Raw genomic sequence first — 106471 nt, forward strand, 5'->3', positions numbered from 1 at the left:
TAGTCAAGTACATAAACAAAAAATCCTTACTTGAAATAGTCAAGTAAGGATAATTATCGTTAAATTTATATGTCAACCTATTCTAGGACGCTACAGATTTTAACTGGGTTCTTTCTGGAAGTTAATCAGTGTGTTCTTAGCAACACCTAAACCTTCTATTCCATATTCAATTTCATCACCCTCTACTAAAAATCGTTGCGGTACATGTCCTATACCTGTGCCAGCAGGTGAGCCGGTTGAAATAATATCTCCGGGGAATAATCCAAAGAAATCCGAAATATAGGAAATTAATTCTTTAACAGGAGTAATGAAATTTTTTGTATTTCCTTCCTGCATTAATTTACCGTTGAGTTTTAACCAAATTCTTAAATTCCCATCATCTTCAATTTCGTCTTTTGTTACAAAATAGGGGCCTAAAGGAGCAAAAGTATTATAGCCCTTTCCTTTATCCCAGGTACCACCTCGATGTTTCATAAAATGACGCTCTGTTACATCATTCATCATGACATATCCAGCGATATAATCTGTTGATTCCGCTGTCGAAATATGTGTGCCCTTTTTTCCGATCACAACAGCAAGTTCTGTCTCCCAGTCTGTATGGTATGAGTTTTTTGGAATTATAATGTTATCAAAGGGGCCATTTAATGCTGAAATAGCTTTTAAAAATAATATTGGCTCTTGTTCTTGAGCTAATCCAGTTTCTTTTGCATGGTCAGAATAATTAAGTCCTACGCATACAATTTTAGTTGGATTTGCAATCGGTGTTCCGATACGACTTTCGGAAGGAATCGGCTTTAAGCTTGTACGGTTATTTATCACAAACTCTTCTAATCTTTCGAGCCCACCATTAGCGAGAAATTTATTGTCATAATCTTCTCCAAAATCGGAAGTGTCATAGTGAACTTCATTAATTAAAATTCCTGTTTTTTCTTCATTTAGTGGTCCGTAGCGAAATAACTTCATAGCATCTTAAAATATAATCGGCAAATGTAACCGTATAATCCTATTTATTCGTTTTAGTATTGTCAAAATCTGGTAATGAAATTAGGGGCTTTTCTATCATTGTATTCTAAACAGATGATTTTTCATATCATTATATGAAGTTCGAAAACAAAAAAGGTTCCTTTTTTAGAGGAACCTTCATTTTTATAAATCGCTTTGCTTTTTTTTCTTTTTACGAATCTCTGGTTTGGCAGCTTTCTTTAATTCAAACTGTTTTTCGAGATACATGATAATTTCTCCAGCAATATCTTTTTTTGTTGCTTTTTCTATTCCTTCTAATCCAGGAGATGAGTTTACTTCCAGTACAAGAGGGCCTCTGTCTGATGGCATCATATCAACACCACAAACTGTTAACCCCATGGAAGCCGCAGCTGCAATAGCAGTCTCACGTTCATTTTTTGTAAGTCTGATAATTTCTGCTGTTCCCCCACGGTGGATGTTAGATCTAAACTCTCCTTCTTTGGCTGTTCTTTTCATTGCACCGACCACTTTTCCTCCAACAACAAATGCACGAATATCTGTTCCTTTCGCTTCTTTGATATATTCTTGTATTAAGATATTATTTCCTAATCCATAGAAAGCTTCTATAACTGAGGAGGCCGCTTTCTTCGTTTCAGCTAATACTACACCAATTCCTTGTGTTCCTTCGAGTAATTTAATAACTAAAGGTGCACCACCGACCATACTGATCAGGTCGTCAACATCAGATGCAGTACGGGCAAATCCTGTAATGGGAAGGCCGATTCCTGCACCAGATAAAATTTGCATACAACGAAGTTTGTCTCGTGATCGTGTTATTGCTTGACTTGGATTGGCTGAAATTACGTCCATTACCTCAAATTGCCTCACAATGGCCGAACCATAGAAAGTAACCGAAGCACCAATTCGAGGAATTATTGCATCAATATCTGAAATATCTTGACCTTTATAGTGGATGCTAGGTTTGCCTTGTTGAATTCCTACATAGCATTTGCTATGATCGATGACAACGCATTCATGTCCACGTTTTTCTGCAGCTTCTACTAATCGACGTGTCGAGTATAAGCTTTTAACTGTTGATAATACAGCGATTTTCACTTTGCTATGATTAGAATGATTTAATTGTAATGTTGGTTCATAAACAATTGTCTATGAATATTCTTTTTATCCAACAGATTTTTGAGATAAGTTAGATCTTGACACGTCCACGATAAACCTTTTTGATAGGAAACTTTTTCCTAGTAACATAGGATATCGCATGGAAGAACGGTTTCTAAAAGATAATTTAATTTCGAAAAACTGATTATATAATTTGGCTTTTGTTAATATGTAATAACGCTTTTCTTTTTGACCGAATGAACTTTTTACAATTTTTTCTCGATAAACAGGAAATTTGAATATGCGAAGTTCTCTTGTTTTAAAATTAACGATAATATGGCAAATAATCCACTTTTGATTTTCAATTATTTTGATTTCATAAGATTCACAATGTAAAACAGATGATCCCGCACCTGTATCTACTTTTGCTTCAATATTAAAAATACCAAGTTCCGGTAAATCTAATGATTCTTTCCAACCCACAATTAGTTTATCTTTCATGGTTATAAGGAGTCATTAGACTTGATAAAATACCAAGTCTAATGACGTTTTAGTTATTCGTAAATAAACTCGCCGTAAGGAGATTTAACTGTTACTTGTTTTGTAGTAGCAGCTTCTACGCGACCAATAATTTGAGCGGGAATACCATAAGATTCGGAGATTGCAATAATTTCTGATGCAATTTCTTCTGGTACATAAAGTTCCATGCGGTGTCCCATGTTGAATACTTTGTACATTTCTTTCCAATCCGTATTTGATTCTTTTTGAATCAAATCAAACAATGGAGGGATAGGGAAGAGGTTGTCTTTGATAACGTGTACTGCATCAACAAAGTGTAATACTTTCGTTTGTGCACCGCCTGAACAATGTACCATTCCGTCAATTTGAGAACGGTAAAGATCTAATATTTTTTTGATTACCGGCGCATATGTACGTGTTGGAGAAAGAACTAGTTTTCCTGCTGTAATTTCTTCACCAGTTTCAACTGTGATTTTATCGGTTAAATTTTGACTTCCTGAAAAAACTAAGTCATATGGAACAGCAGGGTCAAAACTTTCCGCATATTTTGCTGCAATATTTTTATTAAAGACATCATGACGTGCGGAAGTTAATCCATTGGATCCCATTCCTCCGTTATATTCTGTCTCATAGTTAGCTTTTCCTGAAGAGGATAAACCAACAATTACATTGCCTGGTTTTATGTTGTGATTAGAAATGACGTCTTCACGTTTCATGCGACAAGTTACTGTACTATCTACAATAATAGTACGTACTAAATCGCCCACATCTGCAGTTTCACCTCCTGTTGAATAGATACCGATACCCATCTCACGGAGCTCTGCTAGAATTTCTTCTGTTCCATTAATAATTTCTGCAAGAACTTCTCCTGGAATGACATTCTTATTACGACCAATAGTAGATGATAATAAAATATTATCGGTAGCGCCTACACAAAGTAAATCATCAAGATTCATGATGATTGCATCTTGTGCAATACCGCGCCAAACAGATATATCACCTGTTTCTTTCCAGTAAACATAGGCCAAGGAAGATTTCGTACCTGCACCATCAGCGTGCATAATATTACACCACTGTTTATCACCACCTAGAATATCAGGAATGATTTTACAAAAAGCTTTTGGATACAATCCTTTATCGATGTTCTTAATAGCATTGTGTACATCCTCTTTACCTGCGGATACACCTCTTTGGTTATATTTTAAATCTGACATGTTGCTGCAAAAATAATGATTCGTTATGAATTTTAAGCTTTTATTGTAGTAAATATTTGTTAATCTTTTTTAAATATGAGTTGCCATTCAAGAAGTAATTTTTCTAAAGAGTATTGTGCATTTGCAGGACTTGTGCTGGGTAGTGTGTAATACTGGTATTGATCCGCTTTTTTAAAGTGTTTATCAAATACTTTACGTGCTTTTTGTCCATTAAATATGATGGTATGGAGGTGTGGGTGCTGGGAAAAGAATGTAGTGAGGTCATTTGGAATTTCCTCAAGGATATCGAGATCCATACTGCCTTTTCTTTTTGCTTGTGCGCACACATCCCATAGACCGATCCTATTTTCTAGCAGTATATTTAATTTTTCTGAATAAGAATGAAAGTCAGTTATATTAAAAATCCGTTGGATTAATTTCCAGAATCGATTCTGAGGATGTGCATAATATTCTTGGGCTTGAAGGGACCTGTCTCCGGGTAAAGAACCCAATATTAATACTTCAATATCGTTATTTTGAATGGGTAAGAATGATTGTTTAAACATCTTGATAATAAACATTTATGCCGAATATAAAGAATCCTTTTTGATCTGGCATATTTTATTTTGAAATGAAATCTAAATGATATATATTTGATATCAAACTAATATCAAAACTTAAAAAAATATGGAAAAATTAATTAAACCTCTTTCTGGTTATTTAGCTCTTTTAATTGCTATTGTTCTTTTTGTACTTGGAATCGTATGTTTCTTTCAAGCAGAAGCTTCTTCCTGGTATATTGCGGTGGGGATTTTATTTATTTTAACCACACTGTTCTTGTTAAAGGGTCTGATGATCATTAATCCAAATCATTCACGTGTGTTGAATTTCTTTGGAAGTTATATGGGTACAGTAAAAGAAAATGGGTTATTTTTTGTTAATCCTTTGTACTCTACTTTAAATGTTAGTCTACGATCGGATAATTTACAGGGACAAACTTTAAAAGTAAATGATAAAATGGGTAATCCTATTGAAATAGGCGCTGTTATTGTTTGGCAAGTTGGTGATACTTATAAGGCTACTTATGATGTGACAAATTATACTTCATATGTCCGCACACAAAGCGAAGCGGCTGTGCGACATTTGGCAGGTAGTTTTCCTTATGATAATTTGGAAATAGATCCTAATAATCAAGCAACAATTACTTTGCGTGAAGGTGGAGATACTGTTAATCATATCTTAGAAAAAGAATTATTAGATCGTTTGGCTCCAGCTGGTATTATTATAAAAGAGGCGCGGATCAGTCATTTAGCGTATGCTTCTGAAATTGCCGGAGCAATGTTACAAAGGCAGCAGGCAACTGCGATTGTTGCCGCTCGTGCTAAAATTGTTGAAGGTGCAGTTGGTATGGTAGAAATGGCTTTGCAAAGATTGTCTGAAAAAGATATAGTTGAGCTTGATAATGATAAAAAGGCAGCAATGGTTAGTAATTTGATGGTTGTACTCTGCGGGGAAAAGGCGGCATCTCCTGTGTTAAATACGGGAACCCTGTATCAATAGTTTTATTCATAAATAATATGGCGGAAAAAAAGAATTTCATGCTCCGGATTGATAGTGATGTATATAAGGCATTGGAAAAATGGTCTGCCGACGAATTTAGGAGTGTGAACGGGCAAATAGAGTTTTTATTGAATAAGGCATTGAAAGAAGAAAAGCGCTTACTTGATAAAAAAATAAAAACAACTTCAGATAAATCAGCAGAGTAGTTTGTGGTTGGTTTAACATCCTTAATTGAGATTTATTGCAGTTGACATGTGATAGTTGCTAGTGTGAAAGTAAAGGTTTTTAAAATCATTTTCACACTAGCTTTTTTAATGATGAAATAACATAATAAATTTTAAATTTGAATGAATTTTGAGTGGTAAGATAGATAGATATGAATAATAATTTTAGATTGCTTGTTATCAGTACAAGTACGATCCATGGAAGTTCTTTTTTGACCTATATAAAAAATGATTTGGTTGACTTTATTCAGACCGATGAATTGATATTTGTACCTTACGCAAGGCCATCTGGTATTTCTTATGATGAATATACAGCTAATGTTCAGAAAGCTTTAAAAGATAAAGGAATTCGGGTAAAAGGTCTACACACTTTTTCTGATCAAAAGGATGCAATAAAAAAAGCAAAAGCAATTTTTATAGGGGGAGGAAATACTTTTCTTTTGCTCAAGACTTTGTATGAATTGGATCTTGTTAGTGAAATTAAATCGGCTGTTGCTTCTGGTTTACGTTATGTGGGTACTTCAGCTGGATCTAATTTAACGGGCTTGACAATTGGTACAACTAACGATATGCCGATCGTTTATCCCCCAAGTTTTGAAGCATTACAGTTTTTACCTTTTAATCTCAACCCACATTATCTTGATCCAGATCCTAACTCTACACATAAAGGTGAAACGAGAGAGACAAGAATCCAAGAATTTCATCAATTCAACAGTCAGGCTGTGTTGGGTTTACGAGAGGGTAGCTGGTTACATGTTGAGCGTGGTCAAATTGAATTGAAAGGTGAACTGTCTGCACGATTATTTCAACAAGGAAAAGATCCCATTGAGCTTAATCCTGGTCAACTTCAATTTTGAGATATTTACAAAATACTTTAGCAATTTAGCTTCTAGATTTTAGCGGTGATTAAAAAAGTAATTATTTATGAGTAAAAAAATAAAAGTACATCCCGCAGATATTGCTGAAAATCTAAGTAAATTAGACAAAGAGGCTTTGTATGAGCAATTTAATCATTATGATTTTGACTTGCAACTCGAGATATTCTCTTTTTTAGAAAAGGATGTTCAATATCGCCTAGCAAAATCCCTCTCAGAATCGGAACTGACAGAATTACTTAACAACTTAAAGCCTGATATTAGGAATCAGCTATTTTCTGATTTACCTGATGATTTGATTAAGTACTTAATTAATTTGTTAAATGAACGTGAAAAACAGTTAGCGTTGAAGCTGATTGGCTATGATGAAAATAGTATTGCACATCTCATGACCCCGATGTATGTCCAAGTTAGACCATATTTTACTGTTGAACATGTTTTTAAGCATATTAAGCTTTTTGGAAAGAAGGCTGAAACCTTAAATTTTATATATGTTGTCGATGAAAAGAATGTGCTTATTGATGATTTAAAAATAGGTGAGTTGTTATTAGCCGATACAGATACTGAAATTTCAGAACTGATTGATCATAATTTTGTTGCTATCAGAGCCGCAACTCCTATGGAGGAGGCATTTGAGATTTTCCAGAAATACGATCGAAGTGCGCTTCCGATCACGACGGATAATGGTGTATTGGTCGGTATTGTGACATTTGATGATGTATTGGATCAGATAAAAGATCGAGATACGGAAGATATCCAACGTTTTGGCGGGATGGATGAACTTGATGTCGCTTATACAAAAACTCCGCTACTTAAATTGATTCAAAAAAGAGCTGGTTGGTTGATTATTTTGTTTTTAAGTGAAATGCTAACAGCTTCAGCGATGGCTTACTTTGACGGAGAAATTGAAAAGGCTGTAGTTCTTGCTTTATTTGTTCCATTAATTATTTCTAGTGGCGGAAATTCTGGATCGCAAGCTGCATCATTAATTATTCGAGCCATGGCTTTGGGAGAGATAAAACTTAAGGACTGGTGGTATGTCATGAAACGTGAGATTTCATCTGGTCTGATTTTGGGAGGTATATTGGGTACTATTGGTTTTCTTAGAATTTTACTTTGGCAAGAACTGGGGATATATGATTATGGTATTTACTGGGTTTATATTGCACTAAGTGTTTCTTTATCTTTACTTTTTGTTGTGCTTTGGGGTACATTATCCGGTTCGGTTATCCCATTTGTACTACGCAGATTTGGTTTAGATCCGGCAACTGCGTCAGCACCTTTTGTCGCAACTTTGGTTGATGTATCCGGATTGATTATTTATTTTACCGTTGCGGGCTTATTATTATCGGGTAAACTATTATAGCCTTTATTAACAGAATATTTTAAAACTGATTCTATTTTTCATTGTTATTTAGTATAGGGGGTGTTGATTTCCCCTTAACTTAAATAATTTAATATGGCAAAGATTGTAGCAGATCAGTTGGTTGAAATGCTTGTGGAAGCAGGTGTAAAACGCGTTTACGCAGTTACTGGAGATAGTCTTAATTTTTTTAATGAAGCAATACGTAAAGATGGCCGACTTAAATGGATTCATGTGCGTCATGAAGAAGTTGGGGCTTATGCAGCGGCTGCTGAAGCGGAACTGGATGGAATAGCATGTTGCGCAGGTAGTTGCGGGCCTGGTCACGTTCATCTCATAAATGGCATGTACGATGCTCATCGTTCACACGTTCCTATGATTGTAATTGCTTCCACAATTAATACCTCGGAGATGGGGATGGGGTATTTTCAAGAGACAAATACTGTAAAGCTTTTTGATGACTGCAGTTGTTACAACCAATTAATAACTACTGCAGAACAGGCTCCTCGAATTATTCAGACTGCCATACAGCATGCAATAGGACAGAAAGGAGTTGCTGTCATCGGTTTGCCAGGGGATGTATCAGAAATGAAAGCTGAAGATTCTTCGGTGTCTACCCAATTATTTTATGTTAATCCTGTCATTCGGCCTTCTGATAGTGAATTAGACGCTCTTGCAAAAGTTATTAACGCGAGTAAATGCGTTACCGTTTTTTGCGGAATTGGAGCATCTGGGGCTCATCCTGAAATTGTACAATTATCTCAAAAGATTTTAGCTCCAGTGGGATATTCTTTTAGAGGTAAAATGGGGATTCAACATGATAATCCTTACGAAATAGGAATGACTGGTCTGCTAGGGCAAGCCGCAGCCTATCAAAGTATGCATGAGTCAGATTTGATTTTATTATTAGGTACGGATTTCCCTTATGATAAGTTTATGCCTACTAATAATAAGATTATTCAAATTGATACTGCTGTTGAACGATTAGGACGACGCGCAAAATTGGAAATGGGATTGTGCGGAGATATCAAGCATACTTTACAGGCACTTCTTCCGCTGCTGGAACAAAAAGAAGATGCAAGTTTCCTTGAAGCTCAGCTGAAGATCTATGAGAAAGTAAAGGACAATATGCATAGTTTTATGCAAGAAAAAGGGGGGGAGGATACAATTCAGCCAGAATATTTGGCACACTGTATTGATGAACTGGCTACGGACAGTGCTATATTTACGGTGGACACGGGGATGACCTGTGTCTGGGGGGCGCGCTTTATTTCAGGGACTGGTAAACGGCAGATGCTCGGTTCTTTCAACCATGGATCTATGGCCAATGCGATGCCAATGGCAATTGGAGCTGCTTTATCTCATCCGGAACAGCAAGTTATAGCATTATGTGGTGATGGTGGATTGTCGATGTTGCTTGGTGATTTAGCTACTATTAATCAATATCAACTGCCTGTAAAAATAATTGTTTTTAATAATCGGGCTCTTGGTATGGTCAAATTAGAGATGGAAGTTGCCGGACTACCTGATAACGAAACCAATATGATAAATCCTGATTTTGCCGCTATAGCGGAAGCGATGGGTTTTAAAGGTATGAATGTACATAAACCTGAAGAGGTTAGGAATGCAGTTGAGTTTGCTTTATCGCATCCTGGTCCAATTTTATTAAATGTTTTTACGAATCCAAATGCGCTGGCTATGCCTCCTAAGGTTGATTTTGATCAAATGGTAGGAATGGCAAAGTCAATGTCTAAATTGATGCTTGGAGGTAAAATGCAGGAAGTTTTGGATACGATTAAATCTAACTACAAACACCTTAAAGAGTTGTAGTTGAAAAAGTTCAAGGATGGATTATTGGCGACAAATCCTTGAACTTTTTTATTATAGATTCCTTAATCGTTCGTAGATGTCATTTTGCCTTTTTTTTATGTGGAGATAGAAGTGATGTTTAGGGCCTGTGATGATCTGAGTTGTATAGATTCCTTTTGCTCCAGAAAAGAAATAGGCGACAAAACAGGCAATTGCAAAATAAATACTGGCTTCAAACCCAAATAATTCTACCCCCATCAGTATACAAGCCAGCGGTGTATTGGTTGCTCCTGCAAAAACAGCAATAAAACCCATTGCGGCCAATAATCCCATTGGTAGCGGAATAATTCCAAATAGGACATTACCTAGAGTTGCACCAATAAAAAATAATGGTGTTACTTCTCCACCTTTAAATCCTGCGGAAAGGGTGAAAGTGGTTAGTAATAGTTTGATAATAAAATCATAAGAATTTAATTGACTTTCGAATGAGGCTAATATGGTAGGAATTCCTAAACCTATATACTGTGTAGTTCCTAGCTGCCATATTAGGAAAATAAGGACAATACCTCCAATAAAAGGACGCAGGGGAGGGTATTGAATCTTTCTGAAAATGTAGCTAAAGATATCTCCGAATGCAGTGAATAGATAAGCTACTAATCCAAAAATTATACCTGCGATGACCGTATAAAGTAGATGTTGCGGATTGAGTGCGGGGATGATTTCTCGAATGTGATAATGTGTATGCGATACATTCCAGAAAGAACAGGCATAGTTGGCAATAAAGGCTGTCATGATACTTGGTATAAGTGCTTTTAATCTTGACTTTCCACCAGTTATAACTTCTAGTCCAAATAATGCACCTGCCCAGGGGGTTCCAAAAACAGAAGCAAATCCCGCACTTATCCCGATAATGATTAAAATCTTTCGATCGTCATGAGTTAACTTGAAAATTCTTGAGTATTGATCGGCGATTGCACCTCCTATTTGTACAGCGGTTCCTTCTCTTCCTGCGGAACCTCCAAAAAGATGTGTAAGCAACGTGCTGAATAAAACCAAAGGTGCCATTCTTAATGGGATGGTCTGTTCGCTTTGGTAATATTCTTTAAGCAGGAGATTATTGCCTTTGCTTGAAGCGCCACCATAGTAATGATAAAGTAATCCAATTATTAAACCTGCTAATGGTAATCCTAGCATGATGACCGGATGAAGATCTCTGTAATTTGTTACCCAGGATAGGCTCGTGAGAAAGAAAGCTGAGATTGATCCTACAATAAACCCAACTGAAATGGCGATCGCTATCCATTTTAAAGCACAAAAAGTCTTCTCTTTAAGTGCTATTTTTGATAAAGTGTTACTTTTAGTTGACATGTCTACTTACTTATTGTCATAAACGATTCTAGCGGATACAAAAAGTATCAGCAAAAGTAGACGTCATCAGCTCATTAAAGCGGTTAGTGGCAGACATCATTGCCTTAACATAGGTAAAGTTAAATAAAACGAATGATTAACGCAACCCAGCCAGCGATCATTAACAGTCCCCCTAATGGTGTAATTGGGCCTAAGAATTTTAAATTTTTATTCCAATATTGAGCAAAAGACAGGAGGTAGATACTGATAGAAAATAATAAAGTTCCTGCCGTTATACTATAAAATACAAAACGTTCACTGTAAAGGTCGAAATGTAAATTAAACCCTAAGACCAGTAAGGTAATAGCCGAATACATTTGATAACGAACACCTACTTCAAAAGAGGTTAGTTTTTCTTCGCTAATTAGTTTCTTAAAAGCGTGTGCACCAAAGGCACCCAGCATAATGGCTGTAGAACCTAATATTGCGGCAGTAATAATAACAATATGATTCATATTAGTAAGTTTAAGCTTTTATCATGTCAATATGTGGGATTCCATAATCCAGGTATTCATCGGATACTTGTTCAAATCCGAAGCTTTCATAAAATTTCTTTAGATAGGTTTGCGCGCCTATCTGAATCGCTGTGCTACCATACTTTTCAGATATGCAGGTAAGCGATTTATTTATAAGAGCTTTCCCATAATTATTACCTCTAAAGGATGGGTTTGTTACAACTCGGCCAATTGCCGGTTCTGGATAAGATAGACCTGGTGGTACAATTCGGGCATAAACAACAATTTCATTATTGATTTCTGCCCAAATATGGGCGCACTGATCATCTTTATTATCCAATTCTGGATAAAAGCATTGTTGCTCATTCACAAAGACATCAACACGTAATTTGAGGATGCGATATAATTCTTCTGTTGTTAATTCAGAGAATGTCTTATATTTCCAAAATAATTCCATAAAAAGAAGAGCTATATTACTATAGCCCTTTTTATATTAAGTATATGTAATTAAGCTAGTAAACTTTTTACAAGCTCGGAAATTGTTCTTCCGTCGGCTTTTCCTGCTAATTGTTGGTTAGCAGCACCCATTACTTTGCCCATATCTTTTACTGTAGAAGCTCCAGTTGTGCTGATTATTTCTTTGATTATCGCTTCCACTTCTTCTCTGCTGAGTTGCTTTGGTAAGTATGCTTCAATTACTTCTTGCTCTTCAACTTCGATCGCATACAGATCATCTCTGTTTTGGGTTTTGTAAATTTCCGCGGATTCTTTACGTTGTTTTACTAATTTTTGAAGAACTTTAATTTCTGTTTCTTCTGTCAATTCTTCGCTGTGACCTTTTTCCGTTTTTGCTAATAAAATAGCTGCTTTGACAGCACGTAAGCCACGTAATTTGTTCGCATCTTTTGCGATCATTGCGGTCTTGATATCTTGATTTATTTTTTCTTCTAAAGTCATATTAAACTGAATTTTATTATTTTCTATTTACAATCGTTCCTGTTGCTTGTGCGGTTGGCATAATAATGAGATCGTTGATGTTAACATGCTTGGGTCTGCTAATCACGAAAGATATTGTTTCAGCAATATCTTTTCCCGTTAAAGCGTCAACTCCGTTATACACATTTTTTGCACGCTCGATATCACCTTTAAAACGCACTTCTGAAAACTCTGTTTCTACCATTCCCGGATTTATGCCGGTTACTTTTATTCCTTTCGGAAGTAAGTCAATTCTCATTGCTTTATTAAGTGCATCTACTGCATGTTTACTGGCACAGTAGACATTTCCATTTGGATACACCTCTTTAGCGGCTATAGATCCTAAATTGACAATATGTGCTCCCTCTTGATTTTCTAATAGCGGTATGATGGTTTTTGTAACATATAATAATCCTTTGACATTTGTGTCGATCATGCGATCCCAATCGCCGATATCGCCATCTTGGATGCTATCTAAACCCTGGCTTAATCCTGCATTATTAATAAGTACATTTATATTTTTCCACTCTGAAGGTAAGTTCTCAATTTTAGATTTTACTTCATCATAATTGCGAACATCAAGTTCAAAGATATGGATCGCAATTTGTGGATATTGTTTATTAAGTCTATCCTTAATTTCCTCTAATCTTTGGAAACGACGCGCACAAAGTAATAAATTATATCCTTCACGCGCTAAGACTTCTGCACAAGCTTCTCCAATACCTGAACTTGCCCCTGTAATGAATACTGTTTTTGACATTGAATTAATTTTAAAATAAAATAAATTTGGTTCTCTATTTTGTGGCAATATATATCGTACAAACGCCAAAAGTCTGGGGGCGAATTATTGTGTTTGAAAAACCAACGGCTTTTGTAATTTCCGCAAATTTTTCACCATCAGGAAATCGAGCTACAGATTCAGGTAGATACGAGTATGCACTCGAATCTTTTGAGAAGAGTTTTCCTATTGTTGGGGTTATTCTTTTAAAATAAAAATTATACAATTGTTTAATTGGAAATTTTTTAGGATTAGAAAATTCCAATATTATTGCTTTTCCGCCAGGCTTCAATACACGACAGATATCTGCTAAGCCCTGATTTAGATTTTCAAAATTACGGACGCCAAATGCAACCGTTACAGCATCGAAGGTGTTGTCTTCAAATTGCAACTGTTCTGAATCACCAAGTTGTACTTCAAATTGCTCAGATAAACCTTTTTGTTTAATCTTTTGCTGTGCAACATCAAGCATACCTTGCGAAATGTCTACGCCGATTATTTTTTTTGGATTCAATATTTTAATTGATTCCAGCGCGAAATCACCAGTTCCTGTTGCTACATCTAACATATATTGCGGAGCGATGGATTTTAAAGCATTAATTGCTTTTTTACGCCAGATGATATCAATGCCTAAGGATAGAAAATGATTTAAAAAGTCATAAGTTTTGGATATGTTGTTAAACATATCTGCAACTTGCTCTTTTTTACCGTCTTTTGCGTCCTTGTATGGTTTTAATGATGATGCTTCATTTGTCATAGTAGCAAAGATACAATATTCTGATTGAGCTTTAATATGATCGAAAAGGAAAAATCAAAATAGCAAAATTTTCTTGCAAATACTTTATTCAGCGTGACGATTTGAATACATTTTTAATTATTTATTATTTTTTTGATTGCGCTATTGTTGCGATAAATAGCGTAACTTTATTAACATTGGTGGAAGTTGTTAACAGTTGCTTAATGTCTTGTTAATTAGATGCTGTTTTTTATTACCAACATTTTTTTCAACATCAAATGTGGAAAACTTGAGTTGTAAATCAATGTTTATCAAAAGCTTTTGGGGTGATTGTTTTCACAACTAATTTGACTGTGTACAACTCTTGAAAAATGTCTACCTTATTTTTTTTACATTTGCTATCCGCTATCAGTTTTTTAGCGTACATGCACAAGTTTTTGGATATCATATAAGATGAGTAACGATAATAATTTTGAAGATAGTAATACTGGAACTGGTAAGAAGACCAATTTCGGAGAGCGTAGAACCAAACTCAATAATTTAGTCAGTGGATTAGGTAAACTTCCTCCACAGGCTTTAGATTTGGAAGAGGCGGTTTTAGGAGCTCTGATGTTGGAGAAAAATGCCTTAAGTGAAGTTATTGATATTCTTAAGCCAGAATCTTTTTACAAAGACGCTCATCAGAAAATTTTCGAATCTATTTTTAGCTTATTTCAGAAATCATCTCCTATTGACTTATTAACTGTTACTGCTGAGCTTCGAAAAATGGGAGCTCTGGAAATGGTTGGTGGAGCATATTATATAACACAATTAACTGATCGTGTTGTTTCTGCAGCTAATATCGAATTTCATGCGCGTATTATTTCGCAAAAATATATTCAACGTGAATTAATCAAAGTTTCAACAGAGATTATTAATAGTGCCTATGATGAAACTTCGGATATATTTGATCTTTTGGATCATGCAGAGAAGAGTTTATTTGATATTGCCCAGAATAATTTAAGAAGAGATTCTAGGAAAATGGATGATATCATGCGTGAAGCAATATCAAATTTGGAATTGTTGCGTGATCGTACAGATGGATTAACAGGTGTTCCTTCTGGTTTAACAGCATTAGATCGTATGACCTCCGGATGGCAACCTTCAGATTTAGTAATTATTGCGGCTCGTCCTGCGATGGGAAAAACAGCCTTTGTTTTATCTGTAGCACGTAATGCTGCTGTAGATCATAATAAACCTGTAGCTGTTTTCTCTCTTGAGATGTCGTCGGTGCAATTGGTTAATCGTTTGATAGCTGGAGAAACAGAAATCGAACAGGAGAAGTTGAAGAAAGGTAATCTGGCTGATCATGAATGGCAGCAACTGCATTCTAGAATTGGAAGGTTGACTGAAGCACCTTTAATTATTGACGATACACCAGCATTAAACGTATTTGAATTTAGAGCCAAGTGCCGACGTTTAAAAGCGCAGCATGATATCCAGATGGTCATTGTCGATTATTTGCAACTTATGCATGGAAAGGCCGAAGGAAAAGGTGGTGGTAATCGTGAGCAGGAAATCGGTAGTATCTCAAGGGCATTGAAATCTGTTGCAAAAGAGTTAAATGTTCCGGTATTGGCCCTTTCACAATTAAGCCGTGCGGTAGAGTCTCGTCCAGGGAATTCAAAACGTCCTATGCTTTCGGATTTACGTGAATCCGGATCTATTGAGCAAGATGCAGATATGGTATTATTTTTATACCGTCCGGAGTATTATGGTATGACTGAAGATGAAGAAGGTCGATCAACTGCTGGTGTAGGAGAGGTTATTATTGCTAAGCACCGTAATGGTGAAACCGGAATTGTACCACTTCGTTTTGTCGGTAAATATGTGAAGTTTGTTGATTTGGAAGATGAATTTACAGGTGTTGGTGCGGCAGATGGTTTTAATAATCCAACATCATTCAGTTCTCCAGCAATGAATCCTTCGGCTATGTTTAGTGGTAGTGATATGGGAGGCATGACTGGTGGTATTACAATGCCTTCACGTATGAATGACATGCCGGACGATGCGCCTTTTTAATAACTTTTGAATATACGGTTATAATAAAAGAAGCACTGTTTACAAAACAGTGCTTCTTTTATTTCATACTGATTACTTTATCTACGATATAGACCGTATTTCCTCGCCAAGGTAGTGCTCCATGATATTCCTTATAATGCAGATCAAAGTACTTTCCACTATTTGATTCGAGTTGTTTAAAAACGGTATCGTCTTCAATTGAAAATTCAAATTGATTGCTTGCTACACCACCAGCTTTCATCTGTCCAAAACCCTCTTGAATAAGCTTTCCTTCATACGTTTTGAAAACATTTCCTTTTTTGACAGCATAATTTAAATATCCTGATTTAACACCTTCTCCGAAAACGAAGTAATATTTATAATATGTTATGCTAGCTCCAATTGCTAAAATAACTAAGATGGTGATAAATAAAAATTTTTTAAAACCTCCTTTTCTTTGTTGCGTATCTGTAGAATTAGTCATATCTGAGTTTAATTTTATAATAAACTTAAGTAAAATTGTTTAGATGAACAATAAAGTTTCGTTTATACTTAAATCAATTTTTAGGCCATCTTTTTTTATATCGGTATTTATAATTCCTTAATTAATACTGGTTTTGGTTGTCTAAAAATGTAATTATGTAGTAATGCATTTATTTGCTGGAAGGAGTCGGTTATTCTGATTATAGTCAATCCTTTATCTGCGTATTTATTTTTTTGCATTAGGTAATGATGAATTCAAAATAGTAAATGTTGAGACTTCTCTGTATAATATTATCTAAATTTGTTTTTTGAAAAACGATGGATGATACAATATTAAATAAGAAGAGGAAAATAATTCATTTAGATATGGATGCATTTTTTGCTTCTGTTGATCAACGCGATTTTGAAGAATTACGGGGTAAGCCTATCGCCGTTGGTGGATCTCCTGATGGACGTGGTGTTGTAGCCACTGCTAGTTATGAGGCGAGAAAATATGGTGTTAAGTCGGCTATGTCATCTATACAAGCTATAAAATTATGTCCCCACTTAATTTTTACTCGTCCTAGATTTGATGTTTACAAACAGGTGTCCGATCATATTCGTTCCATTTTTTATCGTTATACTGATTTGGTTGAACCGCTATCTTTGGATGAGGCGTTTTTAGATGTATCGGATGATAAACAACATATTGGGTCGGCTCTAGAGATTGCTAAGAGAATTAAACGTGAAATAAAAGACGAACTTAATTTGACCGTGTCTGCTGGGGTGTCGGTTAATAAATTTGTGGCAAAGATAGCTTCGGATATGAATAAACCTGATGGTTTAACTTTTATAGGCCCTTCAAAGATTGTAACTTTTATGGAGGAGCTACCTGTTGAAAAATTTTTTGGAGTTGGAAAAGTAACGGCAAATAAAATGCGCTCTTTGGGTATTTTTAAAGGTCTTGATCTAAAAAAGCAATCACATGTAGATTTGATGCGATGGTTTGGTAAATCGGGAGATTTTTTTTATCAAATTGTGAGAGGTATTGACAATCGAGCAGTTGTACCAAATCGTATTCGTAAATCTATTGGTATTGAAGATACTTTTCCTAGTGATATTGGACAGTTAGATGAATTAAAATCAATTTTGGAAGACTTAAATTCACGACTTTATACACGACTTGAAAAAGGTGGTAAATGGGGGAGAACTTTGACTTTAAAAGTAAAATTTGCAGATTTTACGGTGTTGACAAGAAGTATCTCTATCTTGGAGATTTTTAAACATCAAGAAGATATGTATCAAATTGCACTTTCATTACTTTTGAAACTGGAGTTTGATAAAAAGGTCCGGTTAATGGGGATTTCGATTTCAAATTTTAAAGATGAAAGTAATGACCGTTTCGAGGGTTATCAATTGTCTCTGTTTGATGATTAATTAAATTCGAGTTGTCTAATCACCTTGTTACAACTTAAATTTCTTGTAAATAGGGGCAATTTCCTATATTAGTGCTCAAACTTAGATAATCTTCATATTTAAATGAGTAAATTAATTACCGCGCTGAGTCTTACGGCTTTTATTCTGGTATCAGAATCTACAGTTCAGGCGCAACAAAAACGATTGGATTTTGATCAATCTTGGGGAAATCGAAATTCATTAACACAAAATGTCAACCTCTACCCTGGTTGGGCAAACAGTGTCGCTTATCTAGAACGTGATGCGAAAGATGGTAAAACGTATCAAATTGATTTGAAAAGTAGGAAACGTGAATTATATGTCGTTCCTGCCAAATCATCTGTCAAAGTATACGTTTCAAAAAATGATATTTTTATTCAGGACGGTAGTCAAGCAGCTAAGCAACTGACAAGTTCTCCTGATATTGCAGAGCAAAACCCAACACTTTCACCAGATGGTAAACTTGTTGCTTTTACACGTAAAAGTGATTTGTATGCGATTGATTTAACGACAGGCAAGGAAATTCGTTATACTACCGATGGTACAGATGTTATCTACAATGGTTGGTCATCGTGGGTGTATTATGAGGAGATCTTAGGTAGATCAACTAATTATAAAGCTTTTTGGTGGTCGCCAGATAGTAAGAAGTTGGCTTTTATGCGCTTTGATGATACAAAGGTGCCTATGTTTCCAATTTATGTGTCGAAAGGTCAACACGGTTATCTAGAAGAAACGCGTTATCCTAAAGCTGGAGATCCAAATCCAGAAGTTAAGGTCGGTTTTGTAAATGCTACTGGTGGAGAAGTGACCTGGTCTGATTTTAACGAAAAGGATGATCAATATTTTGGCCAACCTTATTGGAGTTTTGATAGTAAAAATATCATGGTTCAATGGATGAATCGTGATCAGAATAATTTGAAATTTTATCAAGTTGATCCTAACTCTGGAGCTAAGAAAGAAATTTATGATGAAAAACAATCTTCATGGATTAATTTAGATCATGAAGAGCGTATCACCTATCTGGCCGATAACAAACACTATATATTAAAATCAGATAAGACAGGCTGGGCTCACTATTATCTTTATACTTTAGATGGTAAGTTATTAAATCCAATTACATCGGGTAATTGGCAGGTGACTTCATTAGAGTATATCGATGAGAAGGCAAAAGTAGTTTACTTCATGGCGCGTAAAGAGAATTCGGCACGTTATGATCTATATCGTGTTGACTTTTCAGGTAAGAATATGAAAAGACTGACATTTGGTGATTATTCGCATGATGTAAAAGTATCTCCTGACGGACATTATTTCATAACTAATTATTCTAACGTAAGTACACCTAATAAGGTAGCACTAGTTGACAATAAGGGTAAAATTGTAAAAGAACTGGCCGATAGTAGAGCATCGGATTTTAATACCTATAAATTTGGTGAGACAAAATACTTTACTATAAAGTCTGATGATGGACAGTATGATTTACCTGTTGTCGTGACTTATCCGACGGATTTTGATGAATCGAAAGAATACCCTGTTATTTTCAGTATATATGGTGGTCCTGACGCAGGTACTGTGAAAGATACATGGAAAGGTACAAGAAGTCAATATTGGGCTAATGAGGGCGTTATTCAAGTGTCGGCTGATCATCGTGCATCTGGACAATTTGGAAAACAGGGCGTAGCACTTATGCATCGTAATCTGGGGCACTGGGAAATTATAGATTATTCTACTGTTGCGAAATGGTTTAAAGCAAAACCTTGGGTAGCTAAAAATAAATTTTTGATTACTGGCCATAGTTATGGCGGTTATATGACATGTTTAGCAATGACTAAAGCCGCAGATGTTTTTGATTTTGGGATAGCTGGTGCTCCTGTGACATCATGGGAGTTGTATGATACCCATTACACAGAGCGCTGGATGGATACGCCACAAGATAATGCAGAGGGATATAAAAATGGTTCTGTCTTAACTTATACGGATAATTACAAAGGTATTTTGAGAATTATGCATGGCGATATGGACGATAATGTTCATTTGCAAAATACCATGCAATTGGTTGATGCTTTGACCGATCGTTCTGTACCTTTCGAGTTGATGATTTATCCGGGTAGTCGTCACGGATTTGAAAGATCTAAAAATGCATATGATTTTAAAGAACGTGTACGTTTTTACTATCAGTATTTATTAGAAAAACCGGTTCCAAAGGACTTTAAATAGAGGTGTACCTATAACTAAAGCCTTCTCAGAATATTATTTGAGAAGGCTTTTTTGTTTTGCTATCTTTTGTGTGTAAAAAAAGATGAAATATTGAGTTGTTAAATTGTTGATAACCAAAAATTATTTCATCTTTGTGTAATTTATTTTTATTTCGATGATTCAGTTTCTCAAGGAGAGCACTTTTGCTGTTAATGAAGTTTTAAGCAGATCAATTCATATACTAAAGGGACATTATTTCTCAATAGGGGGATTGTTATTGTCAATTTTTTTATTGTTTGTTGTTGCTCATGAATTAACTTTTTATTTGGAGACCTCAAGTATACTTCTCAAAATTCCTTTGATGCTGTTATTTGCTGTAACTTTATTAGGCTTACAATTGTTTCTGTTTAAATTTATTTTGAATTTATTGGATCATAAAGAGCATGTGGGTGTTGTTAAAACATGGCCTTCCTGGGCAGAATTAATTAATTTTTTAGGTGGAATTGTCGTTTTTACATTAGCTTCTATACTGATTCTTTTTTTTGCTATGATTGTTTGTTTCCCGCTTATCTATATGGGTATAGATACGGAGGTGGTATCATTTGAGATCGTACCAAATGTAGGAGCAATCTTATCCTTCTTTATATTGCTTCGTATCTCATTCTTTCCTTTTTTTATTATTGATAAAGGAATTAGTGTCATGAAGTCTTTGCGTTGGAGTCTGGCGATTACGAAAGGAAATATAATTCGTTTATTTTTAATTTTATTGAGTTTAGCTTTTGTTAGCGTATTAAATATTTATTGTGTTTATATGGAGTATTCCATTATGGCAATTATATTTAGTTTAATAAATTCATTTTTAATTATCCCGTTAACTTCTGTTGTCTATACAGTTGCTTACCGAGATATGGTTCAAGAATATAAGGGTAGTGAAGATCCGAGTATTTTAAGTAATATATTTTAATAAATAATTTTGATTTTGAATAAAAAAGGAATTGCGGTTTTAGGTTCAACGGGTAGTATAGGTACACAAACCTTAGATGTGGTACGCGCCTTTCCTGATCTTTTTCATGTTGTAGTATTGACCTGCGGTTCAAATGCTACTTTGTTAGTAGCGCAGGCATTAGAATTTTTGCCCGACGCTGTTGTTATTATCAATGAAGAACAAGTTGATTTTGTTAAATCAAAATTAGGACATACTCAAATTGCGGTTTACTCAGGTATGCAGGCTTTAGAAGAAGTGGTACAGTTTGAGTCGGTTGATGTTGTTTTGAATGCCATTGTAGGTGCTGCTGGACTCAGACCTACTGTTAAGGCTATTTCCTGCGGTAAGGATATCGCACTAGCTAACAAAGAAACACTGGTTGTTGCGGGTGAATTGGTGATGAGCTTAGCTTCTCAATATCAAGTTAAGATGTTGCCAGTCGACTCGGAACATTCAGCGATTTTCCAATGTTTGGTTGGTGAAGAAGCTAATCCGATTGAAAAAATATATATCACTGCCTCTGGAGGGCCTTTTCGTGGGAAGGACCGTTCGATATTGACTTCCGTAACAAAGGAACATGCTTTGAAACATCCGAATTGGGTAATGGGTGCTAAGATTACGATTGACTCGGCTTCATTAATGAATAAAGGACTTGAAGTAATCGAAGCAAAATGGCTTTTTGATCTGAAAGTAGACCAAGTTGATGTAATTGTACATCCTCAGTCCATTGTACATTCGCTTGTACAGTTTCAAGATGGATCTTTAAAAGCACAACTCGGATTGCCAGATATGAAGTTACCGATACAGTATGCCCTGTCTTATCCAAATCGTTTAAAGAATACTTTTGAACGGTTTAATTTTATGGATTATCCAGAATTAACTTTCGAAAAGCCAGATTTGGAAACTTTTAAAAATTTGGCATTAGCTTATGATTCTTTACGAAAGGGAGGGAATAGTGCCTGTGTACTCAACGCAGCAAATGAAGTCGTTGTGGATGCATTTTTGAAGGATAAGATTAGTTTTTTAGGAATGAGTGATGTGATCGAGACTGTATTGGAAAAAGTAAATTATCTTGCGAGACCAAGTCTAGATGACTATATTGAGTCCGATTATGCTGCAAGGAGAGTTGCGCAAGAAATAATCAATTAAGTAAATAATTATAGAAGAAGATACATGGGTGTTTTAATTATGGTGGCACAAGTCATATTGGGCTTGTCAATTTTGATCGTATTGCATGAGTTGGGCCATTTTTTAGCGGCACGCGCTTTTGGAATTAAAGTAGAAAAATTTTATTTATTTTTTGATGCATGGGGTGTCAAATTATTTAAATTCAAATATAAAGACTGTGAATATGGAATTGGCTGGTTGCCTTTAGGTGGCTATGTTAAAATTGCTGGTATGATTGACGAATCCATGGATACTGAGCAATTGAGTGGAGAGCCTCAAGAATGGGAGTTTCGTTCAAAACCAGCTTGGCAACGTTTGATCGTGATGCTAGGTGGTATTATTGTTAATGTCATTGTTGGTGTTGTTGTATTTTGGATGTTAACATTTAAAATGGGCACTACGGACATCAAGAATGATCAATTGGTGAATGGTATTGTACCCGGGGAAATTGGGAAGTCAATCGGCTTGCAGGCGGGAGACCGTATTTTGGCTATTGATGGCACTAAGATTGAAAACTATTCAGATTTAATTAGCTCTAAACTATTAATGGGAGGAGTAGATCTGACTGTAAATCGTGCTGGTGCTGATACAAAAATTCATGTTCCAGCGGATATTTTAAATACAATTGCGGATAAAAAAGATGAGAAATTTATAGAACCACGGATGAAAATGACCTCTGTTGCAGCTATTCAACCGGGTTCAGAAGCAGTTAAAATGGGTTTTCTTAAAGGCGATAGTATTGTTGCAGTTGACAATACGCCAATTCAGTTTTTTGATCAGTTTAAGGACCAATTGAAAGCAAAAGTCGGAAAACCAGTTGAATTGAAAATTGTACGCGATGGTCAAGAACAATCTTTAAAAGGTGTTGTGCCTTCTGATGCGATTTTGGGTTTTAATGTTAATCCGGATCAAACCATTAAAACATTTACGATTCATTATAGTTTAATGGAGTCTTTGCCAATGGGGGCAAAGAAAGCATTCACGGTTATTACTGATAATGCAAAAGGATTTGGTAAGATATTTAAGGGAGAGATTCGTGCCGATAAAGCTTTATCAGGTCCTGTAGGTATTGCCCAGTTGTTCGGTACTGAAGTGGACTGGGTACGCTTCTGGTCATTAGTAGGTATGTTGTCTATGGCTCTGGCATTCATGAATTTATTACCGATACCGGCATTAGATGGTGGACACGTGGTATTTTTGTTGATCGAAATGATCCAAGGAAAACCATTAAGTGAAAAATTCTTAGAGAAGGCACAGATGGTAGGTTTCTTTATTTTACTTGCTCTAATGGTCTTTATTTTTGGAAATGACATTTTTAAATTATTCAAGTAAGGGATATAAAGTTTATACAAGGGGGTCTTACTTAATTTGTAAGACCCTTTTTATTTTTAGATATTTGTATTATGGATGGAAAAACAAGAGCAACGATTAAACCTGGTATGTTGGTTAACATTATCTTGAAAAAAGATCAGCGATCAGGAGAACTTACTGAAGGTATTGTTAAGGATCTTCTGACATCTGCACCATTTCACCATAGAGGAATCAAGGTTCGGTTGATGGATGGTCAGATCGGTCGAGTTGCAGAGATAATTGAGGATGACTTTTAACCTATTTTAGTTTTATAAAAAAAGCTTCTGACCTAATAGGATAGAAGCTTTTTTTATAAAACATTTTAAGAAATTGCTCTTTCGATCTTCATTATAGACCAGATTTATAACTGGTCTTAGATGATCGGAAATATCTTTTTCTGAATATCTATTTTAAAATTCTTTTGTAGGGAATCAAAAAATAAATGATTGCTTGGATTATTTTGAAAGACTAAATACGGAATCTCTATAATCTCTTTTTGTGTTTTTATTCTAAAGTACCCAAATAATAATCCTTTTGTATTTTGGATTGATTCAATTTGTTGCACTGCCTTAACATCTCGTAACAAATTAAAGTGATAAGGGTCTTTTGTCATAGATTCAATGATTACATCTTCAGTTTGCTTATTATACCAAATTACTTGACTGCTCGTTTTCTTTAAATGATTCTTAAAAAGAAAAAGGTAACCAATCATGTATATTGATATTGGAAATAGGAATAGTAAAATCTTTATCTTGATTATCAGCGCAAGCATAATAATCAATAAAATTGCTCCTATGCCTACATTTTTCATTACCTTTTGAGATGTGTCTGCTATGATAACTTTGGATGTATCTATTTTTTGATAACCATTTTTTACAATAATAGCTGGACTATTGGTTGCGGTAAATGACGCGGACAGCTTTTTACTGATGTAGTACAATAAAAATAAAATAAGTCCAACTATTAATATAACTTTGGTCATGACAGTTTATATGTTAATACTGTTCATTATCATTTGGATAATTAACTGATTTTACATCAGCTACATATTGTCCTACAGCTCCCGTTATTTCTTGATATAATTGTGCATATTGTCTTAAAAACTTAGGTTTAAAGCCTTTAGTCATACCTAACATATCATTGACAACTAGAACTTGTCCGTCACATTGGTTACCAGCGCCTATACCAATAGTCGGTATCGCTAAACTTGCACTTACTTCGGCAGCAAGTGCTGCTGGTATTTTTTCCAACACGATGGCAAAACAACCTGCTTCTTGCAGTGCTAGCGCATCGGCCTTTAATTTTTCAGCTTCATTATCATCTTTAGCACGAACACCAAAATTTCCAAATTTATTAATTGCTTGTGGTGTTAATCCCAGATGTCCACAAACTGGTATTCCCGCATTTATAATTTTCTTAATGTTGTCAATGATTTCTAGACCACCTTCCAATTTAAGGGCGTGTGCTCCCGACTCTTTCATGACACGTACTGCAGATAAATAGGCTTGATCGATGCTTCCCTGATATTCGCCGAAAGGAAGATCCACTACAACCATTGCTCTAGTTGTACCTCTTACAACAGATGCCGCGTGGTAGATCATCTGGTCTAAGGTGATGGGCAGTGTTGTTTCATAGCCTGCAAATACGTTCGCAGCGGAGTCGCCTACTAAAATGATATCGATGCCACCTTCGTCAAGCGCTTTTGCCATGGTGAAATCATAACCTGTTAACATCGCGATTTTTTCATGACGATGTTTCATTTCCTGTACCTGTACTGTAGTGATACGTTTTATTTCTTTATTTACAGACATTACTGATTTGTTTAAATTAACCAAAATTAGAGAAATTCGTTGAATTAAGGTCATTAATTATTGATTTTAAAATGATAGTTTGGTAATTAGCAGATTAAATTGCTTTGATTTTACTATTTTTGCAGGATGAGAGAAAACGAAACTCGCTTATTTAAATTTCCAAAATTTTCCGATCTAATTGTTTTTGAAGATGATAATTTGATTGTTATCAATAAACCCCCTTTCATTGCTTCGTTAGATGAGCGTGAAGGAGGAGAGATCAATATTTTACGATTAGCAAAAAAATATTACGCAGATGCGCAGATTTGTCACCGGTTAGATAAGGAAACTTCTGGATTATTACTGATTGCTAAAAATCCTGAGACCTACCGTTCTGTTTCTATTGAATTTGAAAGACGTCGTGTCAATAAGGTATATCATGCTATCATTGCAGGCACACATACATTTACGGAATTAAAAGTTGAGTTACCCATTTTAAATCAAGGAAGCAAAAATGTGTCAATAGATCGCGCCAAAGGTAAGGCGGCTACTACAATTTTTAATTCAATACGTTATTTTAACCACTATACTTTAGTCGAATGTAAGCCTATTACAGGCCGTATGCATCAAATTCGTATTCACTTAGCCACACAGAAAGCTGCAATTGTGGGGGATGATATGTATCATGGAAAACCGGTATACTTATCACAGATTAAAAAACGTGGGTTTTCTTTGGCTAAAAATGAAGAGGAACTACCAATTATGAAGCGCTTTGCTTTGCACTCCCGGTATGTTGACTTTACAATTGATGGAAAGAAGTTTGAGTTTGAAGCCCCATATCCAAAGGATTTTGCGACTTTGCTTAAACAGTTAGAAAAGTTTGATTCTTAAATGCCGATCATGAATCCGAAAACAAAAAAAATAATTGGCAATTCAGTATTTGTCGTTATCATTCTTTTGCTTTTGTGGCCAACAAGTAGAGCTTATTTTCAACAAGGCTTAATGAAAATTGGTTTATTTAAACCAACATTGGAAGAACCTGAAAAAATAGATTCGCAGATTTCTGTTCAGAATAACATTTCTTTTAAAAATGATAAAGGGGAGATCGTGAATATGAACGATCTAAAGGGTAAAGTTGTATTCATTAATTTTTGGGCCACATGGTGTCCTCCTTGCATTGCAGAAATGCCTTCCATTGCTACGTTATATGAACGATTGAAAGGTAATAGTGAAGTCGTTTTTCTGATTGTAGAAATTGAAGGAGAATCTGAGAAGGCAAATAAATTTATGGCGGGTAAACAATTAAATCTACCCGTTTATTATCCAAATTCACAAATTCCTAAAGAATGGTTAGGTGGTTCTATACCAACGACATTGATTATCAATAAACATGGTGAGATTGCTACTAAACATGAAGGTTTAGCAGATTATTCTCGTCAGGAAGTTTCAGATTTTATAATTGAATTAACAAAAAAATAAGTACAGAATAACCGGTATGACTAGAGCAGAACTTATTCAACAGATTAAGATAAAAAAATCATTTCTTTGTGTTGGTTTAGATACAGATATTACAAAAATACCAGAGCATCTACTGGCAGAGGAGGATCCAATTTATACCTTTAATAAGGCCATTATTGATGCTACATCAGATTTGTGTGTCGCATACAAACCGAATATCGCATTTTATGAGAGTTACGGTATTAAAGGATGGCAGTCTTTGCAAAAAACTTGGGAGGCTTTACCTAAAGATTGTTTGAGTATTGCTGATGCTAAACGTGGTGATATCGGAAATACATCAAAAATGTATGCACAGGCATTTTTTGATGAAAAGCAATCGGGATTAGGTTTTGATTCCATTACGATAGCACCATATATGGGAAATGATTCTGTTACTCCCTTTTTAGATTTTGATGGCAAATGGGCAATTGTACTGGCATTGACATCAAATGCAGGAAGCCTGGATTTTCAAAATTTTAAGAATGAATCAGGTTTGCAGTTATTTGAGCAAGTCATTGATAAAGTGAATACATGGGGAACAATTGAAAACCTGATGTATGTAGTAGGTGCGACCCGTGGTGAAGGTTTTATTAAGATTCGTGAGCATGCTCCTGATCATTTCCTTTTAGTTCCGGGTGTTGGAGCGCAGGGAGGTTCTCTTCAAGATGTCTGTCAATATGGAATGAATAAGGATTGTGGCCTTTTAGTAAACAGCACAAGAGGTATTATCTATGCTTCAAAAGGACATGATTTTGCGGAGAAAGCAAGAGAAGAGGCTTTGAAATTACAACAAGAGATGGAAGCCGAATTAATTAAGGCTGGAATTATTAGTTAATTCTTACATATCGGCATATTGAAAAGCTTCAGATCGAAAGGTCTGAAGCTTTTTTGTTGGAGATTTTATTTTATGTATTTAGATGATTGATCGTGATTATTCATAAAGAAGAAATTGTAAATTTAAAATATAAAATAGATAACAATGAATGTAGTGAGTACTCTACTATTAGCATGTATGCTAGGAACTGGCTGTGTGGTTGATGCACAAGAGATCGAAAATATTGTAGAGGGTGAAGTTTTTACTTCAACGAAGTCTAGTGAAGATATGTATCAGTTAGTCTGGAAACTTTACAAATCTAACAAGCACGAAGAAGCTTTAAAACTTATCGATAAGCTTATCGCTCAAGATAAAACAATAAGTGCTTATTACGAATTGAAATGCTACATCTTAATTGCACTAAAAAGAAACGCAACTATTATTGAGACTGCCACGAAGGGTATCGCATTAGATCCTGATAATCATTCGTTTTACGATATAAGAGGTAATACTTATTATTTTGATTTAAAACCCGAATTGGCAAGATCTGATTATCAAAAGGTACTCCAATTGGAAAAAAATAATGCTCGTTATTATAATAATTATTTGAAGTTACTTAATGAAATGCGCAAGGATGATGAATTGATAAATGTATTTAAGCTTTTCGAGAATAGCATGGTAAGTGGAGAAGATATCAAGGAACCTCGATTTATAGCTGATGTTTACTTTTATGGAGCCTTGGCCTATCAACGTCAAAAAGATAATTTAAGAGCTGTTGACCTTCTTGGGAACGCAATTAAAAAATCTCCAGAAGCAGCGATGTATTACAATAATAGAGGTTTGATATTTCAAGATCTAAATAAACTGGAAGCTGCAAAGAAGGATTTGGATAAAGCTATTGAATTGGATCGTGATAATCCTGTTTATTATGAAAATAGATATGCTATCTTTTTTGATTTAAAGAAATATCAAGAGGCGCAAAATGACCTATTAAAAGTAATTAGTCTGGGAAATTCTGATCTAGATATCTATGCTGCATTGGCACTGACCTATGATGTTCTTAATAATTATCCAAAAGCTGCTGAATATTATGATTTGGTTTTACGTAAAAATCCAAATCAAACAATGATTCTAAGTAACTATGCTTATGCTTTATTTGAATTGAATCAAATATCTAAAGCTATTGAAATGTTTGAACGGGCGCTTGTTACTGATCCTGCAGAGGTTGATATTTTGGTAGGTCTAGCAGTCTTATATCATGTTGATGGGAAAGAAAATAAGTCTAAAGATTTATTTCAGGACATTAAAATCAAGACAAAATATGAGGCAAAAAAACAGCTACTCGAAACTTTGGAAAAGGAAGATTATAGATTTTCTTCAAAATTTAAAGCGGCATGGGAAAACTGTTTTAGTGATTAATGTTATTTAAGCCTGATCAAAAGCTGTTATTTTTTTGCAATAAAAATAGGGTGTGTTTTATACAGAATGAGTATTTTGAGAAGATTTAAGTCAAATTTCCTTTCTATAAATTCATATCAAATGCGTAACTTTGCGCCATGCCAGAAAAAATTATAATTCTTGACTTTGGTTCGCAATACACGCAATTAATCGCGCGTCGTGTAAGAGAACTTAATGTGTATTGTGAAATTCACCCATTTAACAAATTACCTGAATTTGACGAGACTGTAAAGGGAGTAATCCTTTCGGGAAGTCCATATTCAGTAAGACAAGAGGAAGCTCCTCAAATTGATTTTAAATCAATTCAAGAGCGTTTTCCTTTATTAGGTGTTTGTTATGGTGCACAATATATCGCTCAAAAATCAGGAGGTGAAGTATTACCTTCGGAAATCCGTGAATATGGACGTGCTAATTTGCAATTTGTGAATGCTGAGAATGAATTATTAGCGGGTGTACCGGTTCAGTCTCAAGTATGGATGTCTCATGGTGATACTATTAAAGAAGTTCCTTCAAACTTTGAAATTATCGCAAGTACAGATAAAGTACGTGTAGCAGCTTATCACATTATCGGTACAAGAACTTTTGGTATTCAATTTCATCCAGAGGTGACCCACAGTACAGATGGTGTAGTTTTATTGAAAAACTTTGTTGTGGAGATCTGTGGATGTGCTCAAGAGTGGACTCCAGATGCTTTTGCTGAAACAAGTGTTGCTTCTCTGAAAGCGGAATTAGGTGACGATCACGTAATTTTGGCATTATCAGGAGGAGTTGATTCTACTGTTGCAGCTGTTTTATTACATCAAGCCATTGGCAAAAATTTGCATTGTATTTTTGTTGATCATGGTTTGTTACGTAAAGGTGAATTTGAACAGGTTTTGGATTCATATAAAAACATGGGACTTAACATTAAAGGTATAAACGCAAAAGAATTATTTTTTGGTCGTTTAGCTGGTGTTTCTGATCCTGAACAAAAACGTAAAATTATCGGTAATTCTTTTATCGATGTATTCGATGAGGCAGCAAAAGAAATTCAAAAGGAATTGCCTGAAGGTATTGAGGCAAAATGGTTAGGTCAAGGTACTATTTATCCAGATATCATTGAATCGGTATCGGTTAAGGGGCCTTCTGCGACTATTAAATCGCATCATAATGTTGGCGGTTTACCTGACTACATGAAGCTGAAAGTAGTAGAGCCTCTGAAGACTTTATTTAAAGACGAAGTAAGACGTGTTGGTAAAACATTGGGTGTTGATCCAGCTATTTTAGGCAGACATCCTTTTCCTGGTCCAGGGTTAGCTATTCGTATCTTAGGAGATATCACTGAAGATCGTGTACGTATTGTACAAGAAGCTGATGATATTTACATCCGTAATTTGAAAGAAGCAGGATGGTATGATAAGGTTTGGCAAGCTGGCACGATTTTTCTTCCTGTTCGTTCTGTAGGAGTGATGGGCGATGAGCGTACATATGAGCATGTTGTTAGTTTACGTGCTGTAGGTTCATTGGACGGCATGACTGCAGATTGGATTCACTTACCTTATGATTTGTTGGCAAAGATTTCAAATGAAATTATCAACCACGTCAAAGGCATTAATAGAGTTGTATATGATATCAGTTCAAAACCACCAGCGACGATTGAGTGGGAATAAAATTGCTCTTGCAGTAGCATTGGCTTTAAGTCTTGCAAGCTGTACGACAAAAAAAACAGGCGTACTTCGCTCACCTTCTAGTAAAGGTGAGCAGGGTACTGTTTCTAATAATAGCGGTAAAACTGCTGCTGAACAGGCTGAAGAAGCCAGAAAACTCGAAGCTGCTAAAGCGAGTGAAAGCCTTAAAAATCAAAAATCAATTGCTCTTCTCTTACCTTTTCAATTAAACCGTATCGCAGGTATGCGTCCCACGGCTGAAGACGTTAAAAGATCGGCTTTAGCGTTGGATTTTTATCAAGGGTTTCAACTTGGCTTGGAAGAATTGGGTGAAAAAGGAAGTAAATTTAGTTTAAAGGTTATAGATTCTGAAGATGATAATTTTAGAAACACATCTTTAGCTGCTTCAGCGTCTATAAAAAATGCCAATTTAATTGTAGGACCTGTTTATCCAAAAGAGATTAGAGCATTTTCACAAGCCTTTAAAGAAAAAAATATTTTACAAATTTCACCTTTAGCGGCAACTTTGGCTTCCGAGTTTGCGATTCCCAATTTAGTGTCTTTAACACCTTCTATTCGTGCTCACTCTGAAATTATGGCGAAGCATGTAGCAAAGCAATATGCTTATGGCGACGTTGTTTTGGTTTACAATATACAAGATGGCGATAGTAAACAGTTTTTGGATAACTTTGCATCAGAGGCATTGGGTTATAATAAAAGTCTGCAAATAAAAGTTGTGACTTCTATAGCTGAATTAAACGAAAACTTAGTTGTTGCTGGGACTAATCATATTGTCTGTGGTACTACAAATAGAAATCAGATTAGAGCATTATTAGCAAATATGGACGTGCAAAGCAGTGAGTCGGGTTATGCTTTTAAGTTGTATGGTCACCCAAATTGGGCAAAATTATCTTTTGAAGATTACACGAATATTGATCGTTATGAGTTGACCGTGACGACATCAACATTAGTGGATGAAAATGCTGAGCGAACAAGACGATTTAATCAAAAGTATAAGAATAAGTTTCAGGTAATTCCGTCAGATTTTTCTTATAAAGGTTACGATGCCGCTATTTATTTTGGGGGCTTAATTGCTAAGTATGGCGATGACTACGCGCAACACTTGGTTAAGGAAACCTATTCTGGAATAAATAGTGATTTTAGTTTTGATTACTTTCCTGAGTGGGGATATGTAAATAGAGGGGTTCGATTTATGGTGTATCGTAATAATAGTTTTGATAGGAAGTAAAGATGAGTGATTTTAGTGAAAAAAGAGTACAGCAGCAAATTCGTAATTTTGAAAGAGCAATGGATGGTTATGAAGGGAATGAGCCGTTTGCTCGTTATCTAACTTCATTTTTTAAAATTAATAAGCAAATGGGATCAAAGGACAGAAAATGGACTTCCCGGTTGTGTTATAATTATTTTCGATTGGGTAAGGGGGCAACGCAGCTTTCTCAACAAAAAAGATTAATCATTGCGGAGTACTTATGTGAAACAGAAAGTCCATTTGTCGCTTTATTTGAACCTGATTGGAATTTAAGCCTATCATTGGAAGAAAAAATAGCTTTTTTAAAAAAACTAGAATTATTGGAGCTTGATACCATTTTTCCTTTTAAAAATTACCTTTCATCTGCGATAGATCAGGTTGATTTTATACAAAATCAATTCTTGCAACCTGACTTATTTATTCGGATTAGAAAAGGTAAGGAAAAGTTTGTGAAAGCTATTTTTGAAGCGGAACAGATCGGCTATAAATTTATAACGGAACAAACTGTTGCTTTAGCAAATGGAACTTCACTACAGCGGTTTAAGGATCTCGATGGTGTAATCGAAGTGCAAGATCTTTCTTCTCAGCGGACCCTTGAATTTATGGATGCTTTGCCGAAAGAAAATTGGTGGGATGCCTGTGCCGCTTCTGGTGGTAAGGCTTTATTGTTCCTAGATAAACATCCGACTACTAATTTATTGGTTTCAGATGTTCGTATGAGCATTCTGCGTAATTTAGATGAACGTTTTGAAAGGGCTGGTATAAAAGCTTATCGAAAAAAAATAGTTGATTTAACGAAAGATACTACCCCTATTTTGGGAGTTGAGCTTTTTGATGGAGTTATTTTAGATGCTCCATGCACCGGCTCTGGAACTTGGGGTCGTAGCCCTGAAAATATGAGTTATTTTAATGCAAAGAAGATCGATGAGTTTGCCACATTGCAAAAAGAAATTGCTAAAAATGTTTCATTGCATTTGAAAGTGGGTAAACCTTTGGTATACATCACTTGTTCTGTTTTTGAGAAAGAAAATGAGGAGGTGATTGCTTATATTCAAAAAGAACTGGGGTATAGTCTCCATTCTTATAAAGTATTAAAAGGATATTATGAAAAGGCGGATAGTATGTTTGTTGCCCGTTTAATCAAACTTTAATAAAATAAGAAATTTATAATTATAAAAGCCATTTGCATATCGCAAATGGCTTTTATAATTATAGAACTATTAGATTTGAATTAGTTTATTCACATTTACCCGGTACAACGAGCACAGGACATGTTGCTTTTCTAATTACAGCTTCAGAAACGGAGCCCGAGATAAAATGATCAAACCCTGTTCTACCATTTGATCCCATTACGATGAGATCAGCTGACCACTCATGAGAAGTGGCTAGTATTTCTTCTTTTACCGAGCCTATTCTATTGAATAAGAAAACTTCATTAGCGCCTTCGAACTCTTGTCCTAGTTCTTCTAAGTATTTTTGAGCATTCTGCTGTTCTATTTCCGATACTTCGGGTATGATGATTGGTTGTTGACCTAACAGCGGATCTGCACCATAGCTGGCAGGAGAAGTGGGAGAGGTAACCGTCACTAAAGCTACTGAAGCTTCAAATTTTTTAACCATTTCTTTAGCATAGGAAATCGCTTTATGTGAACATGGTTCATCGTCCACAGCAACTAATATTCTCGTTATTTTTACAACATTGGTATCCATGGTTCTGATATTAAAGTTTATATTCGTACATATTAATAACTTGAATATACGGTTTTTTGTTTTAGAAATATGGAATTTGGAATATGTAATTTAACAATTGTACCATTGCGGGCGGAGGAATCACATCGGAGTGAAATGATTTCTCAATTGCTGTTTGGAGAAGCTTTCGAAATACTGACGAAATCAAAGGACTGGACAAAAGTTCGTACTGAAATGGACTCTTATGTTGGTTGGATACAGAATGGGCAATTTTTAGCAATAACAGATGATCAGTATGAGGAGTACCAGTCGTTAAGTAAGGTAAAGATCGGTTTTGATGGGGGGCATCTTATCAATAATGATCTTTGTATACAGCTTTTACATGGAACTATTGTACGAAGGGATTTTCCTTATATTGGAGTAGATCATTTAGTAGAGCTTAATGCAATTGAACTGCATTTTGAGCAAGAAGACTTCATCGAGCAGGTTGCAATACTCGCAAAGCAATACTGGGATGTACCCTATCTTTGGGGAGGGCGATCTAAATTTGGAATTGATTGCTCCGGTTTCTCACAATTGATTTATCAATCCTTTGGTATTTCCTTACCAAGGGATGCTTATCAACAGGTTGAATTAGGGCAGACAGTTGACTTTTTGTCAGAGATTCAAGTTGGTGATCTTGCTTTTTTTGATAATGAAGAAGGTAGGATAAATCATGTTGGTATTATGCTGGACTCTGAAACCATTATTCACGCTTCTTCCCGTGTTCGAATAGATAGGATGGATCAAGAGGGAATATTTAATAGGGATTGGAATAAATACACGCATAAGCTGCGTATCATCAAGCGCTATGTTTAAAAAAGAAAGGTCCGTCTATATTGAGACGGACCTTTCTTTCTTTATTTTCAAATATGATTAGAATTTGAAAGTTAAACCAAATTTAGCTGTATCAAAAAAGTTGTTAAAACTGTTGATGTTAGCATTGAATTCGTTTGAAGATTTACCGCCATCTTCTTTAGCTGTACCAAAAGATAATAAGTCTGTTAAACCAAAGTTGATCGCGATGTTTTCAGTAACGAAGTAATTCATCCCTAAACCAGCGCCAGCACCAAATCCTTTAACTTTAGGAATGTCTGTAGTTGTTGTACCGTTGTTAACTTCTCCAGTTCTTTGTTGATAACCAGCTGCCAATTGCGCATAAGTTTTAAAACGTGATCCTAAATCTAAAAAGTAGTAACGACCATAAGCACCAACTCCAAAGTTGCTTGATTTATTGTAAGTATCGTTAGTACCAGAATAGTCTGTTGCTTTTAAATTTCCAAAGTTGAAATCTAAACCAACTGCAACTTTATCAGATACGAAATAACCTACAGAAGGATTGAAGTTGAATGAGTTTTCTTTCTTTTCAGCTGTTTTATTATTTTTTGTATTTGCTGAGAAATTACCTTCTACAATAAAGTCAGTTTTTTTGAAACCAAATTCTTGTGCTTGAGATGCAAAAGTTAGACCAGCTACTGCTGTTAGAGTAAGTAATAATTTTTTCATTTTTTTTAAAGTTTGTTTTTACAATATCCATAGTCAAACCTTTTGACTATTTGATTGATATTATCAATATAGATACCAAATTGATTTTTCAATGTCATAGAAATGTATTGATAAATTGTGTTAATCGTAATTAAAACGTTTTCAGAGGTTTAAAAATTGACATTATGAAAAAATAATTTATCATATATTTTGATATTTATATTGATTTAACTTTTTATGATAAAATGTCAGTTTTTATTATGACACAAAAAAAGACCATATGTCAGTGCTGACATATGGTCCTATAATTATTTTATTATTTAATATTTCTAGTCGAAATATTCTTTGATCCGTTCAAAAAATGATTTTTCAGATTTACCAGGTTGTGGCTTGAAATTCGGTGATTCTTTCAATTTCTGTAAAATCTCTTTTTCGTCAGATGAGACCGCTTTAGGCGTCCAGATATTCACGTAAATCAATTGATCACCTTTGTGGTAAGAATTGACTTCAGGAATACCTTTTCCTTTTAGTCTTAATATCTTGCCAGCCTGGGTTCCTGGTTCAATTTTAATTTTTGCTTTACCATCAATCGTTGGAACTTCAACGCTTGTTCCTAATGTAGCATCTACAAAATTAATATATAGGTCATAAATAATATTTAGACCATCTCTTTTTAATGCTTCATGAGGAATTTCTTCAATGAGGATAATAAGATCGCCGGCAACACCTCCGCGAGGAGCTGCGTTCCCTTTTCCACTCATTGAAAGCTGCATACCTTCACTTACACCAGCCGGAATGTTGATCGCAATTGTTTCTTCACCTCTTTCTAATCCTTCACCTCTACATGTAGTACACTTTGCGGTAATTTCTACCCCTTCACCATTACAAGTAGGACAAGTGCTTGTCGTTTGCATCTGGCCTAAGATTGTATTGGTTACGCGGCGAACAGATCCTGAGCCGCCACAAGTATTACAAGTGTGGAAAGATGATTTATCTTTTGCACCACTACCATCGCAGGTATGACAGTTTACTTGTTTATTTACTTTTACTTTTTTCTCAACACCTTTAGCAATTTCTTCGAGTGTTAATTTTACTTTAATGCGAAGATTTGTTCCTTTAGCAACACGACGGCCTCCTCTTGAGCCTCCGCCACCGCCACCGAAGAAACTTTCGAAAGGATGACCACCTCCACCAAATATATCTCCAAATTGGCTAAATATGTCATCCATATTCATGCCACCACCATAACCGCCTCCGGAAGCAGAGCTACCCGCATGACCAAATTGATCATAGCGTTGTTTTTTCTGAGGATTGCTTAATACATCATATGCTTCAGCAGCCTCTTTAAATTTTTCTTCAGCTTCATGATCACCAGGGTTTTTATCCGGGTGATACTTTACGGCAAGTTTACGGTAGGCAGATTTAATTTCTTTTTCATCTGCACCACGAGCTACACCTAATATATCGTAATAATCTCTTTTTGACATCTTTTTTATCTTATTGACCTATAATTACCTTAGCATGACGGATTACTTTATCATTTAAATAGTAACCTTTTTCAATAACATCAATAACTTTATTTTTCAAATCTGGAGTAGGAGCTGGAATAGCCGTTATTGCTTCTTGTAAATCAGCATCAAACTCTTTACCTACTACATCCATTTCTTTTAAACCTTGGTGTTCTAAAGTTTGTCTGAATTTATTATTGACGATCTCTATACCAGTTTTTATTGATTCAACATCTGTTGCTGTTTCCATTGCTTTTAAAGCTCTGTCAAAATCATCCACTGTTGATAATAGTTTTGTGATCACATCTTTTCCAGCAGATTGAATTAATTCAACACGTTCTTTACTTGTACGTTTTCTATAATTATCAAATTCTGCTGATAAACGTACATATTTATCTTTTGCCTCTGCTACTTCAGCACTTAATTTCTCTTCAACAGAAAGTTCAATCGTCTCTTCTTGATTTTCCGTTGTATTATCCTCAATAGGATCTTGAATCGTCTCGTTATTATTCTCTTGTTCGCTCATTTCTTCTAAATTCTATGTGGGAAACTAATGTTCTTTCTCTAAAATCTAATTACAGTCAAAGTTGTTGCCAAAATGAAAAAATCCGACAGCTTGTCAGTAACCGGGAGAATGGACTAACAAAATGTCGGATGATCAGGATTTCTGTCAGTATTGACAGTTATATTTCTACTTGATCTAGCAATACCCCATCAGCGGTTTTGATGATGCGTGCAGGCATATTACGGATAATTTGGTAATCATGAGTTGCCATTAAAACTGCTGTTCCAGAAGAAGCGATATCCCGTAAAAGCAATACAATTTCTTCAGAAGTAGCAGGGTCAAGGTTTCCTGTTGGCTCATCGGCCAATATAATTTCCGGATTATTAAGGAGCGCTCGCGCAATAACAATACGTTGCTGTTCTCCTCCTGAAAGTTCATGAGGCATTTTTTTTAATTTCGAGCGAAGTCCTACTTTTTCAAGCACATCGAGCATTCTATGTTCAATTTGCGTTTTATCTTTCCAGCCGGTGGCTCTAAGTGCAAATTCTAAATTTTTCTCTACAGAGCGATCTGATAATAAATGAAAATCTTGGAAAACGATTCCTAACTTACGTCTCAGGTAGGGGACATCATTTTCATGCAGTTTTTTTAAATCAAAACCTGCAATTAGTCCTTCTCCGTTACCAATATATAAATCGCCATAGATTATTTTTAGCAAACTACTTTTTCCACTTCCTGATTGACCAATGAGGTAAAGAAATTCGCCTTTATTGATATTCAAATTCACATTCGATAAGACCAAATGTTTTTGTTGGTAGATATCGACGCTTTTTAATGTGATTACTGTATTTCCAGACATTGAACTATAATTCTAATTTTTTTATTTGTCCAAATGGCAATTCCTTTACCATTTGCATAATGTACGCTGACTTGTCTCCGAGACCAATTTTGTCCAAAGATTTGTCGGGGCGATCAACCCTAAAATATGCTAAAAGAGTGAATGAATCATCTCTTAATTGAACATAGTCAGGGATTTTGGCAACTCCTTTTACTTTGATTATATACATCTATTTACAAAGTTAGTACTTTTTATTTCAAAAAATCCTTCCACGAATATAAGGCTATGCTTACTGGTTTGCAAATAAAAATTCTAGTGTATTGACACCATCAGCATAATCATCTAAAGCAGGATTTTGTCCGGCACCGAATTTAAAAGCTGGTGTTTTGATCGTTAAAGGTGCTTCTGATGTAACGCATTGTAAGCTGTCTGATAATGTATTTAAGTGCTGGGAAAGATTGTCTAAGTTATCATACTCTTCAAAATAAACCACAGCTAAGGGTGATGCTATTTTGTCATCTTGTTTTAATAATAAAAACCCATTATCATAATGCTTGTCACCATTTATTAAATAAATGGATTTGTTATAATCGTAATTATTATTGTATTTATAATGCGTGTTCACATCTTTAAAAGATTCAATTCCTTCATAGAAATGACTTATATCATAATTTTTTGGGATAAATATTTTAGATACAGAACGACATCCCAGACCGTAATAATCAAAGATATCATGGCCTAAAGCTTTTAGTTGCTCGTGCGATTCTTCACCTGTAATGATGGCAATGCTGTTTCTGTTTTTTCTAATAATATTTGGTTTTTTTCCAAAGTAATGTTCAAAGTACCGCGAAGAATTGTCGGAACCTGTTGCAATCACTAAATCAAAATCAGTTAATCTATCTACTAGTTGCACGCGATCTTTAAATCTTGGTTCAACTTCTATCAATTTCTGAATCACGTAAGTTGTTAGAAGAGCATCGTCTGAAGAAACCTTAATCTGTGCTTTAAAACCAGCGACCAATACGCATAATATATCATGAAGACCTACAAGAGGTATATTGCCCGCTAAGACTAAACCTACAATTTTGTCACTTTCAATATCAGGATATGGCGATAGCCAATTTTCTAATAGCTCAAGGTTTAAATTTGCTTTCCAAGAAGTAAAGGCTTTATTAACGTGTTCTGCGGTATACCATGCATTTTTATGATGAGCAGTTGTAACTAAATGTTGTAGCTCTGCATTATCATTAATGAATAAGTTCGCAAGTTTTGCAAAACCTTCTAATCGTTGTTTCTTTGTCAAAATGTAAAAATTAATAAACGTGTATACACAAATTTGTATTATATTTGTGTTATTAATACAATCAGCGAAACCAAGTTACTCTTAGTATTTAAACGTGTAAAATGATTTGATTGTATAAATGATAGTACAAAAATAGTTTTTTATCATAATTTTGAGGTTATAAATGGCGATTAAAATTACAGACGAGTGTATTAACTGTGGTGCTTGTGAACCGGAGTGCCCAAATAATGCAATATATGACGCTGGAGTGAGTTGGAAATTCTCAGATGGGACGGCATTAGATGGAGTTATTGATTTTGGCGATGGAGTAACGTTAGATGCTGACGATTCTCAAGCTGCTGTATCAGATGAAGTATATTACATTGTTTCGGACAAGTGTACAGAGTGTGTTGGTTTTCATGATGAACCACAATGTGCAGCTGTTTGTCCAGTAGACTGCTGTGTAGATGACGAAGAGGTTCGTGAATCTGAAGAGGAGCTATTAGCAAAGAAAGCCTGGTTACACGCTGAATAAAAGCATCGCTTTTAAAATAAAATTTTGAAAAAGGTAGAATATGTACATATTCTACCTTTTTTTATGTCTTCAAGTATCCAATAAATTTGCTATTATTATAATCTGCCATATTAATATTTGTGAAAGCCTAGTATTTTTTTATTTTTGTACTTTACCTTATAAAAAGTTTGCCGATGTATAAATCAAAAATGGGGCTAATTACCCTTGTTTCGGTGACAATTGCTGCACTTATTGCGATATGTTACGAATTTAGTTGGGTCAATTTTTCTCCATCATTTTTAATGGCAGTAAGATGGATTGTTGCTACTGTGTTGATTGTTAATGCTCTTGTTCGGAAGAATCTAACAACTTGGATTTTGACCTGTATGATCTTGGGTATTTTTGTGGGTTTAGATTTTCCAAATATTGCCATATCATTGCAACCGCTAAGTAAAGGTTTCATTAAGTTGGTGAAGACGATCGTAGGACCGATCTTGTTTGCAACGTTAGTTTATGGTATTGCTGGTCATTCTGATTTGAAACAGGTTGGTCGTATGGCCTGGAAGTCTATGCTGTATTTCTTTTGTGCTACGACTTGCGCTATTTTTATTGGCCTTGGGGCTATAAATCTGACTAAAGCTGGGGTTGGTGTTGATGTTGCACATATGCCTCATGAAGAACTGCCAAAAACGCAAATAAGTAATGACGCACAGATTTTAGAAACTTTACCAGATCATGTTCACCCTGTCTATAAGTTTACGGCATTTTTTAGAGATCTTTTTCCTGAAAATATTGTAAAAGCAGTGTATGACAATCAAGTTTTACAGATCGTGGTGTTTTCAGTTCTTTTTGGTATTGGATTAGCAATGGTTGATGAAAAGAAAAGAAAACCATTGGTTGATTTTACGGAAAGCCTTTCAGAAACAATGTTTAAGTTTACGAACTTAATCATGTATTTTGCTCCAATCGGAGTTGGTGCCGCAATGGCTTTTACAGTTGGTCATTTGGGGGTAGATATTCTGAAAAATCTATTTATGTTGTTAGCAACTTTGTATTTAGCATTATTAGGTTTCTTAACTTTTGTATTGTTGCCTGTTGCACTTTATCTGAAAATCCCTGTATTAAAGTTTATTAATGCGATTAAAGAACCTGTTTCTATTGCATTTGCGACTACAAGTTCAGATGCAGCTTTGCCCAAGGCTATGTCTGCTATGGAAAAATTTGGAGTACCTCGTAAGATTGTGTCTTTTGTTATTCCTACGGGATATAGTTTCAATTTGGACGGAACGTCATTGTATCTATCTTTGGCAGCAATATTTGTTGCTCAGGCGGCTGGAATACATTTGACTTTTGGAGAGCAGTTAATGATCGCATTTACATTAATGATTACTTCTAAAGGGGTTGCCGCAGTTCCCAGAGCATCATTAATTATATTAATTGCTACTGCTGATCAATTTGGTTTACCAACATTTGTGATTGCGGCTATATTAGGAATTGACGAGTTGATGGATATGGCCAGAACTTCGGTCAATGTGATCGGAAATTGTTTAGCTACAGTTGTTGTTGCTAAATGGGAGGGGGAGTTTGACGAAGAGGCCCCATACAGAGATGATCATGGCCAACCGGAATTAGAGGGATAGTATTATGTCTTTTAAAAGCCAGAAAAGGGATCTTATAACAAATATAAGATCCCTTTTTTATGAAATAAACTTACCATCGACATAATACCAGATTCCATCCACTTGTTTGAAAGTGGATCTTTCATGATGAATCTGTAAATTTAACTCCGAATCCAAGTAATGTGCCTCAAATTCGACCATATTGGAATTACTAAATAAAATGCGGAGCTGCATCCATTTTGATTCCTTTGCCCATCTTGCAATTTCTATTTTGTTTTGCAACTTGCGTGTTTCAGAATGAAAGCTTGTATATAAAAAATCAATATCTTGAACAACAAATGCGCTATATCTTGCACGCATTAATTGTTCTGCAGTTTTAGCTTCTTTTTGGTCTAAATGAATTTTTTTGCAACAATTTTCGTAAGGAAGTGAATTGCCGCAATGGCAAAATGTATTTTGTTTTGTCACCATATTAAGATTTAAATATAGGACAAAAGTAAATAATGATTTTTTCTTTTTAAATGAATCGTGTTTATATAAATATTTAAGAATTTCTTAGCTGGACTATAATTGTTAAATTGATATTTTAACACGTTGATATTGAGTTTATTTTAACGTTTTAACAAATATTAACAACCTTTCATTAATCTTATTATAAAATATAGAGTCCTACCTATAAATAATTGAAAAACATAAATAAAGGGAGGAGCAGGTATGAAAAAATTAGTTTACTTGACGGTTTTAGTTGGCGGTTTGTTTTTTGTTAAACCTGCTGCTGCACAAGTTAATGTGAGTATTAACATTGGTAATCAACCTTCTTGGGGCCCAGTGGGGTATGATTACGTAAGGTATTATTATATTCCAGAAATTAATGTATATTATGATGTAATCAATCGCCGTTATACGCATTATCATGGTAGAAGATGGGTAACCAGTAGAAGCTTGCCTAGTCGATACCGTAACTTTAATTTTTATAATACCTATAAAGTCGTTGTCAATGATAGAGATCCCTGGAGACATCACGATCGGTACAGAAGAGATTATGGTCATTATGCTCATCGCAGAAATCAGGTAAGTATAAGAGACCATAGAAGTAATTATGATCGTCCACGTCACAATGACCGTTATGATAATCATCGTGTCGAGCGACATGAAAATCATAGAGATCGATCGGAGCATAGAAAATCGGACAAGAGAAATGATAAAAGAGGCCACGATCGTCACTCAGAAAGAGGTGAGGGACATGGAAGAAGATAGTGAATAGTTTTTTATATGTTAATTGAAAGGGAGGAAGCTGTAGTTTTCTCCCTTTTTTAATTAAAACTATTTTTTTAAATCGGATAAGCTGTTTCACTTTTAGTTTCCGATAGAACAAAATAGGTTTGTACGGTGTTCACATGTGGGAGTACGGCTAAGCGGTACCTTAAAAATTCGTGATAGGCCTGCATATCTTTAGTTGCTATTCGAAGCATAAAATCATAGGATCCAGCCATCTGATAACATTCCATAACTTCCGGAAATTTAGCAACTTCTTTTTCAAATTCATTTAAAACCTCGGCTGTATGTGCTTTTAAGAATACCTGTGAAAAAGATATCAGACCCATGTTTATTTTTTGCCGGTCAAGAATAGCAACAGTTTTTTTAATATAGCCTTGTTGTTTCAGTTTTTTTACACGCTCATGTATAGCGGCGATAGATTTATGCAATCTAAATGCTAGTTCCTTATTGCTAAGTGTAGCGTCATGCTGTAAAATTCTTAATAGTTTAGTGTCGGTTTCATCAAGCATCATTTTGTATTTTTTATTGATATGAATGTAATGAATTGGTTGATTCTGTAATATTTCTTAAATATATCATTATTTAGATAAAATTTATTGATTTAATCTTTATGTAGTGAATATTATTTTGTTTTATGTCAATTTTGCTGATAATATTAGATCTTCGAATGATTGTAGACTGATATTGTTTAAAATAATAAATCATGAATAACGAATTGATGTTTAGTAAATGTTTGTCTCCTGAGCTTGATAGTAGATTTAAACATTTATGGTGTTTAGTAGGAAACACGCCTATGCTGGAGTTGCAATACTCATATAAAGGGAAAGCTGGGAGGATTTATGTGAAATGCGAGAATTATAATCTTACAGGGAGTATCAAAGACCGTATGGCGCTATATATTATGTATAAAGCTTACATGAATTGTCAAATTCAGCCTGACGATGTTATTATAGAAGCTACTAGCGGTAATACAGGTATTTCTTTTTCTGCTATTGGTAAAGCTTTAGGACATCAAGTGAAAATTATTATGCCCAATTGGTTGAGTAAAGAACGCATCGATATTATAAAAAGTATGGGTGCAGATATTCAGTTGGTTAGTAAAGAAGACGGTGGTTTTTTGGGGAGTATTGAATTAAGTGAGAAACTAGCTCAGCAAGGAGGGGTGTTTTTGCCCAGACAGTTTGAAAATAAATTCAATGCCGAAGCTCATGAATTAACGACTGGTCGTGAAATTGGTTTACAGTTAGCCTCGCAAGGTTTAGTTGCAGATGCTTTTGTTGCTGGTGTTGGCACGGGAGGAACGGTTATGGGAGTAGGCCGTCATCTTCGTAGCTTAAATCCTCATGTAAAGATTCATCCTTTGGAACCCGCTGAAAGTCCAACGATGTCTACTGGATATAAGGTTGGCTCGCATCGTATTCAAGGTATTTCAGATGAATTTATTCCGGCTATTGTGAAAATGGACGAGTTGGATGAGATCGTTTCTGCTTCAGATGGTGATTCTATTATAATGGCCCAAAAATTAGCAAAAGAATTGGGCTTAGCTGTAGGAATTTCTTCAGGAGCGAATGTGATTGGAGCAATTAAATTAAAAGAGCAATTAGGGGAAGAAGCTGTTGTTGTCACCTTATTGTGCGACGATAATAAGAAATATTTGAGTACAGATTTAGTAAGAGAACAACCTGTAGCAGCTGGATATATATCAACAGATCTCGCTTTCACTGGATTTAAACCTATCAGTAGGTTAGCAAAATCTCTTTTTAATACTGAATCGCTATAAAGTTTGTTTCAGCCTAATCGCGTATTAGGCACTATGTTTATATTTAAATAGAATCTATTACAATGGGATTTATCCCATTGTAATTAGATTTAATCAATTTGTAACCTGTCACTCGGCATTATAATTAAAATATTTATGAAAAGATTCATCATAAAATTATTACTTTTAATAGTTCTTCTTCCAGCTTTTGCGCATGCTCAGGAGGCAGATACTTTACTTAAGATGGACGAACTGGAGTTCGTTGATGGTGGTATTTCTGAAGTTTCGACTGATTCTGTAGTTGTTGATACTGCACAGAATCTTAAGAAAACTACGGCTGTAATCACAACAGAAGAGCATGCAAGTAGTGAATCTCTACTTGGAATATTTTTAGCAGGATTATTAGGCGGTTTTACTGCCCTATTAATGCCTTGTATTTTCCCCATGTTACCGCTCACAGTCAGTTTTTTCACAAAGGGAAATCAAAATAAATCGCAATCTTTTATTCGTGCTTTGTTTTATGGAATTTCTATTATAGTTATTTATGTTGTTCTTGGTTTAGCGGTAACGATGATTTTTGGTTCGGATGCCCTTAATGCTTTATCAACGAACGGTGTCTTTAATTTTTTCTTTTTCTTAATGTTGGTTGCTTTTGGAGCTTCTTTTTTGGGGGCATTTGAAATTAATTTACCAAGTTCATGGGTAAATAAGATGGATGCAAAATCTGATAAAGGCGGATGGGCTGGTATATTCTTTATGGCGGCAACTTTAGCTTTAGTATCTTTTTCTTGTACTGGACCTATTATCGGAACTTTATTGGTACAGGCAGCTACAAGTGGAGCTTTGTTAGGTCCGGCTGTAGGTATGTTTGGATTTTCTTTTGCATTAGCTATACCTTTTGCTCTTTTTGCATTATTTCCTAGTGCTATGAAAGCCATGCCTAAATCAGGTGGTTGGCTTAACAGTGTTAAAGTTGTTTTAGGATTTTTAGAATTGGCATTTGCATTGAAATTTCTTTCTAATGTTGATTTAGCTTATCACTGGAACTGGTTCGACCGTGAAGTCTTTTTGTCTTTATGGATTGTTATATTTGGTTTAATGGGACTGTATTTACTTGGAAAAATCAAATTTTCTCATGACAGTAATCTGCCACATTTGTCAGTAATCCGTACTTTCATAGCTATTATTGTACTATCGTTTACGGTATACATGATTCCTGGATTATGGGGTGCTCCTTTAAAATCAATAGCTGCTTTTTTACCACCACAAAGCACGCAGGACTTTGATTTAAATCAAGGCTCATTGATTGGTGGATCGCATGTAACAGACGTTTCTAAACGCAAATATTCAGATTTATTTCATGCACCTCTGGGCTTAAATGTGTTTTTTGATTACGAGGAGGGTTTACAATATGCTAAAACCCATCATAAAATGGTTATGCTTGATTTTACAGGCCATGCTTGTGTTAATTGTAGGAAAATGGAAGCTACTGTTTGGACAGATGTGCAGGTTCGCTCATTTTTGACAAATAATGTCGTTATCATCCAACTTTATGTTGATGACCGCACTGAGCTTGCTGTTGAAGATCAACAAAAAACAAGTTCGGGAAAATTGTTGAAGACAATTGGAAGTAAGTGGAGTTATTTACAATCAAGTCAGTTTGAATCCAATTCACAACCTTTTTATGTGCTTATGAATCCTGCAAACCGTCAGGTTTTGGTTAAACCAAAAGGTGCTGATTATGATGCTACTACTTATCTGGCCTATTTAAATGAAGGTTTGAAAGCATTTTCTTTGATCAAATAGTATATTATAACTCATTTGATGAAAAAATGTTTTTATTCCAAAAGAAAAAAGGTTTCATAAAATTGGATTTCTGTTAAATTTAATCTTACTTTTACATCGTTTAAATCATTAGCTATCAAATAGCAGCTTTAGTGGTTTATGTGTAGGGTTAATAGTGAATTATAACATGAAGAAAGCATTCAATCTGGGGTTGTTCCTTGGATTATTATCGGTAACATCTCTTGCATTACAATCGTGCAATGAAGGTGGGAGTAAAAAGACAGATTCGGTTACTATTGGAACTGTTGATAGTATAGATGATATCGATGATTTAAATAAAGATACTGTCGAGAAAGAGATTAAAAAGGATACAATTGCTGTAAAGGGTAAAAAGAGTATTCTTCATCATGAAGTTGATACGGCGAAATTATTAACCGACTCTGTGTCTCCTCGTTATATTTATTTGACTTTTGATGATGGACCTTTAAATGGCAGTCAATTTATTGATTCAATAGCTACAGCAAAGAATATTAAGATTAATGCTTTTTTAATTGGAAAGCATGACCGAATGAGTAAGGGGTTGCATAAATATTATGAACGTTATATGAACAATCCGCTGGTGGATTGTTATAATCACAGTTACAATCATGCAAATAATAAGTTTACTTATTTTTATAGCAACGCAGAATCAGCGTATGAGGACTTTGATAAAAATGAAAAAGAACTGAATCTTAAACATAAGATTGTCCGTCTACCAGGACGTAATATTTGGTACTTTGCAGATCGTAAACGTATTGATATGCAAAGTGGTTCAAGTACTGCCGATCTATTATATCAAAATGGTTACCGCTCTATGGGATGGGACTGTGAATGGAAAAAGGGTAAACCTTCTGGTATGCCAGTCGAATCGGTGAGTTTTATATATCGTCAGATTAATAATAGATTACGTAACGGCACCTCATTTTCGAAGAATAACGTTGTTCTGTTGATGCATGATGATATGTTTCAGACAAGAAAAGCACAGAAAATGTTAAGTGATTTAATCGATAGTCTGAAGTTACATCCAAATTATGAATTTGCGCATATGCGTGATTATCCGAAACAGAAATAAAAAATAAGGCTACAATCAAATTGTAGCCTTATTTTTTTAGTTTTGCTTTCTTAAATATTTTGTTAAAATCACAATCGTCTGACCATCGATTTTTCCTTCAATTTGTTCTGTATTATCGAACACAAGTCTAATATTCTTCACGACTGTACCTAAAGTCGCCCGGATAGATGATCCTTTTACATCCAATGTTTTCGTAAGGACTACAGAATCCCCTTCAAATAATTGTTGACCGATACTATCTAAATGAAACTCGACATATCCATCATTTTCATGATCTCCTGTTTGTTTTGCCCATTCTAATGTTTCTTCATCCAGATACAAAATATCTAACGCATCAGAAGCCCAACCCTCGTTTTTTAAACGATTTAACATGCGCCACGCAGCTACCTGTACTGCTGGTACTTCAGACCACATGGTATCGGGCAGGAATTTCCAATATTCAGCTTCTAATTGTGTTGTTTTATTTAACTGATCGGCACATTTCTGACAAACAACAATCGTGTTTTCAGCTGTAGCTTGTAAGTCAGGGGGCAATGTATATAATGTTAAATTATCAGTTGCTTGACTCAATTCACATTTATTTCCCGCTCTCTCGAATAGTTGATTTTCTAGTTTCATTTAAATTTTGGATAAGTTGCAAATGATTTAGGTGCAAACATAATGAATATTTATAATTATAAAAGGTTAACATAACAAATCAAAAAATGCTTAATAATTTGGAATATAATTTGCGATGCTGTACACGATAAAATGTGTATCTTATTTAATATTAATTGAAACTAACTTAAATGATATCAATATGAAATGGCAAGGAGGTAAAAAAAGTGACAACTTCGAAGATAGGAGAGGAATGTCAGGTGGTCAAAAATTAACTTTGGGCGGTGTAGGTGGGATTATTGTTTTAATAATTGGTTTTTTAATGGGAGGAGATCCATCTCAATTATTACAGCAGGCTCAAAATATGACGGGGACGGAGCAGACTGGACAGCCACGGGAAATTAGTGCAGAGGAGACTAAATTAACAGACTTTTCGCGTATCGTTTTATCAAGTACTGAGGATGTGTGGACAAATCTTTTTAAGACTCAGCTTGGTAAAAATTATGAACCTACAAATTTAGTTGTTTATGATGGAGGTACCGAAACCAATGGTTGTGGAATAGGAAAAGCATCTTACGGACCTTTTTACTGTCCTGGAGATCATAAAATCTATTTAGATTTAACTTTTAATCAAGAGTTGACGACCAAATTTGGTGCTAAAGGTGAGTTTGCTCTGGCTTATGTAATAGCACATGAAGTAGGACATCATATACAACAATTAGTGGGACTTTTACCTCAGACAAACAGCATGAGGGGAAAATTAAGTGAAGTTGAAAATAATAAAATTTCTGTCATGACCGAGTTGCAAGCTGATTTTTATGCAGGAGTTTGGGCACATCATGTTAATAAATTATCTGATATCGAGATTGACTATAATGATATTTTAGATGGTATGGCGGCAGCTGAAGCAGTTGGAGATGATAAATTACAAACACAAGCTCAAGGCTATGCGGTACCCGATTCTTTTACACATGGTACCTCAGCTCAAAGACGAGCTTGGTTTAAGAAAGGTTATGATTCTGGTGATATGCAAGCTGGAAATACCTTTCAAGATCCCAGCTTAAAATAAAACTTATTGGACGAGAAGATTACAACCACGTATATCACTTTGATCAAAGCGACCTAAGACTTCAAAAGATCCATCATCGTAGATTTTTCCGAGGTCTTGGGTTGCAATAAAAGAACACGAATATCGATTTGCTAAGTCAATAACATTGATAGCGCCTGTTTTTTTATTTTCAGCAAGAGTTAGCGGATCATTTGTTTCCCGAATTAAGATCTTCATCCAGTTGGGGTGTCTGAATATCCCGTTACCATATGAATAGCCCTGTGATAGCAATTCAGTCATTCCATATTCCGAATGTATTCCTGGAACTTGAAAGCTTTTACATAATAAATCATGAATTTCCTCACGGACCATTTCTTTACGTTTTCCTTTCATTCCCCCAGTTTCCATAATGATTAACTCCGGAAATGTCAATTCATATTTTTCAATAAAATCAAGAAGTGCAAATGTCACACCGAATAGCAAGGTTTTCGTGCCTCTTGCTTTTAATTGTATAAGCGTTTGATAAAGTTCTTCATGATTGTATAAAAAATAGTCACTTTCGGGTTGTTGACTATGTTGCATTAAATCATTGATCATGTAGATCAATGAAGAACCTGTTCGTTCTAAATAGGATGGAAGTAGCGCCAAAATGGCAATGTTGTCTATTTTTCCATAAAATTGTTCAAAAGCAGTGCGAAAGCTTTTTTCATATACTTCTTTTTTAGCCACCAGATGCTTACTTGTGGTGATTCCTGTTGTACCTGAGCTTGTGAATACCATCTCAGGACTGAAGTTGTCAGCTATAATTTTTTGAGATTTGAACAGTTCGATTGGGAGAAACGGAATTTTCGTGTAATGATCTATTGTATGAATTTTCTTATTTAGATATTGCACATACTGTCTGTAAATGCTTGTGTTTTCCATTTGAAAATGAAAAGTCTCCAAGCAAATTTCATTAAATTCTGTTTCATTTTGAATAGCAAATACCCGATCCCAGTTCATACGATTAAAATTTCAGTGCAAATATAGACATATAAAAGCTTTTACAATAAAAAAAGGTCCTTGATCACTTCAAGAACCTTTTTTATATGTATTATATATATATATTATACCATACCACCATCTACAGGCAATACTTGTCCTGTGACATATGTTGAAAGGTCCGATGCAAGAAATAGACATGCATTTGCAACATCTTCTGCTTGACCTGCGCGTTTCATAGGAATACCAGCTTCCCATCCAGCAACAATTTTAGGATCTAAAATATCGGTCATTTCTGTGCGTATAAAACCTGGAGCAACTACGTTTGATCTAATATTTCTTGAGCCTAATTCTTTTGCCACTGATTTAGAGAAACCAATAATACCAGCTTTAGAAGCTGCATAATTAGCTTGACCAGCATTTCCTTGTATACCTACTACTGAACTCATATTGATGAAAGATCCTTTACGGTTTTTCATCATGATTTTAGAAGCTGCTTTAGTGACATTGAATACTGATTTTAAATTTACATTGATCACATCATCCCAGTTTTCCTCAGTCATGCGCATTAACAAACCATCTTTTGTTATTCCAGCATTATTAACAACCACATCAATAGTTCCAAAATCTGAAACAATATCATTGATGAGTTTTTCAGCCTCATCAAATTTTGATGCATCTGAACGATAACCTTTTACAGTAGTTCCAAAAGCCTGAAGTTCTTGCTCTAAAGCTTGGCCTTTTTCCACAGATGATAAATATGTGAATGCTACATTTGCACCGTTTTGGGCAAATACTTCAGCAATTTTTCTTCCTATTCCTTTTGATGCTCCAGTAATTAGAGCTGTTTTTCCTTCAAGTAGTTTCATTCTTATGTATTATATGTAATAAGGGTGCTTGCAAAAATGTTAAAAGTATACTACAATCGCAACACTCGGATCAATTTAATTCGTTAATTCTAAATAATAATTTGAATTAACATTCCTCAGGATATTATAATACTACTATTTGTAATGTGGCAGCTATTCATAAAAATGGCTGTGTTAGGGAATTCTTAATAATAGTATGGTATTTTTGAATAAGTGATTTTAAAAAGTACAGTTTTTTGACAAAAGGATTGCGTTAATATAAAAATCTATATTAAATTTGCATCAATCACGAAGACATGAGTAAAAAAACAAAAAATACCAAAGAGGTAGACGTCGTTTTAATTGGCGCAGGTATCATGAGCGCAACTTTGGGCACACTTATCAATGAGTTAAGCCCAGATATTAAAATAGAGATTTTAGAGCGCTTGGATGTTGTTGCAGCAGAGAGTTCGGATGCATGGAATAATGCTGGAACTGGTCACTCTGCATTATGTGAGTTGAATTATACCCCACAACAAGCTGATGGTTCTGTAAAAATTGATAAAGCAATCAGCATTGCAGAACAATTTGAGGTTTCCAAACAATTTTGGACCTATTTAGTTGATAAAGGGGTCATAACAAAACCTGAAGATTTTATTCGCTCAGTACCTCATATGAGTGCTGTTTTTGGCGAAAAAGATATTGATTTTCTTCGTAAAAGATATGATGCACTATCCAAGAATAACTTGTTTAAAGGCATGGAATATACCGAAGATAAAGCTGTTTTGAATGAGTGGATTCCACTTATGATGAAAGGTCGTCCTGCTGATGATAAAATTGCGGCAACGAAAATGATCTTAGGAACTGATGTGAACTTTGGCGCTCTAACGCGTGATTTGGTACAACATCTAGATGCAAAAGATAATATTACATTACATCTTACACAAGAAGTCCGCGACATTGAACGCAATGACAATGGCACTTGGGAGTTGGAAGTTAAGGATTTGAAAACTGGAGAGAAAAGAACAATTAATGCTAAATTTGTATTCATTGGTGCTGGTGGACATTCTTTATTGCTGTTAGAAAAATCTGGAATTCCCGAATCAAAAGGATATGGTGGTTTTCCAGTTGGTGGACAGTGGTTACGTTGTGTGAATGAGGATGTTATTAGAGATCATAACGCTAAAGTATATGGTAAAGCATCTATCGGTGCTCCTCCGATGTCTGTTCCACATCTTGATACACGCTATATTGATGGTAAGCAGGCCTTATTATTTGGTCCATATGCTGGTTTTTCTACTAAATTCTTAAAACAAGGATCTTACTTTGATTTACCTGCATCGATTAAGTTGTCGAATATTAAACCGATGTTATCCGTAGGTCGGGATAATATGGATTTGACTAAATATTTGATTTCTGAGGTGATGAAGAGTCCAAAAGATAAATTGGATGCTTTGAAGCAGTTTATGCCTACGGCAAAATTAGAAGACTGGAAAATTGAGGTTGCTGGTCAACGTGTTCAAGTAATCAAAAAAGATGCTAAACATGGCGGTGTTCTTGAATTTGGAACAGAAGTTGTATCCGCAGCAGATGGTTCTATTGCAGCCTTACTAGGAGCTTCACCAGGAGCATCGACTTCTGTCGCTATCATGATTAAATTACTGAAAAGATGTTTTCCTGAACGTGCAAAAGCAGACGAATATCGCAAGAAATTGCGTGAAATGATTCCTTCACATGGGCAATCATTAAATGATAATGTTGAACTATGTGAAGCCACTAGAAAGCGTACACATACAGCATTAAAATTAGAGAATTTTAAAGATTAATTTCTTTTCACCATACTTATGGGGTGCTTGAAGTATTATTTACTGTTACAGGCTGAGATTATACCCAATAACAACAATTGCTCATCACAGTGAGCAATTGTTGTTATATACCTGATCCGGATAATGCTGGCGTAGGGATTTTAATTTCACAAATCGTGCATTTATAGCGACTCCCTAAGTGTGTATTGTTTTTATTTTACACACATATTAAATGCAGTTAAATCAAATTTTAAACGATTTTTTTCAGCAGGTTAAAGCTACATCCCTCGCAGAATGGCTAGCAGTAGGCTTTGGTATATTGCAGGTTTGGTTTGCAAAGTCCAATAAACCTATTAATTACCTTTTTGGTATTTCTGGTATTGTGATATCCATTTACGTTTTATATTTCGCAAAACTATACGGTGAAATTGCCTTGAACATGTATTACTTATTAATGAGTATTTATGGTTGGATTTACTGGCAACAAAATAGTAATCATCAACATATCATATCGACTGCATCACGTAAGGACTGGATTATTGTTGTATTGATATGTATTATAGGATTTACCGTATTCTATTTCGGATTGTTACATGCTACAGATTCAGATGTTCCGCTATGGGATGCCTTGGTATCTTGTACTGCATGGGCAGGCATGTGGTTGCTGGCAAAGCGGAAAATAGAAAATTGGATATTATTAAATATTAGTAATCTCATGGCGATTCCTTTGCTTTATCATAAAGATTTACTACTATTCGCAGCATTGACTGTATTTTTATTTGTGATGGCTTTCTTTGGTTATTTTAACTGGAAGAGAATTCTTAAACGTGAACTAACATATGATACTTACTCAAGATCAAATTAATCTGATAAAAGACCAACAGCACGAGGCAATTGCTTTAAAAAAGATGACTGCAAAGCAGTTAGATTTGGCAATTAGTGAAAAATGGTTTAAAATTTGGGTTCCGAAATCTCTTGGGGGACTGGGATTAACTCTTTTGGATGGAATGAAATTTTTAGAAGAATTGGCCTATCATGATGGTGGTTTGGCATGGACAATAACTTTATGTTCGGGAGCTAATTTATTTGTCGGTTTTATTGATCCGAAAATAGGAACAGAAATTTTTCAAAATCCGGCAGTTTGTTTAGGAGGAAGTGGACGAGCATCTGGATATGCAGAAAGAGCGGATGGGGGATATCGTATTCATGGCCATTGGAAATATGCTACTGGAGCTCCGCATTTAAGTCATTTTACCGCAAATTGTATCATTACGGAAGATGGTAAACCTGTGCTCGATAAAAACGGTCAGCAAATGATCCATTCGTTCTTTTTTGACCGGGATGATGTATTGATTCATTATGATTGGGATACTTTTGGATTAGAATGCACGGCTAGCCATAGTTTTTCTGTTGAAAATCATTTTGTGGGAAACTCTCGTAGTTTTTTGATTAATGAATCTGAAAGTACCTGGCCTGATCTTCTGTATCGGTATCCATTCATTCCTTTTGCGGAATTAACCTTGCTTAGTAATTTTATCGGGATGTATAACCGATTTATAGATCTTGTTGAAAAGTATTATATTGTAAAATCTCAAGATTCAGATTGGTTAAAAGACAAAGGTAAAAATCTGTTTAAACGTTTGGACGAGATGCAATCCGATTTTAATGAACGTAAGAATCAGATTTATTGTTTGAAAGAACAATCTTGGGATAATATATTGCAGGGTTTTGAAAACCGGGATGTTTATGAGAAGATCGCAGTTGCAAGCCGGAGTTTTGTGTCTGTAATTAAAAATAATACTGTGGAATTATTTCCTGGTTGCGGGATAGTCGCGGCGCAACGCGAACAGGAAATGAACATTGTCTTCAGAAATATTTTTACCGCAACTCAACATAGCTTGTTGCAACAATAACACGATTTTTAATTTTAAAATGATACAGTTCTTATTTATTGATTTTCAATAGCTTTCTTTAAGTTTATTAAACGCACATAGGAAGGACATTTTTCTAACTCTCTGTTCCAGCGATCAAGTGCCGCTAAGTTTGCCTGCAGAAATTTAGGTAAATCAAAGATATGCATATCCACGGTAATTTGTATTTCATTTGGTAATGAAACCGTATTAAAATATTCTTTTAGTTCTTCAATAGTCATGCATCAAAGATAAAACTATAATGTGACAGAAAAAACTTATGAATGGACAATATTGTGGTTTAATCATCTATATTTATAAGGAAAACTATATTTTAATTGCATGATTATAGAAAAAAGTACTCCTCACGACTTGTCTGCACATATGGAATTGTATGAGCAGGCAATTGCCTATCAACATGCTTTAGGAAAAGTGAATTGGAAAGGATTTGACGCTCGAGCTGTACTTGAAGAGATAAAAAATGGACAACATTATAAGATTGTTCTGGATAATCAAATCGCTTGTGTCTTTTTATTAACAACTTCAGATCCTATTATATGGCAAGAGAAAGACAAAGATCCGGCAATTTATATTCACCGTATCGCTACAAACCCACTTTTTAGAGGTCAGAATTTCGTTATTAAGATTATAGCGTTTGTTAAGGATCTGGCCAGAGAGCGGCGTAAATTCTTTATTAGAATGGATACTACAGCGGGAAATGAGCGATTGAATCAATATTACGAGAATTGTGGTTTTACAATTGTCGATGTAGTTCGTATTAAAGAAGGTATTGATATGCCTGCTCATTATCAAAATAATTCTTTCACATTATTCGAAATGCTATTATAGCGTATTTTCTTAAGTTGTTTATGAAGGAAGGCTCACTTCTTTCTGTTAAAGAAGCTATAATAAAAGTTTCAGGAGTGGTTTCTTTGTAATTTTAGTTTTAATCCTAATTTTCCCCCCAAGTATGCCATTGGGATATAAGCTATGGTCAAATCTAGTACTGTGTACCATATTGGAGAGGGCAGCATAAAGACACTTGCTACACCACCTGCTAAGAAAAAGACAGCTATTATAAACGCAAAGCTAAGTTTTTTCCCTTTGACTAACCAAGTTGTTATACATGCTCCGACTAAAGTTCCGATGGCATGTGCTAAAAAAGGAAAGACAAAATGCTTTGGTTCAAACATATGTATTGATGCTTTTAGTCCTTCTGTCGTGGTTACATCTGCACCATCTGGTGGAGGTATGATAGAACTACTGATTGTAATAAATATCATATTAACTATACTGCCAATGATCACGCCTGCCACTATCCCTAATAAATTTCTCAAAATAGTATTCATAAACCGATTTTTAGGAGATGAAATTTATAATTGACGCTTTCTCAATTATCGTATTGATGTTGAAAGTCTAGTAAATTTAACATATTTTCAGGATATTACTTGCTATAAAAAATTGAAAGTTAATCGAACTAGCACCGTCTAAAAATTACAAATAGATTTTAATATTATTTAGTTTTTAGGGTATAATTTTTTGAAAGCATTATATACTGCCTGGTGTACAATCGTTGCATGTAATTCGGTTGGTAAGTAATCAAATGATAAATTGATATTATTATTTTGCTTTAATGATTGTGAAAACTTTATTGATTCATTATACATTTTTATATCTTCATCTTTATTTGGAACTCCTAAATATACGCTAAGTGATTTTTTGATGTTAGTATTTAATAAATTTGCCGTTTCAAATAAGAGCTTTTGCTCTCCCCACCATAAACTAGGCGCAATAATAATATATTTAGTAAATAAATCAGGTTGTTTTAAGAGTATTTCAGACGCTAATAGACCAGCTAATGATTCTCCAATAACAGTACGGTGTTTATTAGCGTTATATTTATTTTCCATATAGGGCTGTAGTTCCTTTTGAAGAAATGAAATGTAAGCTTCAGATTTTCCGTATTGTGGAAAATTCTCTTTTTTAAAACCTTCTTTTTCCAGGAAGTCCAAGTTGGATACTGCAAATGTGAAATCTCTCTTTCTATTCGTATTTTCGATACCGACAACAATTGATTTTGGAAACTGCGCAATCCAGGGTTGTGTATAATAGCGAACGATTCCAACTATATGAATAAAATCTTCTTCTATGCCACCATCTAATATGTAAATTATTGGATATTTAATTGTATCAGCAACATGATATCCTTCTGGTAGATATATGTTTATTGTCCTATTTTCTTTGAGAATTGTAGAGTATATCTGATCAGTTTGCCCGATCGTAATGTTTTTTTGAGCAGATAGGTTATTTGCTGCAAACATAAACGCAATGAATAGTTGAATGTATTTCATCAATAGCTGTATTGTGTTAAAGACACTTATTTTGGTTTTTGCAAAGACAGAATAAGAGTACAAAAAGATTGTTAAAATTACGAGATTATAAAATAGCTTTTAAGTGATAATCGTGTTTTTTTATTTTAATCTATGTAATCATTCAAAATTAGCGGAAAACAGGGGTTTTAGTCTTTTAGGATTTACTTTACTTTGTGTTATTAATTTAAAATTTTATTATACACGTTTTACATGACTAGATTGATTATGACTTTGGGCTTATTATTTACTTCTATAATGGGTTTTTCTCAACAACTGGAAGTTAGTATCATCCAAGGTGGGGAAATAATCTCCAACACTTTTGATCAGTATAAACTTGCTAAATCTCCATTCACTTTTCAACTAAACTCAGAAGGGATGGAAGGCTTTTTAGTAGGGGCGACATTGGATAAGGACGTTTATCTCGCAGCATTGGGAATTATCGATCATGAAGTTTCATGGTTTGAAAATACTGGAATGGCAGATGAGCAATTTAATCCAAATCAAACTTTAACGTTGAGTAACGATGTACCAAGTTACTGGTATTTTACATCAGCTCAAGATCATCGGTTTGATCCCAATGCGAAAGGTACTGCTAAAAGCTGGACAGGGAATCGTACTATTGACAAAATCGATATTTTGGAAGCAGATAAATTGATATCAGTTACAGATTTAACACAACCAATTTACGTCATTTTTTATCAAGCTGAATATGATGAAAATTATAGTTTAGTAGATAAAGAAATAGTTTTTAAAGGTGAATTTACATTTTTGTAAAAGATGTCATTTTCCTTACTGATGAGCCTTGTAAGTGGTATTGACAATCGTTTTTAAATTATATTATTTATTCGTAGATTTCTTTGCTTTGAATTCCTATATACAATAATTAAACACTATAAGCATTTGATTGTTATGTATATAAGTAATGAAGAGATTTTTATGGAGAATGATAAAAAAAGTTTGAATGCGCGTGTTGTTCGATACAATAAGCATTACGGATTTTTAGAAAATCCTCAAAAATTTAGCATAGAGAGTGATCCACATCGATTGGTAATAAGAAATTATGCTTTACGTAATAATAGACGTGAACTATATGAAGAATACATTCGAAATCAATATCCAGAAAAAGTAGTAAAAGAATTAGGAGAGTTTGATTCTTGTTTAATGTATTTAAAATTTTTAAATAAGGAAGAAGCTAAAAATTGGTTTCTATCGAATGATACAAAAGTAGTGGAGTCTGATATAGAAGCACTGGAAAATGATGCTATTTTGCGAATGCTTTTTGTTGAAGATGAACAGGATCAAAAAGACCTTTTAAACGCAGAACAATCCTATATTTTAAATCGGGTCACTCCAGAATCAATTTTGAAAATGCGTGATAATTTTTGGATTGACACGCGTATATGTTAGTCTTAATAACTATTGATTTTAATAAAAGGAGGAAGCTAAAGCTTCCTTCTTTTATTAAAATGTATTCAAATATCAGTTTAGAAATTTTATTATATAGCAGGTTCTTTACTTTCTTCAAGATAGTTCTCAAGGCTATCATCAAGTTCATCCATCCATGCTGTATGATGAGTTTCTGCTTGAGTTCCATCTATGACCGATGTATAGATTTGATCTCGATAATTTAAAATATTATTTTCTTTGTCCTTTAACCAATTTTTAAACATGCTGCCCACTTTGTCAACATTAAAGTTTGGGTAATTTGTATAACTCATTAGATCTTTGATGTAATTTGTTTGAAAATCAACATGATCTTCTCCTGTTTTTGTAAGTGCTTCATCATCCATCCATTTTTTGATTTCTTTAATACGTTCTTTTTTAGGTGGCAACGGGATTTTTCCTAGCATGTAATCACGCGCAAACCAAGCCTGTGTATCAAACATATTGAAAGTATAATATTGATCTTGCATTCCTAAAAATATTAAACGTTCATTATGATTAAAGATTACTCCTTTAAACAAGTCATCTGGATATAGACAATTATTGGTTTTTAATCGCATATTATCAGGTAAAAATGGGAATTTATGTTGATAGCCCGTACATAATATGACCGCATCAAACTCTTCTTGACTGCCATCTTCGAAGTACGCTATACTATCTTCAAAATGAGATAATTTTGCTTTCTCCTTGATGCCATCCGGCCAGTTGCAGCCAATCGGACTTGTTCTATAAGCTATTGTCACAGATTTACTTCCGTGCTTGTAGCATTGTACGCCAATATCTTCAGCGGAATAACTACTTCCGATAAGGAGTAAGCGCTGATCTTTAAATTGGTCAGCACCTCGAAAATCATGTGCATGCATAACTGCGCCAGGGAAATTTTCTATTCCTTTAAAGTAAGGGAGATTAGGGGTGGAAAAATGACCAGTACCTACAACTAAATAATCGAAAAATTCTTCAAAAGTTTCATTCTTTTTTAGATTATCAAAGATAACTCTAAACTGTTTTTTGTCTTCAATATAATCCACCCATCTTGCAACGGTATTAAATTGGATGTAATCTCTGGCATTGCTTTGATTGATACGTCCCTGGATATAATCAAAAAGTACTTCTCGCGGAGGGTAGGAGGATATTGTTTGACCGAAATGTTCTGTGAATGTATAATCAGCAAATTCAAGACATTCTTTTGGACCATTAGACCATAAGTATTTGTACATGCTACCATGTAGGGGTTCTCCGTATTTACCAACACCTGTCCGCCAGGTAAAGTTCCACATTCCACCCCAATTGTCCTGTTTTTCGTAGCATTTAATTTCTGGGATGGGATTACCTTTTTTCTGTTCCGATTCAAATGCTCGTAGCATAGCTAGCCCACTGGGGCCAGCACCAATAATTCCAACTTTAAAATTTGTCATATAATATAATTAACATGTATACTCATCTAAAATAGATGAGTGCAATAATTCGTCTTTAAAATCGAATTTTTAATTCTAGACCATACTTCCAAATGAGTATGCAGATGAAGAGATTTTTTATAATCTCTAAAATAGATGGCAAAAGCCAATAAGATACACAACTTATACTTTGTTGCGATAAGTAAATGACTAGAAACTATTTTTTAAAAAAAATATCTCTATGCTGTCAATATGGCTAAGATAACCAAAATTTGGATAGGTATCAAAGATTGGTGAAATGTAACTGCACTATTATTACGAATTTTGATCGTTGAAATTGTTTTTCATTTTGAGAAATGATCGAAATAAATCTTTTTATTTTGAGGGACTGCTCAGAAATATTGAGATCTGGAAAAGTCTATATATGCTTCAATATAAAATCTACCCTTAGATCAACAGCTCCTATAGGTACTTCTATTACATTATAACCATTATCAAAATAAGTTTTTTTCATGATTTCAAATGTATAGAGAGCTTCTTCCCATGATTGTTTTCTTTCATCGTCAGTTGTATAGATCTGTGCCCAAGGTGGAAGTATAAATACAGTGCTATTGTATTTATGGGTTTTTGCATTTTGAAGCATTTCAGTAGGAATCTTGAAGTTAATCATTTCTGCATAACAAATGGTATCTACTATACCGCGATCAAAGAAGTAAATGCTATCGTTCTTATTGGATATTGCATGATAGCTTTTTACTGATGCATTAAGCAGTAATAAAGCATATAAATCTTTATTTTTCCAGGGTAAAGCATCTCCTCTTTTTAGTATCTGCTGTTTAATGATTGATCGGGCATCTTCTGCAACCGTAGAATATCCTTTAGACTTTAAAGCATCAATCAAGGTGGTTTTGCCCACTCCAGGCCCTCCTGTGATGACATAAAAGTTATTTTTACGTGTATTCATTTTGTTTTTGTGTATTAATAATTGTTATTTTTTGAAGGTAAGTTCTCGTACTGATTATAGTTTTTTGTTTGAGTAATATCGTAACGGATAGAAGGGGATTTGTAAAGTTAAGTAAATCATTAAATAGGTAGGTTTTGAAATGGAAAATTTAAGAGGTGCTAAATAAAATTTTAGAAAAATAAATATTTTAATACATTTGCATAATCAGTTATGTAATTGGTTATAATGTTTAGTATTTATTTTATCAATATGTCAAACTATTTAAGGAAAACATCTAAAAACACAAAAAGAACGCTACAAGAGATGAAAGATCGTGGTGAAAAAATATCGATGCTAACTGCTTATGATTATACCATGGCTTCCATAATTGATAAAGCAGGTATTGATGTTATTTTGGTAGGAGATTCGGCTTCTAATGTAATGGCCGGAAATAGAACAACATTGTCAATTACTTTAGATCAGATGATTTATCATGCGCAATCCGTAGTTCGGGCAGTGAAATCTGCGATGGTTATTGTTGATATGCCTTTTGGAGCCTGTTGTGGTAATCCTATGAAATCATTAGATGCAGCTGTAAGAGTGATGCAGGAAACTGGTGCCGACGCGATAAAAATTGAAGGTGGACAAGAGGTTTCAGAAGATATTAAAAAGATTTTAGCAGCAGGAATTCCAGTAATGTCACATTTAGGATTAATGCCTCAATCTATTCATAATTATGGTAATTATGCTATTCGTGCTCGTAATGAGAAAGAATCTGAAAAATTGATTTCTGATTGTCTACTGGTGGAAAGTCTAGGTGTTTTTGGTATTTTACTGGAAAAAATTCCATCACATACTGCAACAAAGATTTCAAATATGCTAAAAATACCAACAATTGGAATTGGTGCTGGCTCTGGAGTGGATGGACAGGTTCTGGTCATACAGGATGTTATGGGAATGAATGATGAATTTTCGCCCAAGTTTTTACGTCGATACGCAGATTTACATACGGTAATGTCTGAAGCTACCCGTCATTATATTGAGGACGTCAAATCAGTTTCTTTTCCCAATCAAAGCGAAAGTTATTAGCGATAAGCAAGTATAAAATTATAAATCAAACAAATAGAATGGATTTTTTTAACAAGACAGGTAAAATGGCTTTAGGTAGCAGGCTTCGATTGCTGACCAATAAAGTAACAGAAGATGCTGCACAGATATACGAACTTTACCACGTGGAATTTTTACCGAAATGGTTTCCTGTTTTCTTTATTTTGGCTGAAGAAGGCGAAAAAACAATAACTGAAATAGCGAATGAAATTGGACATTCTCAACCTTCCGTTACGAAAATAATAAGAGAAATGACTTCTGCGGGATTGGTTGAAGATAACTTATTAACACATGATAAGCGTAGAAATGTTGTAGGTTTGACTGAAAAAGGAAAGAAGTTGAACGATAAGGTACGGGTTTCATGTCAAGATGTCGATGCGGCAATTGAAATGATAATCGAGGAAGCTACACATAATCTTTGGGAAGCAATAGAAGAATGGGAGTTTCTTTTGGAACAAAAGTCACTGCTTAAGCGAGTAAATGAACAAAAAAAAATACGGGAAAGTCAAGCTGTAGAAATTGTTCCGTATAAACCGGAATATCAGGAGGCCTTTAGATCGCTCAATGAAGAATGGATTTCTACTTATTTTGAAATAGAAGAGGCTGATTATAAAGCCTTAAATAATCCTCAAGATTATATTTTGGATAAGGGAGGGGTAATATTGGTCGCACTTTATAACAATAAGCCTGTAGGGGTTTGTGCTTTGATTAAAATGCATCAAGAAGATTATGATTATGAAATGGCTAAAATGGCAGTTTCACCGAACGCACAAGGGAAAAATATTGGATTTCTACTGGGGCAGGCGGTATTAAAGAAGGCAAAGGAATTAGGAGCGCAAAATTTGTATTTAGAAAGTAATACTATTTTAAAGCCAGCAATTAATTTATATCATAAATTAGGATTTAAAAAAATAGCAGGACGAAATACGCCTTATAAACGTTGTAATATACAAATGACGTTGCAGTTAGATCGTTCATATCAATAGATTGATTTCATTTTAAGTTTTAGAACTGTTGATCGACTTTAATAGTTGTATATTATTGGACAGTATAACTATAGTATCTAATAATTATGAGGATGCGAAAAGTTGATTTCTACAAAAATAATTCATTTTAGTGAAGAGCACCATTAAAAGGATCTGTTCAGTAAAATGAATTATTATATTTTTTAGATGTGAAATTTTGATCTAATTATGAAGTTATGATTTAATCATAACTTCCGATTTGAGCGTTTATTGATTACAATTAAAATATGTTAATCGATGTATTATTCGAAAGACAAACTAATTTTATTAAAACCTAGTCCTTTAAGTAAAGGGGTGAAAACATTTAGCGCATTTGCTCGCGTTTGTTGCAATATGTCTGATTTTTTTACCTCGGTTGCAATCTCCTTTTCCGCATTTTTATAGGCTTCATCTACAAGGTCAGCTTCTCGAAAGAATGCCATTTTGGTGTCGTAAACTCGGGAAGATTTATGATCTATCTTTATGTAGCAAATTTCAGGTAAAGGTAGACGCATAGAAACAGAGTCTCCAAAAACTTCAATATCTTCTTGTTTAACTTTTGTTAAATCGATACATCCAACGGCATCTGCTTTTATGATCAGTAGTACACTTGCGTCGGGTAAGAATGTTGTAATATTTTTATGTTCAACAACATCGCTAAATCTATATTTGACCAATTCAAGCTTGCCCATTGCTTCTATTCGCTCGATCAAAAGTTGATGTGTAGTAACTTTTGTAGTTTTGTTTTCAAACTTAGACCATAGCAACCATCCGAAGACCGCAATAATAGCTAATAAGAATATTACTTTTAAAAATCTTGCCATAACTTAATACAATCAATTTATAGACCAACAATTACTATATATATGTAAAATTTTTATTTCATTACGATTTTATGTGATGTATCATAGCTTAACGTATAGGTATATAATAAGCTACATTGGTTATTTGATGTGTGCGTATTGTGCATAGAAAAGGTATAGAAGGCCTGTTTGTTTAGTGGATCTAGTATCATCGTATAGTTCGTGTTGTATGATCCTAGGCTAGTCCTTGTGTGGTGCAAGTGTGGTCATTTATGATCCTAGGGTTGTACTTGGGTGATGCTAGTGTGATCATTTAGTCCATGTTGTATGATCCTAGGGTTGTACTTGGGTGGAGGTGTGTGATCATAGAATTGATCGTGTATGATCCTAGATTAACCTATTGTTATTCTTTATAATAGGGTAGCTATATTGTTGAGGATTTTTGTTTATGTGTTTTTTGTACTTGTTTTCAGTAATCCGTTTCTATAAAGATTCAGTGCTTCTTGCATGATGTGATTGATCGTAACTAAATCGAAGTCTGCGTTGGGATCAACATAAAAAACTTTCATTTTAGAACGATTTCCCGATTGAAGAGCTGGAATATCTAAATGTCTGCCTTCTACCATCATGATATAGGGAATATCTTTTTTTGAATCTATTGACAGATAACAAAATATTCTATTTTTATAGCAGAAACAGGGCATGCCCCATTTCTGCGTTTCTGTTATAAGCGGATCCAGTCTGAGAATAATTTCTTTTAATGCTAGTAAACAACTTTTTATTGGTTCTTTTTTACTGTGATAGTAATTCTCAACTGTTTCAAACATAATGAATAGTTATATATATTATTCGCAAATTTCTTTTAATCTTGATAAGGCTTTGGGCCAAGTTTCATCAAAGTAAGATAGGTATTCTTCTGTGGTATCTACTTTAACAGTTACATTTGTTATTCCATTATGTTCTTTAAAATGATAGTTCTCTGTACCACCTGCCCAGCTTTCGACTGCAGGTCCCTCTGTGATTTCTATATCTCCATCCAATATTCCGTAATGATAAATGGAAACAAATTCATTAGGGATATTTTCTAAAATTTTAGCTACCATACCTTCACGTTTACCATCTTTATTTTGTCCAATAAAGTAAATTTTATCACCTTTATTCCATCCTCCTTCATAATCTGATGTAGGGTTGAATTCGGAAGTCCATAATTTATAGGTTTCTTTATCTAGCATTTTGTGAAATACTACTGAAGCTGGTGCTTGAATGTCGATTTGATATGTTTGGTTTTTCATGATTTATTTTTTTGGAAAATTTGGATCTGCTAATACTTCTTCAATCTGTTTAGTGTGTCTAGCACAGTGAGCGGCGATAAAAAGTAGGTTTTGATAACCATCAACTACGCCTGTTGGGTAGTCACTGATGTGATTGCGAAGGTCATCTATATTTGCATTTTTGATGTATAATAAAACAGGCTCTCTAGCTGCTAGAAAGTCCTTTATTGCTACTTTGCTATCTTTATATTTTCCTGTGGGTTGCAGTTCTTTTGGCGCCTGAAATTTTTGACTTCGATCAGTCATCATGTTTATGAGACCTTGATCAGTTGATTTGACTTCATTTTTCCGGTTAGGCTGTGGCGCTTTTCCCAATTCTTTTTTTGCCATTTCAAATAACAGACTTTCTGAGCGTATGATATGCTCTAGACATTGACCTATTGACCATTTTCCTTCTCCAGGACTAAATTGTAGTTGTGCTTCACTTAATCCTGATATGTCATCTTTTAATGATTTCGTTGTGTATTGAAAATATTGGATTAATGAATCAATATTTCCGTGCTGATTTAAAATGACAGAAGGGGCGTTTTGTTCAATTATTAGCGTAACGTCATTTATTACAGCAATTTTATCAGCAGCTTTGGCCATGATACAGGGAAGAGTTATACTGACACCTAGTGCAAGCATAAATTTTATTAGTACTTTCATTTTTTTTTAATTGGTGAAGTGTGCAAATTCCATTGTTATCTATTATATTTTTTTAGATCCTGACGGTAAACCGTTCATACTTGTTTCTACTTCAAATAATTAATTTTAACAATTATAGCTTTATTTTGTTTAGCACTGCTTGCCATAAGACAAGAAATAAAAACACTCGTATTGAATAGTAAAAGTGAAGATTTAAATCAGAGAAAAGATTAAAATAATACTGCTCCATCTTAAATAAAGGATGTGCTGAATTTTGTTTAAGGATGACTCTGTATTGTATGATCATCTAATTATATGTATTATTGTAGCTAGGATAATCCTTATTTTTTATTTGATGATAATAGGTGCAATCTTAATCTTTGATGGGAGCGCATCCATATTTCACAGGTAAGTCTACACATCGGATGTGGTTTTTTTACGAAATTATTCTAATGCTACTATCACTCCTATTAGAATAGAGTTCAAGGTCATCTTTTCTTGAAATGTAGATTATTAAAATTGATATAATGATCTGGAAAGCTGAATGAAAATGTAAGCCGTGAGAGGGAGATAGATTAGGGTAATTCTCAAATTAATAACGTAGATCGATAATTTAAATGCTAAAAAAGATTGTGGCATTCCTATTTAAATGGCGCAATAATAATTTATTAAAATAAATGAAAATAAAAAGCTTAGTTACTTTGAAAGATTTTAGAATTGTCAAATCATGGTTGAATAGTACATATAAAACCATTAAGTTTGGTCGTAATTGTACAGAGTCTCTACCAAAACGACAAACAGTACTTAATTTAAATAAAACTATAAATTGGCGTAGTCTCGGTCATAGTTTTATTTTTCTCTTTCTTTCGCATGCGACATTGGCGCAAAAAAAACCAGTAGAATATGTTAATCCATTTATTGGAACAACTAACTATGGTACGACTAATCCGGGTGCACAAGTTCCGCAGGGGTTGATGAACGTTTCGCCTTTTAATGTCATGGGGTCATCTTTGAACAAATTTAATAAGGATGCACAATGGTGGTCTACTCCCTATGAATATAACAATAAGTTTTTTACGGGATTTTCACATGTTAACCTGAGCGGTGTAGGATGTCCAGATATGGGGAGTCTTTTGCTGATGCCAACAACAGGCCGTCTTGATGTCGATTATCGGAATTATGGAAGTACTTACAAAAATGAAAGTGCCGCACCGGGTTACTATACCAATTATTTAGAAAAATATGGTGTGAAAACTGAAGCTACAGCGACACTACGAACAGGAATTTCCAGATTTACCTTTCCGAAGGGTAAAAGCCATATTTTACTTAATTTAGGTGAAGGGTTAACGAATGAAACGGGAGCTACGATGCGATTTGTTAACGATCGAGAGATTGAAGGTTCAAAGTTATTGGGATCATTTTGTTATGTTAATAATCAAGCTGTATATCCGATTTATTTTGTCTTAAGGTTGAGTAAGAAACCTTCGGAAAAGGGATACTGGAAATTTCAGAAGCAAGGAGAAGTTTGGGAAAACGATTGGAATAAGGATGCTGGAAAGTATAAAATTTTTACAGCATATCATAACGAAATGTCCGGGGATGATATTGGTGCTTACTTAAGCTTTGAAACTTCTGAAAACGAGCAGGTTGAGGTTCAGGTGGGAGTCTCCTTCGTAAGTGTTGAAAATGCAAGACAAAATTTAGATCAAGAACAACCCAAAGGCGGATTTGACCAAATAAGATTAGCCGCTTCTAAGAGATGGAATGAAGATTTGTCGAAAATCGAAGTTGAAGGTGGTACTGAAGATCAGAAAACAGTCTTCTATACAGCATTGTACCATGCTTTAATTCATCCAAATATTCTTCAGGATGTTAATGGACAATATCCCGCTATGGAGACCCGTCAAACATTAAAAACGTCAGGAAATCGTTATACTGTATTTTCTCTATGGGATACTTACCGCAATGTCCAGCCGTTAATGAGTCTATTGTTTCCTGACCGACAAACAGAGATGATCCGTTCTATGATCGATATTTATAAAGAAAGCGGATGGATGCCTAAATGGGAGCTGTATGGTCGCGAATCTTATACCATGGATGGAGATCCCGCAATTCCCGTTATCGTTGATGCATGGATGAAAGGTATTCGAGATTATGATCATGAAGCTGCATATGAGGCGTTTTATAAATCAGCAACAACTATAGATAGTAGCAATAAAATTCGTCCTGATAATGCTGATTATGTAAAATACGGTTACGTACCACTACGTGCCAAATTTGATAACTCAGTGTCTCATTCAATTGAGTATTTCCTTGCAGACTGGAACCTTTCACAGTTCGCGGCTTCACTAGGTAAGAAAGAGGATTCTAAAATGTTTGCTGAGCGGGCAAAAGGTTATAAGCACTACTATTCAAAAGAGTATGGAACTTTTAGACCTATACTTCCTGATGGTAAATTTCTAACCCCTTTTGATCCTTTGCAAGGTGCTAATTTCGAACCGAATCCTGGTTTCCATGAAGGAAATGCTTGGAATTATACTTTTGCTATTCCACATGATATTCCTGGATTAGTGAAATTAATGGGTGGTAAGCGTCATTTTGTGGAAAAACTTCAAGCTACTTTTGATAAAGGATATTTTGACGTAACTAATGAACCTGATATGCTTTATCCGCATATCTTTTCGGAAATCGAAGGTGAGGAGTGGCGTACTCAAAAATTAGTAACGGAGATTTTAGAAACTCATTTTAAGAATGCTCCAGAAGGAATACCTGGTAATGACGATACAGGCACAATGTCTACTTGGGCATCTATGAATATGATGGGAATATATCCGTTATGTCCAGGGAGGCCGGAGTACACGGTTGTAACTCCGGTATTCGATAAGGTGACGATACATTTAGATGCAAAATATCATCACGGTAAAGATAAGTTGATTATCAGAAGGGACCGTAAAGGTGATGCAGGATTTATTAACGGTATTTCAATTGATGGGAAAAAAGTAAAGGGCTTTAAAATATCTCACCATGATCTTGTTAATAGTAATGAAATTGTAATTACTACTGGAAATCGTTGATATATGTTTTTAACAGTGAATTATTTAAAAAAAAATAGCCTTAGGGCTATTTTTTTTTGATCTGAGTATTCCAACTTAGTTCGATAATCTTTATTCTTTCTAATCATTTGCATCTTTTCTTTAGCTTCATTCTTATTTTTTTTAATAACTATTGAAGTTGATATTTTTTATTGATGATCGTATAGGATAAAGTAAAAGTATTTTAGGTGGAAGCATTCATTTTTTATTATTTTGTGACTATAATAATAAATTTGAATTATACCTTTTATATTAAATACTTAACTACATATTACACGTGTAGTTTTTGTAAAAAAAATAACCATAAAGATGATTAGAAATTTAAACATATGCACCTTAGTAAGTCTATTTTTTGCTATTGGAAACATTTATGCACAAAGGAGTACTAAACCTAATATCATATATATTTATGCAGATGATTTGGGGTATGGTGAGATTGAGCCTTATGGGCAGCAGAAAATAAAAACTCCTAATCTATTAAAATTAGCTGAGAAGGGGATGACTTTTACACAACATTATGCTAGTACTCCGGTTTGTGCACCATCCCGTGCTATGCTTATGACCGGTAAACATGGTGGGCATGCTTATATTCGAGGTAATTATGAACTTGGTGGATTTCCTGATAGTCTTGAAGGTGGGCAGATGCCCCTGCCGGAAGGCACATTAACCATTCCTAAGATGCTGAAGCAGATCGGATATCGTACAGCTATGGCGGGTAAGTGGGGATTAGGTATGAATAATACGCCAGGTAGCCCCTTGAGACAGGGATTTGATTATTATATCTCGGTTTTAGATCAGAAACAAGCTCACAATTTTTATCCAACTCACTTATGGGAAAATGATGTGCGATTAACATTGAACAACCCTGTAATGGATGTGCATAAGGCACTTAATCCAGCTACAGCGACTGACGCAGATTTTGACTATTATATAGGGAAGGAATATGCAACTGATATAATGGCTGAAAAAGCACTCAAGTTTATTTCAGAGAATAAGGAACAGCCATTTTTTCTTTATCTGCCATTTACGCAGCCACATGTGTCATTGCAGGCACCTCAAGAATATATTGATATGTACAAAGGTGTTTTTGATGAAAAACCTTACTATGGACAGCAAGGATATGCAGCTACTAAATATCCTTATGCAACATACGCTGCAATGATTACTTATTTGGATGCTCAGGTCGGTAAAATAATGAACCGAATCTCGGAGCTGGGTCTTGATGAGAATACAATCATTATGTTTTCTAGTGATAATGGCACGACATTTAATGGCGGTGTAAATCCAAAATTCTTTAGAAGCGTAGGTGACTTAAGAGGTCTAAAAATGGATGTATTCGAAGGAGGGATCCGTGTGCCTTTTATTGCATCTTGGCCAGGAAATATTTCGGCGGGAGTGAAATCTGATTTTGCATCAGCGCAGTATGATATTATGGCCACAATAGCTGCAGTCACTGGTCAAAAAATTGAAAATACCGATGGTATTTCATTATTGCCAACACTTTTGGGGAAAACAGATGAACAACAAGATCATGATTTTTTATATTGGGAATATCCGGAAAACGGAGGACAGATCGCAATCCGTTTAGGGAAATGGAAAGCTGTTAAATTAGATGTCCGTAAGAAAGGCTACAGTAAGACACCTTGGATGATTTTTGATCTTGAAAATGATAGAAAGGAAGAGCAGGATTTAGCTGCTCAGCATCCAGAACTAATTAAAAAATTTGATACTATAGTAGATCATCAACATCAACCAGCACATATCAAAGAATGGGAGTTTATTAATCCAAAATTCACTAAACAGTAATGTTTTAACAGAATTTTCTTACTTTACTTTTGGTCACTTGGGGATTGCGTATTATTTTTCAAGTTACGGAGGTATTTAGATGATAGAAATGAAAAATAAAGAAGAAAAAGGAGAATTTTGGGAATCTGCTTTTGTTGAAAAAAATGAAATGTGGGGTTTCGAACCAGCAAAAGCAGCGGTTTTAACGGCTGATTTTTTTATCAAAGAGCTTGTTAAAAATGTACTTATCCCGGGAATAGGGTATGGTCGTAATGCTCAGGTTTTTAAAGATAAGGGTATGGCTGTTACGGGAATAGAAATATCGAAGACAGCAATCAAGATGGCGAGGGCTCATTATGGATCGGATATGCTGATTTTTAATGGATCTGTTACTGATATGCCTTTTGATCAAAATAAATATGATGGTATATTTTGTTATGCTTTAATTCATTTATTGGACAGCCAAGAAAGAATTAAACTAATTCAGGATTGTTATGATCAACTCCATGTCAACGGATATATGTTTTTTACGGCAATTTCTAAGAAGGCTGATAGTTACAAAAAAGGAAGATATATTGATAAGGATCGTTATGAAGTATTCGAAGGAGTAAAGCTTTTTTTCTATGATGAGCATGCCATTGAATCCGAGTTTAAGCATGTTGGGCTATTTGAGATTGAGGAAATTGATGAAAGTCAACCCTTTTTTTTAATAAAATGTAAGAAATCTAATCATTGAGTTCATTATTTAGTTTCGTAAAACTAACCGCTCATAGTAACGACCTGTCGATTTATCTATTATTCAATTATAAAGTATCTTGTATGTATGAAGCAAGATCGTTATCTATTTTACTTGGACTGCTTTTTAGTTGTTGTATAATTCGTTGACGTTCTTCTTTTGTTTTATTTTGACTTAATTTCTTCTGCCCTTGTAACTCAGTTACCTCTAACTCGAAGATTACTATACCTTGCATCATTCCCTTTTTGAATTTTTCAGAAAGATTATTCCACTGTTGTAAGTAATCTTTTTCATAAAATAAAATCATTTGCTCTAAAGCATTGATTTTAGCCTCTTCATCTGTTATAATTTTTGCATTTCCATAAGCATGAACAGCAATATAATCCCAAGTAGGTACGCTTTCTACTTTATCATAATGTAGAGGAGATATATAAGCATGGGGCTCGGTAAAGATGACTAGCGAAGTATTTTTTGAAATATACGCGACTTGTTCATTATTTTTTGCAAAATGGGCAGTAAGAATAAGTTTATCTGAAGTGTCGTTTACAACAAAAGGTAGCTGTGTAGCAATTGGAATATTATTCTTTGCTGTAATTATGGTGGCAAAGCTATATTTTTTCATGAAAGCAATCTGTTCAGCTTCATGCTCAATTTTAAAATTATTGGGTATAAACATAATTTTATTTTAAATAGGATTTATTATTTAGCATATTTTTTTGATCCTGCAACACAGAGTATGACAGCCATCGTTATTCCTATCATATTAAGACTTACTTTTTCATTCAAAAAAATTGATGCTACGGCTAGTCCAAGAAACGGTTGAAGTAATTGTAACTGTCCAATAGATGCAATTCCTCCTTGAGCTAATCCCTTATACCAAAATATGAAAGCTATAAACATGCTAAAAATAGAGACGTATGCTAGCCCGAACCATGCCTTTATGTCTACGTTTGCAAATGATGATGGTCTGTAAAAAAATACTAGGGGTATCATAAATGGCAGTGATAAGACTAGCGCCCAGGAAATTACTTGCCAGCCACCCAATGTTTTTGATAGTTTCGCCCCTTCTGCATATCCTAATCCACACAGTATCACGGCAACTAACATCAATGAATTACCAAGTGGTGAGGTTGTTATTCCTTGTGCAATAGCATAACCTATTATAAAAAGGCTACCTATTATTGAGAATAGCCAGAATAAAGGTTTCGGCCTTTCACCACCTCGAAGCACGCCAAAACTAGCGGTTGCAAGTGGAAGTAGTCCTAAAAATACAAGTGAATCTGCGGATGTAAGATATTGTAATGCTAAAGCGCTTAAAAGAGGGAAACCAATTACAACACCGACTGCAACTATAAACAAAGGAATAATTTGTTTTTGTGTAGGTTTTCTCTCTTTGAAAATTATTAATCCGCCTAAAGCAAGTAACCCGGCAATTGTGGCACGGGAAACAGTTAAAAATATAGGATTTAAATCTAGTACCGCAATTCTTGTTGCAGGAAGAGAGCCACTGAATAATAATACGCCTATAATGCCATTAATCCATCCGTTAGATCGAATTTTTGTTCCATAATTTATAGCTGTTTTTTTCATTAAATTTTCATTTGATCAAAAGTACATGAACATCATTTATGAGCACAGTATCAGTTTTGATTTATTTAATGGATACAGTTATATTTATATTATGAAAAGAGATTTTTTATACGATGAAATTGCTCGTAAAATCAGTAATCAAATTAAAAGTGGCTTATTGCAACCTGGAGATCGTCTCCCATCAATCCGAACGTTCAGTCATGAGCAAGGGGTAAGTGTGAACACTGTCAAACGTGTATTTCTTGAATTAGAAGCACAGTCTCTTATTCAATCAAAGCCTCAGTCGGGTTATTTTGTTAGTCCGGCGTCTTACCTAAAGATTCCATTAACAGAAGTAAGTAAAACTTCGCTAGGCATTGACAATGTCGAGCCAAAGGAACTTATAAGTCGTGTATATGCAAATATGGGAAAATCAGATCTGACACTATTCTCTATTGGCATTCCTTCTGGTAATTTGTTGCCATTAGCAAAATTGAAAAAAGAACTTATTCTCGCTACAAGGGCATTAAAGGAGGGGGGAACTGAATATGAACCAATAGAAGGAAATTTAAAACTACGAAGAATGATTGCTCTCCGATCATTAGCATGGGGAGGGAAGTTACAAGAAAGTGATTTGGTAACAACTAATGGAGGTATGCATGCGCTATCTTTATGTTTAATGGCATTAACTAAACCGGGTGATACTTTAGCATTAGAAAGTCCCTGTTATCCTGGTATTTTACAACTTGCTATAAGTCTAGGATTACAAGTTATTGAAGTGGCAACCCATCCGATTACAGGAATTGATATCGAGTCTTTAAAAAAAATAATACCAGTTATTCATGTATGTCTCTTAGTACCAAATTATAATACCCCGTTGGGAAGCTGTATTCCCGATAGTAATAAAAATGAAATTGTTAATTTATTATCAAAGCATCATATTCCAATAATAGAGGACGATGTATATGGAGATTTGTATTTTGGTTCTACAAGACCTAAATGCTGTAAATCTTATGATACAGAAGGAAATGTGCTTTGGTGCAGTTCTATTTCAAAGACTTTGGCACCAGGTTATCGGGTAGGTTGGATTGCTCCGGGCAAGTATAAAGAGCAGATTTTAAAGTTAAAACTCGTACATGCTATATCTTCAACATCCGTGGTCCACGAAGCTGTAGGAAACTTTTTAAAATCTGGACGGTACGACAATCATCTTAGACATCTTCGAAGTACATTATCCGACAACTTTCAGCATTATGCCCAGACTATCGCTTCATACTTTCCGGAAGGAACTAAAATAAGTCGTCCACAAGGAGGACTTGCATTATGGGTTGAGTTTAATGAAAACATAGATACGGCCGAACTGTACGAATTTGCACTTAAACACAATATAAGTATTGCACCAGGACGGATGTTTACCCTCCAAGATCAATATAATAGCTGTATGAGGCTTTGTTATGGGCTTCCTTGGAACAATGAATTGAAATTTAAACTAAAACAACTGGGTAATTTTGCCAAAATTCTTGATAAAAAAATATAAATAGTTTGATTTAATATATCGCTAACCCGTTGTGGATTATGATATAAGGCTATAAATAAGATAAATAAGTTGTTCATTACGCTGATAATCAGTAAAACTGTTTTTCATGCGAGCCGGAGCAGGCTCATGCTTATTTTTTCCATTTCATCAGTTTTGTTAAGTGCAATGAGTTTCAGCCAGAATATTTTTGTTACAAAAATGGAGGTTCCCCTCTTTAATTTTTAGATGCAGCAAACGAAGATCAGATGATTACCAAATTATACCTTTTAACATTATTTGTTCAGTGTTTGTTCAGTGCTTGCTCAGTGATCACTCAGTGTAGACTGTATCAATATTGACTGATTACTGTCTAAAAATTGATTAAAAATTGCTATTAATTAAAATCTGGTATTAGGATGTTTCCGTTTTAATGTTTATCTTAAATATCTATAAACTAATCATGTAATTATGGCAATCATCAAAAATGGCGTTAATGGGACTGTTTCCGGGAAAGCAGGTTCTGTTGTGTTTGTCTTAACGAAAACAGGAAATTATGTGCGTTCTCTCCCTCGCGTTAAAAAACGGGAAGCTACACCTGAGCAACTGCTCAGTAGAACACGCTTCAAAATTGTGAGGTCGCATATTAGTATGTTAAATTCCGTTATCAATATTGGTTATAAGGCATACAGCTATCCTAAGCGGGCATATGATGTGGCGATGTCTTATAATTTGAACGAAGCACTTATTCAGAAAGAAGATGATTTTGTAGTTGACTGGCAGAAATTTATGATTGCCAAAGGAAGCCCGAATCCCATCACTTCCTACACGATGGATTTCGATCAAGAAAATCAAGTGATTCGGGTTAATTGGGAATATGATGTCTATCTGGAGAAGAAGTTTAACACCAGGTCTTACGATTCCTTTTTAATCCTGTATAATGCAGAAGATAATGGGGTTGAATATCCACTTTTGATGAACGACTCGAAAGACTGCTTAATATCTGGCAAACAAAATGTTAAAATCCCGAAACATAAAAAGGAAGTGACTTATGAAGTGTTTATATTTTTTGTAGAGAGCTATGGTGGTGGTAATACAGACAGTATGCACTTGGGTAAGATAAAGGTTTGAGCGGTATCAGGTGTCATTATTCCAGGGTGAATGTAAACTGGAGGTACGACCTTTGAAACAGATTTAATAAATTAAAGAAACCCGTTGTGCATTATGATTTAGGGCTATAAATAAGTTGTTCATTACTCTGATAATCAGTAAATTGTTTTTACGACAAAACGATTTAGAATGAATAACCTATTCGCAAATTACGAAAGAATATTGGGAGTTTTAAGAGCAATATCAATAATTTAAAAATTAGCACTATTTAAAATGCACAACGGGTTATCTCTAATCATATTTCATTACGATAATCTAGACTTAAGTCTTGTTGTGGAGCTCATGCTATTTTTATGATTTTTTCAAGGGAATTGTCATTTTAAATTCAATTGTAATAAAATTTGTTACAATATAAAAAATATTCCTAACTTTGTTGACGATATGAATAATACAAGATTTTCAACAGCTATACATATATTAACATTGCTGGCTGATAGTGGAGAAAATTGGGTGAACTCGGATTGGATTGCAGGTAGTATTAACACGAATGCTGCGATGGTGCGGAAAGAACTAAGTGCATTGCAAGATGCAGGTTTTGTCATAGGACGTAAGGGCAAAGAGGGAGGTTCTCGGTTAAATAAGCCGAGTAGCCAAATTTCATTGGCAGATATCTATGTGGCAGTGAAGAATACTGAAGTGCTAGGTAAAAAGAATTTGAATACGAATCCGCAATGTCCAGTCGGTAAACAGATTAATAAGGAGTTAGATCAGCTCTATTCTGATACCGATCAATTGGTGATTAATTCGTTAAAAGGGCTGACATTGGAAAATTTCGCGAAGAAATTTCGTTAGTTTTTTTTGCTTTTAAATGTAACAAAATTTATTACAATATAGAATTTATGAAAATAGGAATAACAGGTGCAACTGGACATCTAGGACGTCTGGTAGTGGAAAAATTAAAAGAAAGAACTGCAAACAGCAATTTAGTTGCATTAGCGCGTGACACTCAAAAAGCTGGTGACTTAGGTGTCGAAGCACGCTTATTTGATTATAATAAACCGGATACTTTGGTCGAGTCATTGAAAGGAATTAATCATTTATTATTGATATCAGGAAATGAAATTGGACAGCGTCAGGCGCAACATGAAAACGTTATCAAGGCTGCAAAAGAGGCGGGAGTAGAATGGATTGTATATACCAGCCTTTTACATGCTGATACATCTTCATTGGTATTGGCAAATGAACATCTATTAACGGAGGAAATTCTAAAATCATCGGGTGTGCCTTTTACTATTTTGCGTAATGGTTGGTATACTGAAAATTATACCGCTTCTGTTCCTACAGCCTTACAAAATGGTGCATTATTTGGTAGTGCAGGAGAGGGGAAAATAGCATCTGCAGCGAGAGCTGATTATGCTGAAGCGGCAGCAGTTGTTTTAACAAGTGCAGATCAACAAAATAAGATATACGAGCTAGCAGGTGACTATGCTTACACCTTAGCTGAGTTGGCTGAAGAGATTTCAAATCAAACAGGGAAAGTTATTCCATATAAAAATTTAAGTGAGTCAGATTATGCGAAAGCTTTAATAGAAGCAGGTTTACCTGAAGGATTAGCAACTGCTATCGCAAGTTTTGATAAAGGAGCTGCAAATGGTGATTTGTATGATGATGAAAAACAGTTATCTACTTTGATCGGTCGTCCAACAACTTCGCTGACTACTGTTGTCAAAGCAGCTTTAGCAGGATAAAATTTAATATATTTCTTTAAAAGGTGTATCATTTCTGATACTCCTTTTTTTGAGAACTACTTCCTATATCACATTCATATCGTACCCTATTTGAGAATATTTTATAAATTGCATAAAAAGATTCTAGAATGAGTACAAAACAAGATCAGATTAAGCATTGGTCCCGTGTTGAATATTTGCACGAAACTCATACCAATCCCAATATTCATATTAAGGGCAATACAAGTTATTACAGTAACGCTTGGACAGGAAATTTTGAAGAATGTGTTGTTCGTTATTTGTATGGAGATGTGTACAGTTTAAATCAATGGGAACCTGCCTGGGTTATAGATCAGTTATATATTGGTTCGTATGTGTGTATTGCGGCTGAAGCTGTAATATTGATGGGGGGAAATAATACGCATCGTTCTGATTGGTTTAGTTTATATCCTTTTGTTGAGTCTATCGTAGAATCGTATCAAAGTAAAGGAGATACTATAATTGGTGATGGTGTTTGGATAGGGATGCGTGCCATGATTCTTCCGGGTATTCAGATTGGAGAGGGCGCTATTATTGCTTCAGGAGCTGTTGTTACAAAAGATGTTGCGCCCTATAGTGTTGTTGCTGGAAATCCGGCAAAGCATATTAAGTTTAGGTTTCAATCGGATACGATTATTGCATTGCGTGATTTAAAAATTTATGATTGGGATGAGGTGAAATTTAAACATTTACAGTCATTTATATGTGGAAACGATATAGAACGATTGATAGAGGAAGCATGCAAATATGAAGCCTCCCTATAATATTTAGTTTGAAATTGTTGAAGTTATTCTCTTGTAGCGTTAACATAATTTGTAAAAATTCATTTTTCTTAAAAAAATGATTCTCTTCCAACAAGTGGTTATAGTTGGTGATAGCATTAAATAAAACTTCTGGGTTCTCATCTTGATATTGCTCAAAATTGAAGTATAGAACTTATTGGATATATTTTAAGAATGGAAAAATGTTTATAATTACGAATATGAGCTAGCAGTATGCAACTTGCAATAAATTACGGAGATCAATCTGAGTAAAGAAATAGTACGAAACATATTATTGGACCTATTTTTTTGTATATTTATTCTAATAAAATGAGCGATAATTTCTTGAATTTTATTCCTAATTGAAATCCTAAATATGAAAAAAGTAACTGGGCTTGGAGGTGTGTTTTTTAAATGCGAGGATCCTCAAAAGATGAACGACTGGTATGCCAAGAATCTAGGTTTGGAAGCTGGTGAATATGGCGCAACTTTTAAATGGCGCGACCTTGATAACCCATCGGTTAAGGGGGCAACAGCATGGTGTACATTTCCTCGTGATTCTGAATACTTTAATCCTTCTGTAAAGCCCTTTATGATCAATTACCGCGTCGAAAACCTTGTTGCGTTGGTTGAGGAATTAAAAAAAGATAATGTCACTATCGTAGATGAAATTTCGGAGTATGATTATGGAAAATTTATTCATGTATTAGATCCTGAAGGTAATATCATTGAACTCTGGGAACCAATAGGGGATCTGGAATAGCATCGTCAAATAAAATAATAGTATGAAAAGTACCGCTGGACATGATGAACGAATAGCAAAAATGATATTTGCATCGGTTTATCCTCATTATCTCGAAAAAGTTGAAAAGAAAGGTAGAACAAAAGAGGAGCTGCATCAGGTTATAAAATGGTTAACCGGTTTTGATGAACAACAGTTGCAGGATCAAATTGATCAAAAAGTAAATTTTGAAACATTCTTTGAAAATGCAAATCTTAATGTTAATGCCAGTCTTATTACTGGTGTAATCTGTGGTTATCGTGTAGAGGAAATTAAAAATCCTTTAACACAGAAAGCTAGGTATCTCGATAAGATCATAGATGAATTAGCAAAAGGGAAAAAAATGGAGAAAATTTTGCGATGAGTTTGTTAATTATTTGTATATTAGATTGTTGTAAATGATGGTTGTTTCTTTATTTTATTGAAGCTAACTCAATATATAATAAGTAAAGCCGTTTGCATTCGTGTAGACGGCTTATTTTTTTAATAACCTGACTTGATGTTAACAGTGATTAGTAAAAAATAATTTTAACTTTACAGTTGGTCGACCGACTGTGATTGCTTACTATTATCAATAGTAAGCAATCAAAATGAATGAAGATATATAGATAGGTTAACTGTTATCTATTCTTCCTAAAATATCAGAACATAAATGATTTAAATCTCATGGGAAAACTCTTACAAATTGTATTCTTTTCATTACTATTTACTATAACTGCTCATGCACAAAGTATAGAGGGGTTAAGAAAAAATATTCAGCAGATCATGCAGAACAAAGATGCTGTTGTTGGTGTAGCAATAAACGGCATTAATCATAGTGATACATTGGGTGTAAATGCCGATAGACGACTTCCTATGCAAAGTGTTTTTAAATTTCCATTGGCGATTGTCATGTTAACAGAAATCGATAAGGGTAATTTTAAACTTGATCAAAAGATAGAAATTACAAAGCGTGATCTTACACCAGAAATTTGGAGTCCAATTCGGGAAAAATATCCTACCGGAACAACGCTTACGATAAAGGAAATTCTGGAATATACAATCACTTTAAGTGACAATGTAGGGTGTGATGTTCTTTTAAAACTTCTCGGCGGACCTCAGGTTGTAGAAAGCTATTTCGCAAAAAAAGGATTTAAGGATATATCGATTAAAATTAATGAAAAGACGATGCAAAGTAATTGGGATAAACAGTTTTTGAACTGGTCAACACCCAAAGAAATGAATCGAATTTTACAGACCTATTATGTGAATAAGAATAATTTGCTTTCGATGCCGATGTATGATTTTTTGTGGACAACCATGAAGTCTACTAATACAGGTCTTAAACAATTGAAAGGACAACTTCCTGATCAAACAGTTGTAGCACACAAGACTGGCTCATCTGGAACTAATAAGAAAACTGGAATAACGGCTGCACTCAATGATGTTGGAGTTGTTTTACTTCCAAACGGTGAGTACTTTGTGATCAGTGTCTTTGTTACCCATTCGAAAGAAAATCAGGAAACGAACGAACGTATTATTTCAGATATAGCTAAAGCGGCTTGGGATTTTTTTACAGGAGCTAATCAATTATAGTAATACTTCTGGATCAGTTGTTCCTTTTTTTATCAAATCATCAATACTTTTCAGTGTTCTTTGAGATATTTGTTCTAATGCTTCCTCTGTGAAAAAAGCCTGATGGGCAGTAACCAAAACATTAGGGAAGCTCAATAACAATTGAATGGTGTCATCGTCAATAATTGTTGCCGATAAATCTTTAAAGAAAAGTTTCTCTTCCTGCTCATATACATCAATACCAAGTAGGCCTATCTTTTTAGTTTTTAATGCTTGTATTGCATCATTGGTATTAATCAGATTACCTCTGCTAGTATTGATTATTGTGACACCATATTTCATTTTATCAATAGATTCTTTGTTAATTAGATAATGGTTGTCAGCTGTAAGAGGGCAGTGCAGCGATATGATATCAGATTCCATAAAGAGTGTTTCCAATGCGACATATTTTACACCTAGGTTAATCAACGTTTCATCAGGGTATAAATCATACGCAATAACCTCAGCTCCGAATCCCAGCGCTATTTTAACAAATGCCTTTCCTATTTTACCGGTTCCGACCACACCAATTTTCTTTTGGTAGAGATTGAATCCCAATAAACCGTTTAATGCAAAGTTTTGTTCACGCACACGATTATAAGCCTTATGAGTTTTTCTGTTTAAGGTCAATAGCATAGCCATTGCGTGTTCTGCTACAGCTTCTGGTGAATAAGCGGGGACACGGCAAACTTGAATATCAAAATCTTTAGCAGCTTGTAAATCAACATTATTGAATCCCGCGCATCTTAAAGCAATGTACTTAACTCCTTTTTTTGCAAGAGTTTCAATGACATTTCTATTTAGTTTGTCATTTACAAAAACGCATACTGCATCTTCATTTTCAATTGCATTTACGATATGAGGTCCTAGATGTGTTTCAAAAAAATGAAGTTCAAAACCATATTTTTCATTTTCTTTTTCGAAGAATTCTCGATCGTATGGCTTGGTTGAAAAGAAGGCTATTTTCATAACATATATTTTATATAAACTTAAGTAAATTTGCCAGTATCTACAATGATTTCATTAAGTTAAATGTCACTACTACTATCAATTTCCTTTTCAATCGATACTTTTTAAAAATTCGTAAGTATATGTTTACGTTTCTTTGTTATTGAAAATGTAATTTGAATATTTTTTTCTATGGATACATATATATTCAATTATTGATCTTTATTTTATTCTAAAAGGCGATTAAATTGATTCATTTAGATGTTTTATGGTTTTAAATTCTTTAAATAATGGTTTAAATAAAATTTACTAGCCCTTGTAACTCTGTTTAGTGTATGATTTTATTTGTTTTTAATCAATTGTAACATAATTATGAATAATTGGTATTAATAGCTATCTTAGTTTCGGCACTAACCTTAGATATGTCTAACCAAACCTTGATCTCTACCGCAGAATTTGAGCGTATTTATGAAAAATGGAACCGAAAAGTCTATCAATATGCTTTAAGCAAGACTTCTTCCACTTATATTGCCGAAGAAACTGTACAACGTGTATTTATCAAGCTTTGGAATAATATTTTTCAAAAGAAAGTGCATGTAGAAATAGAAGCTCAACTATTTTGCATCGCTCGTACCACACTTTTGGATATTGTGAAAGAAGAAAGGAAGAGGCAGGATCTATTGCATATAAAAGTTGAAACTGATCAAGTTCCCACACCGTCAGAGTTATATCGCTTAAAGGAACTGAATGAACGGTATGCGGACATCGTGTCAAGAATGCCAGAATCTAGAAGAAAGGTGTTCATGATGAGCAGGTTCGAAAATTTGACTTATAAAGAGATCGCAGAAAGATTGTCGATTACACCCAAAACCGTTGAAAATCATATCGCTTTGGCATTAAAAGTTTTGAAAAAGATGTTTGTATTTATCGTTCATCTATTTTTTTAAAAATCGGCTTGGGGGTAAGTGACGTTTCTACCGTATTCTTATTATATGAAGATTACGAGAGAACTTATCAATCGATACCTAAAGAATCAATGTTCAGCTGAAGAGGCTGCTTATCTGGAAGATTACATAGCACATTTGGGAGAATCTCTTGATCAGCTATTGTCTAAAGAAGAATGGGATCTTACCGACGAAAATTTAGATTATCCCAATCAGCAGGAAATCAAGGATAAAGTATTCGCTTTTGCTAAAAAGCAAAATGTTTTAAAATATAACAGGAAATTAGTTCGCATTGTATCTGCTGCGGCTGCTGTAATTGTTTTTATTCTTGGCTTTTATGTGAGCTTAAATCCATTTTTAAATCAGCCTGCGCCAGAGGTTAGGAAAATAGCTGCTATTGAAGATCAGACTGAAGAGATAAGTAATCTATATTACATAAATTCAGGCAATGACAATATGTTATTAACGGCTAGTGACGGATCTGTTATTACACTTTATCCGCAGTCTGAAATCAAATATGCTGAAGATTTTAGTATCCAGCAGGAGAGAGTGCTGTACCTGAAGGGGAAAGCAAAATTTGAGGTTGCCAAAGATAAATCAAAGCCATTTCGTGTACATTCCACCGGTGTAGTCACTACAGCTTTAGGAACGGTTTTTAGTGTTGATGAATTGCGATCTACTCAAACGCAGATCAAATTGATGGAAGGTAAAATAGAGGTGAAAGCTGTGGATCACCAGAGAGGGAAAGAATTAGTGCGGACCTTTTTGCCACACGAAGAGATTACCTTGGATCATCGTGAATTAAAGGTTGTCGAAGAGATAAAGACTCATACAATAGGAACAGATCGAGGTGGTCATTTTCTTCAAAATAACCAGATCATCCAGTTTAAAAATATAGCCCTAGAGGATGTTTTGACAATTCTGATGCAAAACTATGACATCAAGTTGCAATACGATAAATCATTGATCAGTAATAAATTTTACAGCGGAACTTTTACGAATAAAACAAATGTCTTTGAAGAAATTATCAGAGAAATTAACTACCTACATCATGCCGGTATAAACTACAACAATCCACAATAATAAACAATTAAACCAAACAAATTATGAGCAACTTTTTATCTAAAAAGCATCAGTTTCAAACTGTGCTGCTACTTCGATTTAAAAGTCCACGTACTAACTGGCCCCTTCGACTCGGAATGTTGGGATTACTGAGTATGGGATTTCATGTGGGGTACGGGCAGTCAACAGCTTCTGTAAGTGGAGTTGTCAGGGATGGAAGTAATAATCCCATCAGTGGCGCTACTGTAAGTATTGAAAATCTGTCTACGAAGTATAAACAGATGAATACGACGAATGCAGCAGGAACTTTTTCGTTTGACCGTATTCCAGAGGGGCAGGGATACGAAATTAAAATCAGTTTTGTAGGCTTCAAGACCAAAGTACTTAGTAACTATAATATTGATTCAAAAGATAAAGTTGCTATTACTGTTGCTCTAGAGCAAGAACAGGAAAGTTTAGAAGAGGTTGTAGTAGTTGGTTATGGAAAGCAAAAAAAAGCAAATATTACGGGTTCAGTGGCTTCGGTCAATGCCGAACAATTAAAGAATATTTCGCCTTCTAACCTTTCTAATGCCTTAGCTGGACGTGCCGCAGGTATAAATGTTACGAATACTTCGGGTATGGCGGGAGCTTCCTCAAGTCTACGCATTCGTGGTAGTTTTGCAGAACCTTTGTATGTGATTGACGGAATTGTACGGGATAAAGCGGCATTCGATGCTTTGGAAGCCAATGAAGTGGATCAGATGAGTTTTTTGAAAGATGCCGCAACAGCTGCGGTCTACGGGACAAGAGCGGGTAACGGTGTTGTGGTTGTCACAACTAAAAAGGGATCAGCTCAGGAGCCTGTATTTAATGTGCAAAGTAATTATAGTTTTGGTGCTCCTACTCAAACGCTTCTAGCAGATATTACGACTGCGGCTGATGAACTGACTTATCAAAATCGGGTATCTCAATTTCTTTGGGAAAATGGCTCTAGAACAGAACCATGGGTAGCACCTAATGGACAGGCTGAGTTTGATTATTTCAAGGATAAGGACTATAGTGTTAATGATAATATCTGGAGAAACCCTTTTAGTCACCGACAATCGATCTCGGTGTCGGGTGGTGGAGACCGAATTACTTATTATAATTTAGTCAGTTATCGTAAAGAAAATGGATCTTACAAATCATTGGATCATGAAAAATTCAATTTAAGGAGTAATGTGAGTGCCAAGATTACGGATGATTTTACGATTGATGTTAATATCTCGGCCAATCAAATCAATTCCAAACGTTTTTATTGGCCATTTAGTACTTCCGCTAATGATGATGATTTTGATGTGTCAGATTTTTATCGCGTAACATTCAATTGGCCTAAAATGTATCCGTTTTATTTAAATGCAGATGGATCTCCAAGTAATTCTCCAACAGCATATCCTGTTCAGACACCCATGGGGAGCTGGCAAGCCTGGAATGTGATTGACCAAGTAGTTGGGAATCGATATATCGATCGTAAAGTTCGTCAGGTAAACCCAATCATGACGTTGAATTATAAGTTGGATAAACTCATAGAGGGCTTGTCGACAAAAGTTGTAGGTAGCTATCTCGCTGAAGATTATATGCGTAAAAGGTTTATGACCTTCCAAAAGAACTATACATTTACTTCTCTGAATCCGGATGGAAATAGGTTTATACCTGCACCACCTTCCGAAGACAAAGTGAATATTTTTACTTTTAGTCAAGCACAGCCTTTTATGGATTATTCTCCTCAGCGGGAGTGGGAATATCAGGTCAACTGGTTTTTGAATTATAACCGTAAATTTAATAAACATGCCATTGATGCGTTGTTGGTCTATGAACAATTTAAAGCTGGTGGAACCTATGTAACATCCCGTGCTGAAAATCCAATTGTTAGTATTGATCAAATGTTTATTTACCCGACTGATCGTAATTTTAGAGCTACTGATGCGTATGAAACTATTAATTCTAGAAGGGGATTTATCGGACGTGCAAATTATAACTACGCAGATAAATATATCGCTGAATTTTCATTTAGATATGATGGTTCGCCCTTATTCCCCGGCGATAAACGGTGGGGATTTTTTCCATCCATGTCAGCTGCTTGGCGTGTGTCGGAAGAACATTTTTTCTTAGATATTAAAAATACGGTGAGTGATCTAAAGTTAAGAGCTTCATATGGAACAACAGGGAATGATCTTGATGTTAATGCGCAAAGGATCGGGCAATTTTTGTATCAGGAAAAATATAGGCCTTCAGGTGGCTACATGTTTGGTGATCGTTATTATAATGGTATTGCCTATGGTGATACACCTACACAGAACCTGACTTGGACGACATCCAAAAGTGTTAATATCGGTTTGGATTTTGGTTTTGTAAATAATAAACTAAGTGGCTCAATAGATGTGTTTAATCGTAAGGAAACAGATATTTTAGGACGGCGTACTTTGAAAATTCCTGATAATTATGGACGGTCATTGGCTCCGGAAAACTATGCTGCTCGAAGTTATAAAGGTGGAGAGGTATCTGTTAATTGGAATGATCGTGTGGGTGAAGTAGGTTATGGAATCACAGCTAATATGGGGTATGCAAAAGATCGTTGGGATGTCTATGATGAAGAGCCTGCATTTGCTGTTGGGGGAACGCGCAATTTCGAATCTCGAATAGGAAGACCTGAAAATCGAATCATCGGCTTTGAAGCTGTAGATCTTGTTAGAACACAGGAGCAATTAGATGCACTGAAGAGCAGTGGGTTTAAAACATATGGTCGTGATCCATATTTAGGTATGATTTTGTACAAAGATATTCGTGGAGCTAATTATTCTGAAAGCCCAGATGGTAAGATCGATGATAATGATCTGACGTTGCTTTCCGAAAATAATACTCCACGCATCAATTACGGTTTTGGGCTAAATGCAAACTGGAAAGGTTTTTCTGTTTCAGCTTTATTGCAAGGTGTAATGGCATATGATCGTGTTATAAGTAATTTGGAAGGTGGGGGAATTCGTCAGCATGGCGGTACTTTTCGACCGTATTATCCTATCTGGGCAGGCGATGTTTGGACAGCAGATAATCCACAGGCAGATTATCCGAGAGTAGTGGGTTCCAACTGGCAGGAGTCGGGAACAGGTGCTTCGAGTTTTTGGATTCGTAATGGTGCATATTTGCGCCTAAGAGATTTAAATATATCCTATAGTTTACCGCAGTCAATTACAAAGTCGATGAAAATAAACAGTGTGAATGTATTCTTTAATGGAACAAACCTATTTGTGCTTTCTCCTATGACCGAGTTTCATGACCCGGAACAGAAAATGTATGATTCCTATCCTGTTATGAAAACATTTACCTTGGGTTTGGATGTTAAATTTTAATTGAAAAAACTATGAAAACGATATTTTATACCCTAATAACACTTTTAGTTACAGTAGCGTCTTGTAAAAATGTGTTAGATATTGAAGATCTTAATTCACTTGACGAAAGCAAGGTATGGAACGATCCGAATCTTGTGAATGCCTATATAACGAATCTTTATCCCATGTTTGGAAATTGGAATGCTTCAGCGGATGCCAATTCAGAGCAGTTAATGGGCATATCTTTTCCTTTGGATGCCATCACTGTTAACAATGCCGCTTATAAATCTTGGGATTATACCACTATCCGTAGAATTAATACTGCAATTCAAAAAGTAACCGAAAGTGCAGGATTAAATGCAGATGTAAAAAATGCTGTTCTTGGGCAAGCTTTATTTATGAGAGCATATATGTATTTTAATATGGTTCGATATCATGGTGGTGTACCCTATATTACTGTACCGCAGGATTTGGAGAAAGATGATTTAGAAACACCTCGTAACACAACGAAGGAATGTTTTGATTTAATGATAAAAGATCTAGATCAAGCAATTGCCTTATTGCCGCCTATGATTGCCAAAAGTTCAGGAGATTATGGTAGAATCGATGGGAATTTTGCACTATCTTTTAAAGCTAAGGTTTTATTGTACAAGGCTTCCCCTCAATTTAATCCAACTAACCCTTATAATAATGTGTATTGGGCAGAAGCGCATGCTGCAAATAAAGCTGCCTATGATAAGTTAAAGGCTGATGGATATAATTTGACTCCAGACTATGCTAACATTGCTTTGCAGGAGAAGGGATTTGAAGTTGTTTTTGCTGTAATCAATTCGTATCCGAATAAAGTGGCGAGTTGGGATAATGGAGTGCGTCCGGGTTCTGAAAGTAGAGGCGCAGCAGGTGCAGTTCCAACATGGGATTTTGTCAAGTCATTTCCCATGAAAGATGGTAAGGCTTTCTCAGATCCGACAGGTAAGTATTTTAAAACGAATGAGCAGTTTTTACAATCTTATTGGGAAAATAGAGATCCTCGGTTCGACAAATCTATTGTATGGAATGGCAAGATTTACGAAGTTTCTGGGAAATCAGGGAAACGTCAATATACCTCTGTGGGTATAGCCGCAGATCTGGATAACTTTGGTATTAATCCTAAGGCTAAAACACCATCAGAAAATCTGAATCGATATAGTGGATTTTTTATACTTAAAAATTCAAAGTTATCGCTGAAGCAAACAGAAGTAGAAACTCAATATGATGTGGATTTTGTACTGATGAGATTTGCGGAGGTTATGATCAACTATGCTGAAACTGCAAACGAAACCGGGGATTTTAATACCGCATTAACAATTCTAAAACAGATCAGGATGCGTGCAGGTATTGAAGCAGGAAGTGACGGAAATTACGGTATTACCGCTATTGACCGTACTCAGATGAGAGATGCAATTTTGGCAGAACGGAATATTGAGTTTTGTTTTGAAGGACACCGTTTCTGGGATCTGAGAAGAACTCGAAAATTGAATATACTTAATAATACGACCAAATATGGTGTAGAGGCTATTGCTATTCTTAGTAATGGAGCTGAAATGGATTTGGATGAGGCCGCAAATCTTGCCAAAACTTATCAGCTTAAGGAAAATCAGTTTAAATACAGTGTTTTACAAGTTCCAAATACGGGAAATAAAGTAAATCTTGTACCCGATACTTATTACTTTTTTCCATTAGCTCAATCTGTGATTGATAAAAATCCTAAAATATCACAGAATAAAGATTGGGGTGGAACTTTTAATCCTACTCTAGAATAATATGAAGTCTTATCATATGTTTGGCGATAGTAAAAATAAATATTCATTATAGTACTTTAAAAAAAGTAATTACTGTCGAGAACTCGAATTTATTAATGTACCATCTCAAAGGTCTTCTGTATAAATACAGAAGACCTTTCGTATTTTTTATTGAATTCATGCTATTTAAGAAATTGTTATAGATATTGAAACATACTTGGAACTCAAAAATACTTATATTTACTTGTTAGGTATTTTTAGATTTTTTAAAAAAACCACAAAACATCTATCTTTTGTAAAAGTGCTTCATGAAATGGTATTTTTATTGATCAATTATTTGATCATGAAAGATATTAGGGTGTGAGAAATTATGGAAAATCAAACAATTATTACAATTCTGATAACCGGGATTATTGTGAGTAAAATTATTATCGGATTTTTACTCTATGAATTGATTCGGAAAAATCGCATTTTAAAGCGGGAAAAAGTCAAACTTTTAGGTACTAATATAGCACTTGAAGAGCAGGCTGATCAAATTAAAAAGTATAATGAAGAATTGAAGGCTTCCGAACTTTTTAAGATCAAGGTATTGTCAATTGCTTCACACGATTTAAGAACTCCTTTTATTTCAATGAGTATGTTGTTGAATGCCGTTGACTTATCGCTTATGTCAAAACTTGATATGGAACAAGTTTTAATGCAATTAGGATCAGAACTCTCTCATTCACAAAATATGTTGGATGAGGTGCTTTTATGGGCAGAATCTCAGCTCCGTGATAACTTAGAAAACAAGGAAACGTTTAATATTTCTCAACAGATTCAGCATGTCTTGTTGTTATTTCAAAAAGATTTAATGTCAAATAATATTTCTTTAGAAGAGAGTCTTCCTAAAGAAGTTTATTTGTATATGAGCAGGGATATATTTTCTTTTGTCATTAGGAACATTGTTAGTAATGCCGTCAAGTTTTGTAAATATGCCGGTAAAATTACTTTAGGGGTTTCGGAGATCAAAGGAGATGAATTGTTGTTATATATAGAAAATGAAGGGATAAATATGCCAGAATCGACTGTTGAAAAGCTTAATAATAGAAACAGTTGGGATCATAGAAAAGCTGTTAATGGTACAGGGGCAGGACTTGGGGTTTCATTATGTAAGGATCTTCTCCAACGGGTAGGAGGTAAAATTTATTTTGAAAACATCAGTAATGTTGGGACGATTGTTTTTATATCTTTTCCAATACATACGATTACTGCTCTTGATGATGAAATTATAAATAAAGAAAATAGCAACTTTATGAATGGTTTTAAAGAACAAAATTAGGTTTGATTCTTTCCTGTTTTTATTCGTTTAATTTATTTTTTGTGATCCAATAATTATTTTTAGTTCAGAAATAGAGTCATTTATTTTTTGTACTCCTGCAGTAATGTAATTATTCTTGCTGTAGGCCTCATACAAATCTATGCTGTTTAATAAAGAATCTTTGACGAAAATTCGATCACGTTCCTTTGATGGAAATTTTGGTAATAGGCCATTTGCAAATTTAACTTTTGAAAAATTTGAAATTTCATATTTTTCGAAAGTATGATTAGCATTCTGCTTATCCTCATCTTCATTTTGTTGAGAGAAAATAAATTTTAAACCAAGCTGTTCATTTGTAAAACAAATTTTCTGTTCATAATCGTCATCTTTAGAAAATTCTATACTATCGTATTCACTATAAGAGAATAAAGAATCTCTTTCAAATTCTATGTTTTTTGATGATGCAAATACAATAAAATCTTCAATTGTGGATTTCTCAAATTCAAGGTCTAATACAGACCAATCTTTTTTAATGGTTATTATCTTAGATGCGGTAGTTTCCTTTGAACAACTGTATAAAAAAATAGATACTATAAAAAGGATAACTGCTTGTTGCATATTTGCTTTTATTGTTAAAATTGTCTGTTTTATATTTTATAAAGATCGTGCTAATTTATAATTTTCAAAATCCCTGATTTCAGTTATATATGCTATCTATTTCTTAAAGAATTTATAAATAATAGCAAGTAAAATAATGCAATATGAATTTGATCATATCGATCAATTTAAAAAGTTGGGAGAATTATCTTTAATCGGATAATTTTTTAAATTACTATATCGTGTTCTATGGGCTGGGATGTCTGCAAAAGTATATTTGGCACGTTATTAGTCTTTTATAATAAAACGTAATTATTATGAGAAAGATTTGTTTAGTATTGCCCCTTATTTGTATGGTATTTTTGACTTCTTGTTACACGACAAGAACCGCTGGAAATAGCGGTAAAGTACCTCCCGGACAAGCCAAGAAAGCTGTTGGAGCCAAATCTGCGAAACCATTTGCACCTGGTCAAAGAAATAAGTAAATAGGATATAATTAAATGATGGTGTTCAGTACGTTTACAGTGAGTAGCAATGACTGTGTTAGTCTAATAGAACAAAAAATGCGCAGTTTTTGGCTGCGCATCTAAGAAATACTGTTAATACTATTAACCTAAATAAGATTTTAAGATCTTGCTACGAGATGTATGACGTAAGCGTTGTAAAGCTTTGTCTTTGATCTGGCGGACACGTTCGCGGGTAAGATTGAATTTTTCACCGATTTCTTCTAAGGATAACTGGTGGTTTGATCCAAGTCCGAAAAATAATACAATTATTTCTCTTTCACGCTCTGTCAGCGTTGACAGTGAACGTCTGATTTCCTCAGATAAAGATTCATCGATAAGGGAACTATCTGTATCTGGATCATGATTCTCTAATACGTCTAATAGGGTATTTTCTTCCCCTTGCACGAATGGTGCGTCCATAGAGACATGTCTTCCAGAGTTACTTAATGTATCCGAAACTTTATCGACTGTTGTTTCAAGGATGTCTGCTAATTCTTCTGGTGAAGGCTCGCGTTCATACTCTTGTTCTAATTTAGAGAATGCTTTACTAATTTTACTTAATGAACCGACCTGGTTCAAAGGTAAACGCACAATACGAGATTGCTCTGCAATAGCTTGAAGGATTGATTGACGAATCCACCATACCGCATACGAGATAAATTTAAAACCTTTTGTTTCGTCAAAACGCTTAGCTGCTTTTATTAAGCCCAAGTTACCTTCGTTGATTAAATCACCTAAGGTTAATCCTTGATTCTGATATTGTTTTGCTACAGATACGACGAAACGCAAGTTGGTTTTAGTCAATTTCTCCAAGGCAACTTGGTCACCTTCGCGAATACGTTGTGCTAATTCAACTTCTTCTTCTGCTGTAATTAAGTCTACTTTACCAATTTCGTGTAAGTACTTGTCTAACGACTGTGACTCACGATTGGTAATCGATTGTGTAATTTTGAGCTGTCTCATTAATTATATTAATACCTTTCTTCTCTGAAATGTTTGCAAAAATACAAAATAAAAACGAATTATTTTAATATTTGTTGTTGATATGTGATTATATCTTGTTGATTATGAGGAATTTTATTTACTTTATAACGCAACAAAAATTATTCCAAAATGACTGAATTCGGTCATAATAGTGTTTGAACTTCTAAATAAATATGTAATCATTTGGTAATGAATGCGCTTTGCTTGTGTAACGGAATTGCGACTAAGAATAGTATTGAAAAACTAAATTTCTAAAAAAAAATGATACATTTGATTCTACAAGAAATTAAATTTTCGATGACCAAAACTTTTTTATGAAATACATGTTTTTCAATAAACATATAATTTTGATTATGCCAATTATTATACATTTAGACAAAGTAATGCGCGATCGCAAAATGTCATTGAATGAGCTTAGTGCTAGGGTAGGCATCACACTGTCAAACCTTTCGATTATTAAAAATCAAAAAGCCAAAGCATTGCGTTTGGATACTTTGGCTTCTATCTGTCATGCATTGCATTGCCAGCCAGCAGATATCATGGAATATGTCGCGGATACGGCCGAGGTAACGAAAGAGGAGGAGCAAAGCGACTAAAAGCGGTACCCTCTTAAGAAGTCAATGATTTCCATTTTTTTCTTACCTTCAATCTGTAATTGCTTTACGCTGATATAGCCGTTATTGCCTGCAAATTTAAGATAAGTTTTTCCATCCGTTTTATAATCTCCCTGTGCAATATCTGGGGTTGCATATTCTTTGGATACTGTATATAGTTTTAATACTTTATTATCTAGGCTGGTAAATGCTGCTGGATAGGGGCTTAGGCCACGAATCAAGTTATAAATGCTGTCGACATCCTTTTTCCAGTCAATTTGGCAGTTTTCTTTAAATATTTTAGGTGCATGTTTTAATTCACTTTCCGCTAATAAGTTGCTCTGTGCTTTTGGTGTAAGTGTATTGTTTTTTAAACCTGCTATAGTTTTGAGCAGTATTTCAGCTCCTGTATGCATCAGTTTATCATGCAAAATTCCGGCATTGTCATCTGGTGCAATTGTAACTTCTTTAGATAGTAAAATACTTCCTGTATCAATTTCATGTTGCAATAAAAATGTGGATACTCCAGTAACTTCTTCCCCGTTGATGATGGCATGGTTAATTGGTGCCGCGCCACGATACTGAGGTAATAACGATGCATGGACATTGATCGTGCCGTACGGAGGCATTTTCCAGACAGCTTCTGGTAGCATTCGGAATGCTACGACTACTTGTAAATCTGCTTGGTAAGATCGCAGTTCTTCTAGAAAATCAGCATCCTTTAATTTGACAGGTTGTAATACGGGTATATTATGAGCTTCAGCATATACTTTGACTGCAGATTGATGAAGTTTTTGTCCTCGACCTGCTGGTTTGTCAGGTGCTGTTATGACAGCTACAATATTTTCACCAGATTGCACAAGTGCATCTAATGAAGCGACGGCAAAATCCGGGGTTCCCATGAATATGATGCGCATAATAGACTATGTTTTGTTGTTTTAATACTGAGATGATGGAAACAACAGGAATAAAATAGGCTGCTTCACATTTTTTTTTAACTTTGCGAAGTTACATAAATAATTTAAAAGCTTGAATTTTCCATACTTTTTAGCCAAGAGAATCACTTTTTTAGGAAAAAGAACTTTTTCCAAATTGATTGTGCGCATTACTATAGGAGCAATAGCTCTGGCAATTGCTGCAATTATTCTCTCTGTTGGTGTATTGCGAGGATTCAAATCGGAAATTACAGCTAAACAGCGTGGTTTTTTTGGTGATATCATGGTCTTGCGATACGATCTGAACAATTCCTATGAAAACTCACCCATTGCTTTAGATTCTATACAGTGGGATTCGGTTAAAAATCATCCAAATGTAGTTAGTGTAAATTCTTTTGCTACAAAACCTGGGATTATCAATGTTAACGATGAGGTGGAGGGAGTTTTATTAAAGGGTGTTGATATCAGCTACGATCAAAATTATTTAAAAAAGATATTGGTCGAGGGTGATACATTAAATCTAAAACAAAAAGATGGACCTGGAGAACAAATTTTGATATCTAAGTATCTTGCCAATAGGTTGATGCTAAAGGTTGGTGATGATTTTATTATGTATTTCGTTCAACAGCCTATTCGTAAGCGAAAATTTGAGATTAAAGGAATTTATAACTCAGGTTCTGAAGAATTGGATAAGGTTTATGTAATAGGGTCTTTAGATTTAATTCGTAAGCTTAATAATTTAGATAGTACAGCTGTGGGGGGGTATGAGGTTCGTATTCAAGATTTTTCAAAGCTACAACAAACAACTGATGAGCTTGATGATCTGGTCCCAATGGATATGCATGCTATAAGCATCCGTGAACAGGTGCCAGATATCTTTCAATGGCTAGATCTTCTAGACATGAATACTACTATTATTTTTATATTAGTGACTTTAGTTGCTATCATCAATATGGTCTCGGCTTTGCTGATTACTATTTTAGAGCGTACCTCTATGATCGGTATTTTAAAAGCACTTGGTTTTCATAATAATGGAGTTCGTCGTGTTTTTATGTATAATGCGCTCTATTTGATTGGTTTAGGTTTATTATTGGGTAACTTTATAGGATTGGGTTTATATTTCTTTCAAGATTATACTCATTTTTTCAAATTAGATGAGCAAACCTATTACATCTCTTATGTAGCTGTCAAGTTGTTTTGGACGGATATCATTTTAATCAATGTTTCGCTATTAATTATTGGAATGTTAGCTTTGTTTATCCCTTCTCTATTGATCACTAAAATCAGCCCAATTCGCGCGATCTCTTTCAAATAAATAAGTGCTTTAATTGTAGTTCCGAAATAAATATTTTACTTTTAGAAGTTTGATAAGGGGATTTCTGCCAGAAATCTTACTCAAATGTATACTAGATTTAGCTTATATATTTATGAATAGAAACGTATTAGATCACTTATCGCATGCTTTCGAAGCACCTTTAAAAAGTCCAGTACTCATTTTCGCGCTCGTCTTATTTATCATTTTATTATCGCCCATTTTATTACGTTCAATTAAAGTTCCGGGCATTATAGGTTTGATTATTTCTGGTGTTGTCATTGGTCCGCATGGACTGAACTGGTTGGAGAAAAACTCTGCAGTGGACCTTTTCTCTACGATAGGTTTGCTTTATATTATGTTTATAGCTGGTCTGGAACTAGATATGAATGAGTTTAAAAAAACCAAGCATAAGAGTTTATGGTTCGGTTTTTTCACGTTTATTATTCCTATTGCTATCGGTTTCCCGGTGTGTTTTTATCTTTTGGATTATGGTATTTTAGCCAGCATTTTGATTTCCAGCATGTTTGCTACTCATACATTGGTTTCTTATCCGATTGTAAACAGTTATGGTATTTCTAAAAATGAAGCTGTAGCTATTACTATAGGTGGAACTATATTAACGGACACTGCTGTTCTGATTATTTTGGCAGTAATCACCGGAGCCTCGCAAGGGAATATCGGACAGGAATTTTGGGTTACTTTAGGTGTATCTTTCGCAATTTTCCTTTTTATCATGTTTGGTGTGATTCCTCGCATTGCGAAATGGTTTTTCGAACGTATTGAAAGTGAAAAAACTTCGCATTATATTTTTATTTTATCAATTGTTTTCTTTGCCGCATTCTTGTCTGAAATCGCGGGGCTTGAACCAATTATTGGTGCTTTCGTTGCAGGATTAGCATTGAATAAGTTAATTCCGCATTCGTCCGCCCTGATGAATCGTATTGAGTTTATTGGAAACGCGATCTTTATTCCGTTTTTCTTAATAAGCGTAGGTATGATCGTGGATGTCAGTGTGCTGCTACGCGGACCGGAGGCTTTAATTGTTGCGGCAACACTAACAGTTGTTGCCATCTTGGGTAAATGGGGAGCCGCATGGATGACCCAATTGGTTTTTAAGTATAGCTCAGGGCAGCGAAATGTTATTTTTGGATTGAGTAGTTCACACGCCGCAGCAACTCTTGCTGTGATCATGGTCGGGTATAAAAATGAGATTATCGATGAAAATGTGTTGAATGGTACAATCTTATTGATTTTGGTAACCTGTATTGTTGCAACTATTGTGACAGAAGGGGCATCGAAAAAAATAGTAATGGATGGAGATCAGGACGAAAGCCATATCAATATTGTGAAGGAACATGATGAACATATTCTGATACCATTAGCAAATATGGAGAACATGAAACCGCTTTTGGATTTTGCTACATTGATGCGAAGCAAAAAATCACATTATCCAATAAGTATTGTTTCCGTCGTTAAGGATAATGAGCAAGCGGAAAAGAATATGGCAATAGCGCGTAAAAATTTGGATAATATTGTAAAATATGCCTCTGGTAGTGAAACCGAAGTAAGTATTGCTACTACGATTGATTATAATATTCCTAGTGGAATTAGCCGTAGTGCAAAAGAGGTGATGGCTGACTGTATTCTATTAGGATGGCCAAGTGCAAGTAATTTTGTAGATAAAATAGTTGGTGAGAAGTCTGAAAGTATTTTAAACCGTACTTCTGCAAATGTTATGATGTGTCAATTTAAGAAGCCTTTTATTACACATAATAAAATTATTGTATTCGTACCACCTTTGGCCCAATCCGAATTCGGATTTGAATATTGGGTAGAGAAAGTGCTTAAATTAGGACAGGAGCTTACAATTTCGGTCACTTTTGTGTGTGATAAACGTACTGAAGAGGCCACTAAAATATTTCTGGAAGAAATTAAAAATTCAGTTCCTGTTAATTTTAAGATCTATGATGATTGGGATCATATGCAGGGGTTAAAGTCATTTAGAGAGGATAATGCATTTTTATTTTATGTTTCATCGCGTTATGGTGAGGTATCTTACCGTGATTCTTTAGACGGTTTGGCAAAGAAATTGGAACGTATTCATCAGAATGAAAATGTGGTCCTTGTATTTCCGAGTCGGGTGGACAATCAACATATTGATGAATATGAAGATGTGCAAGCGGCTCCGATCTTCAGAAAGATTAGTAAAGAAATTGGAAACATGTTCAATAAAGATAAATAAACTGAACTATGGCAAGTAAAATAACAAAGTCTCTGGATGGACCGCTACAGGTACCTGATCAGCCTATCATTCCATTTATTATTGGCGACGGTATAGGCCCTGACATTTGGCGTGCTTCGGTTCGGGTTTTTGATCGTGCGGTAGAAGTTGCGTATGGTGGTAAAAGGAAAATTGAATGGAAAGAGGTACTGGCTGGAGAGAAGGCATTTGATGAAACTGGAGCGTGGTTGCCAGAAGAGACACTTGATGTACTGAAAGAATATCTAGTGGGTATTAAAGGACCGTTAACAACGCCGATAGGGGGTGGTATCCGTTCTCTAAATGTGGCCTTGCGTAAGGAATTAGATTTGTTTGTTTGCCAACGTCCTACAAAGTGGTATGAGGGTGTTCCATCACCTGTTAAGCATCCGGAATATGTTAATATGGTTATTTTTCGTGAAAATACGGAAGATATTTATGCAGGTATTGAATTTGCGTCGGGTACAGCAGATGCGACTAAAATTCAAGATTTTCTTCGTACTCAACTTCATGTCGATTATAATTTTTCGAATGATACGGGGGTGGGAATTAAATTGGTTTCGGAAAGAGGTTCTAAACGGCTTGTACGTGCAGCTATTGAACATGCTTTAGCGCATAAATTACCTTCTGTGACTTTGGTTCATAAAGGCAATATTATGAAGTTTACAGAGGGGGCTTTTAAAAATTGGGGTTATGAATTGGCCGAGACAGAATTTGCTAAGGAAACATATACCTGGGGTCAATGGGAACGGACTAAAGCGGAGAAAGGGGATGCTGCAGCTAATGCTGAGCAACAGGAAGCCCTGGCTGCTGGTAAACTGTTGATCAAAGATGTCATTGCAGATAATTTTCTGCAACAGATTTTACTAAATCCGCGTGATTATTCTGTTATTGCTACATTGAATTTGAATGGCGATTATATTTCAGATGCCCTTGCTGCTATTGTTGGGGGTATTGGTATTGCTCCTGGGGCAAATATCAATTATAATACTGGGCATGCTGTTTTTGAGGCGACGCATGGTACCGCACCCCGGTTTGCAAATACCGATACAATGAATCCTTCTTCGGTAATTTTAAGTGGTGTGATGATGTTCGAATATATGGGATGGCAAGAAGTGGCGGATGCTATAGTTAAAGCATTGAGCGAAACAATTAAAGCCAAAACTGTAACAGTTGATTTTTATAATTTAATGGAAGATGCAACGCTTGTGAAAACAAGTGAATTTGCGGATCGTATGATCGAAAAGTTATAATAGCTATTTTGAATATGCTAGATAAAGCTGACCTTTGAATTTTATTTAAAGGTCAGCTTTTTTTATATGCAATTTTCAGATTTACCACCGTTTGTTAAAGTTTCTTCTGTATTTACAGAGGAAGAATTACAGCAGTTACTTCGTGTTGAACAATTACCAGATGATATTGAGATTGATACTATCCGTGACGAACCAGAGATTTTCGATCTCCTTAATGCATTTATTGGTGATGAAAATAGTCGTTTGATACATTTACAGCTTTATGCACAGATGTTATTAAAAAGAGGAGAGGTTGAGCAAGCGTGGAAAGTGATCTTATTATAGGTTAGACATAATATCATTTTTAATGTTTTTTCAAGTATTTTATGTTATCTTTTTATCATTTCGGTGTTACTTTTTTCTAAATTTCATTAATATTGATTTTTTGTTGAAATTTAAGTAAGAAAACTTGTACCTTTGATCTTCGGAAAGCAAACGATTGCTTAGTCGAACCGTAGAAAAGTATAAAAAAAACAAACTATATATCGATGAAACATAATTTTGGAGCAGGTCCTTGCATTCTGCCAAAGGAAGTTTTTCAAGAAGCTTCACAAGCTGTAATTGATTTTAATAATACTGGTTTATCCATCTTAGAAATTTCGCATCGATCCAAAGAATTCGAAGCAGTTTTGGATGAAGCAACTAAATTGGTTCGCGAATTGTTAAATGTGCCGCAAGGATATTCTATTTTGTTCCTACAGGGAGGTGCAAGTTTACAATTTGCAATGGTAGCGTTAAACTTGTTGCCTGAAAATGGTAAAGCAGCTTACTTGGATACGGGTGTATGGGCTTCAAAAGCAATTAAAGAAGCAAAGAAGATTGGAAATGTAGAGGTGGTTGCGTCATCGAGCGATAAAAATTACACCTATATTCCAAAGCAATATACTGTTCCTGCTGATGCAGCTTATTTTCATTATACGTCAAATAATACAATTTACGGAACTGAAGTATTTGATGTTCCAGCATCAAGTGCTCCAATTGTCGTTGATATGTCTTCGGATATTTTGAGCCGTGAGATTAATGTGAGTGATTTTGATCTTATCTATGCGGGAGCACAAAAAAATATGGGTCCTGCAGGCGCTACTTTAGTAATCGTTAAAGATGAGATTTTAGGTAAAACGGGACGTGTTATTCCATCTATTTTGGATTACACTGCACATATTTCGGCAGATTCAATGTACAATACGCCGCCTGTTTTCTCCATCTTTGTATCTCTTCTTAACCTACGCTGGTTGAAAGCAAAAGGTGGTGTAGCGGTTATTGAACAAGAGAATATTATTAAGGCACGTACGTTGTATGATGAAATTGATCGTAACCCATTCTTCAAAGGAACTGCTGCCGTAGAAGATCGTTCTCGTATGAATGTTACTTTTGTCATGGATTCTGCAGAATTAGAGGCTGAGTTCTTGGCTTTAGCTAAAGAACGTGAACTGATCGGTATTAAAGGTCATCGTTCAGTTGGTGGTTTTAGAGCATCAATCTATAATGCATTGTCGATAACAAGCATCAATGCTATGGTAGATGCAATGAAAGAGTTTGAAGAATTGAAAAAATAAAATCGAAATTATATCATGAGAATATTAGCAAATGATGGTATCGATCCAGCTGGAAAACAACTTTTGGAGGATGCCGGATTTGAAGTAGATACAAATCATATTCCGCAGGAAGAATTAGCGGAAAAATTACAAGCTTACGATGCCATTACGGTACGTAGTGCAACGAAAGTTAGACAGGCCTTAATTGATGTTTGTCCAAACCTAAAAGTGATCGGACGTGGTGGCGTCGGCATGGATAATATTGATGTCGACTACGCACGCTCCAAAGGAATAGCGGTGTTGAATACACCAGCTGCTTCTTCCTTATCAGTTGCAGAATTGGTATTTGCTCATTTATTAAATGGAGTACGTTTCCTTTATGATTCAAACCGTCAAATGCCTTTATCTGGGGAGAGTAAGTTTGGTGCTTTGAAAAAAGCGTATGCAGGCGGAACTGAACTGAGAGGGAAAACATTGGGTGTGGTTGGTTTTGGACGTATTGGACGTGAGACAGCGAAGATTGGATTAGGTCTTGGGATGGATATTGTGTATTATGATCTAGCTGATGGGCCTAAAACTTTAACTTTATCCCTGACTCAAGGATTTGAAGTGGAATTACCAGTAGATCAAGTGTCAATGGAAGATTTATTGAAAACTTCTGACTTTATTACTTTACATGTTCCTTTCTTAGATAAGCCAGCAATAGGTAAAGCTGAATTTGCATTGTTGAAAGATCAAGTTGGTTTAGTTAATGCTGCCCGTGGTGGTGTAATTGATGAACTTGCTTTAATTGAAGCCTTGGATTCTGGTAAGGTAGCTTTTGCGGGATTAGATGTCTTTGACAATGAGCCTACTCCGAGATTGGAGATTTTGAAACATCCAAAAATTTCTTTGACACCACATATTGGTGCCGCAACAAATGAAGCGCAAGAACGTATCGGTGTTGAATTGGCACAATTGATTATCGAGAATCTTAAGAAGTAATCTTCCGCATAATGAAATGATGCGGCACAAAAACATTATGTATTTGTGCCGCATTTTTTTGCAAAAAAACTAAGTAATTGCCTATATTCACGGCAAAATTTAAATATAATGTAATTCAGTATGAAAATTTTAAAATTTGGTGGTACATCTGTCGGTAGTGCAGAGCGCATCAAAGGGTTGTTAGATATTGTAAACCCTTCTGAGCGTCAAGTTGTGGTGTTGTCAGCTGTGTCTGGGACAACAAATGCTTTAGTAGAAATTGGTCAAGCATATCTTGCAGATGATAAGAACTTGGCGAAGGAATTAATAAAGAAGCATAAAGACAAGTACGAAGACCTCATTAAGGAATTGTTCAAAACTGAAGCTGGATATAAAAACGGCAAGAGCTTAATCGATTCGCATTTTAATTTTATTGAAAGTTTTGCACATGAGATTTTTACTCCTGTAGAAGATAAGATCATTCTAGCACAGGGGGAATTGATGTCAACTGCTTTATTCCATTTTCATCTGACAGAAATAAATGTTCCATCCGTATTATTACCGGCATTAGATTTTATGAAGATTGACGAGGATAATGAGCCTGTGGTAGACTATATAACAGAGAAATTGACTCCTTTGCTTGACAATTATCCTGATAATACGCTGTTTATAACGCAGGGCTTTATTTGCCGTAATTCTTTTGGTGAGGTAGATAATCTACGTCGTGGAGGATCAGATTATACTGCATCATTAATCGGTGCTGCGATTGGAGCTGAAGAGGTTCAGATCTGGACCGATATCGATGGAATGCATAATAATGATCCGAGAATCGTAAAAAATACAACCCCAATTGCGCATTTGAGTTTTGACGAAGCGGCAGAATTAGCTTATTTCGGTGCAAAAATTTTACATCCGCAATCGGTATTTCCTGCTCAAAAATATAATGTACCCGTTCGCTTGTTGAATACGATGGATCCTCAGGCTAAAGGTACGCTTATTAGTAAAGAAGGTGGTCAAAAGGGGAGTATTCGTGCAATAGCCGCTAAAGATGGAATCACAGCTATTCATATTCATTCTTCACGTATGCTTTTGGCCTATGGTTTTTTACGTCGTGTATTTGAAATATTTGAACGTTATAAGACACCAATTGATATGATTACAACATCGGAGGTTGCTGTTTCTGTAACGATAGACGATACGAAAAATCTACAGGATATTATTAAAGAAGTCGAAGATTTTGGGACTGTGTCGGTGGATGAACATCAAACCATCGTATGTGTGGTAGGTGATTTTGACTTGAATACACATGGGTATGCGGCCCGAGTATTGGATGCTGTAAAACACTTACCGGTCCGAATGATTTCATATGGAGGTTCGGATTATAATGTATCAGTTCTGTTGGACACGGATCATAAAGTGGAAGCATTACGCTCGTTACACAACCGTTTATTTTAATTGAAATAACCAAAATGAAAAACGAAAATATAGAGAGTCAGTTCGTAGGAAAGGAAACTCCTTTTTATTACTACGACCTGAACGTTTTGGAAGAAACGTTGGATGCGGCTTACGCCGCTTCCAGTAAGCGTGGATTCCATGTGCATTTTGCTTTGAAATCAAATTTCAACAGCCGTTTGCTTGAAATGATCCAAAGTAAAGGTTTTGGAGCAGATTGTGTAAGTGGAAATGAGGTGCAACAGGCTATTAATGCGGGGTTTGATGCAAAAATGATCACTTTTGCTGGTGTAGGTAAGTCTGATAAGGAAATTAATCTTGCTTTAGCGCACGATATTTTTGCTTTCAATGTCGAGTCTATTCAGGAATTGGAGGTGATCAATGAGTTGGCTGCTGTTCAGGGAAGAAAAGCTAAAGTAGCATTACGTATTAATCCTAATGTAGATGCACATACCCATCATTATATCACAACGGGATTAGATGAAAATAAATTTGGTGTTACAAATGCGGAACTTGAAAGAGCTGCAGCTGTGATACGGAAGTGTGAGAATATCGAACTTATTGGTTTACATTTTCATATCGGTTCTCAAATAACAGATATGAATGTATTCAAGAGCCTATGTGTGAAAGTGAATGAATGGAAAAATTGGTTTGAAGAACGTGGTGTCATCATCAAAGTTTTAAATGTTGGAGGTGGACTGGGAGTGGATTATCATAACCCAGATACGAATGCAATTCCTGATTTTGAAGCATATTTTGATATTTTTGATAAATTCTTAGAAAGAACTCCACAACAGGAAGTCCATTTTGAGTTAGGGCGTGCATTAGTTGCGCAATGTGGTTCTTTAATCAGTAAAGTACTTTATGTAAAGAATGGTGTTAAGAAGAACTTTTTAATATTAGATGCAGGTATGACTGAATTGATGCGACCTGCATTATATCAGGCTTTTCATAAAATAGAAAAGCTTGGAGATGCAAATGCAACAGAACTTATCAATTATGATGTTGTAGGACCTATCTGCGAAAGCTCCGATTGTTTTGGAAAAGAGGTCACATTGCCATTATCGAAAAGAGGAGATCTTGTTGCTATACGTACCGCTGGTGCATATGGTGAAGTAATGTCTTCACGCTATAATCTCAGAGAGGAGATTCGCTATGTATATAGTGACGAATTAGTCTAAAACTACCCTATGAAAATAGAACTGGCTTAAACTACTGATAGTTTAAGCCTTTTCGTTTTGTAGGAATATTTGTTTTTCATTTGCAGAATAAATGGAATAGCGAAATATATTTCTGTTTTGCTATACATCCTTGTACCTTTGTATATGCAACAGATTCAACATATACTTCGGAAATTATTTAGTGAGGAGCGGATTAGAGTAGATTTTAGTGTAAAGGGAGGGACTACTACTTTACTCGCTAGTTTTGCATATTTACCGATCCGGGAGCTTTTAAATTTTAATATTAACATAAAAGAAGAGTATCGAGATATTTTGAGTGAATTGGACGTTGCTAAGGGATTGGAACCTGTTGCGTCACTTTTGTTAAAAGGTATGCTAAGTATGCAAGCCGGTCATGATGATGCAACAAAATATCTTTATGAAGCTCAAAAAGTCCAGGTAACAGCATTAGGATATAGTTATTTGGCATTATGCTATTTTATGAAAGGAGATTTTGATAAGTCTATTCAGATTTATTCAAATGCGATTACTGATTTCCCCAAAGAACCTTATTTTTATGCCAGTCGCTGTGTACTGAATCGATGTTTAGATGATGATGAGGGAGCTTTTTATGATTATCAAGTCGCAAAACGTCTCGATTTCAATTATCACAGTCTGCTAGAGTGGCATGAGCATCTTTCCTATTTAGAAACCCTTAAAGTGGATCAGCTGGAACTTCAGGAATTGGAAAGCACTTGGGAACAAGATCCAGAACGATTGGATGTCTTAACGAAGCTCGCTTTGGAATATGTACACATTTATGATTATCAAAAAGCTATTCGTTTATATTCTCAAGGAATCAATATGGCGGATAATCAAGCAGAATGGTATGTTTACCGTGCGGCAATCTACAGCAAATTAACGTTGTATATAGAAGCCCTTGAGGATTGTAATCAAGCTTTATCAATTGATGAAAATTGTGTTTCTGCTTATATTTTAAGAGCAAAGTTATTGGAATGTCTACACGAACATGACGCCGCACTTGAGGATTATAGAAAAGCAGCCTCTCTGAATCCTGAACATACTGCCATATATGAGGAGCGGGCTTCGCTTTTTGAAAGATTAGGGAAATTTGAAGATGCTATCGTCGATTATTCTAAATTGATCGCCTTAATGAAGGATGACTTTTATCCTTATGTACTTCGCGCAGATATGTTCGAACGTATAGGAAAGCAGGAAGAGGCTTTGTTGGATTATAATCGTGCTATAGACTTGAATCCTTACTATTCAGATCTTTATCAGTATCGTGCTGCAATACGGGAATCTTTAGGTGATAAAGTAGGCGCTGAATCTGATTTACAAAAATTCGAAGAGTTGGATGAAGAGTAATAAAAGATAAAAAAGGTTCAGTTGTTTAAAACTGAACCTTTTTTATCGTTAAATTCCTAACTCAACCTGAAATAGAAACCCCCAGGAGTTCTTTTGATCGGCATTGTCAAATTGACCATCTTTAAAAGTATAATTACCACTCAAATTAAATTTTAAGCGATGTGCTTTCATATATTTGTTAATACCAGCTTCAATAATTTCTGTTTGTTTTTCATATGTCCGAATATCTTTGTGAGGTTGGACAAAGGTATAGCGACTTACCACCTCGTATCCATGATTCATCAGGTAAGACATCTGTTGATTAACTCCAAAACCTTTATAAGCATAGGCGGTATTTCCCTGTAAATCGATGTTCATTGGATTGTCGACATCACGACGCATATACTCGGCTTGATAAGCAAAACCCTGATATTTAAAAATTGCATCTATAAAGCTGGTCTTTAAAGTAAAAGGATTTTCAACATATTTACCCGTTTGACCACCTATACGGGTTGTTCTGTCGTTAAAGCTGTAACCTCCCCCAATAGATAGTTTTGGTGTTTCTTCACGCTCTATGTCCCCTTCGGAATAATCGCCTCCATTTTCAAAATTGCCGAATGGTAAAAATTCTACCCTACCTGTGTAAGATAAGCCTCCATCTGTTCCGCTTGCAGCTCTGCCTTCACCTGTTGATATAGCAACTTTTGCATTAATAGGTACTTCGCCAATTTTTTTACTCAGATTGGCACTCATACCGAAATCACGATCTAAAGTAAACCTGGTATTCACTAAGGAACGATCTGCAAACTGGAGCTGTCCAGATGAATTGACGCGTTGCCTATTTCCTGGTAATTTGTTTTGACCGAAACTGATGTAGAAATCGTCAGTAAAGTTATAGAATACAACGGCATCACGTACAATATTTGGAATACCGGTTTCATCGAAATCTTGATCACTTCTTGTAAAAGCTAATTGTAATGAGTAGCTAATCTTAGGCGTGTAGATGTAACCATCGACCCGCATTCTAAGTCTACGTACACGCGCATCCCATTCCCCGTTCTTTTCTCCGTCTAATTTTTCTGTGAAACCGGCACGGTTTTGCATTCTAAATCTGAAGTTTGTGTAGAAAAGGGAATCTTTGCTATGGAATTGAATTCCTTTGAAATTTAAGATAGTAGCTCTATCATCTCGTTCTTGCGCTTTTGTGGCACAGGCTAAGGTCGCTAGTAAGGCTGTAAGGGTAACAATTTTTGTTGCTCTCATTCGTCTTTTAAAAAAATATTATAGTAAGGGTTGTGTGTACTTAAATTATAACAGTTTAATTTGCTTGTAAAAAATAGCGTATTAATAAAATAATATTTTTAGCATCTCTCTATAAAAGATACGGATTAATCATGATTCTTACGGATAGAACTTTATATATTATATGCGTGCGACAGTCATTTTAGCTAAATCCAATGTCAGTGATTCTATTCTTGACAAGAAACTAAGTGTAAAACAAAGTGATTTGCTGCTGTTTTTTTTATTTTCAAACACAAAGATAATAATCTAATTGAATAGAGGAGAAAAATGAGATGAAATGATAAGTAAAAGGCCACTTTATTAGACATGCCCCAAAAAGTTAGACACTTATTTGGGGCATTTTTATGAGCAAAAAACAGAAATATGATTTCGAGTTTAAGTTACGCTTAGTAACTA

General features: G+C 34.9%; 104 protein-coding genes and 1 riboswitch. Of the genes, 62 read left to right on the forward strand and 42 right to left on the reverse strand.

From position 1 onward, the window contains the following. Positions 1–99: 99 nt before the first annotated feature. From EDF66_RS22850 to EDF66_RS22870, 5 genes are all read right to left on the reverse strand, one after another. Positions 100–963 (reverse strand): fumarylacetoacetate hydrolase family protein, encoded by an 864-nt coding sequence (locus EDF66_RS22850; protein WP_021192274.1) that lies wholly within the window; start codon positions 961–963, stop codon positions 100–102. A gap of 183 nt (positions 964–1146) precedes the next feature. Continuing rightward, positions 1147–2079 carry a 30S ribosomal protein S6--L-glutamate ligase gene (gene rimK / locus EDF66_RS22855; protein WP_021192273.1) on the reverse strand — a complete coding sequence of 311 codons (933 nt, stop codon included), beginning with the start codon at positions 2077–2079 and terminating at the stop codon, positions 1147–1149. A 66-nt stretch (positions 2080–2145) separates the two neighbouring features. After that, the gene (locus EDF66_RS22860; protein ID WP_021192272.1) at positions 2146–2580 is read right to left on the reverse strand and encodes an ATP-dependent zinc protease; all 435 of its coding nucleotides are present in this window, start codon (positions 2578–2580) and stop codon (positions 2146–2148) included. A 53-nt stretch (positions 2581–2633) separates the two neighbouring features. Beyond that, complete coding sequence (locus EDF66_RS22865; protein ID WP_132845356.1) at positions 2634–3812, reverse strand: AIR synthase related protein; 1179 nt, start codon at positions 3810–3812, stop codon at positions 2634–2636. A 59-nt stretch (positions 3813–3871) separates the two neighbouring features. Then, entirely contained in the window at positions 3872–4357 is a 486-nt protein-coding gene (locus tag EDF66_RS22870) for a DNA-deoxyinosine glycosylase (protein WP_031289756.1), read from the reverse strand. Between the two features lie 121 nt (positions 4358–4478). On the opposite strand from EDF66_RS22870, the gene EDF66_RS22875 reads away from it, so the two are divergent. The 5 genes from EDF66_RS22875 to EDF66_RS22895 all read left to right on the forward strand — a co-directional run bounded on the left by EDF66_RS22875 (position 4479) and on the right by EDF66_RS22895 (position 9643). Further along, entirely contained in the window at positions 4479–5351 is an 873-nt protein-coding gene (locus tag EDF66_RS22875; protein ID WP_132845358.1) for an SPFH domain-containing protein, read from the forward strand. Positions 5352–5368: 17 nt separating this feature from the next. Continuing rightward, positions 5369–5557 carry a hypothetical protein gene (locus EDF66_RS22880; protein WP_021192268.1) on the forward strand — a complete coding sequence of 63 codons (189 nt, stop codon included), beginning with the start codon at positions 5369–5371 and terminating at the stop codon, positions 5555–5557. Positions 5558–5727: 170 nt separating this feature from the next. Then, positions 5728–6432, forward strand: a complete 705-nt coding sequence (pepE, locus tag EDF66_RS22885; protein WP_243656123.1) for a dipeptidase PepE — start codon at positions 5728–5730, stop codon at positions 6430–6432. A gap of 67 nt (positions 6433–6499) precedes the next feature. Continuing rightward, entirely contained in the window at positions 6500–7816 is a 1317-nt protein-coding gene (gene mgtE / locus EDF66_RS22890; RefSeq protein ID WP_132845362.1) for a magnesium transporter, read from the forward strand. A gap of 93 nt (positions 7817–7909) precedes the next feature. After that, positions 7910–9643, forward strand: a complete 1734-nt coding sequence (locus EDF66_RS22895) for a thiamine pyrophosphate-dependent enzyme (RefSeq protein WP_132772843.1) — start codon at positions 7910–7912, stop codon at positions 9641–9643. Positions 9644–9694: 51 nt separating this feature from the next. Here the strand turns inward: EDF66_RS22895 and EDF66_RS22900 are convergent, their stop codons facing one another. From EDF66_RS22900 to ubiE, 6 genes are all read right to left on the reverse strand, one after another. Continuing rightward, positions 9695–10990 (reverse strand): voltage-gated chloride channel family protein, encoded by a 1296-nt coding sequence (locus EDF66_RS22900; protein ID WP_132845364.1) that lies wholly within the window; start codon positions 10988–10990, stop codon positions 9695–9697. 50 nt (positions 10991–11040) lie between these two features. Then, positions 11041–11103: riboswitch (Fluoride riboswitch) on the reverse strand. A 6-nt stretch (positions 11104–11109) separates the two neighbouring features. Beyond that, on the reverse strand, positions 11110–11484 hold the full coding sequence (locus EDF66_RS22905) for a DUF423 domain-containing protein (protein WP_021192264.1): 375 nt from the start codon (positions 11482–11484) through the stop codon (positions 11110–11112). Positions 11485–11494: 10 nt separating this feature from the next. Continuing rightward, positions 11495–11941, reverse strand: a complete 447-nt coding sequence (locus EDF66_RS22910) for a GNAT family N-acetyltransferase (protein WP_021192263.1) — start codon at positions 11939–11941, stop codon at positions 11495–11497. A 50-nt stretch (positions 11942–11991) separates the two neighbouring features. After that, on the reverse strand, positions 11992–12441 hold the full coding sequence (locus tag EDF66_RS22915; RefSeq protein ID WP_021192262.1) for a GatB/YqeY domain-containing protein: 450 nt from the start codon (positions 12439–12441) through the stop codon (positions 11992–11994). 16 nt (positions 12442–12457) lie between these two features. Further along, positions 12458–13219, reverse strand: coding sequence for an SDR family NAD(P)-dependent oxidoreductase (locus tag EDF66_RS22920; RefSeq protein WP_132845366.1), 762 nt, complete (start codon positions 13217–13219; stop codon positions 12458–12460). Positions 13220–13253: 34 nt separating this feature from the next. Continuing rightward, positions 13254–13994: a bifunctional demethylmenaquinone methyltransferase/2-methoxy-6-polyprenyl-1,4-benzoquinol methylase UbiE gene (gene ubiE, locus EDF66_RS22925; RefSeq protein ID WP_132845368.1), complete on the reverse strand. Its 741-nt coding sequence runs from the start codon at positions 13992–13994 to the stop codon at positions 13254–13256. Positions 13995–14426: 432 nt separating this feature from the next. Here ubiE and dnaB point away from each other — a divergent pair, with 432 nt between their 5' ends. After that, on the forward strand, positions 14427–16034 hold the full coding sequence (gene dnaB, locus EDF66_RS22930; RefSeq protein ID WP_132845370.1) for a replicative DNA helicase: 1608 nt from the start codon (positions 14427–14429) through the stop codon (positions 16032–16034). A gap of 58 nt (positions 16035–16092) precedes the next feature. Here dnaB and EDF66_RS22935 read toward each other — a convergent pair whose 3' ends face one another. Next, the gene (locus EDF66_RS22935; RefSeq protein WP_132845372.1) at positions 16093–16497 is read right to left on the reverse strand and encodes a hypothetical protein; all 405 of its coding nucleotides are present in this window, start codon (positions 16495–16497) and stop codon (positions 16093–16095) included. Positions 16498–16814: 317 nt separating this feature from the next. Between EDF66_RS22935 and dinB the strand changes: the two genes are divergently transcribed. The 6 genes from dinB (at position 16815) to EDF66_RS22965 (ending at position 23882) form a co-directional block, all read left to right on the forward strand. After that, entirely contained in the window at positions 16815–17912 is a 1098-nt protein-coding gene (gene dinB / locus EDF66_RS22940) for a DNA polymerase IV (RefSeq protein WP_132845374.1), read from the forward strand. 102 nt (positions 17913–18014) lie between these two features. Beyond that, entirely contained in the window at positions 18015–20144 is a 2130-nt protein-coding gene (locus EDF66_RS22945; protein ID WP_132845375.1) for a S9 family peptidase, read from the forward strand. A gap of 154 nt (positions 20145–20298) precedes the next feature. After that, positions 20299–21087 (forward strand): hypothetical protein, encoded by a 789-nt coding sequence (locus EDF66_RS22950; protein WP_021192257.1) that lies wholly within the window; start codon positions 20299–20301, stop codon positions 21085–21087. 15 nt (positions 21088–21102) lie between these two features. Then, positions 21103–22257, forward strand: coding sequence for a 1-deoxy-D-xylulose-5-phosphate reductoisomerase (locus EDF66_RS22955; protein ID WP_132845377.1), 1155 nt, complete (start codon positions 21103–21105; stop codon positions 22255–22257). 24 nt (positions 22258–22281) lie between these two features. Next, on the forward strand, positions 22282–23607 hold the full coding sequence (gene rseP, locus EDF66_RS22960; protein ID WP_132772828.1) for an RIP metalloprotease RseP: 1326 nt from the start codon (positions 22282–22284) through the stop codon (positions 23605–23607). 71 nt (positions 23608–23678) lie between these two features. After that, entirely contained in the window at positions 23679–23882 is a 204-nt protein-coding gene (locus tag EDF66_RS22965) for a YwbE family protein (RefSeq protein ID WP_021192254.1), read from the forward strand. Between the two features lie 116 nt (positions 23883–23998). Here EDF66_RS22965 and EDF66_RS22970 read toward each other — a convergent pair whose 3' ends face one another. Continuing rightward, positions 23999–24607, reverse strand: a complete 609-nt coding sequence (locus EDF66_RS22970; RefSeq protein WP_132845379.1) for a hypothetical protein — start codon at positions 24605–24607, stop codon at positions 23999–24001. Between the two features lie 13 nt (positions 24608–24620). Further along, a complete protein-coding gene (panB, locus tag EDF66_RS22975; RefSeq protein ID WP_021192252.1) occupies positions 24621–25436 on the reverse strand; it encodes a 3-methyl-2-oxobutanoate hydroxymethyltransferase in 816 nt (271 codons plus the stop codon). A 126-nt stretch (positions 25437–25562) separates the two neighbouring features. On the opposite strand from panB (EDF66_RS22975), the gene EDF66_RS22980 reads away from it, so the two are divergent. From EDF66_RS22980 to EDF66_RS23010, 7 genes are all read left to right on the forward strand, one after another. Continuing rightward, positions 25563–26306 (forward strand): RluA family pseudouridine synthase, encoded by a 744-nt coding sequence (locus tag EDF66_RS22980; RefSeq protein WP_132845381.1) that lies wholly within the window; start codon positions 25563–25565, stop codon positions 26304–26306. 9 nt (positions 26307–26315) lie between these two features. Next, positions 26316–26894 carry a TlpA family protein disulfide reductase gene (locus EDF66_RS22985; RefSeq protein ID WP_132772823.1) on the forward strand — a complete coding sequence of 193 codons (579 nt, stop codon included), beginning with the start codon at positions 26316–26318 and terminating at the stop codon, positions 26892–26894. Between the two features lie 16 nt (positions 26895–26910). Beyond that, a complete protein-coding gene (gene pyrF, locus EDF66_RS22990; protein ID WP_132772822.1) occupies positions 26911–27747 on the forward strand; it encodes an orotidine-5'-phosphate decarboxylase in 837 nt (278 codons plus the stop codon). Between the two features lie 144 nt (positions 27748–27891). After that, positions 27892–29145, forward strand: coding sequence for a tetratricopeptide repeat protein (locus EDF66_RS22995; protein WP_132845383.1), 1254 nt, complete (start codon positions 27892–27894; stop codon positions 29143–29145). 137 nt (positions 29146–29282) lie between these two features. Further along, positions 29283–30833, forward strand: coding sequence for a glutamine-hydrolyzing GMP synthase (gene guaA / locus EDF66_RS23000; protein ID WP_132772818.1), 1551 nt, complete (start codon positions 29283–29285; stop codon positions 30831–30833). Then, a complete protein-coding gene (locus tag EDF66_RS23005; RefSeq protein WP_165902506.1) occupies positions 30790–32079 on the forward strand; it encodes an ABC transporter substrate-binding protein in 1290 nt (429 codons plus the stop codon). Before guaA ends, EDF66_RS23005 begins: the two co-directional genes overlap by 44 nt. A gap of 2 nt (positions 32080–32081) precedes the next feature. Next, entirely contained in the window at positions 32082–33251 is a 1170-nt protein-coding gene (locus EDF66_RS23010; protein ID WP_132845386.1) for an RsmB/NOP family class I SAM-dependent RNA methyltransferase, read from the forward strand. A gap of 85 nt (positions 33252–33336) precedes the next feature. On the opposite strand, the gene EDF66_RS23015 is transcribed toward EDF66_RS23010, so the two are convergent. Beyond that, complete coding sequence (locus tag EDF66_RS23015; RefSeq protein ID WP_132772813.1) at positions 33337–33810, reverse strand: universal stress protein; 474 nt, start codon at positions 33808–33810, stop codon at positions 33337–33339. Positions 33811–33879: 69 nt separating this feature from the next. Between EDF66_RS23015 and EDF66_RS23020 the strand changes: the two genes are divergently transcribed. After that, the gene (locus EDF66_RS23020; protein ID WP_132845388.1) at positions 33880–34647 is read left to right on the forward strand and encodes a C40 family peptidase; all 768 of its coding nucleotides are present in this window, start codon (positions 33880–33882) and stop codon (positions 34645–34647) included. Positions 34648–34704: 57 nt separating this feature from the next. On the opposite strand, the gene EDF66_RS23025 is transcribed toward EDF66_RS23020, so the two are convergent. The 6 genes from EDF66_RS23025 to EDF66_RS23050 all read right to left on the reverse strand — a co-directional run bounded on the left by EDF66_RS23025 (position 34705) and on the right by EDF66_RS23050 (position 39467). Continuing rightward, complete coding sequence (locus EDF66_RS23025; RefSeq protein ID WP_031289748.1) at positions 34705–35334, reverse strand: outer membrane beta-barrel protein; 630 nt, start codon at positions 35332–35334, stop codon at positions 34705–34707. 308 nt (positions 35335–35642) lie between these two features. Next, the gene (gene dnaJ / locus EDF66_RS23030) at positions 35643–36800 is read right to left on the reverse strand and encodes a molecular chaperone DnaJ (RefSeq protein ID WP_021192239.1); all 1158 of its coding nucleotides are present in this window, start codon (positions 36798–36800) and stop codon (positions 35643–35645) included. A gap of 10 nt (positions 36801–36810) precedes the next feature. Continuing rightward, the gene (locus EDF66_RS23035; protein ID WP_021192238.1) at positions 36811–37347 is read right to left on the reverse strand and encodes a nucleotide exchange factor GrpE; all 537 of its coding nucleotides are present in this window, start codon (positions 37345–37347) and stop codon (positions 36811–36813) included. Positions 37348–37504: 157 nt separating this feature from the next. Further along, positions 37505–38185 (reverse strand): cell division ATP-binding protein FtsE, encoded by a 681-nt coding sequence (locus tag EDF66_RS23040; protein ID WP_021192237.1) that lies wholly within the window; start codon positions 38183–38185, stop codon positions 37505–37507. A 4-nt stretch (positions 38186–38189) separates the two neighbouring features. Continuing rightward, positions 38190–38393 carry a fructose-6-phosphate aldolase gene (locus EDF66_RS26375; RefSeq protein WP_132772807.1) on the reverse strand — a complete coding sequence of 68 codons (204 nt, stop codon included), beginning with the start codon at positions 38391–38393 and terminating at the stop codon, positions 38190–38192. A 60-nt stretch (positions 38394–38453) separates the two neighbouring features. Next, entirely contained in the window at positions 38454–39467 is a 1014-nt protein-coding gene (locus EDF66_RS23050; RefSeq protein ID WP_132845390.1) for an acyl-CoA reductase, read from the reverse strand. Positions 39468–39630: 163 nt separating this feature from the next. Here EDF66_RS23050 and EDF66_RS23055 point away from each other — a divergent pair, with 163 nt between their 5' ends. Next, positions 39631–39981, forward strand: a complete 351-nt coding sequence (locus EDF66_RS23055) for a 4Fe-4S dicluster domain-containing protein (RefSeq protein ID WP_021192235.1) — start codon at positions 39631–39633, stop codon at positions 39979–39981. Positions 39982–40154: 173 nt separating this feature from the next. Then, positions 40155–41600, forward strand: a complete 1446-nt coding sequence (locus EDF66_RS23060) for a dicarboxylate/amino acid:cation symporter (protein ID WP_132845391.1) — start codon at positions 40155–40157, stop codon at positions 41598–41600. A 57-nt stretch (positions 41601–41657) separates the two neighbouring features. Here the strand turns inward: EDF66_RS23060 and EDF66_RS23065 are convergent, their stop codons facing one another. Next, the gene (locus EDF66_RS23065) at positions 41658–42050 is read right to left on the reverse strand and encodes a YchJ family protein (protein WP_132845393.1); all 393 of its coding nucleotides are present in this window, start codon (positions 42048–42050) and stop codon (positions 41658–41660) included. 243 nt (positions 42051–42293) lie between these two features. Here EDF66_RS23065 and EDF66_RS23070 point away from each other — a divergent pair, with 243 nt between their 5' ends. Then, a complete protein-coding gene (locus EDF66_RS23070) occupies positions 42294–42836 on the forward strand; it encodes a hypothetical protein (RefSeq protein WP_021190799.1) in 543 nt (180 codons plus the stop codon). 74 nt (positions 42837–42910) lie between these two features. Here EDF66_RS23070 and EDF66_RS23075 read toward each other — a convergent pair whose 3' ends face one another. Next, positions 42911–43369: an Lrp/AsnC family transcriptional regulator gene (locus tag EDF66_RS23075; protein ID WP_021190798.1), complete on the reverse strand. Its 459-nt coding sequence runs from the start codon at positions 43367–43369 to the stop codon at positions 42911–42913. A 191-nt stretch (positions 43370–43560) separates the two neighbouring features. Between EDF66_RS23075 and EDF66_RS23080 the strand changes: the two genes are divergently transcribed. The 3 genes from EDF66_RS23080 (at position 43561) to EDF66_RS23090 (ending at position 47512) form a co-directional block, all read left to right on the forward strand. Further along, positions 43561–44637 carry a PLP-dependent cysteine synthase family protein gene (locus EDF66_RS23080; protein ID WP_165902507.1) on the forward strand — a complete coding sequence of 359 codons (1077 nt, stop codon included), beginning with the start codon at positions 43561–43563 and terminating at the stop codon, positions 44635–44637. Positions 44638–44772: 135 nt separating this feature from the next. Next, positions 44773–46422: a protein-disulfide reductase DsbD family protein gene (locus EDF66_RS23085; protein WP_132845395.1), complete on the forward strand. Its 1650-nt coding sequence runs from the start codon at positions 44773–44775 to the stop codon at positions 46420–46422. A 166-nt stretch (positions 46423–46588) separates the two neighbouring features. Further along, entirely contained in the window at positions 46589–47512 is a 924-nt protein-coding gene (locus EDF66_RS23090) for a polysaccharide deacetylase family protein (protein ID WP_132772798.1), read from the forward strand. 36 nt (positions 47513–47548) lie between these two features. Here the strand turns inward: EDF66_RS23090 and EDF66_RS23095 are convergent, their stop codons facing one another. After that, on the reverse strand, positions 47549–48130 hold the full coding sequence (locus tag EDF66_RS23095) for a PhnA domain-containing protein (protein WP_132845397.1): 582 nt from the start codon (positions 48128–48130) through the stop codon (positions 47549–47551). Positions 48131–48311: 181 nt separating this feature from the next. Between EDF66_RS23095 and EDF66_RS23100 the strand changes: the two genes are divergently transcribed. Then, on the forward strand, positions 48312–49178 hold the full coding sequence (locus tag EDF66_RS23100) for a neutral zinc metallopeptidase (RefSeq protein ID WP_132845399.1): 867 nt from the start codon (positions 48312–48314) through the stop codon (positions 49176–49178). A gap of 3 nt (positions 49179–49181) precedes the next feature. On the opposite strand, the gene EDF66_RS23105 is transcribed toward EDF66_RS23100, so the two are convergent. After that, positions 49182–50159, reverse strand: a complete 978-nt coding sequence (locus tag EDF66_RS23105; RefSeq protein ID WP_132845400.1) for an acyl transferase — start codon at positions 50157–50159, stop codon at positions 49182–49184. 104 nt (positions 50160–50263) lie between these two features. Beyond that, positions 50264–51007 (reverse strand): 3-oxoacyl-[acyl-carrier-protein] reductase, encoded by a 744-nt coding sequence (gene fabG, locus EDF66_RS23110; protein ID WP_132772767.1) that lies wholly within the window; start codon positions 51005–51007, stop codon positions 50264–50266. A 296-nt stretch (positions 51008–51303) separates the two neighbouring features. Here fabG and EDF66_RS23115 point away from each other — a divergent pair, with 296 nt between their 5' ends. The 3 genes from EDF66_RS23115 to EDF66_RS23125 all read left to right on the forward strand — a co-directional run bounded on the left by EDF66_RS23115 (position 51304) and on the right by EDF66_RS23125 (position 54704). Further along, complete coding sequence (locus EDF66_RS23115) at positions 51304–52812, forward strand: malate:quinone oxidoreductase (RefSeq protein ID WP_132845402.1); 1509 nt, start codon at positions 51304–51306, stop codon at positions 52810–52812. A gap of 211 nt (positions 52813–53023) precedes the next feature. Continuing rightward, on the forward strand, positions 53024–53656 hold the full coding sequence (gene pnuC, locus EDF66_RS23120) for a nicotinamide riboside transporter PnuC (RefSeq protein ID WP_132845404.1): 633 nt from the start codon (positions 53024–53026) through the stop codon (positions 53654–53656). Next, positions 53631–54704 (forward strand): acyl-CoA dehydrogenase, encoded by a 1074-nt coding sequence (locus EDF66_RS23125; RefSeq protein WP_132845406.1) that lies wholly within the window; start codon positions 53631–53633, stop codon positions 54702–54704. The genes pnuC and EDF66_RS23125 overlap by 26 nt, the downstream gene beginning before the upstream one ends. 35 nt (positions 54705–54739) lie before the next feature. On the opposite strand, the gene EDF66_RS23130 is transcribed toward EDF66_RS23125, so the two are convergent. After that, positions 54740–54943, reverse strand: coding sequence for a DUF6965 family protein (locus EDF66_RS23130; RefSeq protein WP_021190787.1), 204 nt, complete (start codon positions 54941–54943; stop codon positions 54740–54742). A gap of 100 nt (positions 54944–55043) precedes the next feature. Between EDF66_RS23130 and EDF66_RS23135 the strand changes: the two genes are divergently transcribed. Then, positions 55044–55550, forward strand: coding sequence for a GNAT family N-acetyltransferase (locus EDF66_RS23135; protein ID WP_132845408.1), 507 nt, complete (start codon positions 55044–55046; stop codon positions 55548–55550). 68 nt (positions 55551–55618) lie between these two features. Here the strand turns inward: EDF66_RS23135 and EDF66_RS23140 are convergent, their stop codons facing one another. Together EDF66_RS23140 and EDF66_RS23145 are read right to left on the reverse strand one after the other, a co-directional pair. Beyond that, positions 55619–56050, reverse strand: coding sequence for a hypothetical protein (locus tag EDF66_RS23140; protein ID WP_132845410.1), 432 nt, complete (start codon positions 56048–56050; stop codon positions 55619–55621). 168 nt (positions 56051–56218) lie between these two features. Next, positions 56219–57052 (reverse strand): alpha/beta hydrolase, encoded by an 834-nt coding sequence (locus EDF66_RS23145; protein WP_132845412.1) that lies wholly within the window; start codon positions 57050–57052, stop codon positions 56219–56221. Between the two features lie 231 nt (positions 57053–57283). Between EDF66_RS23145 and EDF66_RS23150 the strand changes: the two genes are divergently transcribed. Next, complete coding sequence (locus EDF66_RS23150; protein WP_132845414.1) at positions 57284–57847, forward strand: hypothetical protein; 564 nt, start codon at positions 57284–57286, stop codon at positions 57845–57847. A gap of 162 nt (positions 57848–58009) precedes the next feature. Further along, the gene (locus tag EDF66_RS23155) at positions 58010–58480 is read left to right on the forward strand and encodes a hypothetical protein (RefSeq protein ID WP_132772755.1); all 471 of its coding nucleotides are present in this window, start codon (positions 58010–58012) and stop codon (positions 58478–58480) included. An 89-nt stretch (positions 58481–58569) separates the two neighbouring features. Here EDF66_RS23155 and EDF66_RS23160 read toward each other — a convergent pair whose 3' ends face one another. Next, positions 58570–59931 carry an NAD(P)-binding domain-containing protein gene (locus EDF66_RS23160; RefSeq protein WP_132845415.1) on the reverse strand — a complete coding sequence of 454 codons (1362 nt, stop codon included), beginning with the start codon at positions 59929–59931 and terminating at the stop codon, positions 58570–58572. A gap of 397 nt (positions 59932–60328) precedes the next feature. Further along, positions 60329–60874, reverse strand: coding sequence for an AAA family ATPase (locus tag EDF66_RS23165; protein WP_132845417.1), 546 nt, complete (start codon positions 60872–60874; stop codon positions 60329–60331). 249 nt (positions 60875–61123) lie between these two features. Here EDF66_RS23165 and panB (EDF66_RS23170) point away from each other — a divergent pair, with 249 nt between their 5' ends. Further along, a complete protein-coding gene (panB, locus tag EDF66_RS23170) occupies positions 61124–61942 on the forward strand; it encodes a 3-methyl-2-oxobutanoate hydroxymethyltransferase (protein ID WP_132845419.1) in 819 nt (272 codons plus the stop codon). A gap of 38 nt (positions 61943–61980) precedes the next feature. After that, the gene (locus EDF66_RS23175; protein ID WP_132845421.1) at positions 61981–62946 is read left to right on the forward strand and encodes a GNAT family N-acetyltransferase; all 966 of its coding nucleotides are present in this window, start codon (positions 61981–61983) and stop codon (positions 62944–62946) included. Positions 62947–63227: 281 nt separating this feature from the next. Here EDF66_RS23175 and EDF66_RS23180 read toward each other — a convergent pair whose 3' ends face one another. The 4 genes from EDF66_RS23180 to EDF66_RS23195 form a co-directional block, all read right to left on the reverse strand. Further along, a complete protein-coding gene (locus EDF66_RS23180; protein ID WP_021190778.1) occupies positions 63228–63788 on the reverse strand; it encodes a DUF4230 domain-containing protein in 561 nt (186 codons plus the stop codon). A gap of 425 nt (positions 63789–64213) precedes the next feature. Further along, on the reverse strand, positions 64214–64594 hold the full coding sequence (locus EDF66_RS23185; RefSeq protein WP_132845423.1) for a DUF1801 domain-containing protein: 381 nt from the start codon (positions 64592–64594) through the stop codon (positions 64214–64216). An 18-nt stretch (positions 64595–64612) separates the two neighbouring features. Further along, positions 64613–65059 carry an SRPBCC domain-containing protein gene (locus EDF66_RS23190; protein WP_021190776.1) on the reverse strand — a complete coding sequence of 149 codons (447 nt, stop codon included), beginning with the start codon at positions 65057–65059 and terminating at the stop codon, positions 64613–64615. A gap of 3 nt (positions 65060–65062) precedes the next feature. Next, the gene (locus EDF66_RS23195) at positions 65063–65746 is read right to left on the reverse strand and encodes a DinB family protein (protein ID WP_132845425.1); all 684 of its coding nucleotides are present in this window, start codon (positions 65744–65746) and stop codon (positions 65063–65065) included. Between the two features lie 656 nt (positions 65747–66402). Here EDF66_RS23195 and EDF66_RS23200 point away from each other — a divergent pair. From EDF66_RS23200 to EDF66_RS23210, 3 genes are all read left to right on the forward strand, one after another. Then, complete coding sequence (locus EDF66_RS23200) at positions 66403–68799, forward strand: GH92 family glycosyl hydrolase (protein WP_132845427.1); 2397 nt, start codon at positions 66403–66405, stop codon at positions 68797–68799. Positions 68800–69126: 327 nt separating this feature from the next. Continuing rightward, a complete protein-coding gene (locus tag EDF66_RS23205) occupies positions 69127–70623 on the forward strand; it encodes an arylsulfatase (RefSeq protein ID WP_132845429.1) in 1497 nt (498 codons plus the stop codon). Between the two features lie 88 nt (positions 70624–70711). Further along, positions 70712–71338 (forward strand): class I SAM-dependent methyltransferase, encoded by a 627-nt coding sequence (locus tag EDF66_RS23210; protein WP_132845430.1) that lies wholly within the window; start codon positions 70712–70714, stop codon positions 71336–71338. A 67-nt stretch (positions 71339–71405) separates the two neighbouring features. On the opposite strand, the gene EDF66_RS23215 is transcribed toward EDF66_RS23210, so the two are convergent. Both EDF66_RS23215 and EDF66_RS23220 read right to left on the reverse strand, forming a co-directional pair. Beyond that, positions 71406–72014, reverse strand: coding sequence for an FMN-binding negative transcriptional regulator (locus tag EDF66_RS23215; RefSeq protein WP_132845432.1), 609 nt, complete (start codon positions 72012–72014; stop codon positions 71406–71408). A gap of 23 nt (positions 72015–72037) precedes the next feature. Beyond that, a complete protein-coding gene (locus EDF66_RS23220) occupies positions 72038–72928 on the reverse strand; it encodes a DMT family transporter (protein WP_132845434.1) in 891 nt (296 codons plus the stop codon). 91 nt (positions 72929–73019) lie between these two features. On the opposite strand from EDF66_RS23220, the gene EDF66_RS23225 reads away from it, so the two are divergent. The 8 genes from EDF66_RS23225 to bla all read left to right on the forward strand — a co-directional run bounded on the left by EDF66_RS23225 (position 73020) and on the right by bla (position 80413). After that, positions 73020–74444 (forward strand): PLP-dependent aminotransferase family protein, encoded by a 1425-nt coding sequence (locus EDF66_RS23225; RefSeq protein WP_132845436.1) that lies wholly within the window; start codon positions 73020–73022, stop codon positions 74442–74444. A 447-nt stretch (positions 74445–74891) separates the two neighbouring features. Beyond that, positions 74892–75551 (forward strand): DUF6266 family protein, encoded by a 660-nt coding sequence (locus tag EDF66_RS23230; protein WP_132845437.1) that lies wholly within the window; start codon positions 74892–74894, stop codon positions 75549–75551. A gap of 420 nt (positions 75552–75971) precedes the next feature. Further along, a complete protein-coding gene (locus EDF66_RS23235; protein ID WP_021189475.1) occupies positions 75972–76382 on the forward strand; it encodes an Rrf2 family transcriptional regulator in 411 nt (136 codons plus the stop codon). A 47-nt stretch (positions 76383–76429) separates the two neighbouring features. Next, positions 76430–77278, forward strand: coding sequence for an SDR family oxidoreductase (locus EDF66_RS23240; RefSeq protein WP_132845439.1), 849 nt, complete (start codon positions 76430–76432; stop codon positions 77276–77278). A 128-nt stretch (positions 77279–77406) separates the two neighbouring features. Further along, the gene (locus tag EDF66_RS23245) at positions 77407–78060 is read left to right on the forward strand and encodes a CatB-related O-acetyltransferase (protein ID WP_132845441.1); all 654 of its coding nucleotides are present in this window, start codon (positions 77407–77409) and stop codon (positions 78058–78060) included. Positions 78061–78433: 373 nt separating this feature from the next. Next, positions 78434–78820, forward strand: coding sequence for a VOC family protein (locus EDF66_RS23250; protein WP_132845443.1), 387 nt, complete (start codon positions 78434–78436; stop codon positions 78818–78820). 22 nt (positions 78821–78842) lie between these two features. After that, positions 78843–79202, forward strand: coding sequence for a DUF2200 domain-containing protein (locus EDF66_RS23255; protein WP_132845445.1), 360 nt, complete (start codon positions 78843–78845; stop codon positions 79200–79202). 302 nt (positions 79203–79504) lie between these two features. Next, entirely contained in the window at positions 79505–80413 is a 909-nt protein-coding gene (gene bla / locus EDF66_RS23260; RefSeq protein ID WP_132845446.1) for a class A beta-lactamase, subclass A2, read from the forward strand. On the opposite strand, the gene EDF66_RS23265 is transcribed toward bla, so the two are convergent. Beyond that, complete coding sequence (locus EDF66_RS23265; protein WP_021189481.1) at positions 80408–81400, reverse strand: 2-hydroxyacid dehydrogenase; 993 nt, start codon at positions 81398–81400, stop codon at positions 80408–80410. The genes bla and EDF66_RS23265 overlap by 6 nt on opposite strands. 401 nt (positions 81401–81801) lie before the next feature. Between EDF66_RS23265 and EDF66_RS23270 the strand changes: the two genes are divergently transcribed. From EDF66_RS23270 to EDF66_RS23290, 5 genes are all read left to right on the forward strand, one after another. Continuing rightward, positions 81802–82326, forward strand: coding sequence for a sigma-70 family RNA polymerase sigma factor (locus EDF66_RS23270; RefSeq protein WP_132845448.1), 525 nt, complete (start codon positions 81802–81804; stop codon positions 82324–82326). A gap of 45 nt (positions 82327–82371) precedes the next feature. Then, positions 82372–83406, forward strand: a complete 1035-nt coding sequence (locus EDF66_RS23275) for a FecR family protein (RefSeq protein ID WP_132845450.1) — start codon at positions 82372–82374, stop codon at positions 83404–83406. Between the two features lie 23 nt (positions 83407–83429). Then, on the forward strand, positions 83430–86753 hold the full coding sequence (locus EDF66_RS23280) for a SusC/RagA family TonB-linked outer membrane protein (protein WP_132845452.1): 3324 nt from the start codon (positions 83430–83432) through the stop codon (positions 86751–86753). A gap of 11 nt (positions 86754–86764) precedes the next feature. After that, positions 86765–88534 carry a RagB/SusD family nutrient uptake outer membrane protein gene (locus EDF66_RS23285; RefSeq protein ID WP_132845454.1) on the forward strand — a complete coding sequence of 590 codons (1770 nt, stop codon included), beginning with the start codon at positions 86765–86767 and terminating at the stop codon, positions 88532–88534. A gap of 349 nt (positions 88535–88883) precedes the next feature. After that, a complete protein-coding gene (locus EDF66_RS23290; RefSeq protein ID WP_132845455.1) occupies positions 88884–89834 on the forward strand; it encodes a sensor histidine kinase in 951 nt (316 codons plus the stop codon). 27 nt (positions 89835–89861) lie between these two features. On the opposite strand, the gene EDF66_RS23295 is transcribed toward EDF66_RS23290, so the two are convergent. Next, complete coding sequence (locus EDF66_RS23295; RefSeq protein ID WP_132845457.1) at positions 89862–90431, reverse strand: hypothetical protein; 570 nt, start codon at positions 90429–90431, stop codon at positions 89862–89864. A gap of 296 nt (positions 90432–90727) precedes the next feature. Between EDF66_RS23295 and EDF66_RS26175 the strand changes: the two genes are divergently transcribed. Beyond that, the gene (locus tag EDF66_RS26175) at positions 90728–90895 is read left to right on the forward strand and encodes a hypothetical protein (RefSeq protein WP_156169556.1); all 168 of its coding nucleotides are present in this window, start codon (positions 90728–90730) and stop codon (positions 90893–90895) included. Between the two features lie 123 nt (positions 90896–91018). On the opposite strand, the gene EDF66_RS23300 is transcribed toward EDF66_RS26175, so the two are convergent. Continuing rightward, positions 91019–91879, reverse strand: coding sequence for an RNA polymerase sigma factor RpoD/SigA (locus tag EDF66_RS23300; RefSeq protein WP_021189489.1), 861 nt, complete (start codon positions 91877–91879; stop codon positions 91019–91021). A 374-nt stretch (positions 91880–92253) separates the two neighbouring features. On the opposite strand from EDF66_RS23300, the gene EDF66_RS23305 reads away from it, so the two are divergent. Further along, positions 92254–92496 carry a helix-turn-helix domain-containing protein gene (locus tag EDF66_RS23305; RefSeq protein ID WP_021189490.1) on the forward strand — a complete coding sequence of 81 codons (243 nt, stop codon included), beginning with the start codon at positions 92254–92256 and terminating at the stop codon, positions 92494–92496. Here the strand turns inward: EDF66_RS23305 and fmt are convergent. Continuing rightward, positions 92493–93410, reverse strand: coding sequence for a methionyl-tRNA formyltransferase (gene fmt, locus EDF66_RS23310; RefSeq protein ID WP_132845458.1), 918 nt, complete (start codon positions 93408–93410; stop codon positions 92493–92495). The genes EDF66_RS23305 and fmt overlap by 4 nt on opposite strands. Before the next feature lie 112 nt (positions 93411–93522). Between fmt and EDF66_RS23315 the strand changes: the two genes are divergently transcribed. The 9 genes from EDF66_RS23315 to EDF66_RS23355 all read left to right on the forward strand — a co-directional run bounded on the left by EDF66_RS23315 (position 93523) and on the right by EDF66_RS23355 (position 104794). Continuing rightward, complete coding sequence (locus EDF66_RS23315) at positions 93523–94743, forward strand: ABC transporter permease (protein ID WP_132845460.1); 1221 nt, start codon at positions 93523–93525, stop codon at positions 94741–94743. A gap of 112 nt (positions 94744–94855) precedes the next feature. Continuing rightward, positions 94856–96985 carry a cation:proton antiporter gene (locus tag EDF66_RS23320; protein ID WP_132845462.1) on the forward strand — a complete coding sequence of 710 codons (2130 nt, stop codon included), beginning with the start codon at positions 94856–94858 and terminating at the stop codon, positions 96983–96985. A gap of 8 nt (positions 96986–96993) precedes the next feature. After that, on the forward strand, positions 96994–98256 hold the full coding sequence (gene icd / locus EDF66_RS23325; RefSeq protein ID WP_021189493.1) for an NADP-dependent isocitrate dehydrogenase: 1263 nt from the start codon (positions 96994–96996) through the stop codon (positions 98254–98256). Between the two features lie 66 nt (positions 98257–98322). Beyond that, positions 98323–98580, forward strand: coding sequence for a hypothetical protein (locus tag EDF66_RS23330; RefSeq protein ID WP_021189494.1), 258 nt, complete (start codon positions 98323–98325; stop codon positions 98578–98580). 203 nt (positions 98581–98783) lie between these two features. Beyond that, positions 98784–99851: a 3-phosphoserine/phosphohydroxythreonine transaminase gene (gene serC / locus EDF66_RS23335; RefSeq protein ID WP_132771094.1), complete on the forward strand. Its 1068-nt coding sequence runs from the start codon at positions 98784–98786 to the stop codon at positions 99849–99851. A gap of 15 nt (positions 99852–99866) precedes the next feature. Further along, positions 99867–100814, forward strand: coding sequence for a D-2-hydroxyacid dehydrogenase (locus tag EDF66_RS23340; RefSeq protein ID WP_021189495.1), 948 nt, complete (start codon positions 99867–99869; stop codon positions 100812–100814). Positions 100815–100934: 120 nt separating this feature from the next. Continuing rightward, positions 100935–102248 carry an aspartate kinase gene (locus EDF66_RS23345; RefSeq protein ID WP_132845463.1) on the forward strand — a complete coding sequence of 438 codons (1314 nt, stop codon included), beginning with the start codon at positions 100935–100937 and terminating at the stop codon, positions 102246–102248. Between the two features lie 14 nt (positions 102249–102262). Further along, the gene (gene lysA, locus EDF66_RS23350) at positions 102263–103426 is read left to right on the forward strand and encodes a diaminopimelate decarboxylase (RefSeq protein WP_021189496.1); all 1164 of its coding nucleotides are present in this window, start codon (positions 102263–102265) and stop codon (positions 103424–103426) included. Positions 103427–103570: 144 nt separating this feature from the next. Next, positions 103571–104794, forward strand: coding sequence for a tetratricopeptide repeat protein (locus EDF66_RS23355; RefSeq protein WP_132845465.1), 1224 nt, complete (start codon positions 103571–103573; stop codon positions 104792–104794). Positions 104795–104842: 48 nt separating this feature from the next. On the opposite strand, the gene EDF66_RS23360 is transcribed toward EDF66_RS23355, so the two are convergent. Next, positions 104843–106036 carry a porin gene (locus EDF66_RS23360; RefSeq protein ID WP_132845466.1) on the reverse strand — a complete coding sequence of 398 codons (1194 nt, stop codon included), beginning with the start codon at positions 106034–106036 and terminating at the stop codon, positions 104843–104845. Positions 106037–106471 lie beyond the last annotated feature (435 nt).

This window comes from Sphingobacterium sp. JUb20, assembly GCF_004342035.1.
GTDB classification, from domain to species: Bacteria; Bacteroidota; Bacteroidia; order Sphingobacteriales; family Sphingobacteriaceae; genus Sphingobacterium; species Sphingobacterium anhuiense.

What these genes read in the sequence shown, in the direction of transcription:
- panB (WP_021192252.1), bottom strand. Translation starts at nt 25,436, where the DNA reads ATGTCTGTAAATAAAGAAATAAAACGTATCACTACAGTACAGGTACAG.
- EDF66_RS23070 (WP_021190799.1), top strand. Translation starts at nt 42,294, where the DNA reads ATGAAAAAATTAGTTTACTTGACGGTTTTAGTTGGCGGTTTGTTTTTT.
- panB (WP_132845419.1), top strand. Translation starts at nt 61,124, where the DNA reads ATGTCAAACTATTTAAGGAAAACATCTAAAAACACAAAAAGAACGCTA.
- EDF66_RS23345 (WP_132845463.1), top strand. Translation starts at nt 100,935, where the DNA reads ATGAAAATTTTAAAATTTGGTGGTACATCTGTCGGTAGTGCAGAGCGC.
- EDF66_RS23090 (WP_132772798.1), top strand. Translation starts at nt 46,589, where the DNA reads ATGAAGAAAGCATTCAATCTGGGGTTGTTCCTTGGATTATTATCGGTA.
- EDF66_RS23205 (WP_132845429.1), top strand. Translation starts at nt 69,127, where the DNA reads ATGATTAGAAATTTAAACATATGCACCTTAGTAAGTCTATTTTTTGCT.
- EDF66_RS23330 (WP_021189494.1), top strand. Translation starts at nt 98,323, where the DNA reads ATGCAATTTTCAGATTTACCACCGTTTGTTAAAGTTTCTTCTGTATTT.
- EDF66_RS22965 (WP_021192254.1), top strand. Translation starts at nt 23,679, where the DNA reads ATGGATGGAAAAACAAGAGCAACGATTAAACCTGGTATGTTGGTTAAC.
- EDF66_RS23065 (WP_132845393.1), bottom strand. Translation starts at nt 42,050, where the DNA reads ATGGTGACAAAACAAAATACATTTTGCCATTGCGGCAATTCACTTCCT.
- pnuC (WP_132845404.1), top strand. Translation starts at nt 53,024, where the DNA reads ATGCAGTTAAATCAAATTTTAAACGATTTTTTTCAGCAGGTTAAAGCT.
- EDF66_RS22950 (WP_021192257.1), top strand. Translation starts at nt 20,299, where the DNA reads ATGATTCAGTTTCTCAAGGAGAGCACTTTTGCTGTTAATGAAGTTTTA.
- EDF66_RS23180 (WP_021190778.1), bottom strand. Translation starts at nt 63,788, where the DNA reads ATGGCAAGATTTTTAAAAGTAATATTCTTATTAGCTATTATTGCGGTC.
- EDF66_RS23010 (WP_132845386.1), top strand. Translation starts at nt 32,082, where the DNA reads ATGAGTGATTTTAGTGAAAAAAGAGTACAGCAGCAAATTCGTAATTTT.
- fmt (WP_132845458.1), bottom strand. Translation starts at nt 93,410, where the DNA reads ATGCGCATCATATTCATGGGAACCCCGGATTTTGCCGTCGCTTCATTA.
- EDF66_RS23115 (WP_132845402.1), top strand. Translation starts at nt 51,304, where the DNA reads ATGAGTAAAAAAACAAAAAATACCAAAGAGGTAGACGTCGTTTTAATT.
- pepE (WP_243656123.1), top strand. Translation starts at nt 5,728, where the DNA reads ATGAATAATAATTTTAGATTGCTTGTTATCAGTACAAGTACGATCCAT.
- EDF66_RS26375 (WP_132772807.1), bottom strand. Translation starts at nt 38,393, where the DNA reads ATGTATATAATCAAAGTAAAAGGAGTTGCCAAAATCCCTGACTATGTT.
- EDF66_RS23215 (WP_132845432.1), bottom strand. Translation starts at nt 72,014, where the DNA reads ATGTTTATACCCAATAATTTTAAAATTGAGCATGAAGCTGAACAGATT.
- EDF66_RS23075 (WP_021190798.1), bottom strand. Translation starts at nt 43,369, where the DNA reads ATGATGCTTGATGAAACCGACACTAAACTATTAAGAATTTTACAGCAT.
- EDF66_RS23245 (WP_132845441.1), top strand. Translation starts at nt 77,407, where the DNA reads ATGAGTACAAAACAAGATCAGATTAAGCATTGGTCCCGTGTTGAATAT.
- EDF66_RS22920 (WP_132845366.1), bottom strand. Translation starts at nt 13,219, where the DNA reads ATGTCAAAAACAGTATTCATTACAGGGGCAAGTTCAGGTATTGGAGAA.
- EDF66_RS22900 (WP_132845364.1), bottom strand. Translation starts at nt 10,990, where the DNA reads ATGTCAACTAAAAGTAACACTTTATCAAAAATAGCACTTAAAGAGAAG.
- fabG (WP_132772767.1), bottom strand. Translation starts at nt 51,007, where the DNA reads ATGAAACTACTTGAAGGAAAAACAGCTCTAATTACTGGAGCATCAAAA.
- EDF66_RS23230 (WP_132845437.1), top strand. Translation starts at nt 74,892, where the DNA reads ATGGCAATCATCAAAAATGGCGTTAATGGGACTGTTTCCGGGAAAGCA.
- EDF66_RS23085 (WP_132845395.1), top strand. Translation starts at nt 44,773, where the DNA reads ATGAAAAGATTCATCATAAAATTATTACTTTTAATAGTTCTTCTTCCA.
- EDF66_RS23340 (WP_021189495.1), top strand. Translation starts at nt 99,867, where the DNA reads ATGAGAATATTAGCAAATGATGGTATCGATCCAGCTGGAAAACAACTT.
- dnaB (WP_132845370.1), top strand. Translation starts at nt 14,427, where the DNA reads ATGAGTAACGATAATAATTTTGAAGATAGTAATACTGGAACTGGTAAG.
- EDF66_RS23220 (WP_132845434.1), bottom strand. Translation starts at nt 72,928, where the DNA reads ATGAAAAAAACAGCTATAAATTATGGAACAAAAATTCGATCTAACGGA.
- EDF66_RS23025 (WP_031289748.1), bottom strand. Translation starts at nt 35,334, where the DNA reads ATGAAAAAATTATTACTTACTCTAACAGCAGTAGCTGGTCTAACTTTT.
- EDF66_RS23005 (WP_165902506.1), top strand. Translation starts at nt 30,790, where the DNA reads ATGATATCAGTTCAAAACCACCAGCGACGATTGAGTGGGAATAAAATT.
- EDF66_RS22910 (WP_021192263.1), bottom strand. Translation starts at nt 11,941, where the DNA reads ATGGAATTATTTTGGAAATATAAGACATTCTCTGAATTAACAACAGAA.
- guaA (WP_132772818.1), top strand. Translation starts at nt 29,283, where the DNA reads ATGCCAGAAAAAATTATAATTCTTGACTTTGGTTCGCAATACACGCAA.
- EDF66_RS23015 (WP_132772813.1), bottom strand. Translation starts at nt 33,810, where the DNA reads ATGGATACCAATGTTGTAAAAATAACGAGAATATTAGTTGCTGTGGAC.
- EDF66_RS22915 (WP_021192262.1), bottom strand. Translation starts at nt 12,441, where the DNA reads ATGACTTTAGAAGAAAAAATAAATCAAGATATCAAGACCGCAATGATC.
- EDF66_RS23100 (WP_132845399.1), top strand. Translation starts at nt 48,312, where the DNA reads ATGAAATGGCAAGGAGGTAAAAAAAGTGACAACTTCGAAGATAGGAGA.
- EDF66_RS22895 (WP_132772843.1), top strand. Translation starts at nt 7,910, where the DNA reads ATGGCAAAGATTGTAGCAGATCAGTTGGTTGAAATGCTTGTGGAAGCA.
- EDF66_RS23080 (WP_165902507.1), top strand. Translation starts at nt 43,561, where the DNA reads ATGAATAACGAATTGATGTTTAGTAAATGTTTGTCTCCTGAGCTTGAT.
- EDF66_RS23280 (WP_132845452.1), top strand. Translation starts at nt 83,430, where the DNA reads ATGAGCAACTTTTTATCTAAAAAGCATCAGTTTCAAACTGTGCTGCTA.
- EDF66_RS23275 (WP_132845450.1), top strand. Translation starts at nt 82,372, where the DNA reads ATGAAGATTACGAGAGAACTTATCAATCGATACCTAAAGAATCAATGT.
- pyrF (WP_132772822.1), top strand. Translation starts at nt 26,911, where the DNA reads ATGACTAGAGCAGAACTTATTCAACAGATTAAGATAAAAAAATCATTT.
- EDF66_RS22995 (WP_132845383.1), top strand. Translation starts at nt 27,892, where the DNA reads ATGAATGTAGTGAGTACTCTACTATTAGCATGTATGCTAGGAACTGGC.
- EDF66_RS22985 (WP_132772823.1), top strand. Translation starts at nt 26,316, where the DNA reads ATGAATCCGAAAACAAAAAAAATAATTGGCAATTCAGTATTTGTCGTT.
- EDF66_RS23105 (WP_132845400.1), bottom strand. Translation starts at nt 50,159, where the DNA reads ATGAACTGGGATCGGGTATTTGCTATTCAAAATGAAACAGAATTTAAT.
- EDF66_RS23140 (WP_132845410.1), bottom strand. Translation starts at nt 56,050, where the DNA reads ATGAATACTATTTTGAGAAATTTATTAGGGATAGTGGCAGGCGTGATC.
- EDF66_RS23195 (WP_132845425.1), bottom strand. Translation starts at nt 65,746, where the DNA reads ATGAAAGTACTAATAAAATTTATGCTTGCACTAGGTGTCAGTATAACT.
- EDF66_RS23200 (WP_132845427.1), top strand. Translation starts at nt 66,403, where the DNA reads ATGAAAATAAAAAGCTTAGTTACTTTGAAAGATTTTAGAATTGTCAAA.
- EDF66_RS22945 (WP_132845375.1), top strand. Translation starts at nt 18,015, where the DNA reads ATGAGTAAATTAATTACCGCGCTGAGTCTTACGGCTTTTATTCTGGTA.
- EDF66_RS22860 (WP_021192272.1), bottom strand. Translation starts at nt 2,580, where the DNA reads ATGAAAGATAAACTAATTGTGGGTTGGAAAGAATCATTAGATTTACCG.
- EDF66_RS22935 (WP_132845372.1), bottom strand. Translation starts at nt 16,497, where the DNA reads ATGACTAATTCTACAGATACGCAACAAAGAAAAGGAGGTTTTAAAAAA.
- EDF66_RS22875 (WP_132845358.1), top strand. Translation starts at nt 4,479, where the DNA reads ATGGAAAAATTAATTAAACCTCTTTCTGGTTATTTAGCTCTTTTAATT.
- EDF66_RS23040 (WP_021192237.1), bottom strand. Translation starts at nt 38,185, where the DNA reads ATGTCTGGAAATACAGTAATCACATTAAAAAGCGTCGATATCTACCAA.
- EDF66_RS23130 (WP_021190787.1), bottom strand. Translation starts at nt 54,943, where the DNA reads ATGACTATTGAAGAACTAAAAGAATATTTTAATACGGTTTCATTACCA.
- EDF66_RS26175 (WP_156169556.1), top strand. Translation starts at nt 90,728, where the DNA reads ATGAGAAAGATTTGTTTAGTATTGCCCCTTATTTGTATGGTATTTTTG.
- EDF66_RS23060 (WP_132845391.1), top strand. Translation starts at nt 40,155, where the DNA reads ATGTATAAATCAAAAATGGGGCTAATTACCCTTGTTTCGGTGACAATT.
- EDF66_RS23155 (WP_132772755.1), top strand. Translation starts at nt 58,010, where the DNA reads ATGGAGAATGATAAAAAAAGTTTGAATGCGCGTGTTGTTCGATACAAT.
- EDF66_RS23145 (WP_132845412.1), bottom strand. Translation starts at nt 57,052, where the DNA reads ATGAAATACATTCAACTATTCATTGCGTTTATGTTTGCAGCAAATAAC.
- EDF66_RS23225 (WP_132845436.1), top strand. Translation starts at nt 73,020, where the DNA reads ATGAAAAGAGATTTTTTATACGATGAAATTGCTCGTAAAATCAGTAAT.
- EDF66_RS23265 (WP_021189481.1), bottom strand. Translation starts at nt 81,400, where the DNA reads ATGAAAATAGCCTTCTTTTCAACCAAGCCATACGATCGAGAATTCTTC.
- EDF66_RS23210 (WP_132845430.1), top strand. Translation starts at nt 70,712, where the DNA reads ATGAAAAATAAAGAAGAAAAAGGAGAATTTTGGGAATCTGCTTTTGTT.
- EDF66_RS22865 (WP_132845356.1), bottom strand. Translation starts at nt 3,812, where the DNA reads ATGTCAGATTTAAAATATAACCAAAGAGGTGTATCCGCAGGTAAAGAG.
- EDF66_RS23235 (WP_021189475.1), top strand. Translation starts at nt 75,972, where the DNA reads ATGAATAATACAAGATTTTCAACAGCTATACATATATTAACATTGCTG.
- EDF66_RS23295 (WP_132845457.1), bottom strand. Translation starts at nt 90,431, where the DNA reads ATGCAACAAGCAGTTATCCTTTTTATAGTATCTATTTTTTTATACAGT.
- EDF66_RS23250 (WP_132845443.1), top strand. Translation starts at nt 78,434, where the DNA reads ATGAAAAAAGTAACTGGGCTTGGAGGTGTGTTTTTTAAATGCGAGGAT.
- dnaJ (WP_021192239.1), bottom strand. Translation starts at nt 36,800, where the DNA reads ATGTCAAAAAGAGATTATTACGATATATTAGGTGTAGCTCGTGGTGCA.
- EDF66_RS22905 (WP_021192264.1), bottom strand. Translation starts at nt 11,484, where the DNA reads ATGAATCATATTGTTATTATTACTGCCGCAATATTAGGTTCTACAGCC.
- EDF66_RS23305 (WP_021189490.1), top strand. Translation starts at nt 92,254, where the DNA reads ATGCCAATTATTATACATTTAGACAAAGTAATGCGCGATCGCAAAATG.
- rseP (WP_132772828.1), top strand. Translation starts at nt 22,282, where the DNA reads ATGGGTGTTTTAATTATGGTGGCACAAGTCATATTGGGCTTGTCAATT.
- lysA (WP_021189496.1), top strand. Translation starts at nt 102,263, where the DNA reads ATGAAAAACGAAAATATAGAGAGTCAGTTCGTAGGAAAGGAAACTCCT.
- EDF66_RS23285 (WP_132845454.1), top strand. Translation starts at nt 86,765, where the DNA reads ATGAAAACGATATTTTATACCCTAATAACACTTTTAGTTACAGTAGCG.
- icd (WP_021189493.1), top strand. Translation starts at nt 96,994, where the DNA reads ATGGCAAGTAAAATAACAAAGTCTCTGGATGGACCGCTACAGGTACCT.
- EDF66_RS22850 (WP_021192274.1), bottom strand. Translation starts at nt 963, where the DNA reads ATGAAGTTATTTCGCTACGGACCACTAAATGAAGAAAAAACAGGAATT.
- EDF66_RS23135 (WP_132845408.1), top strand. Translation starts at nt 55,044, where the DNA reads ATGATTATAGAAAAAAGTACTCCTCACGACTTGTCTGCACATATGGAA.
- EDF66_RS23160 (WP_132845415.1), bottom strand. Translation starts at nt 59,931, where the DNA reads ATGACAAATTTTAAAGTTGGAATTATTGGTGCTGGCCCCAGTGGGCTA.
- dinB (WP_132845374.1), top strand. Translation starts at nt 16,815, where the DNA reads ATGGATGATACAATATTAAATAAGAAGAGGAAAATAATTCATTTAGAT.
- EDF66_RS23240 (WP_132845439.1), top strand. Translation starts at nt 76,430, where the DNA reads ATGAAAATAGGAATAACAGGTGCAACTGGACATCTAGGACGTCTGGTA.
- ubiE (WP_132845368.1), bottom strand. Translation starts at nt 13,994, where the DNA reads ATGACAAATGAAGCATCATCATTAAAACCATACAAGGACGCAAAAGAC.
- EDF66_RS23270 (WP_132845448.1), top strand. Translation starts at nt 81,802, where the DNA reads ATGTCTAACCAAACCTTGATCTCTACCGCAGAATTTGAGCGTATTTAT.
- EDF66_RS23035 (WP_021192238.1), bottom strand. Translation starts at nt 37,347, where the DNA reads ATGAGCGAACAAGAGAATAATAACGAGACGATTCAAGATCCTATTGAG.
- EDF66_RS22880 (WP_021192268.1), top strand. Translation starts at nt 5,369, where the DNA reads ATGGCGGAAAAAAAGAATTTCATGCTCCGGATTGATAGTGATGTATAT.
- serC (WP_132771094.1), top strand. Translation starts at nt 98,784, where the DNA reads ATGAAACATAATTTTGGAGCAGGTCCTTGCATTCTGCCAAAGGAAGTT.
- EDF66_RS22980 (WP_132845381.1), top strand. Translation starts at nt 25,563, where the DNA reads ATGAGAGAAAACGAAACTCGCTTATTTAAATTTCCAAAATTTTCCGAT.
- bla (WP_132845446.1), top strand. Translation starts at nt 79,505, where the DNA reads ATGGGAAAACTCTTACAAATTGTATTCTTTTCATTACTATTTACTATA.
- EDF66_RS23320 (WP_132845462.1), top strand. Translation starts at nt 94,856, where the DNA reads ATGAATAGAAACGTATTAGATCACTTATCGCATGCTTTCGAAGCACCT.
- EDF66_RS23290 (WP_132845455.1), top strand. Translation starts at nt 88,884, where the DNA reads ATGGAAAATCAAACAATTATTACAATTCTGATAACCGGGATTATTGTG.
- EDF66_RS23255 (WP_132845445.1), top strand. Translation starts at nt 78,843, where the DNA reads ATGAAAAGTACCGCTGGACATGATGAACGAATAGCAAAAATGATATTT.
- EDF66_RS23185 (WP_132845423.1), bottom strand. Translation starts at nt 64,594, where the DNA reads ATGTTTGAAACAGTTGAGAATTACTATCACAGTAAAAAAGAACCAATA.
- EDF66_RS23355 (WP_132845465.1), top strand. Translation starts at nt 103,571, where the DNA reads ATGCAACAGATTCAACATATACTTCGGAAATTATTTAGTGAGGAGCGG.
- EDF66_RS23095 (WP_132845397.1), bottom strand. Translation starts at nt 48,130, where the DNA reads ATGAAACTAGAAAATCAACTATTCGAGAGAGCGGGAAATAAATGTGAA.
- EDF66_RS23165 (WP_132845417.1), bottom strand. Translation starts at nt 60,874, where the DNA reads ATGAATACACGTAAAAATAACTTTTATGTCATCACAGGAGGGCCTGGA.
- EDF66_RS22970 (WP_132845379.1), bottom strand. Translation starts at nt 24,607, where the DNA reads ATGACCAAAGTTATATTAATAGTTGGACTTATTTTATTTTTATTGTAC.
- EDF66_RS23190 (WP_021190776.1), bottom strand. Translation starts at nt 65,059, where the DNA reads ATGAAAAACCAAACATATCAAATCGACATTCAAGCACCAGCTTCAGTA.
- EDF66_RS23125 (WP_132845406.1), top strand. Translation starts at nt 53,631, where the DNA reads ATGATACTTACTCAAGATCAAATTAATCTGATAAAAGACCAACAGCAC.
- EDF66_RS22870 (WP_031289756.1), bottom strand. Translation starts at nt 4,357, where the DNA reads ATGTTTAAACAATCATTCTTACCCATTCAAAATAACGATATTGAAGTA.
- mgtE (WP_132845362.1), top strand. Translation starts at nt 6,500, where the DNA reads ATGAGTAAAAAAATAAAAGTACATCCCGCAGATATTGCTGAAAATCTA.
- EDF66_RS23300 (WP_021189489.1), bottom strand. Translation starts at nt 91,879, where the DNA reads ATGAGACAGCTCAAAATTACACAATCGATTACCAATCGTGAGTCACAG.
- EDF66_RS23175 (WP_132845421.1), top strand. Translation starts at nt 61,981, where the DNA reads ATGGATTTTTTTAACAAGACAGGTAAAATGGCTTTAGGTAGCAGGCTT.
- EDF66_RS23360 (WP_132845466.1), bottom strand. Translation starts at nt 106,036, where the DNA reads ATGAGAGCAACAAAAATTGTTACCCTTACAGCCTTACTAGCGACCTTA.
- EDF66_RS23020 (WP_132845388.1), top strand. Translation starts at nt 33,880, where the DNA reads ATGGAATTTGGAATATGTAATTTAACAATTGTACCATTGCGGGCGGAG.
- EDF66_RS23150 (WP_132845414.1), top strand. Translation starts at nt 57,284, where the DNA reads ATGACTAGATTGATTATGACTTTGGGCTTATTATTTACTTCTATAATG.
- EDF66_RS23055 (WP_021192235.1), top strand. Translation starts at nt 39,631, where the DNA reads ATGGCGATTAAAATTACAGACGAGTGTATTAACTGTGGTGCTTGTGAA.